The organism is Leisingera sp. JC11 (genome assembly GCF_040704725.1).
Lineage (GTDB): Bacteria > Pseudomonadota > Alphaproteobacteria > Rhodobacterales > Rhodobacteraceae > Leisingera.
On record NZ_JBFCVS010000001.1, the window covers coordinates 109,251 to 223,542 of the forward strand.

At 63.9% G+C, this 114,292-nt stretch carries 100 protein-coding genes, 1 pseudogene and 1 riboswitch (2 of these 102 only partly in view); of the genes and pseudogenes, 37 read left to right on the forward strand and 64 right to left on the reverse strand.

Features of this window, described 5'->3' with window-relative positions; genetic code table 11:
• On the reverse strand, positions 1–11 hold the 5' portion of the coding sequence (locus AB1A62_RS00565) for a 2-oxoglutarate and iron-dependent oxygenase domain-containing protein (RefSeq protein WP_366659160.1). 991 nt of this gene lie to the left of the window's left edge; only the first 11 of its 1,002 coding nucleotides appear in the window; its start codon is at positions 9–11; its stop codon lies beyond the left edge, outside the window.
• A gap of 176 nt (positions 12–187) precedes the next feature.
• Positions 188–859, reverse strand: coding sequence for a DUF2161 family putative PD-(D/E)XK-type phosphodiesterase (locus tag AB1A62_RS00570; protein ID WP_366659161.1), 672 nt, complete (start codon positions 857–859; stop codon positions 188–190).
• 150 nt (positions 860–1,009) lie between these two features.
• Here AB1A62_RS00570 and AB1A62_RS00575 point away from each other — a divergent pair, with 150 nt between their 5' ends.
• From AB1A62_RS00575 to AB1A62_RS00585, 3 genes are all read left to right on the forward strand, one after another.
• A complete protein-coding gene (locus tag AB1A62_RS00575; protein ID WP_366659162.1) occupies positions 1,010–1,993 on the forward strand; it encodes a TraB/GumN family protein in 984 nt (327 codons plus the stop codon).
• Positions 1,994–2,039: 46 nt separating this feature from the next.
• Entirely contained in the window at positions 2,040–3,020 is a 981-nt protein-coding gene (locus tag AB1A62_RS00580) for a TraB/GumN family protein (RefSeq protein WP_366659163.1), read from the forward strand.
• Between the two features lie 118 nt (positions 3,021–3,138).
• Entirely contained in the window at positions 3,139–4,059 is a 921-nt protein-coding gene (locus AB1A62_RS00585; RefSeq protein WP_366659165.1) for a manganese-dependent inorganic pyrophosphatase, read from the forward strand.
• 76 nt (positions 4,060–4,135) lie between these two features.
• Here the strand turns inward: AB1A62_RS00585 and AB1A62_RS00590 are convergent, their stop codons facing one another.
• The 3 genes and pseudogenes from AB1A62_RS00590 to AB1A62_RS00600 form a co-directional block, all read right to left on the reverse strand.
• Complete coding sequence (locus tag AB1A62_RS00590; RefSeq protein WP_366659167.1) at positions 4,136–4,750, reverse strand: hypothetical protein; 615 nt, start codon at positions 4,748–4,750, stop codon at positions 4,136–4,138.
• Positions 4,751–5,015: 265 nt separating this feature from the next.
• Entirely contained in the window at positions 5,016–6,845 is a 1,830-nt protein-coding gene (locus AB1A62_RS00595; protein WP_366659461.1) for a hypothetical protein, read from the reverse strand.
• 54 nt (positions 6,846–6,899) lie between these two features.
• Positions 6,900–7,502 (reverse strand): annotated as a pseudogene (locus tag AB1A62_RS00600) (hypothetical protein); the annotation flags it as partial.
• Here AB1A62_RS00600 and AB1A62_RS00605 point away from each other — a divergent pair.
• From AB1A62_RS00605 to AB1A62_RS00635, 7 genes are all read left to right on the forward strand, one after another.
• Complete coding sequence (locus tag AB1A62_RS00605) at positions 7,405–7,608, forward strand: hypothetical protein (RefSeq protein WP_366659476.1); 204 nt, start codon at positions 7,405–7,407, stop codon at positions 7,606–7,608. The pseudogene AB1A62_RS00600 and the gene AB1A62_RS00605 sit on opposite strands and share 98 nt — an antisense overlap.
• 107 nt (positions 7,609–7,715) lie before the next feature.
• Positions 7,716–8,591 carry a TIGR01459 family HAD-type hydrolase gene (locus AB1A62_RS00610; protein WP_366659169.1) on the forward strand — a complete coding sequence of 292 codons (876 nt, stop codon included), beginning with the start codon at positions 7,716–7,718 and terminating at the stop codon, positions 8,589–8,591.
• Positions 8,592–8,791: 200 nt separating this feature from the next.
• The gene (locus AB1A62_RS00615; protein WP_019298602.1) at positions 8,792–9,235 is read left to right on the forward strand and encodes a MaoC family dehydratase; all 444 of its coding nucleotides are present in this window, start codon (positions 8,792–8,794) and stop codon (positions 9,233–9,235) included.
• A 462-nt stretch (positions 9,236–9,697) separates the two neighbouring features.
• A complete protein-coding gene (locus AB1A62_RS00620) occupies positions 9,698–10,204 on the forward strand; it encodes a hypothetical protein (RefSeq protein WP_065268347.1) in 507 nt (168 codons plus the stop codon).
• 169 nt (positions 10,205–10,373) lie between these two features.
• Complete coding sequence (locus AB1A62_RS00625; RefSeq protein WP_366659172.1) at positions 10,374–11,306, forward strand: bifunctional riboflavin kinase/FAD synthetase; 933 nt, start codon at positions 10,374–10,376, stop codon at positions 11,304–11,306.
• Positions 11,303–11,785 (forward strand): YcgN family cysteine cluster protein, encoded by a 483-nt coding sequence (locus tag AB1A62_RS00630; RefSeq protein ID WP_366659174.1) that lies wholly within the window; start codon positions 11,303–11,305, stop codon positions 11,783–11,785. The genes AB1A62_RS00625 and AB1A62_RS00630 overlap by 4 nt, the downstream gene beginning before the upstream one ends.
• Before the next feature lie 159 nt (positions 11,786–11,944).
• Positions 11,945–12,979: a low specificity L-threonine aldolase gene (locus AB1A62_RS00635; RefSeq protein ID WP_366659176.1), complete on the forward strand. Its 1,035-nt coding sequence runs from the start codon at positions 11,945–11,947 to the stop codon at positions 12,977–12,979.
• Between the two features lie 18 nt (positions 12,980–12,997).
• Here AB1A62_RS00635 and AB1A62_RS00640 read toward each other — a convergent pair whose 3' ends face one another.
• The gene (locus tag AB1A62_RS00640) at positions 12,998–13,591 is read right to left on the reverse strand and encodes a DsbA family protein (protein ID WP_366659177.1); all 594 of its coding nucleotides are present in this window, start codon (positions 13,589–13,591) and stop codon (positions 12,998–13,000) included.
• A 199-nt stretch (positions 13,592–13,790) separates the two neighbouring features.
• On the opposite strand from AB1A62_RS00640, the gene soxC reads away from it, so the two are divergent.
• Positions 13,791–15,074, forward strand: coding sequence for a sulfite dehydrogenase (gene soxC / locus AB1A62_RS00645; RefSeq protein WP_366659178.1), 1,284 nt, complete (start codon positions 13,791–13,793; stop codon positions 15,072–15,074).
• A complete protein-coding gene (locus tag AB1A62_RS00650) occupies positions 15,061–15,579 on the forward strand; it encodes a cytochrome c (protein ID WP_366659180.1) in 519 nt (172 codons plus the stop codon). Before soxC ends, AB1A62_RS00650 begins: the two co-directional genes overlap by 14 nt.
• Positions 15,580–15,592: 13 nt before the next feature.
• Here AB1A62_RS00650 and AB1A62_RS00655 read toward each other — a convergent pair whose 3' ends face one another.
• Both AB1A62_RS00655 and AB1A62_RS00660 read right to left on the reverse strand, forming a co-directional pair.
• On the reverse strand, positions 15,593–16,351 hold the full coding sequence (locus AB1A62_RS00655; protein WP_366659181.1) for a nuclear transport factor 2 family protein: 759 nt from the start codon (positions 16,349–16,351) through the stop codon (positions 15,593–15,595).
• Positions 16,352–16,420: 69 nt separating this feature from the next.
• Positions 16,421–17,218, reverse strand: coding sequence for an alpha/beta hydrolase (locus AB1A62_RS00660; RefSeq protein WP_366659183.1), 798 nt, complete (start codon positions 17,216–17,218; stop codon positions 16,421–16,423).
• 169 nt (positions 17,219–17,387) lie between these two features.
• On the opposite strand from AB1A62_RS00660, the gene AB1A62_RS00665 reads away from it, so the two are divergent.
• Positions 17,388–18,410, forward strand: a complete 1,023-nt coding sequence (locus AB1A62_RS00665) for a ribose-phosphate pyrophosphokinase (RefSeq protein ID WP_366659184.1) — start codon at positions 17,388–17,390, stop codon at positions 18,408–18,410.
• Between the two features lie 89 nt (positions 18,411–18,499).
• On the opposite strand, the gene AB1A62_RS00670 is transcribed toward AB1A62_RS00665, so the two are convergent.
• The gene (locus AB1A62_RS00670; RefSeq protein ID WP_366659185.1) at positions 18,500–18,988 is read right to left on the reverse strand and encodes a DUF2938 domain-containing protein; all 489 of its coding nucleotides are present in this window, start codon (positions 18,986–18,988) and stop codon (positions 18,500–18,502) included.
• Positions 18,989–19,140: 152 nt separating this feature from the next.
• On the opposite strand from AB1A62_RS00670, the gene AB1A62_RS00675 reads away from it, so the two are divergent.
• On the forward strand, positions 19,141–19,542 hold the full coding sequence (locus AB1A62_RS00675; protein ID WP_366659187.1) for a helix-turn-helix domain-containing protein: 402 nt from the start codon (positions 19,141–19,143) through the stop codon (positions 19,540–19,542).
• Here AB1A62_RS00675 and AB1A62_RS00680 read toward each other — a convergent pair.
• Positions 19,539–19,889, reverse strand: coding sequence for an H-type lectin domain-containing protein (locus AB1A62_RS00680; RefSeq protein WP_366659188.1), 351 nt, complete (start codon positions 19,887–19,889; stop codon positions 19,539–19,541). The genes AB1A62_RS00675 and AB1A62_RS00680 overlap by 4 nt on opposite strands.
• Before the next feature lie 355 nt (positions 19,890–20,244).
• On the opposite strand from AB1A62_RS00680, the gene AB1A62_RS00685 reads away from it, so the two are divergent.
• The 3 genes from AB1A62_RS00685 (at position 20,245) to AB1A62_RS00695 (ending at position 24,593) form a co-directional block, all read left to right on the forward strand.
• Positions 20,245–21,744, forward strand: a complete 1,500-nt coding sequence (locus AB1A62_RS00685) for a globin-coupled sensor protein (protein WP_366659190.1) — start codon at positions 20,245–20,247, stop codon at positions 21,742–21,744.
• 321 nt (positions 21,745–22,065) lie between these two features.
• A complete protein-coding gene (gene nhaC / locus AB1A62_RS00690) occupies positions 22,066–23,496 on the forward strand; it encodes a Na+/H+ antiporter NhaC (protein ID WP_366659463.1) in 1,431 nt (476 codons plus the stop codon).
• A 74-nt stretch (positions 23,497–23,570) separates the two neighbouring features.
• Complete coding sequence (locus AB1A62_RS00695; RefSeq protein WP_366659192.1) at positions 23,571–24,593, forward strand: GlxA family transcriptional regulator; 1,023 nt, start codon at positions 23,571–23,573, stop codon at positions 24,591–24,593.
• Between the two features lie 13 nt (positions 24,594–24,606).
• Here the strand turns inward: AB1A62_RS00695 and AB1A62_RS00700 are convergent, their stop codons facing one another.
• Both AB1A62_RS00700 and AB1A62_RS00705 read right to left on the reverse strand, forming a co-directional pair.
• The gene (locus AB1A62_RS00700; protein WP_366659193.1) at positions 24,607–25,824 is read right to left on the reverse strand and encodes a PAS domain-containing protein; all 1,218 of its coding nucleotides are present in this window, start codon (positions 25,822–25,824) and stop codon (positions 24,607–24,609) included.
• 113 nt (positions 25,825–25,937) lie between these two features.
• Complete coding sequence (locus AB1A62_RS00705; RefSeq protein WP_366659195.1) at positions 25,938–27,557, reverse strand: class I SAM-dependent methyltransferase; 1,620 nt, start codon at positions 27,555–27,557, stop codon at positions 25,938–25,940.
• Positions 27,558–27,908: 351 nt separating this feature from the next.
• Between AB1A62_RS00705 and AB1A62_RS00710 the strand changes: the two genes are divergently transcribed.
• Together AB1A62_RS00710 and AB1A62_RS00715 are read left to right on the forward strand one after the other, a co-directional pair.
• Positions 27,909–28,796, forward strand: a complete 888-nt coding sequence (locus AB1A62_RS00710) for a DMT family transporter (protein ID WP_366659197.1) — start codon at positions 27,909–27,911, stop codon at positions 28,794–28,796.
• 158 nt (positions 28,797–28,954) lie between these two features.
• The gene (locus AB1A62_RS00715) at positions 28,955–29,362 is read left to right on the forward strand and encodes a hypothetical protein (RefSeq protein ID WP_366659198.1); all 408 of its coding nucleotides are present in this window, start codon (positions 28,955–28,957) and stop codon (positions 29,360–29,362) included.
• Between the two features lie 197 nt (positions 29,363–29,559).
• On the opposite strand, the gene AB1A62_RS00720 is transcribed toward AB1A62_RS00715, so the two are convergent.
• The 6 genes from AB1A62_RS00720 to AB1A62_RS00745 all read right to left on the reverse strand — a co-directional run bounded on the left by AB1A62_RS00720 (position 29,560) and on the right by AB1A62_RS00745 (position 35,585).
• Positions 29,560–29,973: a F0F1 ATP synthase subunit epsilon gene (locus AB1A62_RS00720; RefSeq protein ID WP_366659199.1), complete on the reverse strand. Its 414-nt coding sequence runs from the start codon at positions 29,971–29,973 to the stop codon at positions 29,560–29,562.
• 55 nt (positions 29,974–30,028) lie between these two features.
• Positions 30,029–31,453 (reverse strand): F0F1 ATP synthase subunit beta, encoded by a 1,425-nt coding sequence (gene atpD, locus AB1A62_RS00725; RefSeq protein WP_366659200.1) that lies wholly within the window; start codon positions 31,451–31,453, stop codon positions 30,029–30,031.
• Between the two features lie 21 nt (positions 31,454–31,474).
• Positions 31,475–32,350 (reverse strand): F0F1 ATP synthase subunit gamma, encoded by an 876-nt coding sequence (locus tag AB1A62_RS00730; protein WP_366659202.1) that lies wholly within the window; start codon positions 32,348–32,350, stop codon positions 31,475–31,477.
• Between the two features lie 15 nt (positions 32,351–32,365).
• Positions 32,366–33,904, reverse strand: a complete 1,539-nt coding sequence (gene atpA / locus AB1A62_RS00735; protein WP_366659204.1) for a F0F1 ATP synthase subunit alpha — start codon at positions 33,902–33,904, stop codon at positions 32,366–32,368.
• Complete coding sequence (locus AB1A62_RS00740) at positions 33,905–34,465, reverse strand: F0F1 ATP synthase subunit delta (protein ID WP_366659206.1); 561 nt, start codon at positions 34,463–34,465, stop codon at positions 33,905–33,907.
• 373 nt (positions 34,466–34,838) lie between these two features.
• Complete coding sequence (locus AB1A62_RS00745) at positions 34,839–35,585, reverse strand: class I SAM-dependent methyltransferase (protein ID WP_366659208.1); 747 nt, start codon at positions 35,583–35,585, stop codon at positions 34,839–34,841.
• A 55-nt stretch (positions 35,586–35,640) separates the two neighbouring features.
• Here AB1A62_RS00745 and gloB point away from each other — a divergent pair, with 55 nt between their 5' ends.
• From gloB to AB1A62_RS00760, 3 genes are all read left to right on the forward strand, one after another.
• Complete coding sequence (gene gloB, locus AB1A62_RS00750; RefSeq protein WP_366659209.1) at positions 35,641–36,414, forward strand: hydroxyacylglutathione hydrolase; 774 nt, start codon at positions 35,641–35,643, stop codon at positions 36,412–36,414.
• A 176-nt stretch (positions 36,415–36,590) separates the two neighbouring features.
• Entirely contained in the window at positions 36,591–38,915 is a 2,325-nt protein-coding gene (clpA, locus tag AB1A62_RS00755) for an ATP-dependent Clp protease ATP-binding subunit ClpA (protein ID WP_366659211.1), read from the forward strand.
• Entirely contained in the window at positions 38,915–39,904 is a 990-nt protein-coding gene (locus AB1A62_RS00760) for a M23 family metallopeptidase (protein WP_366659212.1), read from the forward strand. The genes clpA and AB1A62_RS00760 overlap by 1 nt, the downstream gene beginning before the upstream one ends.
• Before the next feature lie 244 nt (positions 39,905–40,148).
• Here the strand turns inward: AB1A62_RS00760 and AB1A62_RS00765 are convergent, their stop codons facing one another.
• The 3 genes from AB1A62_RS00765 to AB1A62_RS00775 form a co-directional block, all read right to left on the reverse strand.
• The gene (locus AB1A62_RS00765) at positions 40,149–41,990 is read right to left on the reverse strand and encodes a peptidoglycan -binding protein (RefSeq protein WP_366659213.1); all 1,842 of its coding nucleotides are present in this window, start codon (positions 41,988–41,990) and stop codon (positions 40,149–40,151) included.
• Positions 41,991–41,993: 3 nt separating this feature from the next.
• A complete protein-coding gene (locus tag AB1A62_RS00770; protein ID WP_366659214.1) occupies positions 41,994–43,184 on the reverse strand; it encodes a biopolymer transporter ExbB in 1,191 nt (396 codons plus the stop codon).
• A gap of 78 nt (positions 43,185–43,262) precedes the next feature.
• A complete protein-coding gene (locus AB1A62_RS00775) occupies positions 43,263–43,793 on the reverse strand; it encodes a gamma-glutamylcyclotransferase (protein WP_366659216.1) in 531 nt (176 codons plus the stop codon).
• 67 nt (positions 43,794–43,860) lie between these two features.
• Between AB1A62_RS00775 and AB1A62_RS00780 the strand changes: the two genes are divergently transcribed.
• Positions 43,861–44,859, forward strand: coding sequence for a DUF2125 domain-containing protein (locus AB1A62_RS00780; protein ID WP_366659217.1), 999 nt, complete (start codon positions 43,861–43,863; stop codon positions 44,857–44,859).
• A 199-nt stretch (positions 44,860–45,058) separates the two neighbouring features.
• On the opposite strand, the gene AB1A62_RS00785 is transcribed toward AB1A62_RS00780, so the two are convergent.
• The 5 genes from AB1A62_RS00785 to AB1A62_RS00805 all read right to left on the reverse strand — a co-directional run bounded on the left by AB1A62_RS00785 (position 45,059) and on the right by AB1A62_RS00805 (position 51,237).
• Positions 45,059–45,877, reverse strand: a complete 819-nt coding sequence (locus AB1A62_RS00785) for an extensin family protein (protein WP_366659218.1) — start codon at positions 45,875–45,877, stop codon at positions 45,059–45,061.
• Positions 45,874–46,794 (reverse strand): prephenate/arogenate dehydrogenase family protein, encoded by a 921-nt coding sequence (locus tag AB1A62_RS00790; protein WP_366659219.1) that lies wholly within the window; start codon positions 46,792–46,794, stop codon positions 45,874–45,876. The genes AB1A62_RS00785 and AB1A62_RS00790 overlap by 4 nt, the downstream gene beginning before the upstream one ends.
• Entirely contained in the window at positions 46,791–47,876 is a 1,086-nt protein-coding gene (hisC, locus tag AB1A62_RS00795; protein WP_366659220.1) for a histidinol-phosphate transaminase, read from the reverse strand. Before hisC ends, AB1A62_RS00790 begins: the two co-directional genes overlap by 4 nt.
• 118 nt (positions 47,877–47,994) lie before the next feature.
• Positions 47,995–49,641, reverse strand: coding sequence for a peptidoglycan-binding protein (locus AB1A62_RS00800; protein WP_366659222.1), 1,647 nt, complete (start codon positions 49,639–49,641; stop codon positions 47,995–47,997).
• Between the two features lie 171 nt (positions 49,642–49,812).
• On the reverse strand, positions 49,813–51,237 hold the full coding sequence (locus AB1A62_RS00805) for an aminotransferase class V-fold PLP-dependent enzyme (RefSeq protein WP_366659224.1): 1,425 nt from the start codon (positions 51,235–51,237) through the stop codon (positions 49,813–49,815).
• A 104-nt stretch (positions 51,238–51,341) separates the two neighbouring features.
• Here AB1A62_RS00805 and AB1A62_RS00810 point away from each other — a divergent pair, with 104 nt between their 5' ends.
• Positions 51,342–51,803, forward strand: coding sequence for an Lrp/AsnC family transcriptional regulator (locus tag AB1A62_RS00810; protein ID WP_174148140.1), 462 nt, complete (start codon positions 51,342–51,344; stop codon positions 51,801–51,803).
• 43 nt (positions 51,804–51,846) lie between these two features.
• Here AB1A62_RS00810 and AB1A62_RS00815 read toward each other — a convergent pair whose 3' ends face one another.
• From AB1A62_RS00815 to AB1A62_RS00830, 4 genes are all read right to left on the reverse strand, one after another.
• Positions 51,847–52,419 (reverse strand): PA14 domain-containing protein, encoded by a 573-nt coding sequence (locus tag AB1A62_RS00815; RefSeq protein WP_366659226.1) that lies wholly within the window; start codon positions 52,417–52,419, stop codon positions 51,847–51,849.
• Positions 52,420–52,582: 163 nt separating this feature from the next.
• A complete protein-coding gene (gene rpsD, locus AB1A62_RS00820; protein WP_366659227.1) occupies positions 52,583–53,203 on the reverse strand; it encodes a 30S ribosomal protein S4 in 621 nt (206 codons plus the stop codon).
• A gap of 218 nt (positions 53,204–53,421) precedes the next feature.
• Positions 53,422–54,483, reverse strand: coding sequence for a Hint domain-containing protein (locus tag AB1A62_RS00825; protein WP_366659228.1), 1,062 nt, complete (start codon positions 54,481–54,483; stop codon positions 53,422–53,424).
• 202 nt (positions 54,484–54,685) lie between these two features.
• Entirely contained in the window at positions 54,686–55,603 is a 918-nt protein-coding gene (locus AB1A62_RS00830; RefSeq protein WP_366659229.1) for a LysR substrate-binding domain-containing protein, read from the reverse strand.
• Positions 55,604–55,811: 208 nt separating this feature from the next.
• On the opposite strand from AB1A62_RS00830, the gene katG reads away from it, so the two are divergent.
• Complete coding sequence (gene katG, locus AB1A62_RS00835) at positions 55,812–58,013, forward strand: catalase/peroxidase HPI (RefSeq protein ID WP_366659230.1); 2,202 nt, start codon at positions 55,812–55,814, stop codon at positions 58,011–58,013.
• A gap of 79 nt (positions 58,014–58,092) precedes the next feature.
• Here the strand turns inward: katG and AB1A62_RS00840 are convergent, their stop codons facing one another.
• Positions 58,093–60,558: a CoA transferase gene (locus AB1A62_RS00840; RefSeq protein WP_366659231.1), complete on the reverse strand. Its 2,466-nt coding sequence runs from the start codon at positions 60,556–60,558 to the stop codon at positions 58,093–58,095.
• Positions 60,559–60,665: 107 nt separating this feature from the next.
• Between AB1A62_RS00840 and AB1A62_RS00845 the strand changes: the two genes are divergently transcribed.
• Entirely contained in the window at positions 60,666–61,592 is a 927-nt protein-coding gene (locus AB1A62_RS00845; protein ID WP_366659233.1) for a LysR family transcriptional regulator, read from the forward strand.
• A gap of 105 nt (positions 61,593–61,697) precedes the next feature.
• On the opposite strand, the gene AB1A62_RS00850 is transcribed toward AB1A62_RS00845, so the two are convergent.
• The 6 genes from AB1A62_RS00850 to AB1A62_RS00875 all read right to left on the reverse strand — a co-directional run bounded on the left by AB1A62_RS00850 (position 61,698) and on the right by AB1A62_RS00875 (position 69,507).
• Positions 61,698–63,521, reverse strand: coding sequence for a BCCT family transporter (locus tag AB1A62_RS00850; RefSeq protein WP_366659234.1), 1,824 nt, complete (start codon positions 63,519–63,521; stop codon positions 61,698–61,700).
• Between the two features lie 77 nt (positions 63,522–63,598).
• The gene (locus AB1A62_RS00855; protein WP_366659235.1) at positions 63,599–64,609 is read right to left on the reverse strand and encodes an Ldh family oxidoreductase; all 1,011 of its coding nucleotides are present in this window, start codon (positions 64,607–64,609) and stop codon (positions 63,599–63,601) included.
• A 13-nt stretch (positions 64,610–64,622) separates the two neighbouring features.
• Positions 64,623–65,252: a DUF3726 domain-containing protein gene (locus AB1A62_RS00860; RefSeq protein ID WP_366659237.1), complete on the reverse strand. Its 630-nt coding sequence runs from the start codon at positions 65,250–65,252 to the stop codon at positions 64,623–64,625.
• On the reverse strand, positions 65,249–66,937 hold the full coding sequence (locus AB1A62_RS00865) for a hypothetical protein (RefSeq protein WP_366659239.1): 1,689 nt from the start codon (positions 66,935–66,937) through the stop codon (positions 65,249–65,251). Before AB1A62_RS00865 ends, AB1A62_RS00860 begins: the two co-directional genes overlap by 4 nt.
• A gap of 3 nt (positions 66,938–66,940) precedes the next feature.
• Positions 66,941–67,924, reverse strand: coding sequence for a membrane dipeptidase (locus AB1A62_RS00870; RefSeq protein WP_366659240.1), 984 nt, complete (start codon positions 67,922–67,924; stop codon positions 66,941–66,943).
• Positions 67,925–68,061: 137 nt separating this feature from the next.
• Entirely contained in the window at positions 68,062–69,507 is a 1,446-nt protein-coding gene (locus AB1A62_RS00875; RefSeq protein ID WP_366659242.1) for an aldehyde dehydrogenase family protein, read from the reverse strand.
• Positions 69,508–69,611: 104 nt separating this feature from the next.
• Here AB1A62_RS00875 and AB1A62_RS00880 point away from each other — a divergent pair, with 104 nt between their 5' ends.
• A complete protein-coding gene (locus AB1A62_RS00880) occupies positions 69,612–70,481 on the forward strand; it encodes a LysR family transcriptional regulator (protein WP_366659243.1) in 870 nt (289 codons plus the stop codon).
• A 65-nt stretch (positions 70,482–70,546) separates the two neighbouring features.
• Here AB1A62_RS00880 and AB1A62_RS00885 read toward each other — a convergent pair whose 3' ends face one another.
• The 13 genes from AB1A62_RS00885 to AB1A62_RS00945 all read right to left on the reverse strand — a co-directional run bounded on the left by AB1A62_RS00885 (position 70,547) and on the right by AB1A62_RS00945 (position 89,357).
• Positions 70,547–71,308: an ABC transporter ATP-binding protein gene (locus AB1A62_RS00885; protein WP_366659244.1), complete on the reverse strand. Its 762-nt coding sequence runs from the start codon at positions 71,306–71,308 to the stop codon at positions 70,547–70,549.
• Complete coding sequence (locus tag AB1A62_RS00890; protein WP_366659245.1) at positions 71,305–72,354, reverse strand: iron ABC transporter permease; 1,050 nt, start codon at positions 72,352–72,354, stop codon at positions 71,305–71,307. Before AB1A62_RS00890 ends, AB1A62_RS00885 begins: the two co-directional genes overlap by 4 nt.
• The gene (locus AB1A62_RS00895) at positions 72,351–73,361 is read right to left on the reverse strand and encodes an ABC transporter substrate-binding protein (protein WP_366659246.1); all 1,011 of its coding nucleotides are present in this window, start codon (positions 73,359–73,361) and stop codon (positions 72,351–72,353) included. Before AB1A62_RS00895 ends, AB1A62_RS00890 begins: the two co-directional genes overlap by 4 nt.
• Positions 73,362–73,503: 142 nt before the next feature.
• Positions 73,504–73,697: riboswitch (cobalamin riboswitch) on the reverse strand.
• Between the two features lie 271 nt (positions 73,698–73,968).
• Positions 73,969–75,984: a putative 2-aminoethylphosphonate ABC transporter permease subunit gene (locus tag AB1A62_RS00900; RefSeq protein ID WP_366659247.1), complete on the reverse strand. Its 2,016-nt coding sequence runs from the start codon at positions 75,982–75,984 to the stop codon at positions 73,969–73,971.
• A 5-nt stretch (positions 75,985–75,989) separates the two neighbouring features.
• Positions 75,990–77,096, reverse strand: coding sequence for a putative 2-aminoethylphosphonate ABC transporter ATP-binding protein (locus tag AB1A62_RS00905; protein ID WP_366659249.1), 1,107 nt, complete (start codon positions 77,094–77,096; stop codon positions 75,990–75,992).
• 137 nt (positions 77,097–77,233) lie between these two features.
• Complete coding sequence (locus AB1A62_RS00910) at positions 77,234–78,253, reverse strand: putative 2-aminoethylphosphonate ABC transporter substrate-binding protein (protein ID WP_366659251.1); 1,020 nt, start codon at positions 78,251–78,253, stop codon at positions 77,234–77,236.
• Positions 78,254–79,013: 760 nt separating this feature from the next.
• The gene (locus AB1A62_RS00915; RefSeq protein WP_366659252.1) at positions 79,014–80,588 is read right to left on the reverse strand and encodes an SGNH/GDSL hydrolase family protein; all 1,575 of its coding nucleotides are present in this window, start codon (positions 80,586–80,588) and stop codon (positions 79,014–79,016) included.
• A 158-nt stretch (positions 80,589–80,746) separates the two neighbouring features.
• Positions 80,747–81,739: a C45 family peptidase gene (locus AB1A62_RS00920; RefSeq protein ID WP_366659254.1), complete on the reverse strand. Its 993-nt coding sequence runs from the start codon at positions 81,737–81,739 to the stop codon at positions 80,747–80,749.
• Positions 81,740–81,744: 5 nt separating this feature from the next.
• Entirely contained in the window at positions 81,745–83,196 is a 1,452-nt protein-coding gene (locus AB1A62_RS00925; protein WP_366659256.1) for a biotin carboxylase, read from the reverse strand.
• A 39-nt stretch (positions 83,197–83,235) separates the two neighbouring features.
• Positions 83,236–85,953 carry an ornithine decarboxylase gene (locus AB1A62_RS00930; RefSeq protein WP_366659257.1) on the reverse strand — a complete coding sequence of 906 codons (2,718 nt, stop codon included), beginning with the start codon at positions 85,951–85,953 and terminating at the stop codon, positions 83,236–83,238.
• A 77-nt stretch (positions 85,954–86,030) separates the two neighbouring features.
• Positions 86,031–86,999: a carbon-nitrogen hydrolase family protein gene (locus AB1A62_RS00935; protein WP_366659259.1), complete on the reverse strand. Its 969-nt coding sequence runs from the start codon at positions 86,997–86,999 to the stop codon at positions 86,031–86,033.
• Positions 87,000–87,273: 274 nt separating this feature from the next.
• Positions 87,274–87,852, reverse strand: a complete 579-nt coding sequence (locus tag AB1A62_RS00940; protein ID WP_366659260.1) for a UbiX family flavin prenyltransferase — start codon at positions 87,850–87,852, stop codon at positions 87,274–87,276.
• The gene (locus AB1A62_RS00945; protein WP_366659465.1) at positions 87,849–89,357 is read right to left on the reverse strand and encodes a UbiD family decarboxylase; all 1,509 of its coding nucleotides are present in this window, start codon (positions 89,355–89,357) and stop codon (positions 87,849–87,851) included. Before AB1A62_RS00945 ends, AB1A62_RS00940 begins: the two co-directional genes overlap by 4 nt.
• A 199-nt stretch (positions 89,358–89,556) precedes the next feature.
• Here AB1A62_RS00945 and AB1A62_RS00950 point away from each other — a divergent pair, with 199 nt between their 5' ends.
• Genes AB1A62_RS00950 through AB1A62_RS00965 form a run of 4 tightly spaced genes read left to right on the forward strand, consistent with a single transcriptional unit; the run spans position 89,557 to position 93,158 of the window.
• Complete coding sequence (locus tag AB1A62_RS00950) at positions 89,557–90,036, forward strand: SCP2 sterol-binding domain-containing protein (RefSeq protein WP_366659261.1); 480 nt, start codon at positions 89,557–89,559, stop codon at positions 90,034–90,036.
• A complete protein-coding gene (locus AB1A62_RS00955) occupies positions 90,036–91,013 on the forward strand; it encodes a peptidase U32 family protein (RefSeq protein ID WP_366659466.1) in 978 nt (325 codons plus the stop codon). Before AB1A62_RS00950 ends, AB1A62_RS00955 begins: the two co-directional genes overlap by 1 nt.
• A 4-nt stretch (positions 91,014–91,017) precedes the next feature.
• A complete protein-coding gene (locus AB1A62_RS00960; protein WP_366659262.1) occupies positions 91,018–91,923 on the forward strand; it encodes a U32 family peptidase in 906 nt (301 codons plus the stop codon).
• The gene (locus AB1A62_RS00965; RefSeq protein WP_366659263.1) at positions 91,920–93,158 is read left to right on the forward strand and encodes an NnrS family protein; all 1,239 of its coding nucleotides are present in this window, start codon (positions 91,920–91,922) and stop codon (positions 93,156–93,158) included. Before AB1A62_RS00960 ends, AB1A62_RS00965 begins: the two co-directional genes overlap by 4 nt.
• Positions 93,159–93,273: 115 nt before the next feature.
• Here the strand turns inward: AB1A62_RS00965 and AB1A62_RS00970 are convergent, their stop codons facing one another.
• The 4 genes from AB1A62_RS00970 to AB1A62_RS00985 are packed head-to-tail and all read right to left on the reverse strand — an operon-like array spanning position 93,274 to position 97,204.
• A complete protein-coding gene (locus tag AB1A62_RS00970) occupies positions 93,274–94,311 on the reverse strand; it encodes an extracellular solute-binding protein (protein ID WP_366659265.1) in 1,038 nt (345 codons plus the stop codon).
• A 20-nt stretch (positions 94,312–94,331) separates the two neighbouring features.
• Positions 94,332–95,141, reverse strand: a complete 810-nt coding sequence (locus AB1A62_RS00975) for an ABC transporter permease (protein ID WP_366659267.1) — start codon at positions 95,139–95,141, stop codon at positions 94,332–94,334.
• Positions 95,142–95,144: 3 nt separating this feature from the next.
• Positions 95,145–96,074, reverse strand: coding sequence for an ABC transporter permease (locus AB1A62_RS00980; RefSeq protein ID WP_366659269.1), 930 nt, complete (start codon positions 96,072–96,074; stop codon positions 95,145–95,147).
• Positions 96,074–97,204, reverse strand: a complete 1,131-nt coding sequence (locus AB1A62_RS00985; protein WP_366659270.1) for an ABC transporter ATP-binding protein — start codon at positions 97,202–97,204, stop codon at positions 96,074–96,076. Before AB1A62_RS00985 ends, AB1A62_RS00980 begins: the two co-directional genes overlap by 1 nt.
• 222 nt (positions 97,205–97,426) lie before the next feature.
• On the opposite strand from AB1A62_RS00985, the gene AB1A62_RS00990 reads away from it, so the two are divergent.
• Positions 97,427–98,827 carry an aspartate ammonia-lyase gene (locus AB1A62_RS00990; protein WP_366659271.1) on the forward strand — a complete coding sequence of 467 codons (1,401 nt, stop codon included), beginning with the start codon at positions 97,427–97,429 and terminating at the stop codon, positions 98,825–98,827.
• Here the strand turns inward: AB1A62_RS00990 and AB1A62_RS00995 are convergent.
• The 9 genes from AB1A62_RS00995 to AB1A62_RS01035 form a co-directional block, all read right to left on the reverse strand.
• Entirely contained in the window at positions 98,792–99,079 is a 288-nt protein-coding gene (locus tag AB1A62_RS00995) for a hypothetical protein (protein WP_366659272.1), read from the reverse strand. The genes AB1A62_RS00990 and AB1A62_RS00995 overlap by 36 nt on opposite strands.
• Complete coding sequence (locus AB1A62_RS01000) at positions 99,076–99,456, reverse strand: cupin domain-containing protein (RefSeq protein WP_366659273.1); 381 nt, start codon at positions 99,454–99,456, stop codon at positions 99,076–99,078. The genes AB1A62_RS00995 and AB1A62_RS01000 overlap by 4 nt, the downstream gene beginning before the upstream one ends.
• Before the next feature lie 10 nt (positions 99,457–99,466).
• Positions 99,467–100,606 (reverse strand): acetylornithine deacetylase, encoded by a 1,140-nt coding sequence (argE, locus tag AB1A62_RS01005; RefSeq protein WP_366659275.1) that lies wholly within the window; start codon positions 100,604–100,606, stop codon positions 99,467–99,469.
• Positions 100,607–100,608: 2 nt separating this feature from the next.
• Positions 100,609–102,678, reverse strand: coding sequence for an FAD-dependent oxidoreductase (locus AB1A62_RS01010; RefSeq protein WP_366659277.1), 2,070 nt, complete (start codon positions 102,676–102,678; stop codon positions 100,609–100,611).
• Positions 102,679–102,770: 92 nt separating this feature from the next.
• Complete coding sequence (locus tag AB1A62_RS01015) at positions 102,771–103,715, reverse strand: LysR family transcriptional regulator (RefSeq protein ID WP_366659279.1); 945 nt, start codon at positions 103,713–103,715, stop codon at positions 102,771–102,773.
• A gap of 33 nt (positions 103,716–103,748) precedes the next feature.
• Positions 103,749–105,245 (reverse strand): aldehyde dehydrogenase, encoded by a 1,497-nt coding sequence (locus AB1A62_RS01020; protein WP_366659280.1) that lies wholly within the window; start codon positions 105,243–105,245, stop codon positions 103,749–103,751.
• 35 nt (positions 105,246–105,280) lie between these two features.
• The gene (locus tag AB1A62_RS01025; protein ID WP_366659282.1) at positions 105,281–105,955 is read right to left on the reverse strand and encodes a DUF1028 domain-containing protein; all 675 of its coding nucleotides are present in this window, start codon (positions 105,953–105,955) and stop codon (positions 105,281–105,283) included.
• Positions 105,956–106,076: 121 nt separating this feature from the next.
• Positions 106,077–106,493 carry a RidA family protein gene (locus AB1A62_RS01030; RefSeq protein ID WP_366659283.1) on the reverse strand — a complete coding sequence of 139 codons (417 nt, stop codon included), beginning with the start codon at positions 106,491–106,493 and terminating at the stop codon, positions 106,077–106,079.
• Between the two features lie 131 nt (positions 106,494–106,624).
• Positions 106,625–107,899, reverse strand: coding sequence for an NAD(P)/FAD-dependent oxidoreductase (locus AB1A62_RS01035; protein WP_366659284.1), 1,275 nt, complete (start codon positions 107,897–107,899; stop codon positions 106,625–106,627).
• A gap of 153 nt (positions 107,900–108,052) precedes the next feature.
• Between AB1A62_RS01035 and AB1A62_RS01040 the strand changes: the two genes are divergently transcribed.
• Positions 108,053–108,541, forward strand: coding sequence for a hypothetical protein (locus AB1A62_RS01040; protein WP_366659286.1), 489 nt, complete (start codon positions 108,053–108,055; stop codon positions 108,539–108,541).
• A 407-nt stretch (positions 108,542–108,948) separates the two neighbouring features.
• On the opposite strand, the gene AB1A62_RS01045 is transcribed toward AB1A62_RS01040, so the two are convergent.
• Entirely contained in the window at positions 108,949–109,197 is a 249-nt protein-coding gene (locus tag AB1A62_RS01045; protein ID WP_366659287.1) for a hypothetical protein, read from the reverse strand.
• An 858-nt stretch (positions 109,198–110,055) separates the two neighbouring features.
• Here AB1A62_RS01045 and AB1A62_RS01050 point away from each other — a divergent pair.
• The 4 genes in view from AB1A62_RS01050 to AB1A62_RS01065 are tightly spaced (at most 3 nt apart) and all read left to right on the forward strand, a layout consistent with a single transcriptional unit that may run on beyond the window.
• Positions 110,056–111,033, forward strand: coding sequence for a UDP-glucuronic acid decarboxylase family protein (locus AB1A62_RS01050; protein WP_366659468.1), 978 nt, complete (start codon positions 110,056–110,058; stop codon positions 111,031–111,033).
• Positions 111,030–112,049, forward strand: coding sequence for a UDP-glucose 4-epimerase GalE (gene galE, locus AB1A62_RS01055; protein ID WP_366659289.1), 1,020 nt, complete (start codon positions 111,030–111,032; stop codon positions 112,047–112,049). The genes AB1A62_RS01050 and galE overlap by 4 nt, the downstream gene beginning before the upstream one ends.
• A complete protein-coding gene (locus AB1A62_RS01060) occupies positions 112,027–113,853 on the forward strand; it encodes a glycosyltransferase family 2 protein (protein ID WP_366659291.1) in 1,827 nt (608 codons plus the stop codon). Before galE ends, AB1A62_RS01060 begins: the two co-directional genes overlap by 23 nt.
• Positions 113,854–113,856: 3 nt before the next feature.
• On the forward strand, positions 113,857–114,292 hold the 5' end (the start) of the coding sequence (locus AB1A62_RS01065; RefSeq protein ID WP_366659293.1) for a glycosyl hydrolase. The gene runs 473 nt beyond the window's last position; the window shows 436 of its 909 coding nt (coding positions 1–436); its start codon is at positions 113,857–113,859; its stop codon lies beyond the right edge, outside the window.

Consider the following 114,292-nt stretch of genomic DNA (forward strand, 5'->3'; position numbering starts at 1 on the left):
TGATCTGCCATTGCTCTCTCCCCTTGTGCAAAGCTGGGGCAGTCATCGGCTGACAGGGACCCGCGCTCAACAGGGAAAAAATGCAACTCACGTGAAATCAATTAAACCGAATCGCATGAAGAGCTTTAAAAACAAGGGAACTACCTCATTACACACATTAGCACACTAAAGGCGCATCCGCGGAACATCATTCCGCTTCCCAGCTTTCCGCCCAATGCACCAGCCCGTCGCGGCCCGCGTCTGTCAGCTGGTAAATCCCGGTCTCCACCCGCTCGAACCAGCCATAGTGGTTCTTGGCCATCAGCTGGGTGGCGCGGGCCACGCCGGTGGCCTTGGCCACTTCTGCCCCCTTGCAGGCGCCTACCCCCGCCAGATGCGCGGCGCAGGCCAGCGCGTCCTGGCGGTAGGCGGTGACGATGCCGTGCCGGGTGGCGCCACCTGCGTTCGGGTCGCCCCGCAGGGCCTGGAACTCGCGCAGCAGCCGCGCCTGCTTCTTCTTCGACTTGCGCGGGGCATAAGGCCCCGGGTCGCAATGCACCTCTGCGCGCCCGTCCGCCAGCACCGTGATGAGGCCCAGCCCCAGCCGCCGGCACATCGCCAGATTGTCCTTCATCATCCGCCGCGCCTGCCGTCCGCCGGGCCGCGGCACCGCGATATAGACATGGTCGGTGACCGCCAGCCGCGCGATTGCCTGATGGAACAGCGACAGCGAAAACTTCAGCTTCAGCTCGACAATCACCGGCGGCTCATCGCCGCGCACAGCCACCACATCGGCAGCGCCCACCTCGCCCTTCACGGCATAGCCCTGGGCCTCCAGCAGCGCCTTCACCGGCGCATACAGCTGATCCTCGCGTTCCATGCCCCATGACTGGCAGGAAGCGCACGGCTTGGCAATCCGCCGCCCGGTTTTACAGGGCAACGCAGGGTTTTACATTGCCGGCACCCCTGCCCCGCCCTAGGCTCATAAGTCCAGGCCAAGAGTTCAGGAACCCCGGGGAAAGGGCGCGTGATGAAACGGATTGCACTGGCACTTGCGCTGATGCTGCAGGCCACCGCCGGTTTTGCCGCCTGCCGCGGCATCGACTACCGCGACCACCTGCCGCCCCAGACCCAGGCGCAGCTGGACCGCGAAATGGCCGCCACCCCGTTTTCCGAAGGCAACCACTGGGTTGCCACCAAGGGAAGCCGCACCATTCATGTGATCGGCACCATGCACGGCGGCGACGCCCGCATGGCCGGGGTGATGCGCAAGCTGCGCCCGGCGCTGCTGTCGGCGCAGGCGGTCTACCTGGAAACCTCGGACCAGGACATGGAGCGGCTGGACCGGATGCCGCCTTCGATGGCGCGCAGCTTCCTGCTGCCGCAGGGGCGCGAGCTGCGCCACCTGCTGGCGCCCGATGCCTGGCAGCGGTTCAAACTGTCCGTCCAGGTCAGCGGCGCCAGCCTGGAAACCATGAACCGGATGCAGCCCTGGGCGATCTCGATGTTCCTGGTGCAAAGCGGCTGCCGCCCCTACGGCTTCGGCCTGCGCCGCGGGCTGGACGACCGGATCGCCGATTTCGCCCGCCGCAAGCGGATTCCCATAGGCGCGCTGGAAACCCCGGAGCAGGCGCTGGCGGCAATCTCCGGAATGCCGCTGCGCGACCAGGCCCGGATGCTGGAGCTGGAGCTGCAGCTGATCCAGTCCGACAAGCCCGAGGACGCCACCCCGGTTGAGGCCTATTTCGACCAGAGCGTCTGGACCTCCTTCGTGCTGGCGCCCTGGATCAGCGCCCAGTACAGCAGCTTCACCCGTGCCGAGACCACCCGGCTCTGGGCCCAGTACAACCGCCGCCTGCTGGACCAGCGCAACATCCGCTGGATGAAGGTGATCGAAGCCGCCCGCCAGGACCGCTTCGTGATCGCCGTCGGCGCCGCCCATCTGCCGGGGCGTAACGGCCTCTTGAATTTGCTGCAGGCCAAGGGCTTCAGCCTGGCCCGCGCCCCGTGGTAGGCTGCGGAAAACCTGCCCTCCAATTCACGTTTCAGGACTTTTCTTCATGCGTTTCATTCTCGCCATTGCTTTCCTGCTGCTGCCTGCAACGCTCTGGGCTGCCTGCACCGGCACCGACCAGCGGCTGGCGCTGAGCGCCAGCGAACGGGCCGCCGTTGAGACCCGGGTCGCCGCCACACCCTTTGCCGAGGGCAACCACTGGATCGCGCGGCGCGGCAGCCGCACCGTTCATGTGATCGGCACCATGCATCTCAACGATCCGCGGCTGGTCGCGGTCACCGATGCGCTGACACCGCTGATTGCCGAGGCAGACGTGCTGCTGCTGGAAGGCACCAAGCGCGAGGAGGCGGAGATGATGGCTGCCATCGGCAGCGATCCCTCGCTGACCCTGATCACCGAGGGCCCCAGCCTGATCGACCGCCTGGAGCCCGCCGAATGGGAAGACCTGGCCGCCAAGGCCCGCGCCAATGGCGTCGCGCCCTGGATGGCCGCCAAGATGCGGCCCTGGTTCCTGGCCGTCTCGATGGCGGTGCCGCCCTGCCTGCGCACCTCGCCGGAGAGCACCAACGGCTTGGATAAACGGCTGGAACAGGCCGCCGACGAGGCCGGCACCGAAACCCGGGCGCTGGAAAGCCCGATGACCCTGTTCGAGGTGTTCAACAGCGAGCCGCTGGAAGAGCAGGTCCGCCAGCTGCGCGCCTATCTGACCCTGCTGGGCGGCGAACAGGATGCCCTCTTCACCATGATCGAAAGCTATTTCGACGAGCAGGCGCTGACCTATTTCACCATTTACGAGCGCGATTTCCTGCAGTCGGATGCGCTGCCGGCGGAGGAAACCCGCCGGATCTGGCAGGAATCGATGGAGGCCATGCTGGACAACCGCAACCGCGCCTGGATCCCGGTGATCGAGGCGGCGGAGGGCGATCTGATCGTGGCCGCTGCCGGCGCCCTGCACCTACCCGGCGAAAACGGCGTGCTGAACCTGCTGCAGCAAGCGGGCTACACGCTGGAACGCGCGCCGTTCTAAGCCCCGCCCCGAACACAACGCCGCATTGCAGCATCAGCGGGGTGACAAGCCTGCGCGCCAGCCCTATAAGGCGCGCAAATCCCGCCTTTCTGACCTTATGCATGAACAGGACAGCCCCATGACCATCCAAGTTTTCGGCCACAAATCCCCCGACACCGATTCCACCGGCTCCCCCATTGTCTGGGCCTGGTACCTGAACGAGGTGAAAGGCGTCGCCGCCGCCCCGAAACTGCTGGGCGAGCCGAACACCGAAGCCGCCTTCATGCTGCAGCGCTGGGGCCTGGAGAAACCGGAAATCATCGCTAATGTGGCTGATGACGCGGCTGTTGTCATCGTCGACACCAACAACCCGGCAGAGCTGCCCGCCAACATCAACGGCGCCGACGTGCAGGCGATCATCGACCACCACAAGCTGGTCGGCGGCCTGGAAACCAAGGGCCCGATCGACATCACCATCCGCCCGCTGGCCTGCACCGCCACCATCATGCACGACCTGATGGGCGATGATGCCGCCAAGATGCCGGAAGCCATCAAGGGCGCGGCGCTGACCTGCATCCTGTCCGACACGCTGGAGTTCCGCTCCCCCACCACCACCGCCCATGACAAGGCCGTGGCCGAGAAGCTGGCGGGTGAACTGGGCATCAATATCGCCGACTACGCTGCCGAGATGTTTGCCGCCAAATCCGACGTCTCTTCCTTCTCCGATGCGGAACTGATCCGCATGGATTCGAAGGAATACGAGGTCGACGGCACCAAGTTCCGCGTCTCCGTTCTGGAAACCACCGCGCCGGGCGTGGTGCTGGACCGCAAGGCGTCGCTGATGAACACGATGACCTCCGTCGCGGCTGAGGACGGCGTCGATCAGGTGCTGCTGTTCGTGGTCGACATCCTGAACGAGGAAGCCACCCTGCTGGTGCCGAACGATCTGGTGAAAACCGTCGCCAGCAAATCCTTCGGCGCAGATGCGGCCGGCGACACCGTGGTGCTGCCGGGTATCATGTCCCGCAAGAAGCAGATCATTCCGAACCTCAAGGTCTGACTGCAGCATCAGGCAAACGGACAAAAGGCGCCCCGCGGGGCGCCTTTTTCGTTGCGGTTGCGCTTCGGGCCGGCTCCTAGTCCAGCCCGAACACAGTCATCCATTCGCTGCCGGCCGGGCGGAAACCCGCATAATCCGCCAGCATCCGCGACACCGCCGGCATATGCGCAGCCCCATAGATAATGGCGATGGACTGCGGTTCGTTCCGGTCCAGCACGCCACCCAGTTCTTCGCAAAGGCGCGCGTCGCGCTGATGCAGCAGCACGCCCATCAGCAGGGCTGCTTCGGTATCCCAGGACAGGCTGCTTTCGCGGGTGCTGAGGTCATCCACATTTCGCCCGCGCGACAGGCTGTCCCGTGTGGCAAAACACCGGCGGCGCACCCCGATCCACGGCGCATAGGCAAAATAGAGCGCACGGTGCGCAAGCGGCAGCGCCTTCCAGGCCGCCTCGAACTCCGCCTGGGTGACATCGGCGTGGATGCGTTCCGCCCGGCCCGCTCCGGTCGGCAGCTTGGGCTGCGTCACCAGCCCCAGGCGGTTGCCGTGCAGCCAGCGGTAAGAGCTGGTCAGATGCTGCACCACCGGCGACTTCACACCCTCGAACAAGAGAACATCGTGGTTCAGCGCGTCGCGGTAGACCGCGTCATAGAACCCGGCTTCGCCGATATGCACCATCGGGAACAGGGTCACTGAAGCCGGGTGTGCGGGGCTTTTGAAAACATGGCGGGCGGATCTCAACCCCATGAAAGACCGTTCTATGAATTGCATCAAGCGCCTGAAAAAATTGAAACTCAGGGCGCAGGCTACACCACTGGTTGCGGGTACGGAAGGCCCGGCAGCGTCATCGGCCGCCGGCCTTCAGACAAGCCGCAGCACAATGCTGCGCTTCCCTGCGCCTTTGCCAGGCGCCGGCGCCCCGGCCGCCATCTTGGTGCGGGCCAAGTCCGCCATCACCTCAGGCAAAACTGATGTATCCGTTCAGGTCCTGCAGCTGCAAATCCAGCAAGATCAGGCTGTCACCTGAACCGAAGTCAAAAACCACATCGCCCGACACTTGGCTGGCGTTGCTGAGAGCATCCTGTTCTGAGGAAAAGCCGAAATCCTGAAGAGACAGGACATCATTGCCGTTTCCAAAGTCGTTAATCTGGTCGGAACCATTGCCTTTTTTGAACAAGAACACATCGGCACCGCTGCCACCTGTCATGACATCGCTGTCACTGCCGCCGGTCAGTTCATCATCACCGGTGCCGCCAAACAGGGTGTCTTCACCAGAGCCGCCGAACAGGGAGTCGTCCTGATCGTTGCCGCTGAGATGGTCGTTGCCGCTGCTGCCATGCAGGATGTCATCGCCGGTGCCGCCTTTCATCGTGTCGTTGCCCGCGTTTCCGCGCAGCTCGTCACTGCCGCCGCCGCCAAAGACCGTATCATCACCATAGCCGCCCCAAAGGGTGTCATTGCCGTCCTGGCCGCTCAGGTGATCGTTTTCGGTGTTGCCATAGATCAGGTCGTTGCCGGTGCCGCCGGTGATCGTGTCGTCGCCGCCTTCGCCCCGCAGAGTGTCATCACCACCATTGCCCTCGATACCATTACCGCTGACGTTTCCTGTCAGACTATCAGCACCTGTGTGTGATCCCGACAGGTTTTCGATACTGTCAAAGCTGTCACCGCTGCTGCTGGCCCCGGTTTCCAGGTTCGCCGATGCGCCGGCCGCGTTGTCGAAAAAGGACACAGTATCCGCCCCGGCACCACCGATGTAAGTATCCCCGCCGTCCTGATCTTCGAACCAGTCATTGCCGTCGCCGCCGGAAAGCGTGTCATCGCCGGCACCGCCTTCGAGGCGGTCATCATCAGCGCCGCCGTCGAGAACATCGTTGCCGGAGCTGCCTATCAGAGTGTCACGGCCGCTGGCGCCGTACAGAGTGTCAGCACCGCTTCCCCCGGTCAGCATGTCGTTATCGTCGCCGCCGGTCAGTTCATCATTCCCGGTGCCGCCAAACAGGGTGTCATCACCAGAGCCGCCGAACAGGGAGTCGTCCTGATCGTTGCCGCTGAGATGGTCGTTGCCGCTGCTGCCATGCAGGATGTCATCGCCGGTGCCGCCTTTCATCGTGTCGTTGCCCGCGTTTCCGCGCAGCTCGTCACTGCCGCCGCCACCAAAGACCGTATCATCGCCATAGCCGCCCCAAAGGGTGTCATTGCCGTCCTGGCCGCTCAGGTGATCGTTTTCGGTGTTGCCATAGATCAGGTCGTTGCCGGTGCCGCCGGTGATCGTGTCGTCGCCGCCTTCGCCCCGCAGGGTGTTGTCAGCCGCGTTGCCGGTGATCACATCATTGCCTGAGCCGCCAATGGCGTTTTCGATCAGCGAGCGCTCGTCGCCCTGATGCAGCATCGCGTTGTAGATATTGCCGCTGGCGTAGTTGCCGGCTCCCAGATAGGCAGTCTGCGCAGTGCCGAAGCTTGAGGCTTCACCCGGGTTCAGGTTGATGCTCAGGTTGCTGGCGTAAGCCGACAGGTCGTAAGTATCGATACCGCCGCCGTCCCAGACCGTCGCGAAGATCCTGTTGCTGCCTGCGTCAATTGCCACGCTGCCATTGACCAAGGTGTCGCCGGAGTTGGGGGTCCACTTGTAGACTGTGTTGCCGCTGTTGGTGGTGTAATCGGCGCCATACATGTGCTGCAGGGCAGCGATATCCAGCATCATGTAGGTCTGAGCGAAATCCTGACCCGGGTAGTATCCGCTAGGCCCGCCTTCATAGGACTTGTAGCTCATGACCGTGTATTCCATGTGGTCGTATTGAGCCGGCAACGTCCCGAAGTTGTTGAGGTTGTCATGCGGATGCGACAGCCCGAGTGCATGTCCGGTTTCATGCAGGACCGTATGCCAGGCATAGTTGCCAGCCTCGGGAGTTGAATAAGCCGGGGTAGGACCGAACCAGACGTCACCGGCTCTTTCCGTGTTATTGGGCAGGTAGGCGTGAGCAGTTGCAAAGTCCGGGTCCGTTGTGTTTGAGAATCTCAAATCACCTTCCGCGGAGGTTTCCTCCGTGATATTCAGATTCGTAAACCCTTCAACCGAGAAACCATTGTTCGCTGCCTTTCCGTCGTTCTGTTCCAAGGCAAACTTTGCGGCAATTACCTGGCTTGCATTGAACCCTGAGTATCCCTCTGAATACGTAATTGCATAAAGAAAATTCCCATTATCATCGTAAATATCTACATCAGTGTAATTATACTGACCAATGCTTGTTGGAAATGAGTAAGTTAAAGTGAGTTTCTCGTCCCACTGCACTCCAGACAGAACCCCATCAATTTTATCATCATTTGTTTTTGAAGAGAGCTTAGCTGTGGACATGATTTTTCCCAATGGCAGAGTGGTATCTATTGCGGCAATAAAATTCACGCCCGGCCAAGAGCTTTCCATGGTTGTGCCAAACAGTGACATCCAACGTGAAATTTACGCACCGGAAAAAAGAAAAACAACTCAGAAGGTCTCGAGCCAGAGCAATTACACCCGCATGACTAACCGCCGCCGCAGGGCCGTGCAATAGGGATTTCCTGACCTTGCGCCTGCCTCAGCGGCTGATCGCGCCACTGGCCATCCGCGGCCGTCTCTGCCATAGCTGGCGGCAAAGACCCCACGCGCGAAGGCCCGGACATGACCCAGATCATCAACTCCCTTTCCGAAGTTTCCAGCCGCTACAAGGCGCTGTTCGTGGACCTCTGGGGCTGCGTGCACAACGGCATCACCGCCTTTCCCGATGCGGTGGCGGCGCTGAAGGCCTACCGCGAGGCGGGCGGCATCGTGGTGCTGGTGACCAATTCGCCGAAACCGCGCGCCGGTGTGGCGGCGCAGCTGGGGCAGTTCAACGTGCCCGCGGACGCCTATGACACGATCTCCACCTCCGGCGATTCCGCGCGGGCGGCGATGTTCACCGGCGCGGTCGGCAACAAGGTCTATTTCATGGGCGAGTGGGAGCGCGATGCGGGCTTTTTCGAACCGCTGCACGTAATCCACGACCCGGTGGAGATCACCCGGGTGCCGCTGAAAGAGGCTGAGGGCATCGTCTGCTGCGGCCCGTTCGACACCATGGCGGACCCGGAGGTGAACCGACCCGATTTCCTTTTTGCCAAGCAGATGGGCATGAAGCTGTTGTGCGCCAACCCGGACATCATCGTCGACCGCGGCGAGAAGCGCGAGTGGTGCGCGGGGGCGCTGGCGCGGCTTTACACCGAGATGGGCGGCGAGAGCCTGTATTTCGGCAAACCGCATCCGCCGATCTATGACCTGGCCCGGCTGCGGCTGCAGGAGGTGGCCCCGGGCATCGCCGATTCCGAGATCCTGGCGATCGGCGACGGGCCGCATACGGATATTGCCGGCGCCATGGGCGAAGGCATCGATTCCCTGTTCATCACCGGCGGGCTTGCGGCCAGAGAGACAAAGACATCAGTCCAGCCGGACCCGGACGCGCTGGCGGCCTACCTGGCGCAGGAGCAGTCCGCGCCGACCTATGCCATTGGTTTCCTGCGGTAAATACAGCGGCCTTCACCCCTTCCAGCTTACAATGCCTTGCAACCCTGCCCGCACCGGGCGGGGTTATCTTTTGTCAGAAATGTCTTGATTTTCTGCAACTGCAAAGTAATAAAGTTGCGCAAGCGGCCACGGTGGCGCGCAAAAGTTACGATGCCAAACGGTCACAGAACGCAACCCAGGCCAGGCGAACGGAGGATGAGATGTTGGACAACATGCCGCGCGGAACCATCTGCATCGAAGACATCGAGATGGGCATGGTGCGTTACCTGCGCAAAGTCATCACCGATGAGGACATCGAGAAGTTCGCCCAGGTGTCGACCGACCGCAATCCGGTGCATCTGGATGACGATTACGCCCAGGACACCATTTTCGAGGGCCGGATTGCGCACGGGATGCTGACCGCGGGGCTGATCTCCGCCGTCATCGGCGAGCAGCTGCCGGGCCATGGCACCATCTATATGAGCCAGTCGCTCAAGTTCCTGGCGCCGGTGCGCCCGGGCGACCTGGTGCTGGCGGAGGTCGAGGTGACCGACATCGTGATCGACAAGCGCCGGGTCAAGCTGGACTGCCGCTGCATCGTCGACGGCAAGAAGGTTCTGGTGGGCGAGGCCATGGTGATGGCGCCCTCGCGCAAGTTCGACTGAGTTTTCTGCACGCAGCAGTTTCAGCCGCCGGGGGCCTTTGCCCTGGGCGGTTTTTTCTTGCCGTGCCCGTTGTTCCGTTTGTTCCGTTCGGTTCTGCGCTGAAGCCCGATTAAGGGGGCGGCGCCGCCGGGTGGAGGTGGACAGACCCCGCCGGGGGCCTGCTCGGACAAGCTCGCTTGGACGACCCCCTTTTTATCAGGGCCGGTCTCCGGGGTGTCGCGCAGGCAGCCTCACAGATGCCTGCGCCTCGTATCATGGCCCCGCGCGCGGGAACCATGGCGGGGGATCGCGATCAGGAGGCAGTTTGGCATTTACACGTGAGGATTGCGTGAAGGGGGCGTACGGTGGGTGCGCAACAGTAAACGCCGCCTGAGCAGGCCGCACATTGTTTCAGCTTGCATAGAGTGGCTATCCCCGCGAAGTTTACGCCTCTTTGGGATTCGGGGCTGACGATAACTTCAGATGACATACTTGAAAACTATCTTTGTGGCCGCTTATGTGCTCTGCTTCTTTTCCGGAACCAGCAAGGGACAGCAGATCATCATTGAAACTCAGCCCCTTGATCCTTTAGATGAATTTCCTCTTTGCCTGTCTCAAACCCAGGTAATAGCTTTTACGGATTCAAAAAACTGGTCGCTTTCACCGTCTTCAAACAACACCTGGCTTGTCACCCCGCCAGGCCTCACCCTGCGATATAGAGACGGCGATCTCACCTCCGTTTCCAGGGAAGCTCCTGGTGACTTTGATGAGTTCATGAAACTTGCGTTTCGGAGGCAGATAGACAGCAAGGTATCTATGCAAGACGTTGAGTTTACTGCACTTCCAACGGCTGGCCTGAGCCAGCTGAGTATGATTCAAGTCATATTTCAGCTGCCGAACGATCGGCGGATCATCTACCATTTCAGCACCCTGGCAGGCCAGTCCACTATTGTGAACACCCATTTATCGTCGTCCGACTGCGAAAATTGACAGCTGCTGAAAAGCGCTGCACGGTTCAGAATTTAAGCGTCATTGCCCCCCTAGGGCGTCAATAGTGTTTTCCTGACTGTAGGCTTGGAGTTCTGCGGGAAACTTGCAGTGCTCCCTCCCCTGCCACTGGCCGCTTGAACCGCCGCGCGGGTGCGGATAGGCATGCGCCATGCGTATCGTCAGAGATTATGAATTCGTCGAAGTGCAGGACCGGGGCGCGACCGTCGCCATCGGCAATTTCGACGGCGTGCACCTGGGCCATCAGTCGGTGATCGAGCTGGCCCGCAAGGCCGCCCCCGGGGCGCCTTTGGGGGTGATGACATTCGAGCCGCACCCGCGCGAGTATTTCGCGCCGGACAGCCCGCCGTTCCGGCTGATGCGGGCCGAGACCCGCGCCCACCGGCTGGAGAAGCTGGGGGTGGAGCGGCTGTATGAGCTGAACTTCAACACCGCGCTGTCGAGCCTGACGCCGGAGGAGTTCGCCCGCGACGTGATCTCCGAAGGGCTGGGGCTGGCGCATGTGGTGGTGGGCGCCGATTTCTGTTTCGGCAAGGGCCGCGCAGGCAATGCAGAAGACCTGAAGCGGTTCGGCGCGCAGTACGGCTTTGGCGTCACCATCGCACCCTTGATGGAATATTCCGAGCACGCGGTGTCCTCCACCGCGATCCGCAACGCGCTGAGCGAGGGCCGGCCTGCGGACGCCAAGGAGATGCTGGGCCACTGGCACCGGATCGAGGGCACCGTGATCGGCGGCGAGCAGCGCGGGCGGGAGCTGGGCTTCCCCACCGCCAACATGTCGATCGACGGGCTGCACCAGCCGCGGTTCGGGGTTTATGCGGTGCTGGTCGATGTGCTGGAAGGGCCGCATGCGGGCAGCTATCACGGCGCGGCCTCCATCGGGGTCAGGCCGATGTTCGGCGGCGTGGTCCCCAATATCGAGACCTTCCTGTTCGATTTCTCCGGCGATCTTTACGGCGCGACTTTGTCGGTCGGGCTGGTCGCCTTCCTGCGGCCGGAGCTGAAATTCGACGGGCTGGAGGCACTGATCGCGCAGATGGATGCGGATTGCGCCGAGGCGCGCGGGATACTGGCGGCGCTATGAAACCTGCAAAAGACGTCATTGACCGCTCCGGCCTGAGCGAGCGCTTCTGGGAGAAGAAGCCGCTCGACAAGATGAGCCAAAAGGAATGGGAAGCGCTGTGCGACGGCTGCGGCAAATGCTGCCTGAACAAGCTGGAGGATGAGGAGACCGGCGAGGTCGCCCTCACGCGGGTGGCCTGCCGCCTGCTGGATGACAGCACCTGCCGCTGCGCCCAGTATCCGATCCGGCATCAGTTCATCCCGGAATGCATCGTGCTGAAGCCGGACAACCTGGACACCCACGCCTATTGGATGCCGGAAACCTGCGCCTACCGGCTGTTGTGGCAGGGCAAGCCGCTGCCGGACTGGCACCCGCTGCTGACCGGCACCCCCGAGAGCGTGCATGAGGCCGGGGTTTCGGTGCGCGGCTGGACGGTGTCGGAGTTCGAGATTTCCGAGGATGAGTGGGAAGACCACATCATCGACGAGCCCACCGGCTGAGCAAGCCGGTCCGCGGCCGGGACCTGCGCCGGCATCGCTCGGGGGCTGCTGTTCGCCCGGATGTTCTGACCCGGCGTCCTGCCGGTACCGCCTTGGCATCGGGGGCGGAACTGCCTACTGCTTGGGGAAAGATTTCAGGCAGATCAGGGAACGTGACCGATGCATTTCGCCTCCGACAACTCCGGCCCGGTGCCGCAGCAGATCCTCGACGCGCTGGCGCGGGCCAACCAGGGCTACGCCATGGGCTATGGCGCGGATGCGGAAATGGCCGAGGTGACGGAGCGGATCCGCGGGATTTTCGAGGCGCCGGAGGCGGCGGTTTACCTGGTGGCCACCGGCACCGCCGCCAATGTGCTGGCGCTGTCCACCCTGGCGCAGCCCTGGCAGACGGTGTTCTGCACCAGGCCTGCCCATATCAACATGGATGAATGCAACGCGCCGGAGTTCTACAGCGGCGGCGCCAAGCTGACGCTGGTGACGGAGGCCGACAAGATGACCTCCGAGGGGCTGCGCGCCGCCATCGAGGGCGAGGAGACCCGCGGCGTGCACGGGCCGCAGCGGGGGCCGGTGTCGCTGACCCAGGTGACCGAGTTCGGCACCGTCTACAGTCTGCAGGAGCTGCAGGCGGTCTGCGGTGCGGCCAAGGAATACGGGCTGCCGGTGCATATGGACGGGGCGCGCTTCACCAATGCGCTGGTGTCGCTGGGCTGCACGCCGGCCGAAATGACCTGGAAGGCGGGCGTCGATGCGGTGTCGTTCGGCGGCACCAAGAACGGCTGCCTGGGGGTGGAGGCGGTGGTTTTCTTTGACCCCAAACACGCGCAGGAGTTCGAGTACCGCCGCAAGCGCGGCGCGCATCTGTTTTCCAAGCACCGCTACCTGTCGGCGCAGATGCTGGCCTATCTGACCGATGATCTGTGGCTGGAAAACGCCCGCGCCGCCAATGCCAAAACCGCGCTGCTGGCCGAAGGGCTGAAGGCGGCGGGGGCGCATTTCACCCATCCCCCCCAGGCCAACATGATCTTTGCCGCCCTGCCCCGCGGCAAGCATCAGGAATTGTTTGCGGCCGGCGCCATCTACCACCTGTGGGACGGGCTGCTGCAGGGGCCGGAGAACGAGATGGTCACCGCACGCTTCGTCTGCGACTGGTCGGTGCCGGAGGAAGATATCCGGGCGTTCCTGTCGCTGCTTTGATCTGTTGCAGGGCGGCGGTCAGCGCTTGCCCTGCGCCCACAGCAGCGCATCCTCCAGCCGGTCGTCGCCCCAGAATATCTCTCCTGCGACCGAGAAGCTGGGGGCGCCGAAGATGCCCAGCGCCATCGCCTCTTCGGTTGCATCCGCCAGCATTTTCACGGTCTTGTCCGACACTGCCTCTGCCAGCACCCGGGCCGGGTCCTGGCCCGCGGCCTGCAGGCTGGCGGAGAGGTTCGGGTCCTCGCCCGCGGGCTGGCCGGCCTCGAACCAGCAGCGGTAGGCGGCTTGGGTATAGGCCTCGCCCCAGCCTTCCGCCGCGCCCAGCGCCGCCACCTGATTGGCCAGCACCAGTTCCGGCAGCGGATAAGGCGCGGGCAGCCGCACATGGAAACCGTAGCGCTGCGCCCGGCGTTCGATGTCGCGCCACATGTAGGCGGTCTTTTCCGGCTTGTCCGCAAACGGGATGTTGTTCTGCACCGTCATCACATGGCGCACGTTGAAGGGGCGCCAGCGGACGGGAATACCAGCCTGCGCCGCCGCATCGCCGATCCGCATCACTGTGAGGTAGCTGTAGGTGCTGCCGATCGAATACCAGAAATCCAGTCCGGGCATGGGAGCCTCCTGTCATTCATGACCTGTAGCAGAGTTTAGCTGCTGAGGCGGATATTCCAAAGGCTGTCTGCCGTCCCTGGAGGGCAGGCCCCTGCTGTTGCGGCCGGTTTTGTGATAGGATTGCGGCATCAGCGGGTGGCAAGACCCGCGTCCTGGGGCCCTGTGCGAGCAGCATTTGCCAGCGAGGGAGGGGACATTCATGACACGATCCGACATTGACGGCGCGGCGCTGGAGTATGCCGCGGGCAGCGGGCTGCTGAGCCGCCGGACGCTGCTGGCCTCGGCGGCTGCCGGGACCGCAGCGGGGCTGCTGCAGCCGCGCGGGGCGCGGGCAGAGGCAGAGATCCCGGAATGGACCAAGGCCGCAGGCGCACGGGCGCGCGGTTACGGCACGCCGGCCGCGGCGGAGGCCTCGGTGCAGCGCGCCATCATCGAGCCCTGGCAGGATGTGGCGCCGGCCTTCAGCCTGTCGGGTACGCCGCATCACCGTTTGCGCGGCACCATCACCCCCAACGGGCTGCATTACGAGGTGCATCACGGCGGCCGCCCGGACATTGACCCGGCCCGCCACCGCCTGATGATCCACGGGCTGGTGGAGCGCCCGCTGCAGTTCGATCTGGAGGCGCTGGAGCGTTATCCGATGGTCACCGCCACCCATTTCCTGGAATGCGCCGGCAACAGCCTGTTCAACGCGGTGATGCCGGAGCCGATGCAGGCGGGCTGCGACATGCTGCATGGGCTGGTGTCGAACACCGAGTGGAGCGGCATCCCTATGCGCGTGCTGATGGAGGAAGCCGGGGTGAAGCCCGAGGGCAAGTGGGTTGTCGCCGCGGGTGCTGACGGGCCGACCCTGGCGCGTTCGATCCCGATGGAGAAGATCATGAGCGACGGCATGCTGGCGCTCTATCAGAACGGCGAGCGGATCCGGCCCGAGCAGGGCTATCCGATGCGGCTGCTGCTGCCCGGGTGGGAGGGCAACATGAACATCAAGTGGCTGACCAGCCTGTGGGTGACGGAGGCGCCGGTGCATACCAAGGATGAATCGGGCGAATACACCGAAATCCTGGCCGATGGCTCCTCGGTCCAGTTCACCTTCGCGATGGGGGTGAAGTCGTTCATCACCCATCCGTCCGCCACCATGACGATGAGCGGGCCGGGGTTTTATGAAGTCTCCGGGCTGGCCTGGACCGGCGCGGGCAAGGTGGCCAAGGTCGAGGTCTCGGCCGACGGCGGTCAGAGCTGGGCCGAGGCAGCGCTGGCCGGGCCGGTGCTGCCGCAGGCGCTGACCCGGTTCAGCCTGCCCTGGCACTGGGACGGCTCGCCCCTGGTGCTGATGAGCCGCGCCACCGACGAGACCGGCGCGGTGCAGCCTGCGCGCGCCGACTGGAAGGCGCGCTATCACGCCTCGAACTTCCTGCATTACAACGCCATCCAGCCCTGGCAGGTCACGGCAGAAGGAGCGGTTCAGAATGTCTATCTTTAAACTCACCACTGCCGCCCTGCTGCTGACTGCTGCTGCCGCCCGCGCCGAAGGGCCGGGGCTGGGGCAGCCCTTGGAGGCCGCGGAGATCCCGTTTTATGCCACCTATGTAAAACCCGACGGCACCGGCCTGCCCGCTGGCAGCGGCACCGCGGCGGAAGGCGCGGAGATCTATGCCGCGAAATGCGCCAGCTGCCACGGCAAGACCGGCAGCGAAGGGCCGGTGATGCCGCCGGTTGGGCCCAATGACATCTGGGCCAAGCCCGCGGGCAGCTACTGGCCCTATGCCACCACGCTGTTCGACTACATCCGCCGGGCGATGCCGCTGGAGGCGCCGAAATCGCTGAGCGACGACGAAGCTTACGCGCTGGCGGCCTATATCCTGGAGCGCAACGGTGTGATTGATGCACAGACCGCGATGACGGCAGAAACCCTGCCCGCGGTGAAAATGCCAAACCACGGCAATTTCACAGACGTCTGGGCCAAGCAGGGCGCGAAACCCTGGTGAGGACGGGCCGGCCTTAGAACTTGCCGTTGTCGTTCTTCCACTCGCTGCGCGGGGGGATGGCCTCAATGGTGTCCCAGTGTTCGGCGATCTTGCCGTCCTCGATGCGGTAGAGATCGTAGAAGCTGGTGTGGGTGCCATTGCGCTGGCCTTCGCTGGCGCAAAGCACGAAGTTGCCCTCTGCCAGCACCCGGTGGAGGTGCTGGTACTGGATCGCGGGTGTGCCGTTCTGCGTGGCCATCAGGGCATCGCGCAGGGCGGGCAGACCGTCGGTCAGGTCCGGGTTGTGCTGGATGAGATCGGCGCAGACATAGTCCGGCAGCAGGTCCGGCTGCCGCTGGATCAGCACCTGTTCGGTGTAGCTGCGGGCCAGGCCGCGGTTCTTTTCGGTCTTGTCCCGATCGGTGATCTCCGTGGCGCCGTCCTGCATCCTCCGGCCCGAGGGGTTGGGGCCGCGCAGGGCCTGGATGTTGTCCCAGTGCTCCACCGCCCTGCCGTCCTCGAAGCGGAAGACCTCAAACGCCGCGCGCAGGGAGGAGAAATCGTATTCGATATGGGCAAAGGCGAAATCGCCGTCCTCGAACACCCGTTTGAACGTGACCCGGGGGGAGGTCTTGGCGAGGCGGGCAAACAGCACCGCCAGCCCCTCGCTGCCCTCATGGGTCTGCGGGTTGTGCTGGATGTACTTGTCCTCGTTGACGACGGCGGCGGCGGCCGGGTCGCCGGTCTCCAGCCCCTTGAGGAGGGTTTTCAGCAGGTCCTTTTTCGATGCCATCTGTGCCGTCTCCTCCATGCGGGCCGGTATTGCCCTATCCTGCCCTGCCCGGGGCGGCAGCGCAAAGGGTCAGAGCGGCAGCCAGAATTGGCGCAACAGGGCGGCGGTTTCCGCCGGGTGCGTGATTGGCAGCATGTGGCCCGCACCCGGCACTGCCGTGTGTGAGGCGGCAGGCAGACGGCGGCAGAGGCTGCGGGCGATGGCGGGGATCACGGGCGGGCTGTCCGCGCCGGTCAGGATCTGCACCGGCATTGTCACGGGATCCAGCGCGCCGGGGGCCAGGGTGCCGTTTTCATCCTCATGCAGCGTTTTACGGCTGGCCATCACCACCGGCATCGCGCGCACCATCGCGGCGCGGGCGGGGGCTGGCAGGTCCGGCCATTTCACCTCGCCGGTGCCCCACATGCGGTTGAACAGCCGGGTGGTCAGTTCGAGGTCGCCGGATGCCCAGGCGGCCTCAGCCGGTTGGCTGGCCTCCTCCAAAGCGGCAAAGGCAGCGGGGTCCTCGTCCAGCGCGGCGGCGAACAGCACCGGCTCGATCAGGGTGAGGCTGCGCATCAGATCCGGGCGGGCCATCGCCATCCTGAGCGCCACCGTGGCGCCGAAGGAGTGGCCGACGAGGTCCACCGGGTCCGTCAGCAGCGCGAGTCCCGCCTGCATATTCAACAGCTGATAGTTGCCCTGCCCGTCCCAGTCCGGGCTGCGGCCGTGGCTGAGCATGTCGAAGGCGCTGAGGGTGATTTCCCCGCCCATCTGCTCTGCCACCCCGCGCCAGGCGCCGGAATGGGCCAGCGAGCAATGAACCGCCAGCACCGCCCGCGGCCCCTGGCCGAAGCTGCGGCAGAAAACCTGCGGTGCGCTGCTCATGCCCGCCCCGCAGGCAAGGCAAATTCGCAAGGGGTTGAGAGGGTGTGCCGAGATGCCACCAAAAGCTGTTTCTCCCGCTTAGAACTTTGCGCGAGGGTAAGTGCATGATAAGCGGGGTTCAATATCACGAATCTGACACATTGCCATTGCTGCCTGGGGATCACAGCCAATGCCGACCTTGAACGAACCCAAGCTGATTGCTGGGAACGCCAACCTTCCTCTTGCCCAAGCCATTACCCGCCGCATGAGCATGCACCGCGGTGTCGACCAGGGGCTGGTGGATGCCCGCGTCGAGCGGTTCAATGACGGCGAGATCTTCGTCGAAGTCTATGAGAACGTCCGCGGCGAGGACATGTTCATCATCCAGCCGACCTCGAACCCGGCCAATGACAACCTGATGGAACTGCTGATCATCGCCGACGCGCTGCGCCGTTCCTCGGCCCAGCGGATCACTGCGGTCATTCCCTACTTCGGCTATGCCCGCCAGGACCGCCGCACCAAGGCGCGCACGCCGATCTCGGCCAAGCTGGTTGCCAACATGCTGACCGGCGCCGGCATCGAGCGGGTTCTGACCATGGACCTGCACGCGGCCCAGATCCAGGGCTTCTTCGACATTCCGGTGGACAACCTCTATGCCTCGCCGATCTTTGCGCTGGATGTGAAAGACCAGTTCAAGGACCGGATGGGCGAGATCATGGTGGTCAGCCCTGACGTCGGCGGCGTGGCCCGCGCCCGCGAGCTGGCCAAGCGCATCAACGCGCCGCTGTCGATCGTCGACAAGCGCCGCGAGAAGCCCGGCGAAGTGGCGGAGATGACCGTGATCGGCGACGTGAAGGACAAGATCTGCCTGATCGTCGACGACATGTGCGACACCGCCGGCACCCTGTGCAAGGCGGCCCAGGTGCTGCTGGACAACGGCGCCAAGGAAGTGCACGCCTATATCACGCACGGCGTGATGAGCGGCCCGGCAGTCGAGCGCGTCAGCAACTCAGTGATGAAGTCGCTGGTGCTGACCGACTCGATCCAGCCGACCGAGGAAGTGAAAGCCGCGCCGAACATCCGCATCGTGCCGACCGCGCCGCTGTTCACCCAGGCGATCCTGAACATCTGGCACGGCACCTCGGTGTCGTCGCTGTTCGAGGACAAGACGCTGGTGCCGATCTACGAGAGCCTTTACTCCAACGGCGGCTGAGGCGGCTGTTAGATGGAAATGATGAAAGCCCCGCCTGTGTGCGGGGCTTTTTGCTGCTGCCGCCTGTGCCGGTGCCTGGCTGCCAGGTTTTACAGCAGTGTCAGGCCAAGCGCCGACAGCCACAGCCCTGCCCCGAAGGTCAGATGCGTTGCCAGGCTTTTCAGCCGGGCCTTGTTCGGGGCGGGTGTCCGCCGTGCGGCCAGCCCTGCGCCCATACCGGGTTGAAGGATCAGGAACGGGGCAGCCAGCGTCAGGACGCCAAATGCCAGGGCGGGCCACAGGCTGGGATCCTTGATCCAGTTCCCGCCGGCTGCGCTCAGAAAGACAGCTGCAAACACGATGCCGGTCAGGTAATGCGCGTTCCAGCCGATCAGCCGTTCGCCGCGGACAGGCGGGCTGGCCGTGATTGGGCGGTGAACGAAGTGCCCCCGGGCGGCGTGGCCCAGCCAGCGCCCGGCCAGCGCGTAGTCCAGTGTCTGGAGCCGCAGCAGATGTTTCTGAACCAGCGTCCCCAGATCCATGACCGCCGTTGCGCCGATGCCGATGAATAACGCGCTGAAGATGAAATTATGCTCCATTGGGCCCTTTGCCTTTGCTGATTTGGGGTCACGTCCGAGGCAGGCCTACGACTTGAGGCTCACTTTAAGTCAAGCCTGCTTCCGGGGCTGGGCTTGCCAGTTCCGCCGCGGAGTGCCAGCCTTTGCGGATTGAAGCCGGCTTGAGGTCGAGGATGAAACTTCTGGATATTGGCGAGGTGGCGGAACGCTCGGGCGTGGCCCCCTCAGCGCTGCGGTATTACGAGGATCTGGGGCTGATCACCTCAGCCGGGCGCAAGGGGCTGCGGCGGCAGTTCGGGCCGGAGACCCTGCTGCAGCTGTCGCTGATCACGCTGGGCAAGGCGGCCGGGTTTTCGCTGCAGGAGATCGCCGGAATGTTCGGCAGGGATGGCCAGCCGGATCTGCCGCGGGACCAGCTGCACGCCCGCGCCGATGCGCTGGAGGCGCAGATCCGCGAACTGACGGCCCTGAAGGACGCGCTGCGCCATGTGGCGGACTGTCCGGCGCCCAGCCACCTGGAATGCCCCAAGTTTCAGAAGCTGCTGCGGGCCGGCTCCATCACGGCGCAGGTTTAATCGACATCCCAGTCATCGGCGTGGGGCAATTCTCCGATCGCCAGCCAGGCGGCGCGCAGGCGGGCGGCGCGGCTGTCGGCCCAGGTGCGGAAGACGATGTCGAAGCCATGGCAGGTAATGTTTTCCGCCACCAGTTCAGCCCGGATCGCGGCGGAGGTGTCCATGTCCCAGAGCGACACCGACACATGCACCGCAGGCGGGCTGGCATAGGCCTCGCCGAAGGTGACCGCCTTGCGGCGCACCCGCGGGCCGGAGCCGGTCCACATCTCGCCGCCGTTCTCGAAATCGGAGAACACGGTGACATCCCCTTGTTCGATGCCGGTGCGGGGATTGCGCAGTCGTTTCATGGCGGGCCTCAAGCAGTCTGTTCTCAGCTAGACATGGCCCATACCGCCGCCCGGTGCCACCCCGGAAAAGGGCAGCACGCCAAGCGCGCGTCCCCCTATTGATCATCTGCATCACCGGACCAGGCCATTCAAGCCGCCTGCGAATCACCCGGCCGCTGCCAAGAGCCGATCCGCAATGAGGGTTTCGGCGGCAGTCCGCGCACCCATAGGTAGCAGCCAGTTACCGGAATGATAATTTATCACTCCCAAAAGCACCGGAAACAGCGTGAAACCACCGCAACAACGGAATGTTAACCCCCAGATACCCGGAATTGAATGTGTTCAGCTTTTCGGAAGCCTGGTTTGGAGACGCAATATGGGCAAGAACGGAAATACGCAGACGATTTCGAAATTCGCCCTGGACGGCGAACAGAAAAAAGACCTGGTGACCGCCGGCAAGCTGGTCGGGCCGAAACTGGACCAGGTGCTGGAATATTTCTATGCCTTTGCCAAATCGGATCAGGAAGCTTCCGGGTTCTTCAGGAACCAGGCCTCGCTGGATCATGCGCGCGGCGCCCAGAAACGGCATTGGGAGCTGCTGCTGAGCGGCGAATTCCCGGATGACTATTTCAAATCGGCAGACACGATCGGCCGGGTGCATTTCCGGATTCAGCTGCCGTTCGACCTGTATCTGGCAGGCTATGCGCGGGCGACCTCCTATATCCAGGAGATGCTGTCGCAGCAGTTCGGCGCCACCTACACGCCGATGGCGCGCAAGCGGATGGTGCGGCAGCTGGGGGCGCTGAACCGGGCCTTTGCGATGGACACCTATCAGGTGATCGACGCCTATTTCGCAGCCCAGAGAGAAGAGCAGGAAACCGCCTTCCGCTATATGACCGAAGGCATTCAGCGGATGTCGGAACGGGATCTGACGCAGCCCATTCCCAGCCCGGAGCACAGCGATTTTCCGGCCCGCTATGACCAGGTGCGCACCTCCTTCAACACGCTGATGGACAACATGGGCGGGGTGATCGGCACCATCCAGGACTCGGCGGCCAACCTGAGCAGCTCTGCCGGCGAGATTTCGGACGCGGCGGAAGAACTGTCCAACCGCACCGAAACCCAGGCCGCGACGCTGGAGCAAACCGCCGCTGCGGTGGAGGAGATCACATCCAGCATGAAGCAGTCCTCAGGCGCGACGACGGAGACCAGCTCCTTGGCGCGGGAAGCGCAGGGGATCGCCGAGGAGGGCATGGCGGTCGCGTCGGATGCGGTCGATAAGATGAACGAGATATCGTCGTCCTCGGACCAGATTTCGCAGATCATCAGCGTGATCGACGACATCGCCTTCCAGACCAACCTCCTGGCGCTCAACGCGGGCGTCGAGGCGGCGCGGGCCGGCGAGGCCGGGCGCGGCTTTGCGGTGGTCGCCTCCGAAGTGCGGGCGCTGGCGCAGCGGGCCGCGGTCTCTGCCAAGGAGATCAAGGATCTTATCAACGTCAGCGCCGGCCATGTGGACGAAGGCGTCGACCTGGTGAGCAAGGCCGGCGGGGTGCTGGAGCGCATTGTCGGCCATGTGGAGCGGGTGACCGAACTGTCCTCCGATGTTGCCGCCTCGGCGCAGGAGCAATTCACCGGCCTCTCGGAGATCAACACCGGCGTGTCGCATATGGACAGCGTCACCCAGCAGAACGCCGCGATGGTGGAGCAGACCACCGCGGCAACCGTGACCATGCGGCAGGATACCCGGGTGCTGGCCGATCTGGTGCAGACCTTCCGGGTGGCCGCTGCAGCAGCCGGCGCCGCCGCCCGCCCTGCCCCGGCCGCCGGGGGCTGGGAGCAGGATCTGCCGCCCGCGGACGCCTCAGCCGCCTGACAATTTTACCGCGGCACCGGTCCCCGCTGGTGCTGCACCCGCAGCTGCTGTGCCCGCAGCATCTGCTCCGCGCCGCCGGCCCAGCGGCGCGGTTTCCATTCTGCCGGCCGGGCGGGGGTATCCCCGATCGGAAACTTTTCCCCAATCCGCACCATTCTCCCCTCTTGTCGCAAAAACTGTTGATTCCGGCGCGCTGGCATCGAGTCCGGGCCGTGGTTTTCTGGTGTTTGACTGCATCCGCGTCGCACAGGCGTTCTGACCCAAGGGAGGAGAAACCCCGTGTCACCATCTGATCCGAATATTGCAAAACCCGGTCTGGGAATGGCGCTGCTGCCGATCCTGCTGACCCTGCTGGTGCTGGGCATCCAGCTGTTCTATTTCGGGGATTTCACCCCGCATATCCCGCTGGCGATCGGCATCGCCATCACCGCGCTGGTCGGCCTGAAGCTGGGCCACAAGTGGGACAATATCGAAGAGGGCGTGTTCCACGTCATCAACATCTCGCTGCCGTCGGTGTCGATCCTGATCACCGTCGGCATGATCGTCGGCATCTGGATTGCCAGCGGCACGGTGCCGACGCTGATCTATTACGGCCTGAAAATCCTGTCGCCGGAGCTGTTCCTGGCCGCGGGCATGGTGCTGTGCTCCATCGTGTCGGTGTCGCTGGGCACCTCCTGGGGCACCGTCGGCACCGTCGGCCTGGCGCTGATGGGGATCGGCGCGGGCTTTGGCATTCCGATGTACTGGACCGCCGGCGCGGTGGTCTCGGGCGCGTTCTTCGGCGACAAGATCTCGCCGCTGTCGGACACCACCAACCTGGCCCCGGCGGTGACCGGCACCAACCTGTTCGACCACATCCGCAACATGCTGCCGACCACCATCCCGTCGATGCTGATCGCGCTGGCGATCTACCTGGTTGTCGGCTTCACCCTGATCGACACCTCGCAAGTCTCGTTCGAGCGCATCGACGCCATCACCGCGGCGCTGGACGAGGCGTTCTGGATCTCGCCGCTGATGCTGCTGCCGGCGCTGCTGGTCATCGTGCTGGCGGTGAAGAAGCAGCCGCCGATCCCGTCGCTGTTTGCCGGTGCGGTCGTGGGCGGCATCATGGCGATGGCCTGCCAGGGCGCGGGGCTGCATGAGACCTTCACATTCGCCAACAGCGGCTATTCCATCGACACCGGCGTGGCCGAGATCGACCCGCTGCTGAACCGCGGCGGCATCCAGTCGATGATGTGGACCATCTCGCTGGTGCTGCTGGCGCTGGGCTTCGGCGGCGCGCTGGAGCGCACCGGCTGCCTGCAGGCGATCATCGAGGTGATCATCGCCCAGGTGAAATCCTTTGCCGGTATCCAGACCTCGGCGATCCTGACCTCGGTGGCAACCAACACCGTGGCCGGCGATCCGTATCTTTCCATTGCCCTGCCGGGCCGGATGTATGCGCCGGTTTACCGCGGTCTGAAGTATTCGCCGCTGAACCTGTCGCGCGCCATCGAGGAAGGCGGCACGCTGGTCTCGCCGCTGATCCCCTGGAACGCGGGCGGCGCCTTTGTGATCTCGGCGCTGGCGCTGGGGATTGCCGACGGCAACTTCGAGAACCTGCTCTATATCCCGCTGGCCTTTGCCTGCTGGCTGTCGCCGCTGATCGGCATCTTCTATGCGATGACCGGGCTGTTCTCGCCCAAAGCCAGCGACGACGAGGTCGCGGCCTGGGAGGACAGCGGCGAGCCGGTGCAGGAGCTCACCGCCTGATCCCCCTGCGCGCGCCGGAGCCTCCCCTCCGGCGCGCGTTTCAATGTAACCGTCCCATCTGTTAGGTTAGCGATATGAATCTCCGCAGCTTTGTCCCAAAGGGTGCGGCCAGTTTCCGGGTTGATTATGACGGGCCGCCCAAAGACATCTACTTTCTGCTTCTGCCGAAGCTGACCATGCTGGCGTTCAGCGCCGCGGTTGAACCCTTGCGGATTGCCAACCAGGTCACCGGCAAGGAGCTGTACCGCTGGTTCCTGCTGAGCGAGGACGGCGCGCCGGTGCCCTGCTCCAACGGCATTGAAATCAACACCGGCATGGCGCTGGAGGACCTGCCGCGCGGCAGCTTTGCCTTTGTCTGCGCCGGCATCGAGCCGTCGGACAGCGCCAGCCCCAAGGTGCTGGCCTGGATGCGGCGCCAGAACGCCCATGGCAGCCGGTTCGGCGGCATCTGCACCGGCGCCTTTGCCCTAGCCCAGGCGGGCATGCTGCAGGGGCAGCGCTTTACCCTGCACTGGGAGAACCAGCCGTCGTTTTCCGAGTACTTCCCGGGGCTGGAGCCGACCTCGAACCTCTATGAGATCGACAAGGGGCTGATGACCTGCGGCGGCGGCAATGCGGCCACCGACATGATGCTGGAGATGATCCAGACCGACCACGGCAAGGATCTGGCGGTGATTGTGTCGGACATGTGCATCCATTTCCGCTCCAACAACCGCGAGGCGCTGCAGAAGTCGGCCTATTCCGTGGCCCTGAGCAGCCGCAACCAGCATCTGATCAACGCCATGCAGTTCATGCACGACACCATCGAGGAGCCGGTGGAGGTCGGCGTGGTGGCGGAGCACGCGCAGATCTCGCGGCGCCAGCTGGAGCGGCTGTTCCAGCGCTATGTCGGCACCTCGCCGGTGCAGTTCTACATCGACCTTCGGGTGGGCCGGGCGCTGGCGCTCTTGAACGAGACCAACATGACGGTGGCAGAGATTTCCGCCGCCACCGGCTTCAGCAGCGCAACCCAGCTGTCGATCCGATTCAAGAAACGCTACGGCCAGTCGCCCGCCTCCTTCCGCAAGAGCTGGGCGGAGAAGGCCAAGGACGGGTAGCGCCCGGGGGCACTCAGGCCTCGTCGCTGGCGAGCGCGGCGCTGAGTTCGGAGATCTTTTCCAGCCGGGCGGAAATACGGTCCTGGAACCGGCCCAGCTCATCGATGATCGTGTTCAGCGTCTCGCCGACATTGCCCAGCCGGGCGCATTCGATCTTGCACAGCACCCGGGTGGTGGTCAGCGCCATGAAATGGCGGTGCAGGGTCTGGCAGGCCTGCTGGATGCGGGCGGCCTCGAAGCGGACGTCCTGCAGGCTGGCGCGGGCCTTGCTGAACTGGACACCGGTCAGGTCGGTCAGAATGCCCTGCTCGCGGCTGATGTCGGTGGCGGCAGAGCCGTCCTCCTGCTCCAGCTGGCGGGCGCACTCGGTCAGGATGCGGGCCAGGCCCTCGACAAAGATGGCTGCGGTCACGGTGCCCTTGATGGCGCGGAAATTGCTGTCCTTGCCCCAGACGTGGGCTGCGAACCAGTCCGACATGTCGCGCGACATCGAGCTGTAGTTCTGGGACAGCACCGTCACCGGACCGCCCGCGGGTTCGATGCGCGAGGCGATGACCCGCAGGTTATGGGGGATGGTGCGCATGGATTCGAATTCCTGCACCAGGCCCTCGGTTTCCTCCACCAGCGTGCCGGCGGTGCTGTGCATCGCGCGGCGTTCCGCCAGCCGGGCGCAGGGCGGGCGGTTGAGGCCTGCGTCGCGGGCCAGCAATTCCTCGGCCAGGGCGTGGCCGGAAAAATCGCTGTAGGCGGCGAAGCCCAGCTCCTTGAGGCGGGCCAGCAGCCGGGCGGCGCTGTCCTGCGGGCTCAGCTCCTCCGCCTGCTCCGCCTGGCGCAGCCTGGCGTATTCCTGCTCCACCGTCTTGAGCAGCGGGCTGGTCGGCTTGATCCGGGCCGAGAGGTAGCCGCCGTCGCAGGGGGTGACCACGGCAAAGACCCAGTAATAGCTGCCGTCGCTGGCGCGGTTCTTGACATAGGCGCCAACGGTGTCGCCCGCCTTGATGGTGTCCCACAGCAGCTGGAACACCGCACGCGGCATGTCCGGGTGGCGGATGATCTTGTGCGGCGCTCCCAGAAGCTGCTCCAGCGGGTATTTGGCAACCCGGCTGAACACGGCGTTGCCGGCCTGGATCACACCGCGGGGATCGGTGCGGGAAAAGAACACTTCATCAAGGGCGAAGGGGGATTCCCGGCCCGTGGTCTGGGCAGCCAGCGCGCGGTCTTCAAAGGACACGTTTCGGTTCCTGTAAGTGGTTGTCTCGTGCCGGTCCTGTTTACCGGCCAGTGCTTGCCGAATTGCTAATGCGGGGCGGGTTGCGCATGATTTCCCGCCCCTTGGAGCACCGTTCAGGCCGCGGCCTCCTGCAGCTGCGCCGGGGCCTGCCAGCTGTCCTCCAGCGTCAGGCCGAGGCTGTCGCAGAGCGGCAGGCGGCGGGCGGCGAAATTGCCCGCACGGGCGCGCAGCAGAGCCAGGTTTTCCTCCTCGGTCTCCAGCACCCGGCCCTCGTGCTGCAGCCGCTGCCCCTGCGGCGCCAGGATGCGCCAGGCCAGGGCTGCCCATTCCGCCGGGGTCTCCAGCCCTTCGCTGCGGGCCAGCAGGAACAATTGCTCAAACCGGTCCAGCTCCACGCCGCCGCCGGTGACCGGCGAGGCCAGATAGCGCAGGGCATCGCTTTCCTCGGCCCGCTTGCAGACCGCGAGGTTGAAGGCGCGGCAGGCGGCGGCGCGGCTCTCCAGCCCTTCCAGCGGCAGCGCGGGGGCGATCTGGCCGGCTCCCGCCAGCACCGTCAGCATCCGGGTGATGCTGCCCCACTCCATGTTGCCGAACGCGCCCTGGTCCAGCAGGCTGCGCACCGTGGCCGGGCCGCTGGCCAGGGCCAGCAGCACCGGCGCGTAGTCCGCCTGCTCCAGCGGCACCTCCTGGCCGCGGTGGTGGAACCGCAGCGCACCGCCGCCATAGGGCCGGGTCAGCGCCAGGGGGGTGGCAAACCAGGCGCCGATTCCGCCGCGCGGAGTATGGGCCAGCCTGCCCTTGGCGAAGAGGTCGGTGCGGAAGTGCTCGTTCAGCAGCAGGTCGCGCAGGCCTTCGCGGCGGACCGGGTCGCTTTCCCCGGCCAGCAGGGCGCGCTGTTCCGGCGTGAAGCCGATGCCGCCGAGGTTGTCCATCAGGCTGACGGAGCCAACGAAATCAAGCTTGGCCGACCCCAGCTCGGCGGCCAGATCCTCGAAGAAGAAGGGGGTCCAGTCCTTGTTGAAATACTCATGCGCCACGTAGTTTTCCGGCATCGTTGCCATGTGATCGAGGCGGGCGGCAACCGCCGGGTTCCTGCCGAAATAGCCGCCGCCGGCCGCGGCCAGCCGGCGGGCATACTGCATCGCGTCGCTGATCCGCTCCGGCAGGGTGCCCCTGCCCTGCTCTGCCCGGGCTGCCAGGATCCGGCGCAGCGGCATCGCCGCCGCCCAGCCGGGCTGGGTGTTGCAGCTGACATAGACCAGGCCGCCCGGCTTCAGCCGGTCGGCGATGAAGCGCAGGATGTGCTGGCGGTTCTCCTGCGACACCCAGCTGTAGACGCCGTGCAGCGCGATGACGTCGAAGGCGGCCGGCAGGCCCGAGGTTTCGCCGAAGTCCTCGAAACTGCGCTCGTGGAAAAACATGTTCTGCAGCGCCGCCTCCTGCGCCAGCTCGCGGGCGCCGGCGATGTGGGAGGGGCTGAAGTCCATCGCGTGGAATTCAATATGCGGGTTGGCGGCTGCCAGCAGGTTGGCGGAGAAGCCCTGGCCGCAGCCCAGCTCGCAATAACTGAGGCCCGCGCCGTCCAGCCCGTGCCGGTGGCCTTGGGCGGTTGCGGCAAAGCCCAGCAGAGCGGGGGTCAGCTGGCGGTGGAAGTCGAAGGTGTAGTCAATGCCGGCGACATAGCCGGAGGTCCAGTCGGTCACGGAGACTCCTGCAGATTGGGTAAACGTCATGCAGGGCAATTTCGGAAAATTTGATGAGAATTGGGTTAAGGCCGGAGGATCTGCGCGGGAAATGCGGGAGGGCGAAAACGGACAAAAGAAGGCTGGTTTACCCCGCGGTTCCGCCGCGCACTTCAACCCGTGCCAAGGTCAGGTTTGAGCCCAACTGCAGACATTTGCCACGGTGTCCGCCAGAGCACGTGCAGCAAGTCGCGACCCGGCGCCTAGCGGTCGCTCAACGCTCTGCTATAGCATGAGCGCTCAGCGCCATTATCCAGACCACCAGGTGCAACATGGTTTCGTCCGCCCGGAGAACCCGTTCATCGCAATTTCATTGCCTCAAAACTGTGATAGCAAGACTCCATGTTTCATAGCCGCTTAGCAACTGCACATCTTTTCTTGATTTTCGCTTGCCTCGCCTGGGGAGGCTCCTACGCCGTTGGTCGCTTCGGCTTGAATGAAGGAAGTGCAGTATGGCTTACACTCTGGCGGTGGGCGCCAGGCGCTGTCGTGTTTTCGGTTTTTCTATTTTTTCGTTGGAAAATGGATGGGTCGATAATCCTTCGAAAGCTCGCAAGTCTGACACTCATTTCAATGTTGGGAATCGTAATATACCCAGCGACACTGTTCTTGGCAGTCGCGCAGACGACTGCCTTGAATGCCTCCCTCTACCTTTCGGCTGCACCGGTTTTGATCGTGCTTGGCTCTTCGCTCGCATGGAACGCACGGATCGGAGCCGCAGGGGCACTGGCTGTATTGTTTGGCCTTCTCGGTGCGCTTGTCCTTGTTTTCCGGGGAAGTTTCACCGCACTACTCGCATTTGAAGTCGCAACGAGTGACCTGTGGGCCATTGTGTCTGCCCTTGCTTGGGCGGGATACTGCGTTTCGCTCCCTTTGAGACCCGTTGAGCTAAGTGAGGTTTCCTTCCTGGCCGTGCTGGTTGTTATTGGTAGCGTCATTCTGCTCATCTTTGGCAGCATTTCAGGTGGCAAAATTCCGACACCAGACACACAGACGGTTGCAGCCTCCATGATCTATTTCGCGCTGTTTCCTTCGATCTTAGCCTTCTTGGTGTGGAATTGGGGAACGACCATTGTCGGACCGTCTGTCGCAGCCCCCTACAACAATCTGGTTCCCTTCTTTGGTGGTGCACTCGGTATTCTGCTTCTCGGTGAGACGCTGGAAAGTTATCACATTGTAGGCGGTGTCTTAATCGCTTTGGGCCTGATGCTAAACGCTTTGCGCTCCTAAAATCGTGCTTTCACGCTGCCGCGGTCGAACTCGGCCAGCTACTGCCATTTGCCACGGCGAGCACCAAAGGCCCCTCCGAGCCCAGTTTGATCGATGCTGCGCGTTGCAGAAAGGTCTGCTATCCAGCTTCTGAGGATATCGCGTGAGGCAAGTTAAAGATGCTGAAGTTCACCCAACTCAACGCTGACTGGAATGCGGAACCAAATTCGCCTGATCTCCAAGCCGAGCAGGACGATACTTCGCTCGTCGCTCGCTTTAGACCCAACCAATTCCTTTATCCTGAGTTCGAGCGTGTCTCGTTTATCTTGGTCCGGTTTGATAACTGCGAAAGATACCGCATTACAAGCGTAAACGACCACGGCTGGTATGATGGACAGTGTCGTTTTAGTGGCCTCGCACCGGCTTGGGGCGAGTTCTACGAAGTTTCGGGCGATACTCGTGATGATCTGGACGCAACTCCTTGGATCACAATAAACGGATTAGGTACCAGGCACTTCCATTTCTACTTCAGAGACGAGGCGCTGGAGGTCAAAGCACTCGATTGGTCGATGCAAACCAAAAGCTGACATTTATTGGCGTTGAAGCATTGTCCGCTTCGTCCCGCTATTTGCCACACGTTCCCAACTCGATTTGAGAAAATGGGGGAAGGTCCCTGTTGAGGTCTGTCATCCTCCACTCCTGACACTCAAGGCCCTCCTTCCCCAAAAAAGAAAACCGGCCCCCAACGGGAGCCGGTCTCTGTTTCGTCCAATCCGCGTTTGGATCAGAGGGACATATGGGTGCCCAGGGCTTCCATGTCGGCGAGCAGCTTGGCTGCGTCCTCGACCAGGCCGTGCGGCTGGTCTTCCTCTTTCGCGGTCTTGTACATCTCGCGGGCTTCCTCGATCAGCGCGTTCATCTGATCGCGGGTCATCTCGGCCATCGGGATCGCGCGTTCGGCCAGAACCGACAGGCTGTCGCCTGCGATTTCGGCAAAACCGCCGGTCACCAGATACTCCGAGTTGCCTTCCGGGCTTTCGACCTTCAGCACGCCGGGGCGCAGGGTGGTGATGGTGGGCGCATGCAGCGGCATTGCCGTCATGTCGCCTTCCGCACCGGGGATCAGAACCGAGCTGGCCTGCAGAGAAGCCAGGCTGCGCTCGGGGCTGACGAGGTCGAATTGCATCGTTTGTGCCATTGGGGCCTCCTTTCAGGGTCCCCCCGCACCGCGGGGCGCGGGGGAAAATCCGTGCTTAGGCGGCTTCCGCAGCCATCTTCTCGGCCTTGGCCTTCACTTCGTCGATGCCGCCGACCATGTAGAAGGCGCCTTCGGGCAGGTGGTCGTATTCGCCGGCCACAACGGCCTTGAACGACGAGATGGTGTCTTCCAGCGGAACCTGCACACCATCAGAGCCGGTGAACACCTTCGCAACGTCGAACGGCTGGGACAGGAAACGCTGGATTTTACGCGCGCGCGCAACGGTCAGCTTGTCCTCTTCCGACAGTTCGTCCATGCCGAGGATGGCGATGATGTCCTGCAGCGACTTGTAGCGCTGGAGGATCTGCTGGACGTCGGAAGCCACTTTGTAGTGCTCTTCGCCAACGATCGCCGGGTCCATCAGACGCGAGGTGGAGTCCAGCGGGTCCACAGCCGGGTAGATGCCGAGCTCGGAGATCGCGCGGTTGAGAACGGTGGTTGCGTCCAGGTGGGCAAAGGTGGTTGCCGGTGCCGGGTCGGTAAGGTCGTCCGCGGGAACGTAGACGGCCTGGATCGAGGTGATCGAGCCGTGCTTGGTCGAGGTGATGCGTTCCTGCATCGCGCCCATGTCGGTGGCCAGGGTCGGCTGGTAGCCCACAGCGGACGGGATACGGCCGAGCAGAGCGGACACCTCGGAACCGGCCTGGGTGAAGCGGAAGATGTTGTCCACGAAGAACAGAACGTCGGTGCCGGACTGGTCGCGGAACTGCTCGGCCAGGGTCAGGCCGGTCAGCGCAACGCGGGCACGGGCTCCCGGAGGCTCGTTCATCTGACCGTAAACCAGGGCCACCTGGGATTCTTCCAGGTTGTCCGGCTTGATCACGTTGGATTCGATCATTTCCCAGTACAGGTCGTTGCCTTCACGGGTCCGTTCGCCAACACCCGCGAACACGGAGAAGCCCGAGTGCACTTTTGCGATGTTGTTGATCAGTTCCATGATCAGAACGGTCTTGCCCACGCCGGCGCCGCCGAACAGGCCGATCTTGCCGCCTTTGGCGTAGGGCGCCAGCAGGTCGATCACCTTGATGCCGGTCACCAGGACTTCGGACTCGGTGGACTGGTCGTTGAATTCCGGTGCCGGCTGGTGGATGGCGCGGGTCTCGGTTGCGTTCACCGGGCCCTTTTCGTCCACCGGCTCGCCCACAACGTTCAGGATGCGGCCCAGGGTGGCGTTGCCGACCGGGATCGAGATCGGCGCGCCGGTGTCGGTCACGGCCTGACCGCGGACCAGGCCCTCGGTTGCGTCCATAGCGATGGTGCGGACGGTGTTTTCGCCGAGGTGCTGGGCAACTTCCAGAACCAGGGTCTTGCCGTCGTTTTCGGTGTGCAGTGCGTTCAGAATTGCGGGCAGGTGGTCGTCGAACTGGACGTCCACAACGGCGCCGATGATCTGAGTCACCTTGCCTTTTGCTTGTGCCATTTGTTGGTCTCCGGTTGTCTCTTAGAGCGCCTCAGCGCCCGAAATGATTTCAATCAGCTCGTTGGTGATCACGGCCTGACGGGAACGGTTGAACTCGATGGTCAGCTTGTCGATCATCTCGCCCGCGTTGCGGGTCGCGTTGTCCATCGCGCTCATCCGGGCACCCTGTTCGGATGCGCCGTTTTCCAGCAGGCCCGAGAAGATCTGGGTCGCCACGCCGCGCGGCAGCAGGTCCGCGAGGATCCGCTCTTCGCCCGGTTCGTAGTCGTAGACGGCGCCAGAGCTTTCGCCCTCCTCAGCCTCGAAGGAGGCCGGGATGATCTGCTGCGCGGTCGGGATCTGGGTCACGACGTTGACGAACTCCGAGTAGAAGATCGTGGCGACGTCGAATTCACCAGCATCGAACCGGGTCAGGATGTCCTTGGCGATCGCCTGCGCATTGGCATAGCCGATGCGCTTGACTTCGCTGAGGTCCACATGGCCGACGAAATCACTGCCGAGGTCGCGCTTCAGGGCGTCGCGGCCCTTCTTGCCGACGGTCAGAACCTTGACCGTCTTGCCCGCGGCCTTCAGCTCGGCCGCCTTCTGGCGGGCGAGCTTGGCAATGTTCGAGTTGAAGCCGCCGCAGAGGCCGCGTTCGGCGGTCATGACCACCAGGAGGTGAATCTGGTCCGAGCCGGTGCCGCGGAGCAGCTTGGGCGCGGAGTCGCTGCCGCCGACCGAGGCCGCCAGCCCTGCCATCACGGCGTTGAACCGCTTGGTGTAGGGCCGGGAATCCTCGGCAGCTTCCTGGGCGCGGCGAAGTTTCGCCGCGGCCACCATTTGCATGGCTTTGGTGATCTTGCGGGTCGATTTGACCGACTCGATCCTGTTTTTAAGGTCCTTGAGAGAAGGCATGTCCCGACTCTCTCCTTATGCGAAGGTTGCGGCGTATTCGTCGATCGCAGCCTTGAGTTTGTCAGCGGCGTCGCCCTTGATCTTGGGATCTTCGTTGGTGATCCAGTCCAGGGTTTCCTTGCCTTTGCCGCGCATGTGGGCGATCAGGCCCGCTTCCCAGCGGCCAACGTCCTTCAGGTCCACCTTGTCGAGGTAGCCGTTGGTGCCGGCGAAGATGACGCAGACGATTTCGGCGTTGGTCAGCGGCGAGTACTGCGGCTGCTTCATCAGCTCGGTCAGACGGGCGCCACGGGCCAGCAGCTGCTGGGTGGCGGCGTCGAGGTCGGAGCCGAACTGGGCGAAAGCCGCCATCTCGCGGTACTGGGCCAGCGACAGCTTAACCGGGCCTGCAACGGTCTTCATCGCGTTGGTCTGGGCCGAGGAGCCCACACGCGAAACCGACAGACCGGTGTTCACGGCGGGGCGGATGCCCTGGTAGAACAGTTCGGTTTCCAGGAAGATCTGGCCGTCGGTGATCGAGATCACGTTGGTCGGAATAAACGCGGACACGTCGCCACCCTGGGTTTCGATGACCGGCAGAGCGGTCAGCGAGCCGGCGCCGAAGTCCTCGTTCAGCTTTGCCGAACGCTCCAGCAGGCGGGAGTGCAGGTAGAAAACGTCGCCCGGGTAGGCTTCACGTCCCGGCGGACGGCGCAGCAGCAGGGACATCTGGCGGTAGGCCACGGCCTGCTTGGAGAGGTCATCATAGATGATCAGCGCGTGCTTGCCGTTGTCGCGGAAGTATTCGGCCATCGCGGTTGCGGCATAGGGTGCCAGGAACTGCAGCGGTGCCGGGTCGGACGCGGTTGCGGCAACCACGATCGAGTATTCCATGGCGCCGGACTCTTCCAGCTTCTTCACCAGCTGGGCCACGGTCGAGCGCTTCTGGCCGACAGCGACGTAGACGCAGTACAGCTTCTTGGACTCGTCGTCGCCTGCGGCGTCGTTGTAGACCTTCTGGTTCAGGATGGTGTCCAGAGCCACGGCGGTCTTGCCGGTCTGACGGTCGCCGATGATCAGCTCGCGCTGGCCGCGGCCGATCGGGATCATCGCGTCAACCGATTTCAGGCCGGTTGCCATCGGCTCGTGCACCGATTTACGCGGGATGATGCCCGGCGCCTTGACGTCAGCAACCTGACGCTGCGCAGCGTTGATCGGGCCCTTGCCGTCCAGCGGGTTGCCCAGACCGTCGACAACGCGGCCCAGCAGCTCGGGGCCGGCCGGAACGTCCACGATGGAGTTGGTGCGCTTGACGGTGTCGCCTTCTTTAATGTCGCGGTCGGAGCCGAAGATCACGATACCGACGTTGTCGGCTTCGAGGTTCAGCGCCATGCCCATGATGCCGCCCGGGAATTCGACCATCTCGCCGGCCTGGACGTTGTCGAGGCCGTAAACGCGGGCAATACCGTCACCGACGGACAGCACGCGGCCGATTTCTGCCACTTCGGCTTCTTGACCAAAATTCTTGATCTGGTCTTTCAGGATCGCAGAAATCTCTGCTGCTTGGATACCCATTTATCCGACCTCTTTCATTGCATTCTGTAGGGAGTTGAGCTTGGAGCGGATCGAGCTGTCGATCATCTTCGAGCCCACTTTAACGACAAGACCGCCGATGATGGAGGCATCGACGGAAGCATTGATGGTAACTTTCTTGCCCACGCGCTCGGCCAGGGTCTTGGCCAGCTTTTCGCTCTGGGTCTTGGTCAGCGCCTTGGCGGAGACCACCTCGGCGGTCACTTCGCCGCGGGCTTCGGCCAGGCGGTCGCGCAGCGCGCTGATCAGCGCGGGCACCACGAACAGGCGGCGCTTGTCGGCCATCAGGGCCAGAGTGTTGCGCAGCACGGGGTCGAGGCCCATCTTGTCTGCCACCGCGGTGATTGCGGTGCCCTGCTCTTCGCGCGACACGAGCGGCGAATTTATCAGGCTGTTCAGGTCTTCGCTGTCAGCCAGCGCGGCTGCCAGGTCATTGATGCTGGTTTCAAGGCTGTCGAGCGCCTTGTTCTCTTCCGCGATGTCGAACACCGCCGTGGCATAGCGCGCAGCAATGCCTGCAGAAATCGAAGCTGGTTCGGACACGTCCACCCTTCCGATATGTTTTTGGCCCCGGTTGGCGTACCTGGCATCAGGAGGCGTCCGGGGGCGTGAGTCATCCCCCATTGGCAGCGGGGCGTTGAAATCAGCGTGGGTCTAGCAGAGCGGATGCGACCTATCAACTGCCTATAACGGTAACAGAAGAAAGCATGTTTCCTGCGTTTTCAAAGGCTTGCGCCAAGTGCGGCCCTTTGACCACAGTCGATAAATAAAAAAGTGCGGGTGAACTGCAGGATTTTGCGATTCCGGAAAGCGGCATTTGCGTCAAAAAACGTCACATAAGGGTGGAAAACCACCCGAACGGGCCGTTCCGGCGGATTTCGGGAATCGAAATCCGGTGCCGGGCGCGCCGCTTGGTTCAGGCCGGTTCCGGCATCGGGTTGGAGAGCCCCTCCAGCACCCGGATGCGGTTCGGCGCCTTGGCGCGGGTCATGTGGCCCTTCTGCGGGTAGGTCTGCTTGCTGACCTCGACCATGAACACGCCGCCGGCCAGCATTGCGGGCAGCTTGCGGCCCATCTTTTCCAGCATGGCGCCGGATTTCAGCCAGAAGCGCTTGTGGCTGGGCAGCCGGTAGAGCGCGGCGGTGTGCTGCTCGATGGCGAACTGATGCTCGCGCAGCTGGCCCTCCAGCTGGCGCAGCGTGTAGGGGCGCCCGAAGCCGAAGGGCGTCAGGTCTGAGCGCGCCCAGAGGCCGGCCCGGTTCGGCACAATGAAAATCGCGCGCCCCCCCGGCCCCAGCGCCCGCCAGCATTCCTCCAGGAGCTTGCTGGGCCGTTCCGAGGTTTCCAGCCCGTGCATCACCACCAGCCGGTCGGCGCGGCCGGTGTCGATGGGCCAGCTGGTCTCCTCGCACAGGACCGAGACGTTGGGCATCCCCGCAGGCCATTGCATCACCCCCTGCGGCCCCGGCATCAGCGCCATCACCCGGCGCGCCTCCGGCAGGTAGGGGCGCAGCAGCGGCGCGGCAAAGCCGAAGCCCGCCACCGTCAGCCCCGCGGCTTCCGGCCACAGCTCCAGCAGGCGGCCGCGGACCGACGCCTGCGCCGCACGCCCCAGGGTGCTGCGGTAGTAGAAGTTCCTGAGATCCTGAACATCAAGATGCATTGCGGGCGCCTGCTGCTTCGGCCAATCTGGGCGCAGTTTAGCAATGTAAAGGCGAATGACCATGCCTCTTGAGATCGTCACCCTGCCCTGCCTGTCGGATAACTATGCCTTTTTGATCCACAATCCGGCCTCCGGTGAAACCGCGCTGGTGGATGCGCCCGAGGCCGGCGCCGTCAAGGCGGCGCTGTCGGACCGCGGCTGGGGGCTGGACTGGATCCTGCTGACCCACCACCACTGGGACCATGTGGACGGGGTGGCGGAGCTGCGAGATGCCTACGGCGCCAAGGTGATCGGCGCGCAGGGGGATGCGCACCGGCTGCCGCCGCTGGACATGGCGGTCGAGGACGGCGGCAGCTTCCCCCTGCTGGGCGAAGAGGTGCGGGTGATGGATGTCTCCGGCCACACGGTGGGCCATATCGCCTATTACATCCCCGGAGCGGAGGCGGTTTTCACCGCCGACAGCCTGATGGCGCTGGGATGCGGGCGGCTGTTCGAGGGCACGCCGCAGCAGATGTGGGCCAGCCTGTCGCGTCTTGCCGCGCTGCCGCCGCAAACTTTGGTTTACTCCGGGCATGAATACACCCAGGCTAACGGTGCTTTTGCGGTCACCGTGGACCCCGGAAACCCGGCGTTGCAGGCGCGGGTGGGCGATATCGCAAAGGCCCGGGAAAACGGCGTCGCGACGGTGCCGTCCGAACTGCAATTGGAACTTGACACCAATCCGTTCCTGCGTGCGGCTGACAGCGCTGTGAGAGCGCAACTGGGCATGCAAGACGCTGAAGATGCAGAGGTTTTTGCCGAAATCCGCAAACGGAAGGACAATTTCTGAGCAAATCAAGGGCATCGGGGCGCAACAGGGAGAAAATAATTGTGACCCCAAAATGAAGAAAAGACCTTGAAGCCGGCGCTCTATCAACCAAACTCTAACCTTATAAGCACATGGTTGAACTGAGGGGTTGGTTAATACCGCCCCACCGGCCAACCCAAGATCAGAGGAGCACGCCCGTGCCTTCATTCTCGAGCACCCTGGAACAGGCCATTCACGCAGCGCTGGCGCTGGCGAATGAACGCCGTCATGAATTCGCAACCCTGGAACATCTGCTTCTGGCCCTGATCGACGAGCCCGACGCGGCCCGCGTGATGCGCGCCTGCAGCGTCGACCTGACCGAATTGCGATCCTCCCTGGTGGAATTCGTGGATGAGGATCTTGCCAACCTTGTGACCGACATCGACGGATCGGAGGCGGTGCCGACCGCAGCCTTCCAGCGCGTCATCCAGCGCGCCGCGATCCATGTGCAAAGCTCCGGCCGCACCGAGGTAACGGGGGCGAATGTGCTGGTCGCCATCTTTGCCGAGCGCGAGAGCGACGCCGCCTATTTCCTGCAGGACCAGGAGATGACCCGCTACGACGCGGTGAACTTCATCGCCCACGGCGTGGCCAAGGACCCGGCCTACGGGGAATCCCGCCCGGTCACCGGCGCCACCGAGCAGGAAGAGGACAACCTGACCGCCGCCCCCGAGGGCGAGAAGAAGGAGTCGGCGCTGGCCAAGTACTGCGTCGATCTGAATGCGAAATCCCGCGACGGCGACATCGACCCGCTGATCGGCCGCGACCATGAGGTCGAGCGCTGCATCCAGGTGCTGTGCCGCCGCCGCAAGAACAACCCGCTGCTGGTGGGCGACCCCGGTGTCGGCAAGACCGCCATCGCCGAAGGGCTGGCGCGCCGCATCGTTTCCGGCGAAACCCCGGAGATCCTGTCGGAAACCACCATCTACTCGCTCGACATGGGCGCATTGCTGGCGGGCACCCGCTACCGCGGCGATTTCGAGGAGCGGCTGAAGGCCGTGGTCTCCGAGCTGGAGGACCACCCGGATGCGGTGCTGTTCATCGACGAGATCCACACCGTGATCGGTGCCGGCGCCACCTCCGGCGGCGCCATGGATGCGTCGAACCTGCTGAAACCTGCGCTGCAGGGCGGCAAGCTGCGCACCATGGGCTCCACCACCTACAAGGAGTTCCGCCAGCACTTCGAGAAGGACCGCGCGCTGAGCCGCCGGTTCCAGAAGATCGATGTGAACGAGCCGACGGTGGAGGATTCCATCGAGATCCTGAAGGGGCTGAAACCCTATTTCGAGGAGCATCACGGCATCAAGTTCACCTCGGATGCGATCAAGACCGCGGTGGAGCTGTCGGCGCGTTACATCAATGACCGCAAGCTGCCGGACAAGGCCATCGACGTCATCGACGAGGCCGGCGCCGCGCAGCACCTGATCATCGAAAGCAAGCGCCGCAAGACCATCGGCGTCAAGGAGATCGAGGCTGTTGTGGCGAAGATCGCCCGCATCCCGCCCAAGAACGTCTCCAAGGACGATGCCGAGGTGCTGAAGGACCTGGAGAACTCGCTGAAGCGCGTGGTGTTCGGCCAGGACGATGCGATCACCGCGCTGTCGAGCGCCATCAAGCTGGCCCGGGCCGGCCTGCGCGAACCGGAAAAGCCGATCGGCAACTACCTGTTTGCAGGCCCCACCGGCGTCGGCAAGACCGAGGTGGCCAAGCAGCTGGCGGACCAGCTGGGGGTGGAGCTGCTGCGCTTCGACATGTCGGAATACATGGAGAAACACGCGGTCTCCCGCCTGATCGGCGCGCCTCCGGGCTATGTCGGCTTTGACCAGGGCGGCCTGCTGACCGACGGTGTCGACCAGCACCCGCACTGTGTGCTGCTGCTGGATGAGATCGAGAAAGCGCACCCGGATGTCTACAACATCCTGCTGCAGGTGATGGACAACGGCCAGCTGACCGACCACAACGGCCGCACCGTGAACTTCCGTAACGTGATCCTGATCATGACCTCCAACGCCGGTGCGTCGGAACAGGCAAAGGCCGCCATCGGTTTCGGCCGCGACCGCCGCGAGGGCGAGGACACCGCCGCCATCGAGCGCACCTTCACGCCGGAGTTCCGCAACCGCCTGGATGCGGTGATCTCCTTCGCGCCGCTGGGCAAGGAGGTGATCCTGCAGGTGGTCGAGAAGTTCGTCCTCCAGCTGGAAGCGCAGCTGATGGACCGCAATGTCTCGATCGAGCTGACCCGCAAGGCGGCCGAGTGGCTGGCTGACAAGGGCTACGACGACCGCATGGGCGCGCGCCCCTTGGGCCGCGTCATTCAGGAGCACATCAAGAAGCCGCTGGCGGAGGAGCTGCTGTTCGGCAAGCTGACCAAGGGCGGCGTGGTCAAGGTCGGCATCAAGGACGGCAAGCTGGACCTGCGCCTGGAAGGGCCGGGAAGCCCGCGGATTTCCGGGGACAAGCCGCCGCTGCTGACCGCGGACTGATGCGCCTCGCAGCCCTGCTGACATCTTTCTCGCTCGCCGCGCCTGCCGCGGCGGGCGATTTCGTTTTGCAGTTCCCGCTGGACTGCACCCTGGGCGAGGACTGCCGCATCCAGCAGTTCACCGACCACGACCCCGGCAGCGGCGCCACGGATTTCACCTGCGGCACGCTCAGCTATGACGGCCACAAGGGCACCGATTTTGCCCTGCCCTACCTGACCGACATGCAGGCGGGCGTCGCCGTGCGCGCGGCGGCGGACGGGGTCGTCCGCGGCACCCGCAATTCGATGCCGGACCAGTATGCCACTGCTCAGAACGAAGCCGCCATCGACGGCAAGGAATGCGGCAACGGCGTGGTGCTGAGCCACGGCAGCGGCTGGGAGACCCAGTACTGCCACATGAAGCGCGGCTCGGTCCGGGTGGAAAGCGGCCAGAAGGTCAGGGCCGGCGATGTGCTGGGGGAGGTCGGCCTCTCCGGCAGGACCCAGTTCCCGCACCTGCACCTGTCGGTGCGCAAGGACGGCGAAGTGGTGGATCCCTTTGCCCCGGACAGGCTGGGCAGCTGCGGCAGCCCGCCGGCGCGGACGCTTTGGGCTGAGCCGCTGCCCTACCAGCCGGGCGGGCTGATCGGGGCCGGTTTTGCCTCTGCCATCCCCGGATTCGACGCGATTCAGGCCGGCACCGCCGGCGAGGCGCCGCTGGCTGCGGATGCGCCGGCGCTGGTGTTCTGGGCCTATGCCTATGGCAGCCAGGCCGGCGACAGGCTGGAGCTGAGCGTGACAGGGCCCGGCGGCGAGCTGGTCTCGCACGGCGAAACCCTTGAGCGGACCCAGGCGCAGCTGTTCCGCGCCGCGGGCCGCCGCCTGCGCGGCGGGCAATGGCCTGCGGGCAGCTATACCGGCACCGCCCGGCTGCTGCGCGACGGCGCCGAAGTGGGCAGGTTCTCCCGCGCCATGGTGATCCCGCCCGCGGCGGACGCGGCCTCTCAGTGACATCCCGCGCAGCCGCCGGGCGGGAGGCGCCTGCCGGAAAGCCGTGCCGGCCCTGGCAGCCGCTTCAGATTTGATAACCCCGTAAATCGCAATAGGTTATATGGCAGCCCTACTGCCCGGTGGGGCAGCAACCCGTGTGTAACTAGTAGCTTGTCTCCTTTAGTGAAGCGGGTTGCACCCCGCGGGCCGTGGCAGTGGGCCTCTCCCGCTCAACGGTTCCGCTGCAGCCTGCCGTCCGGCCGGCTCATTTCTCGGTGAATTTCAGCTCGATCCGCCGGTTCTGGGCGCGGGCCTCCGGCGTGTCCGCCGGGTTCACCGGCTGGTATTCCCCGAACCCGTTGGCGGCCAGCCGTGACGGCGGCACCCCCAGCGCCTCGACCATGTAGCGCACCACCGACAGCGCCCGGCCCTGGCTGAGCTCCCAGTTGTCGGCAAATTTCGAATGGCCGATCAGCGGAGAGTTGTCGGTGTGCCCGTCCACCCGGATGATCCAGTTGATCTCCGGCGGGATCGCCGTCACCACGCTTTGCAGGATCGACACCACCTTGGCGATCTCCACCCGGCCTTCCGGTGACAGGGTGGCGCTGCCCGGCGGGAACAGCACCTCGGAGGCAAAGACAAAGCGGTCGCCCTGGATGCGCACGCCCTCCTGGGTGCCGAGGAGATCGCGCAGCCGCCCGAAGAACTCTGAGCGGTAGCGCTCCAGGTCCTGCGCCTTGGCAGTGAGCGCCTCAGCCTCGGCTTCCAGCCGCTTGCGCTCCTGCTCTTCCAGGAGCCGCCGCTTGCGCTCTTCCGAGGCGGCGCGGGCCAGCGCTGCGTTCAGGTCCTGGCCGAGATTTTGAAGCTGCACCTGCTGCGCCGCATCGCGGGCCTGGTAGTCGTCCAGAATCGCCTGCAAGCCGCCCAGCTGCTCGCGCAGGGCCGCGACCTGCTGATTGAGCAGCGCGGTCTCGCGGCGGGCTTCCTCTGACACCGCCTGCTCCTGCGACAGGGCGTCCCGCGCCTGCGCCAGCAGCGCCGCGCGTTCTTCGGCCTGGGTCAGCCGTTCCGTGGCCGCAGCCTCTGCCGCTTCCTGCGCCGCCACGGCGGCCAGCAGGCGCTGGCGCAGCACCTCCAGATCCTCTGCCTGGGTCTCAGCCGCGGCCAGCGCAGCCTTGGCCTCCGCCAGCTCCGCCGCCAGCCGCCCGGCCTCCGCATCCGACCCGGCGCGGGCCGCCTCCAGTTCCCTGAGCTGCGCATCCAGCTGCCGCTTTGCGGCCTCTGCGGCTGCCAGCAGGGTCAGGGTGTCCTCCGCCTGCTGCCGCTGCGCCTCCAGCGCCAGGGTCATGGCTGTGAGCTCGGCATCAGCCGATTGCAGATTTTTGCGCAGGGCTTCGGCGGTGGCGGCCTCCACCATCCGGGCGGCCTCTTCGGCGCTCAGCTGCTCCTGAAGCCCGGCGATTTCTTCGGACTTGGCAGCCTCCTCCGCCTCAAGGCTGGCGATCAGCGCTTCCATCGCCTCGCGCTCCGCCGCCGCCAGCCGCGCCGCTTCGGCCTGGGCGTCGATCTCGCCGCGGGCCTGGGCCAGCGCCAGGTTCAGCGCTTCCTGCTCATTCAGGAGCGCAGCGCGGGCGGCTTCCAGGCTTTCGCGTTCAGCGCTCAGGTCCGCAACCCGCGCCCGGGCCGCGTCACGGCTGGCGATCAGGGCCGCCACCTGGGCCTCGAAACTGGTGATGCGGCTGGCGGCCTCGGCCAGTTCTCCGGCCTGGCGGTCGCGTTCTGCGGTCAGCGAGGTGATCAGGCTGCGGGCCTGCGCCAGATCCTGTTCAGCGGTGTTGAGGGTTGAGGTCAGCGCCCCCATCCGGGCGTTCAGGCGCCGGTTCTCGCGCTCCTCCAGCCCCAGGGCTGAGGCCAGCGCGCTGACCTCAGCCGACAGCTCATCCAGCTGGCTTTCCTGTCCGGTGATGGTTTCGCGCAGCACGAATTGCACCACCATGAAGATGGTCAGAACAAACATCAGCACCAGCAGAAGCCCGGTCATCGCGTCGACGAAGCCGGGCCAGATCGAGGCCTGGAACCGCTGTCCTGTGCGCCGGGATAGAGCCATCGGTTACTCCCCCGGGCCCCGGTCCGGCAGACCGCCGCGGGACAGTCCGCGCGGGCGCGCAAAGGCCTTGATCATCAGGTCGATGTCCTTGCGCAGCTCGGCCAGGCTTTCCTGGCGGCCGGCTGAAATTTCCTCGAGGATGCGCAGCATCTGCACGTCGATCGAGCGCAGCCGCATCCGGCTTTCGGCATCGATGCCGCCGTGTTCGCTTTGGCTGCGCAGGATCTCGGTCAGCGCCTCCTGCCCGACCGCGACCCGGTCCAATGCCGCAGTGATGGTGCCGGTCTGCTCCTGGCGGCGGTTCATTTCCTGGATGGTCTCGACCAGGTCGCCCAGCTTCTGATCCACTGCCGCGCGGCCCTCGGAGGTTTCGGCAAACATCGCCTGCAGCGCGTCCATCTGCTCCGCCATGTTGTCGAGCACCTGGGAAACCACGCCGCTGTCGCCGGCGCCGTCCTCGCCGGAGGAGAAGCTGACCCGGGTGATGGTGGACAGCCATTCCTCCAGCTCGCGGTAGAACCGGTTCTGGCCGTGGCCCGCGAACAGCTCCAAGAGGCCCACGATCAGCGAGCCCGCAAGACCCAGGAGCGAGGAGGCGAAAGCAACACCCATGCCGCCCAGCTGGGCCTCGAGCCCCGTCATCAGCCGGTTGAAGACCGAAAGCCCCTCCTCGCCCTCCTGCGGCGCCAGGCTGCGGATGGTGTCGACAACGGCGGGAACGGTGGTGGCGAGGCCGTAAAAGGTGCCCAGAAGACCCAGGAAGATCAGCAGGTTGACAATGTAGCGGGTGATCTCGCGGTCTTCGTCGATGCGGCTGGCGACCGAGTCCAGGATCGAGCGGGTGGAGGCCGAGCCCAGCTGCATCCGGGCGCTGCGCGACCCCAGCAGCGAGGCCAGCGGCGCCAGCATCGAGGGCGGGCGGCGGTGCTCCTGGTTGTCGCCGCCGGCAAAACGCTCGATCCAGCGCACCGAGCCAATGAGCTGCACCACCTGCCAGAAACAGGCCAGCACGCCGATCACGAACACCAGGACGATAAAGCCGTTGAGCCAGGGGTTGGCCTCAAACACCGGCAGCACCCGCGGCAGCGCCACAAAGGCGCCAAAGCCCGAGAGCCCAAGTGCGATCAGCATCATGATGATCTGCCGCACCGGCTGGGAGAACTGCGGCCGGGTCTTGCGGTCTGGCTGCGCCATATTGCTTGGCTCCTGACACTTTTGACTGCTCGTATTGCGTTCGCAGCCTATAAGCAAAGTGTCAAAAGCGCCAAGGCTTTATGCGGTGATTTCCCGCACCCGGCCAGCCAGCCAGTCGAGATCGCTGTCGTGCAGGCCGATCTCGGCCAGATGTTCGGCGGTGTTGTAGAGGTATTCGGTATTGGGGCCGCGTCCGCCCACCGCATGGGCGATGATCTGGGCCTGTTCCTCGAGGCTGAGGCCGCCGCAATACTGCACATGGTGCGGGTCGATCACATAGGTGACGGCGGTGACTGAGGAACCATCACCCAGCTCCACCGCCAGGTCGCGTTCCAGATAGGCAGAGGAGATCAGCTCGCGCTCGCGCAGCTCCGCCAGGGTCTGCTCCTCGTGGCCGCTCTCGACCGCCAGGGCGATGCCCTTGCAATGGGCGTCTTCGACCGCGTCCAGCGCCAGCACCAGGCCGGGTTTTTCCTCGCTGCCGCGGTGATGGATCGAGGTCATGCAGAAGGAGCGCGCATAACCGTGCAGCACCGCCACCTCGCGCCGCGCCACCGGGAAGCCCGGGTTCCAAAGAAGCGATCCGTATCCGAATACCCACATGGTCATGTTGTCTGGCCCTTTCCGTGCCCTCCCTATAAACAGCAATCCTGATCCGGACAAAAGAGGCTATCCGATGCGCCTGGCAAAACTGCTGATTGCCGCCCTCTTGGTGTGGAGCCTCTACTGGGCGGCCGCAGCCTGGGGGCTGAAGAACGGCATCGCCGCCTGGTTCGAGGCGCAGGAAAGCCGGGGCTGGCAGGCGGAGTATGCCGGGCTCGAGACGCAAGGCTATCCGTTGCGGCACCAGACCCGGATCAGCCGCCCTGCCCTCGCCGATCCCCGCACCGGCACCGCCTGGCGGGCGGATTGGCTGGAGCTGTCGAGCCCTGCCGCCTGGCCCGGGCAGCTGGAGCTGCACTTCCCGGCGACGGCGCAGCGGCTGTCCTATTTCGACCGGACCGCGGTGATCACCGCTGACGGCCTGCAGGCCAGCCTGCACCTGAAGCCGGGGGTTGCGCTGGAGCTGGAGCAGATGGCCGCCGTGGCGGACAGCTGGCAGATTGCCCGCGGCGGCGAAGCGGTGCTGAGCGGCGCTGCGCTGGACCTGCGCATGGTGCAAGCCGGCGCCCCCGAGACCTACCGCATTGCCGCCGAAGCCAGGGAGTTTGCCCCCCGCGCCGCCTGGCGCAGGCTGCTCGCGGCCAGTGCGCCGCTGCCGGAACGGTTCGACACGCTGAAGCTGGAGATGACGGTGGATTTTGACGCCCCCTGGGACCGGTCCGCGCTGGAGCAGAGGCGGCCGCAGCCGCGCCGGATCGGTCTGAAACTGGCCGACGCCCGCTGGGGCGATCTGCGGCTCAAGGCCACCGGCACGCTGACGGTCGATGACCAGGGGCTGCCGGAAGGCGAGATTGCGCTGCAGGCGGAGAACTGGCGCGGGCTGGTGCTGATGGCCGAACGCAGCGGCGCATTGCCCCCCTCCTTGCGCAGTTCGGTGGAGCGGGTGCTGGGCCTGCTGGCAGAAGCCCGCGGCAACCCGCGCAACCTGGACATCACGCTGGGGTTCGCGGACGGATACGTGACGCTGGGCCCGCTGCCGCTGGGCCATGCGCCGCGGCTGATCATCCGCTGAAGGCAACGCCTGCCAGTCAAGGGCCGCAAAGCGCGCGCCGTTCACCCTTTACAGGCACTCCCAAAAAACCTGCAAACGCGCTTCAGGGCAGACCCGCGCTGAAGCGCATATCAGCAATCTTTCTTCGCGCGCGCAGCGCGGCCCGGCCCAAGGCTGCAATGTGCCCATTGCGGGCACCTTCAGGCGCGGGAGCCCGCCGTCAGCGGCAATAGGTGCCGCCGCGGTGGCGGGCCACGTCAAGGTGGAAGTGGTCCTTGTGATAGCGGTCGGACTCCGGTCCCAGCACGGTGCCGAAGGGGCCGCAGGCGGCGCGCCAGATCTTTTTCAGCTTCTTGCGGATCTTGCGGTTCTGCCAGCCGTGCAGCACCGAGACGGTCTCGCCGCTGGCAAGCGTAAAGCCTGAGATGTCGATCGCCCGCGCCTTGCCGTGCTCGGAGATCCTGGCGCCGGGGCGGTTGTTGCGGGTGCGGCAGGCATAATGGGCAGCGACCCGCAGGGACACCACCTTGTCGCGGCGCCCGAAGGCGGTTTCGACCTCGCGGTTGATCCAGGTCTTCAGCGCGCGGGCGGTGTTGCAGGTCATCAGCGAGGCCTGGCTGAGCCGCACCCCGGCAATCTCGCGCACCCGCACCGCGTCCTTGGCGCCGCAGCCGGGCAGCGTGCCGGAGATTTGGCCCACGTCATCGCCCTGGATATCGATGTCGCCGCAGACCGAGCCCTTGCGGCGCTGGCGGCGCTTGAACAGCACCTGCTCCGCCAGGCTGTCCGGGCGTGCGGAGGGCAGCAAGGACGCGCCCGGCGCCAGCAGCGGCAGGTCCGCGGGCCGGGCAGCGGCCGCCAGGCGCTGCTCCGATTGCGGGCGGGTTTCCGGGCGCATGCCGGGCACCGGTGCCAAGACGGCCTCAAAGCCTGCTGCCGCCGCAGGACGGGCGGGCGGCTCCAGCGAGCCGTCCGGCGTTGCCGCCAGCGCGGCGCCGCCGGACACGGCTGCCAGCATCAGCACGCCTGCGCGGATCACTTCTTCTGCCCCCGGCCGAAGTCCGGGGCGTCTGTGTCCTGGCCCGCTTCGATGATGCCGCGGCGGATGGCGCGGGTGCGGGTGAAGTAGTCGTGCAGATGCGCGCCGTCGCCGGTGCGGATGGCGCGCTGCAGGGCAAACAGCTCCTCCGTGAAGCGGCCGAGGATTTCCAGCGTGGCGTCCTTGTTGGTCAGGAACACATCGCGCCACATGGTGGGATCCGAGGCGGCGATGCGGGTGAAGTCGCGGAAACCGGCGGCGGAATACTTGATCACCTCGCTGTCGGTCACCCGGCGCAGGTCGTCGGCAACGCCCACCATGGTGTAGGCGATCAGGTGCGGCGTGTGCGAGGTGACGGCCAGCACCAGATCGTGGTGGTCGGCGTCCATCTCATCGACGTTGGCGCCCATCCCCTCCCACAGAGCGCGCAGGCGGGCGGTGGCCTCCGGGTCGGTGCCTTCGACCGGCACCAGCAGCGACCAGCGGTTGTCGAACAGCTCGGCAAAGCCGGATTCGGGGCCGGAATGCTCGGTGCCCGCCAGCGGGTGGGCGGGCACGAAATGCACGCCGTCGGGGATATGCGGCTGCACCGCCTCGATCACATGGCGCTTGACCGAGCCCACGTCGGAGACCGTGGCGCCGGGTTTCAGCACCGGTGCGATGTCTTCCATCACCGGGCCCATGGCGCCGACGGGGACGCAGAGCACCACCAGATCGGCGTCCTGCACCGCCTCCCGCGCGCTGTCACAGACGCGGTCGCAAAGGCCGATGCGGCGGGCGGTTTCGCGGGTTTCCGCGCTGCGGGCATAGCCGGTGACCTCGCCAGCCAGCCCTGCGCGTTTCATCGCCCAGAACATCGACGAGGCAATCAGGCCCAGGCCGATCAGCGCGACGCGGCCATACACTTGCCCGCTCATGCCTGGCCCTCTTTGAATGCCTGCACCGCTGCGGCCACCCGGCGGCAGGAGTCCTCGTCGCCGATGGTGATGCGCAGCGCGGTGGGCAGGTTGTAGCCCGCCACCCGGCGCACGATCAGGCCCTGCGCCTGCAAGTACAGGTCGCAGGCTTCTGCTTCAGCCTGGCTGGAGAAGCGGGCCAGGATGAAGTTGGTGCTGGACACGTCCGACGGCACCCCGAGTTCGGCCAGCGCATTGGCGAGCCAGGCGCGCCATTTGGCGTTTTCAGCGCGGCAGTGGTCTACATAATCCGTATCGCGCACCGAGGCCTCGGCGCCCGCCAGCGCGGTGCTGGAGACGTTGAACGGCCCGCGCACCCGGTTCAGCACATTGATGATCTCCTTGGGGCCGTAACCCCAGCCGATCCGGGCGCCGCCCAGGCCGTAGATCTTGGAGAAGGTGCGGGTCATGAAGACGTTGCTGCGGGCGGCGATCAGCGCGGCGCCGGCGTCAAAGCCCTCCACATATTCGGCATAGGCTCCATCCAGCACCAAGAGCGCGCCATCGGGCAGGCCATCGGCCAGGCGGGCGACCTCAGCCTCGCTGATCATAGTGCCGGTTGGGTTGTTGGGGTTGGCAATGAAGACCAGCTTGGTCCTGGCGGTGCAGCCTGCCAGCAGCGCGTCAACGTCGGTGACGCGCTCGCGCTCCTTCACCTCCACCGGGGTGGCGCCGGCGGCCAGCGCGCTGATGCGGTACATCGCAAAGCCGTGTTCGGTATAGAGCACCTCGTCGCCCGGTCCGGCATAGGCCTGGCACAGGAAGGCGATGATCTCGTCGCTGCCGGCGCCGCAGATGATCTGCTCCGGATCCAGCCCGTGCACCTCGCCGATCGCCTGCCGCAGCGCCGCGTGGTCCGAGCTGGGATAGCGGTGCATATTGGCCGCCGCGTCCTGCATCGCCTGGACGGCGCGCGGGCTGGGGCCAAAGGGGTTCTCGTTCGAGGAGAGCTTCACAACATTGCTCACCCCTTTCACATGGGCAGCCCCGCCCTGGTACAGAGCGATGTCCATGATACCGGGCTGCGGTGTGAGTTGGGTCATAATACGGGCTCCTTAATTCCAACCCGTCATAACGGCCCAATCGCTGGCGGGGAAGCACCAAGATGACGCTTCCCCCATGCTGCCGCCCCCGCCGGCAGCCTGCCCCGGCCGCACCGCATTAATGCGCGGCTGCAGTCTTGGGCATTTTGCGCTTGGCCTCGGCCATGATGATCTTCTGGATCTTCTTGCGCAGCTCCATATCCTTGCGCATCGCTTCATTGGCCTGCTTTTGCATGGTCGCAGCCGATTGCGAGCCGTCCGAGCTGTTCAGCACTTCGCCTGCATATTTACTGAGCGATTTGCCGGAGATCTGCTTGGCGATCTCGCCATAGATGGCGTCGCCGTGCAGCTTGATGAAGTCCTCTGTGGCCTTGGCGCCGTATTTGGCGATCAGGTCCTTCTTGACCGCGCCTTCCATGGCGGCCGGCGCCAGTTTGGACTTGAGGAACTTCTCGGCACCGGAGGTGAAGCCGGAGGAGAATTTCTCCAGCGCCTTGCCGGCGCCTGCGGACATGATGCCCGCGGTCAGGATCTTGGCGATGCTTTCCTTGATTTCCTTGGTGTTCGGCGGGCGGCCCTTTTCGATCAAGGGTTTGGCCAGGCCGATGGTTTCCTTCAGCGCCTCTGTCACCATGGCCTCGCCGGCCTTGGATTTCAGGAACTTCTCGAAGAAGACCTTGACCGCCTTCTTGGGCATCTCGCGCGACAGCCTGGAGGCCGCGGCCTTGGCCAGGTCATCGGCGAGGCCGGCAGAGAGCTTGGCCGTCAGCTTGCCGCCCGCGGCCCCGGCAAGGCCCGCAATGAAGCTGTCGATGAAGACTTTCTTGGCGGCGCCGTCCCAGGTGACCTTGTTGCCGGCCAGATGCTCGCCGAGCTGGCCGGCGCTGGATTTCAGCGCCTCGGTGCTGGCGGCGGCAATGGCGTGGGCCTTGGCCGGTGACATGCCCTTGGTCGCGATCAAGCGGGCGGTCATATAGGTTTCGACCACGGCAAAGGAGACCTCGCGCACCACCTCCAGCTTCCAGATGATGGCGCCTGCGGTGCTGATGCGCTGGTCGATGAATTTCTGGAAGGCCTTGCCGCCCTTGTTATAGGCCTTGGTCGCCTTGACGTCCTGCTTGTAGACCTTTTTCCAGTCCGGCTTCTTCTTGCTGGTCAGGGTCTTCATCAGGCTCGCCTCGGAGCGCGCGTTCAGGATCGCGGTCCAGGGCGGGTCGGTCTTGTCATTGACCACGCTGACAGCAAATTCGGTCAGCGCATTCAGAAAGGTCTCGTTGCCCTGGCGGGTGTTTTCCACCTCGTTGCAGAAATCGACCCAGGATTCCGCCTGGCCGTACATCATCTCCGCCTTGGCCAGCAGCTTGCGGCGCAGCTCCTCCTGCCCGGCTTCGAACTCGGCCACGGTGATCAGCTTGGTCTTGCCGTTCTCGACAACCTCGACCCGTTCGATCTTGGCGTCGGCCGACACCTGGGCAGCCAGTTTTGGCAGGCCCGCGTTCCAGGTCCGCATGCCGGGATCGACAATGCCGTCGGGCTTGCGGAAACCCAGTTTCTTCTTCTGGAAATCCCGGATCGTCTTGATCAGCCCGGCATCGCATTTGGTGCTGATCTCGACTGGATAGCCGTTCGCCTTGAGCATCAGGCGGACGAGTTCGACATCTGCGGGGGCGTTCTTGACCGGTTTGAATTTGCTTTCGCCGGTTTTCGGGTCCGGCTTGGTAATCCGTTTCTTGTCGCCGACGGGGGCGGACAGCTTGAGAGCCATGACTTTGCTCCAACCAATTAACTACTGGTTCAAGCCTGCCACGGCGGCGCGCTGCGGTCGCGGGGGATTTGGAATAGACTTTCCCCCTTTAAAATACGGGGGCCGGCACCTACATGTCACATGCATGTGAGGTGCTTCCCCGAAGCGGGAAAGCACCCGTTCAGACTGGGGTCAGGCCGCCTGAGCCTTGAACCGCGCGGTCGCCGGGTCGGCGTTGTACCGGGCTGCAATCTCCCCCGCCTTCATCGACAGCTCATTGACGCAATTGATGATGTATTGCGCGGTTTCCTCCTCCATCAGATAGGAGAAGTTGAGCCGCACCCAGCCCGGCTTCTTCATCTCTTCACCGGCCTGCAGGTCGGCAAACAGGGTTTCCGATTCCGGCTGACTGATGCCCAGAAGGCGGTGCGCGTAAGGGCCTGCGCAGGCGCAGCCGCCGCGGGCTTGGATGCCGTAAACGTCGCTCAGCATGCGGGTGAACAGCTGCTGATGCACCGGATTGCCCGCGCCGTCGGAGACAAGGAATGAGAAGATCGGCAGCCGGTGCGCCGTGCGGTGGCCGAGGATGCGCAGCCGCGGGTTGGCGGACCAGCCCTCCCACGCCATCTGTGCGAATTTGGCTTCGCGGGCTTCGATCTGTTCCTGGCCCACGGCCTCCTTGACCAGGAACGCCAGCGCGGCGCGGATGTCGCCGATCACGTTGGGGGTGCCGGCCTCCTCGCGGGCGGCCAGGTCGCGGCTGTATTCATGCCGCCAGGGGGAGACAAAGCTGACGGTGCCGCCGCCGGGCCAGGACGGGCAGCGGCGGCGCACCGCTGATTGATTGACGATCAGCACGCCGGAGGCGCCGGGGCCGCCCGGGAATTTGTGCGGCGAAACCACGACGGCATCCTTGCGCGCGGCGCCGTTGCCGCCCATGTCGATGGGCAGGTAAGGGCCGCCGCCGGCGTAGTCCCAGACCGACAGCGCACCGTGTTCACGCAGCAGGCGGCTGATGGGGTCGGGATCGGTCACGATGCCGGTCACGTTGGAGGCTGCGGAGAAGCTGCCGATCTTCAGGTCGCTGCCCGCGTGCTGCTTGAGCGCGAGTTCCAGCACTGCAAGATCCGGTCCGCCCTCCTCCGCTTCGGGGATTTCCACCACCTCGGCCTTGCTCTCGCGCCAGGGCAGAATGTTCGAGTGGTGCTCATAGGGGCCGATGAAGACAACCGGGCGGGCGGCCTCGTTCACACCGAACAGGCTGACCAGCCGGTTGAGGCCCGCGGTGGCGCCCGAGCCGGTGAAGATCACCGCATCCTCCGGCGTGGCGCCGGTGATGCGGGCGATCTCGCTGCGCGCCTCGCGGCGCAGGCGGGTCATCTGCATGCCGCAGTAGGACGCCTCGGTGTGGGAGTTGGCATAGAAAGGCAGCACCTGGGCGGCCACGAAGTCCTCCACCTGGCGCAGCGCCCGGCCGGAGGCGACGTAATCGGCGTAGACCAGCGGCACCTCGCCATCGAGGCCGGGGATCATCACCCCGTCGCCGATCACGCTGCGGCCAAGGGTGCCGTCCTGCGCTGCTTGCCGGATTGTCTGTTTGAATGCTGCCAGGGTCATGTCGCGCCTCCGAAATCTGTTGAGGCATGGTGAACGGGAATTGGCGCAAAAACCTAATCAATTACTGAGTGGATTGCACAATCTTTGTGTCATATGATCGGCCAATGAGCAAAAATGCGGACAATATTGACCGCGCCATCCTGCGGGCCCTGCAAGAGGACGCCAGCCTGTCGCAGCGGGATCTGGCCGACAAGGTGGGGCTGTCGCAGAACGCCTGCTGGCGGCGGCTGAAGGCGCTGAACGACAGCGGGCTGCTGAAAGGCTCCACCGCGCGGCTGGACCGCAAGCAGCTGGGGCTGGATCTGGTGGTGTTCGTGCTGCTGCGCACCCGGCATCACTCGGCGGACTGGCTGCAGAAATTCCGCCGCCATGTGCTGACCATTCCCGAGGTGGTGGATTTCCACCGCATCGGCGGCGACTACGACTATCAGCTGAAAGTGGTGACCGAGGACATGGCCAGCTATGACAAGGTCTATCAGCGGCTGATTTCAGGCGTGGAGCTGGACAGCGTGACCTCCTACTTTGCGATGGAGGCCATCGCGGAGGGGCGCCCGCTGCCCCTGTGAGGGCAGAGGCAAGAGGCGGCCCCCTGCCCTGCGGTCATGGCTGTCAGTGCCCGAAGGCGCTGTTTTTCATCCATTTCGGGCGTTTGCCGTCCGGCCCCATCCGCATGTGCAGGCAGGCGGTGCCGAGGCGCTGGAAATAGAGGATGTCGACGGGATACCAGCCGGGTGAAGGCACCTCGACCTGGGTCACGATGGTGCTGTCGCAGGACTGGCGGCCATCGAATTCTCCAACCACCTGACCGCCGATTTTGGCCAGCAGGCCGTCGTTGGTCAGAAAGTCGATGTTGTGAACGCCGGGCGTGTCCAGTTTCACATACCCGGTGATGCGCGCCGCCACATGCATCGGCCGCTTGGCGGTCAGGGTGTTCTGCCCCTCCTCGGTATCGCGGTTGTCCAGGCCGGCAATCGGGCGGCCCCGCTCGCTGCTGATCTTCAGCGCAGACGAGGCTTCGGCCAGTGACTTCACATCCTGCGGATAGGCATAAACCACCGCCAAACCGGGCTTGACGCCGGAAGGCTGCGGGTTTGCAGGTGTGAGTTTCAGAGGTGCGGCGCCCGCCGCTGCCGCCAGAACCGTGAACGCGGCCGCTGCCGCTGCTTTCATCAAGATCTTCATTGGTCACTCCCTGTCGTTTTGGATCAGGATAGTACCAATGGCGCCGCCGGACCACAGGTTTTGGAACGCGGAGCCGCGGAGCGCCCTGGCCAGGCAGTTCCGCAAAAGAAAAGGGCTGTCCAAAAGGACAGCCCTTCCGCCAGATGCCCCGGGGGCAGCAGGCTTAGTTCTTGGCGTAGAATTCGACGACCAGGTTCGGTTCCATCACAACCGGGTACGGCACGTCGCCCAGGGACGGGGTGCGCACGAAGGTTGCGGTCATCTTGGAGTGGTCGGCTTCGATGTAATCCGGCACATCGCGCTCAGCCAGCTGAACGGCTTCCAGAACGGCAACCATCTGCTTGGACTTGTCGCGGACCTCGATCACGTCGCCCTCTTTCACGCGGTAGGAGGGGATGTTCACGCGCTTGCCGTTCACGGTCACGTGGCCGTGGTTCACGAACTGGCGGGCGGCAAAAACGGTTGCCACGAACTTGGCGCGGTAGACGACGGCGTCCAGGCGGCGCTCGAGCAGGCCGATCAGGTTTTCACCGGTGTCGCCGGAAACGCGGACGGCTTCGCCGTAGATGCGGCGGAACTGCTTTTCGGTCAGGTCGCCGTAGTAGCCTTTCAGCTTCTGCTTGGCGCGCAGCTGGATGCCGAAGTCGGACAGTTTGCCCTTGCGGCGCTGGCCGTGCTGGCCCGGGCCGTAGTCGCGGCGGTTGACCGGGGACTTCGGACGGCCCCAGATGTTTTCGCCCATGCGGCGGTCGATTTTGTACTTGGCAGACGTGCGTTTGGTCACGGCTGATCTCCTTCGTATATGGTTTCGAAGGGCGTTGTCCTCTTGAGGTTTCCCCCATGACAGGCATCCCCTTGCGGGGGCCACCAACACCAATGAAGCCGCGCTTATATAGGCGGATGGGGCAGAGTCAACACGCTGTTTGCCTGTTCGGCAGGAAATCTGCAGCGGAACCCGGCCTGGGCCGCCGGATAGCACCCTGACGTCGCCGGATAAAGGCTTCAGGCTGCTTCGTGGCCGAGAATAGCTGCTTCGGACGTGTTGAGGTTGCGGCGGGCATGGGCACCGTAGGACAGCGGGTTGCGCTCCAGCTCCGGCAGCAGGCCGAACAGCCTTGCCCTGTCGGAGCCGCTGAGTGCGGTAAGCGAGGCATTCGAGGGATGGAAGCTTTCGGTCTCCACCCCATTGGCCCAGAGCACCTGATGATTGGCCAGCATCAGGTGGATATAGGTGATTTCGCGCACCGAAGTGTCGGGCTGGATTGTGGAGCCATTGGCCAAGTCGCTGGCCGCGACCAGCACATCGGGCGTGTTGAACAGCGCCCGCACCCGGCTGCCGCGCAGAAGCATCCGGTGATCGGGGGAGACCAGCAGCTCCTGTTCCGGGCGGTCGATGCCCAGGGCGCCGGCATGAATGCGGATCGGGCGCAGCCGCGGCATCACGTAAAGCCGCGCGCCGGTGATCCGGCGGGAACCGATCCAGAGGATCTCCTGGGCGCCGTTGTCGCGGGTCTGCACCTTTTCGCCTTCGCGCAATTGCTCCACCCGCTTCGGCCCGCCGGGCGTGGCGATCAAGGTACCCGGGGTAAAGCAGATCACCCCGGTTTCGCCCCGGGGCCGGTCGGCGTGAATGGTGCCTAGTGAATGGTGCACCACCCAAAGGTCGGTGCCGCGCGGCGGCAGCTCATCCACGAACATCAAAAGCGGGTGCTGGCCCGGGCCGACCTCGATCAGGGTGACGGTGTAGCTTTGCACGCCGTTGGTCACGGCAAAGCTGCTGTCCAACAGCGGCTCATCGACCTCGACCGCATGAACATCTGTGCGGTTCTGCACCGCAGCCCCGACCAGCCTGCGCACCGAGCGTGCCGCCCGGCGGCGCAATTCTGCCTCGCCGTTTGCCATGTCCAGCCGCAACAGCCCTGCCGGCCCGTCCACCCGCACCGCATCGCCATGCCAGGACCAGGCCGCCCCCACATCAATAGCGTCCACCGGTGCGGCCGGGAGGCCGTCGATCTCGGTTTGCGACCAGGAAACAACAAACGTGCCACGAAAGCCCGTTCTCATCTGCCCGTATGCCTGCTTCAACTTATAATTATTAACGGAACGTTAACAAAGCGTCGCGCTTCCGGAAACAGTGAGGCCCGTTAAATCCTTGTGAGCGTGCCCTTTACGCACCATTCCTCAGGCGGTTGAAGTTGCCGTTGCGGCACTCAATTTCTGGGCAAGCCGGGCGGCGCTGAGCCACCGGCAGAAAGAAACACGCGCCTTAGCGGAGCGCGCCGTAGCTGGCGCGCAACGTGTCCGCAGCCTGCCGGACCACCTCGGCCACTTGCATCAGCTGCCGTGCCAGCGGGTTGCTGCGCCGCCAGATCATGCCGATGGTGCGCGAGGGCTGCGGATCGCGGAAGCGGGCAACCGACACCACGGCCGAGCGGGTTTCCACCGGCACCGCCATTTCCGGGATCAGCGTCACTCCGATCCCGGCGCTGACCATCTGCACCAGTGTCGACAAGGAGCTGCCGTCCAACAGCTCCCGCGGGGCGGCGGATTGCATGTTGCAGAAGGACAAGGCCTGGTCGCGGAAGCAATGCCCCTCCTCCAACAGCAGGAGGCGCATCTCGCGCAGGCCCTCGGGGCCGGGAACCGGGGTGCCTGCGTCCTCGCCCGGGCGCACCAGCACGAAATCCTCGGAGAACAGCGGCACCTCTTCATAAGACGGCTCAGACACCGGCAGCGCCACGATGGCGGTGTCCAGCCGCCCCTCCCCCAGTTCCTCCAGCAGCTTGGGGGTCACGGTTTCGCGGACCCGGATGTCGGCCTCCGGGTACTGCCGGGTGAGCGTGCCCACGATGGAGGGCAGCAGATAAGGGGCAATGGTGGGAATCACCCCGATCCGCAGGCGCCCGGCCAGGCCGTCGCGCGATGCCCGCGCCAGCTCGCCCAGCTCATCCACCGAGCGCAGGATGCCGCGCACGCGGGAGGCCAGATCCTCGCCGAAGCTGGTGAGCCGCACCTGCCGGGCGCCGCGCTCCACCAGCTGCACCCCCAGCACCTCCTCCAACTCCTTGATCTGAACAGACAAAGCTGGCTGAGACACCGCGCAGGCGTCGGCCGCGCGGCCGAAATGGCGGTGCTGAGCCAGCGCCTCGAAATAGCGCATCTGGCGGAGGGTCACGTTTATCATAGGATTTCATTATCAGAGCGATGAATAAATGCAACTTATCCCAATGATATTTCCCTGCTAGCCTCATCTTCAGGACAACAGGGAGACCCGGTACAGGCAGTCTGCGCCCCGCTTGCATTTCCATGCGGCGCTCAGGCTGGCGGAATGGTTCCGGGGCGCTTCCTCCACATCGCAGTTCAACTAATTGAAGCCACGATCGGAGATGGAAATGGACGGAAATACCCCCGCAGGAAAATGCCCGGTGATGCACGGCGCGGCGTTGAACACCGACGCCGGCGGCACTTCGAACCAGGATTGGTGGCCGAACCAGCTGAACCTTAAGATCCTGCATCAGCACTCCCCCAAGTCGAACCCGATGGGTCCTGACTTCAACTATCGCGAGGAGTTCAAGAAGCTTGATCTGGAGGCGGTGAAGAAGGACCTGTTTGCGCTGATGACCGACAGCCAGGACTGGTGGCCGGCCGACTATGGCCATTACGGCGGGCTGTTCATCCGCATGGCCTGGCACAGCGCCGGCACCTACCGCACCGCCGACGGGCGCGGCGGCGGCGGCACCGGCAACCAGCGCTTTGCGCCGGTGAACTCCTGGCCGGATAACGGCAACCTGGACAAGGCGCGCCGCCTGCTGTGGCCGATCAAGCAGAAATACGGCAACAAGATCTCCTGGGGCGATCTGATGATCCTGGCGGGCAACTGCGCCATTGAATCGATGGGCGGGCCGGTGTTCGGCTTTGGCGGCGGCCGCGAGGACGTCTGGGCGCCGGAGGAGGACATCTACTGGGGCACCGAGACCGAGTGGCTGGGCGACCAGCGCTATTCCGGCGAGCGCGACCTGGAAAACCCGCTGGCTGCCGTGCAGATGGGATTGATCTACGTGAACCCGGAAGGGCCTAACGGCAACCCGGACCCGGTGGCCTCCGGCTTTGACGTGCGCGACACCTTTGCGCGCATGGGCATGAATGACGAGGAAACCGTGGCGCTGGTGGCAGGCGGCCATACCTTCGGCAAGGCGCATGGCGCGGGCGACCCGGAACTGGTGGGCGCGGAGCCGGAAGCCGGCGCGATGGAGCAGATGGGCTTTGGCTGGGCCAACGCGCATGGCTCCGGCAAGGGCGGCGACACCACCACATCGGGCATCGAAGGCGCCTGGAAACCGAACCCGACCACCTGGGACATGGGCTACTTCGACGTGCTGTTCGGCTATGAGTGGAAACTGGTCAAAAGCCCGGCCGGCGCCAACCAGTGGCAGGCGCAGGATGTGAAGCCGGAGCATATGGTGGTGGACGCCCACGACCCCAGCAAGAAGCACGCGCCGATGATGACCACCGCCGACATGTCGCTGCGGATGGACCCGGAATACGAGAAGATCTCGCGCGATTTCCACGCCAACCCGGAGAAATTCGCCGACGCCTTTGCCCGTGCCTGGTTCAAGCTGTGCCACCGCGACATGGGGCCGAAGTCGCGCTATCTGGGGGCGGACGTGCCTGCCGAAGACCTGATCTGGCAGGATCCGGTGCCGGCGGTGGATCACGCGCTGGTGGATGCGCAGGACGTCTCGCAGCTGAAGGCCAAGATCCTGGGCACCGGGCTTTCGGTTTCTGAGCTGGTCTCCACCGCCTGGGCTTCGGCCTCGACCTTCCGCGGCTCCGACATGCGCGGCGGCGCCAATGGCGGCCGCATCCGGCTGGCGCCGCAGAAGGACTGGGAAGTGAACGAGCCTGCGCAGCTGGCCAAGGTGCTGTCGGCACTGGAGCAGATCCAGAGCGAGTTCAACGCCGGCGCGTCCGGCGGCAAGAAGATCTCCATGGCCGACCTGATCGTGCTGGCGGGCGGTGCCGGCGTCGAGGAAGCCGCAAAGGCTGCAGGACACCCGGTGGATGTTCCCTTTACTCCTGGACGCACCGATGCCACCCAGGAGCAGACCGACATCGACGGCTTCGCGGTGCTGGAGCCGGAGGCCGATGGCTTCCGCAACTACCAGAAGGCGGAGTATGCCGTGCCGGCCGAGAAGATGCTGGTGGACCGGGCGCAGCTCCTGACCCTCGGCGCGCCGGAGATGACCGCGCTGACCGGCGGGCTGCGGGTGCTGGGCGCCAACCACGGCGGGTCCAAGCATGGCGTGTTCACGGACCGCGTTGGCGTGCTGAGCACCGACTTCTTCACCGCCATCACCGATATGGGGGTGGAGTGGAAGCCGGCAGGCGACGGCACCTATGAGGGCCGCGACCGGGCCAGCGGCGCCGTTAAGTGGACCGGCACCCGCACCGATCTGGTGTTCGGCTCGAACTCGCAGCTGCGGGCGCTGTCAGAGGTCTATGCGCAGGACGATGGCGCCGCAGCCTTTGTCCGCGACTTCGTGGCAGCCTGGGCCAAGGTGATGAACGCCGACCGGTTTGATCTGGCGGCCTGAACAGCCCTGGCATAGCAAGACAGAAAGGCGCCCCGGGAATTCCGGGGCGCTTTTTCAGTCCAGCCAGCCGCCGGGCGGATCACTCCGGCAGGTATTTTTCCGACCAGCTTTCGCCCGCAGCACCGCTGTTGATCATCGCCGCTGCGTCCTCCGCAGAATACCCAATCCGCGCCAGGACCGCCCGGGTGTGATCGCCGTATTTGGGGGCCGGACCGGGGATCGTGATCCGGCCTGCCTGCGGGCGCACCGCGTTGGGCGCCACCAGATCGCACCAGCGGCCCATCGGGTGCCGGTCGTGGCGGATCACCCGGAAGGTGGCCTGGTTCAGGTCGATTTCGCCCTCGCTTTCCAGCTGCAGCGCTGCATCGCGGGTTTCGTGCAGCGAGGACAGCGGCACTGCGGTGGCCGAGGTGCCGGCAAAAGCCGCGCGCCAATGGGACAGCGGCCGATCAGCGAAGCGTTCAGACAGCGCCGCCTGCAGCTGGTCCTCTGGCAGTTCAGCCAGATCCGACAGGTCCGGAACCCGCGCCAGGGCGGCTGCGCGTTCGGTCGGGGCCGCGAAGAAGAACCAGCCGTCCGCGGCCTGATAGCAGTGGTAGAACGGCCCCCAGCCCAAGGCTTTGCGCCCCGAGGGTTCGTCAAAGGGCGCCCTGCCCTTATGGTCATACATGAACTGCGCCTGGATCAGGTTACCGGCCGCCGCCAGAGAGGCGCGTGCCACCCCGCCCTTGCCGGTTTCCTGGAGCCGCAGTAGCGCGCCGCCCAGGGCCACGCAGGCGCAGAAGCCGGTCAGCACGTCGATAGTGCCGAAATGGGCGTGCTCCTCCGGCGTGCCCATGCCGCCGCCAAACCGCAGCATCACCCCGGTTGCGGCCTGGGCCAGGTCGTCATAGCCGAGGTGATCGGATTTCGGCCCGCGCATCGGGCCGCCGAAGGCATCGAGCTGCACCAGGATGAGGCGCGGGCTGATCTGTGCCAGCCGTTCCGGCGACAGGCCCAGATGGTCGCGCTGCTGGTCGGTGCCGTTCATGGTGATGACATCGGCCTCGGCGATCAGCCGGGCCAGCGCCTCCTGCCCCGCTTCTGTGCGCAGGTTCAGCAGGATGCTCTCCTTGCCGCGCTGCGCGTGGATGCCGAAGACAACGGTGTTCCAGGGGTCCACCGAAGGGTCCACCGGCTGCACCAGGGTCACCTCTGCGCCGTAGCGTGCCAGGGTCGACCCGATGGTCGGCCCGGCGATCACATTGGTGAGATCCAGCACCTTCAGCCCGTCGAGCCAGCCCTTGCCCGCCTGACCGCTGGTGCCGCCGCGCTCCGGCTCCGCCAGCAGCGCCGCCAGGTCTGCCTCCTCTGTGCGGTTTTTTTGCACCACATCTTCGTCGCCGGACAGCCAGGCCACATTGCCCATCTGCTGCATGACCCCGTGCTTGGCGTCCTCGACCTGCAGGATCAGCCCGGAAGCCAATGCGTGCGGGTCGTGCAGCCATTCGCTGGTGAAGCGCTGCGCGGTGGCGGGTGCCTTGGCGGCGCCGAACAACTCCTCCCACTCGTGGGAAGGTTTGGTCAGGAAGGCCGCCTTCATCGCCGAGGACACCCGTTCCCGGTCGGACGCCCCCACCGGGTAATTCCGCATCGACCATTCGGCGGGCCAGTCCTTGGTATCAAGATAGGCGGAGAAATCCGGCAGCTCGTCCGCCAGATCCTTGAGCCCCAGGGTCTCCAGCACCCGGCGCGGATGGGTGGCGACCGAGCCGCTCACCACATAGAAGCCGCGCCCGTCGGCGCAGGTATAGGTGCGGTAGAACGGGTCGAGGAATTCCGACAGCTCCTTGAACTTCAGGTTCATCGGCAGGCCTTCGGCGGCGCGGCGGTCCAGTTCCACCTCGCGCGGGGATTTATAGCGCTCGGGGTAGTCCTCGATCTGCTCGCAGTTATAGACCAGCCCCTCCAGCAGCGCGGCGGCCAGCGGCACCTCAATATGGTCGCCGCCGTTGGCCTCGCGGGCGTTCAGCGCAAAGAGGACCGACATGGCGCCGAAACTGGCGCCATAGGCCGAGGCCAGGGTCAGCGGCGAGAAGGACGGGTTGATGCCCATCAGGCGGCGGTTCAGGCCCATGTCGGTGAACTGGCCGGTATAGGCGGCGATCACTGCCTCCCAGGCGGGCAGGTCGGCCAGCTCCGTGTCTGTAGAGGCGAAACCCGGCATCGACAGATAGACCAGCTGATCATTGACTTCGCTCAGCACCTCCGGTCCGAGGCCGAGGCGGCCCATCACACCGGGACGGAAGTTCTCAATCACTACATCGGCGCGTTTGGCGAGTTCGACGGCCGTGGCGCGGCCCTCCTCCGATTTCAGGTCCAGCTCCAGCGTCTGCTTGCCGCGCGACAGCATATCGAAGGCCGGGCCGTCAAACCCGGTGCCGCCGGGCGGCGTGATGCGGACAACCTCTGCCCCCATGTCCGCCAGCATCATGCCGGTCAAAGGGCCCGCCAGATAGTGGCCGAAGTCGAGAACGCGGATATGGGAAAGGGGGCGCTGCGGCATTGGGGAAGTCCCTGGGAAATTCTGAGATCATGTTTTCTGCCCCAGATTATCTTTGCCGCTTGCAATATCCACTGGCCAAGACTGCATGGCCTCCCTAACAATTTCCTATGGAACGCTCGATACGCCCTACCGCCGGATCCCTGAACTCCTTGCTGGTGCTGGAAGTTGCCGTGCGCCACGCCAGCCTGTCCCGCGCCGCAGCGGAGCTCGGTCTCAGCCAGCCCGCCGTGTCGCGGCATATCTCGACGCTGGAGGGGCGGCTGCGGCAGCCGCTGTTTGAGCGCAACAACAACCGGATCACCCCGACGGCCAATGCAGCCCGGCTGGCGGATGCGGTGGCGCTGGGATTAGGCCATGTGGATCAGGCCTGGAGCGAGGTTCTGGCCGCACCGGAGACGGACGAAGTGACGCTGGCCTGCACCTTCGGCTTTGCCGATCAATGGCTGATGCCGCGGTATTCGGACCTGCGCGCCAGCCTGAGCGGCACAAGGGTCCGGGTGGTGACCACCGACCAGCTGGGGGACATCGACCTCAGCCGTCTGGATGCCGCGGTGGTCTGGGACCCGTCGCGGATGCCGGACCGCCCGTATTTTCCTCTGATCCCTGCGGAGACGTTTCCGATTTGCAGCCCCGGCTTTCTGGCGGATCACCCTGAAGCGGCTGAAAACCTGTCCGCATTGGCACCGGAGCTGTTTCTGCATTTCGACACCGGCAGTTCAGGGTTCCTGACCTGGCAGGGCTGGTTTGAACAGGCGGGGCTGCCGCTGCCGAATTTTGGCAAGGCGCCGGAGTTCGACGCCTACCCGTTCCTGCTCCAGTCGGTTCGGCGCGGCGAAGGGGTTGGGCTGGGCTGGGCGGGGATCGCCGACAATGCCTTGGCCTGCGGCGAGGTGCTGCGGCTGGGGCCGGCGGTCTCAGACAGGCCGTACAGCTATTTTGTGCAGCACCGTGCACCTGCCGCCAGCAACAGCGCGCTGGAACAGCTGCTGGATTGGTTCAGGGGCCAATTGCCGCCGGCGCACCGCCAGCCGTAACACAGCAAGAAAAAGCCGGAGGATGGCTCCTCCGGCTTCTCCGCCTCCTGGTGGGAGGCTGTTTTCAGGCCGGGCACCCGCAGCTGCGCTGCCCGGTGCCAGGGTTTATTCGGCCGGAGCTGCAGCCTTCTCACGCTGGCCGTCGCGGAACAGCGCCTTGGCCAGCGAAATGCACATCAGTCCCATGACCATGGTGAAGGGCAGCGCGCCGATGATCATCGCGCTCTTCAGCGCCTCCATCGGGTCGGCCCCGCCATTGGTCTTGCCTGCGAACAGCAGGGTGCCGATCACGGCGGTCAGGATCAGGCCCCAGACGATCTTGTGCTTGTTGCCGATGTTCTGGTCGCCGCCGGACATGATGGTGTTCATCACCAGGATGCCGGAGTCCGCCGAGGTGACCAGGAAGGTCATGATCAGCACCACGCACATGATGGTGATGCCGGACAGCAGGCCGCCGTCGATCATGCTCTGCAGGGTCACGAACAGCTTGGCGGTGTTGGAGGCACCGATGATCGCGCCTTCTGCCGCACCGTTCAGTTCCAGGTCGATGGCGGTGCCGCCCAGGATGGTCATCCAGGCAAAGCAGACCAGCGCCGGAGCAATCACACAGCCGAGGATGAATTCACGCACCGAACGGCCACGGGAAATGCGCGCCAGGAACAGGCCCACGAAGGGCGAGAACGCGATCCACCAAGCCCAGTAGAAGGTGGTCCAGCCAGCCTGCCAGCCGAACTGGCGCTGCGCCTCACCTGCTGCGTAGGTTGCTGCCAGAACATCGTCGGACAGGGCGGCTGCTTCGCCTTCCAGGCCGGATTTGAAGCCGTCGAAGGAGCCCCAGGCGTTGGTTGCACCGCCGCGCAGAGCATCTGCGTAGGGCGCCGCGTCCGCGGGAAGCGCTGCCGCGAAGTCAGCTGCCGACTGCGGGCCGTAGGCACCAAAGCTCAGCGAGACGAAGTGCAGGACGTAGTCCACGAAAGCCGAGGCGTAGGTGGTCATTGCGAACATGAAGGAGCCGAAGACCACGAAGGTCAGCAGCAGGATGATCGACAGAACCAGGTTCAGGTTCGACAGATACTTCACGCCGCGGCCGACGCCGGAGACCGCCGAGATGATCGACAGGCCCATGATAGCGAAAAGGCCGGCCAGAAGGCCAACGGTGCCCGGTGCAGGCGCGTCGCCGCTCATGTCCATCATCCACTCCATGCCGGTGATGGCATAGACGCCGTCCACGAACTGGGAGACGCCGAAACCGATGGTCACGGAAACGCCCAGGATGGTGGCAACAACACCCAGCACGTCAACGACGTGGCCCAGGAAGCCGTTCATCAGCCTGCCGAACAGCGGCGTCAGCGCGGTGCGGATGGTCAGCGGCATGTCGCGGGTATAGGCGTAGTAGGCCAGCGACAGGCCGGTCACCACGTAGATTGCCCAGGCGTGGAAGCCGTAGTGCAGGAACGTGTAGCGGAAGCCGGACTGGATGGCTTCTTCAGTGTTGGCGGTCACTTGCTGCGCCAGGACCACCGGGTTGGAGCCCCAGAGACCCAGCGGTTCAGCGGTGGCGAAGACCATCAGGCCAACGCCCAGACCAGCGCCGAACATCATCGAGAACCAGGAGAAATCCGAGAATTCCTTGCCCTGGCCCGGTCCCCCCATGATCCGCTTACCGGTTTGCGGCAATGCGGCGACCACAAACAGGAAAAAGGCGAAGAAACCGACGATGATGATGTAGAAGGCGTTGAAATCCTCAAGGATCCGCCAGTTGAGGCTGCCCAGAACGCCCGTGGCGTTTGCCGGCCAGACCAGGGCCCAGAGAACCAGGGCGACCATGATCCCCTTGCTGAGCAAGGCGATCTCGACGCTGTGCCCCTTATAGAAGCCCTCGTCGGAGGTCTTGATCTCAAGATCCGTAAAAGGTTGCTTTATTGACATGCGTTTCCTCCCGTTTCGCACGTGCCGCACCGGGGTGCGGATTGTCCGGCGGTTCGCGCAACCGCCGGTATCTGGCGTCAGCCCAGCAGGGCTTCGATCCTTGCCAGCGTTGCCACGCTGACAGCGACGCCGTCTTGGCGGGCCTGCAAGCGTTTTGCCCGCCGCCCGTCTCCGGGCAGATGTGCGCCGTCTTGCCCGCGCACCGCTTCCACGATCCCGGCCATTCCAGCACGAAAAGCGTCATTTGAGGTCGCAGCCGGGTCGATTGCGATGAACATCTGGCCGGTTTTCGGCGGCCCGCCCGCGGTGCCCGAGAAGGGCGATGCGTTGATGCCGAGGGTGGCGCCGGTCAGCGCGGCGGCCATGATTTCTGTCAGCAGCGCAACACCGACGCCCTTGTAGCCGCCCGAGGGTGCCATCGAGCCCTTGAGGCCCGCGTCCGGATCGGTGGTCGGATTGCCGTCGGCATCCAGCGCCCAGCCCAGCGGGATCTCTTTGCCCTCGCGAGCGTGCTTCATCACTTCGCTCTTGGCGATGGTGCTGGCGCTTTGGTCGATCAGCAGTTCCGGCTCGCCGTCTTCGTCTGGAACGGCAACCGAGAACGGGTTGGTGCCGACCACCGGCTTGCTGCCGCCCGAGGGCGCGATCGACGCCGGCGCGTTGGTAAAGCCCAGACCCACCAGCCCGGCGCGGGCCAGGCGGGCGGTGTGGTAGCCCAGCACGCCGCAGTTGTAGCTGTTGCGGATCGCCAGAACTGCGATGCCCTGCTCCCGCGCTGCCGGGATCAGAGCCTCGAACCCAATGTCGATGGCGGAATGGGCAAAGCCGGTGGCGGCATCCACCGCCACGACGCCGGGGCGCGGGCGGGTCAGAACCGGTGCCGCCTGCCCGTCCACCTTGCCGCATTGCACATGCTCGGCATAGATCGGGATATAGGCGAGGCCATGGCTGGCCACGCCATCCGCCTCGGTGGCGGCTGTTGCGACGGCCAGGGGCCGGGCATTGGCTTCAGAGGTGCCTGCCGCCACCAGGGCGCGGAAGGACAGGTCCTCGATCTCGGCGAGGGACATAGTTCTGGTTTCGGTCATGTAAGAGGCCTCTTCAGTCGTTGTCCGACAGCCCGGCGCCGGCGCCCAGCAGGCGCGACTCCTCGGTGGCCGGAGAGTAGGTTTTATGGGCAAAACGGTTCAGGACGGCCCAGGCCGCCTCCTCCGGTTCAGCGCGGGTTTGGCATGGGTTTGCGTTTGCAAGGCTGCCCGCGGCCCGGATGCTCAGCTGAGCCGCCGTTTCCGGCAGAGTGCCTTCGCACTGCAGGCCGATGCCATCGGTGACGGCCTGAAAGCCCTCACCTTCGACCGTGACACAAGCGCCGAGCTGGCGCGCGGCCATCGCGGCAAAGGGCAGGATCATTGCGGGCCGGGAGACCGGCCCCATAGCCAGCGTAAGCACTTGCAGCCGCGCGGCGCAGTCCGACAGCACCGCACCGGTTGCCAGCGGGCACAGCGGCGCCTCAGCCTGCCAGTCGCCCTCCAGGCTTTGCGGCACATGGGATTGCAGCTCCGCCGCGTATCCGGCCTCCAGCAGACCAGCCAGCACTGCCGCACCGTCCAGCCCTTGCGCGCACAGCCAGCGGGTGGCTTTTGCGGCTTCCTCCGCCAGCCCCCAGTCATAGCCCGCCCCGCGGGCGGCGCGTTTGGCGGTGGCCTCCACTTCGTTCAGCGCATAGCTCATTGGTCTGCCTCCGGATAAACCCACAGGTCGGCGTTGGCGGTGGTCAGGTCTTCGGGATACGGCGCGCCCGCATACATGCAGATCCGCACCCAGCGGTCGGAGCGCGGGTCGAAATGGGTGGCGCCGAAGAACGACAGCTTGGCCCGCAGCATGTCGACCGGCAGCACCCGGTCGCTGATGGTGTTGCTGCGGATTTCGCTGTAAGGCGCGACCCGGCTCATCTGCGCCCGGCGCACGGTGTGGCGGTGTTCCGGGTGGCGCAGCAGGAAGGATGCGATCGGCTCGTCCCCGTCCCAGCCTGCCAAGGCCGCATGGGCCGCGGCAGCGTCACGGGCCGGGGCCAGCGGCTGCTCGTACGCGGCAATCGGCTCGTCAAAGCGCTCGCCCATGCGGGGCTCCAGCTTCTCCTCCGAGACATACCAGGCGCGGGCGCAGTTTTCGCGGGCGCTCCAGTCCAGATCCAGCGCCCAGGCAAAGCTGTCCTCGATCAGCTGCCGCACCTGTGCAATCGGCATTGCGCCGTCGATGATGAAAGCGTCCTTGTTGGCGTCGGCCATGCAGTCGGACAACCCGTCCACCAGGTCCCCATAGGGTTCCAGGATCAGCGAGGCCGCCAGTTCCTGCCCCTCCAGGCCCAGCGCGGTCTCGCTCCAGCGGATCAGACGGTCCCAGGGGTGGTCATTGAGCAAATCATCTGCGGCCACCCAGGCGGTCAGGGCCTCCAGGTCTTTGTGAAGGCTGGCCAGCTTCTTGATCTGTGCCGGGTGTTCCGAATGCCAGCGCGCCGCCGACAGTTCGCTCCGCCGCAGCATACGGCGGAAGCAGGCGGCTTCCTCAGCCGACGCGGTTTCGACCGAGCGCACCCTGGCAATCGCCTCTTCCCGCGCCATGATCCAGTTGTTGAACAGCACCGGGTGGTTGACGATGTAGGGCGCCATGCCGAGACCGGTGGAATTGCCGATGCCCAGCCGCCGCGCGGTTTCCGGGGCCAGCGGCACGGCGTTGCCGCCGCCCTTGGCACGGGCCATATGCTCCACAAGGTCACGGACGAAAGCGCGGGTCAGAAAGACCGACAGCATTTCCGCCTGAAACGGTGTGCTTAGCTCCGGGCGGTCGGCAATCGCCTCCCGGTCGGCGGCGCCCAATTTACCGGAACCATACACAGCGGTGGTGCGCATCAGATAGCCGACGGCCTCCACCTGCGCTGGGTCCGGTTGCTGGCCTTGCGACAGCGCGTCGACAAAATGCGCCCACAGGCGCACAGAGCGGTTGGCGCGGGAAACTGACAGGGATTTCTCGTTGACCCGGCCCGCCTCCTGATACGGCACGTTCTTTGACAGACGCTCAATGTCGGCATCCGTGGGCACGCCGTCGAACAGGGTGAAGGTTGCATCCCAGGCGGTGGCGATCACCCGGTCCGAACGCATTTCCGGCGGCAGGTCGTGGGCGAAGGCAATCAGGGAATATGTCCGCGCAGGGCCGGCGGCGGTGTAGACCGCCACGCCGACGCCGTTGCCGTCGATATCGAACTTGGGGCGCGCAAAGCTCCAGTTTTCCCGGGCCATGCGGCGTGTCAGCACCCGCATGAAGCTGAGGCGGCACTGATGCAAGGAGCCGAGCCGGCTGAGGCGCATTACCTGCGCCGGATCCCGTCGTGATATCGTTGTCTGCGCGGTTGTTTCCATGACCTATCCCTTTGGGCCAAAGTTTTCGGCAAAGAACCGGTACCAGTTCCCGCCCATGATGCCGCTGACTTCGTCATCGTTCATGCCCGTCGCGCGAAGGCCGTCTTCGATGTTTCCAAAGTCACGGTTGTCGTTGAACCAGCCGGGCATTGCCGGGAAGCCCGGCGCGGCGGCTGATCCTTCGCCGTAGTCGATTTCCTTGGTCCAGCGGCCGACGCGCATCCATTCAACGACGCTGTCGGGCTGGTCCTGGCAAAGGTCGGTGCCGATGCCGAGGTGCTCTGCCCCGTATTTTTCTGCGGCGCGTGCAATCATCTCGCAGAAGCTTTGCAGGGTGCAGTCGGACTTGTCCTTCAGATGGTGCGGATAGACCGAGAAGCCCAGCATGCCGCCGTGGCCGGTGACTGCGCGGATGACGTCGTCCTTCTTGTTGCGCAGCGCGGGCGACCACTCATGCGGGTTGGCATGGGTGATGGCGATAGGGCGGGTCGAAATCTCCGCCGCCTCGATGGTGGAGCGGTCGGCGGAATGGCTCATGTCGACGACCAGGCCGACCCGGTTCATCTCCTTGATCACCTGCTTGCCCATACGGGTGATGCCCATATCCTCGGCCTCGTAGCAGCCGGTCGCCAGCAGCGACTGGTTGTTGTAGGTGAGCTGCATGAAACGGGCGCCGAGCGTGTGCAGGATTTCGACCAGGCCGATGTCGTCTTCCATCGGCGAGGGGTTCTGAAAGCCAAAGAACACCGCGGTGCGGCCGGTTTCGCGGGCCTTGTCGATGTCAGTGGCCCACTGCCCCTTCATGATCAGATCCGGGTACTGCTCGAACCAGCGGTTCCACTTTTCGAAGTTCAGAACCGTTTCCCGGAAGTTCTCGTGATAGGCAATGGTGACATGGATCGCGTCCACGTTGCCCTCGCGCAGCTGGCGGAAGATCTTTTCCGACCAGTTGGCATATTGCAGGCAGTCGATACGGTATCCGGTCATTCAAGCACCTCGGTTTTCAATGTCACACGCCCAGCCTTCTGGCAGCGGGCAGGAAGCGCCCGCCACAGGGGAAACTAGGAGGGCGGGCGCTTCCGCAAACTGGCAGGCCGGTATCCGGCGCTGCCACGATTTCAGTCTCAGACCGGCTTGCCGGCGCTGATGTAGGCGGTTTTGACGGTGGTGTAGAACTCCGCCGCTGCCTTGCCCTGCTCGCGCGGGCCATAGGAGCTGTCGCCGCGGCCGCCGAAGGGCACATGGTAGTCGGTGCCTGCGGTCGGCAGGTTGACGGTGACCACACCGGTGCGCGCATTGCGGCGGAAATGGGTTGCGCGGGCCAGCGACTGGGTGACGATGCCGGAGGTCAGGCCGAAGTTGGTGTCATTCACCACCGCCAGCGCCTCGTCATAGCTGCCGACCTTGATCACGCTGGTCAGCGGCGCGAACATTTCCTCGCGGTTGATGCGCATGTCGTTGGTGGTGTTCAGGAACACGCCGGGGGACATGTAGAAGCCCTCATGCGGCATCTCCAGGCGCTGGCCGCCGCAGGCCAGTTCGGCGCCTTCGGAGGTGCCCAGATCGACATAGGCCAGATTCTCGTTCAGCTGCTGCTCGCTGACCACCGGGCCCATCTGCACGCCCGCTTCCAGCGCGTGGCCCACTTTCATCGCCTGCGCACCCGCCATCAGTTTTTCAACAAAGGCGTCGTGCACGGCTGCGTGGACCACGAGCCGGGAGGAAGCGGTGCATTTCTGGCCGGTGCCGCCAAAGGCGCCGCCCAGCGCCAGGGAGACGGCCAGGTCCAGGTCGGCGTCGTCCATCACGGCCAGCGCGTTCTTGGAGCCCATCTCCATCTGCACCTTAGTCAGGTTCTGGATGGCAGCAGAAGCGATGCCCTTGCCCACCGGCACCGAGCCAGTGAAGGAGATCGCGTTCACCTTCGGGCTTTCCACCAGGCGCTGGCCGATCGAGCGGCCCGAACCCATCACCAACGAGAACAGGCCCTTGGGGATGTCCTGCTTGGCAATGATTTCAGTCAGGGCAACAGCGGAAGCCGGGGTGATGTTGGCGGGCTTCCAAACAACGGCGTTGCCGTAGCACAGCGCCGGCGCGATCTTCCAGGACGCGGTTGCGGTCGGGAAGTTCCAGGGGGAGATGATCGCCACCACGCCCACCGCTTCGCGGCGCACATCCACTTCGATATCCGGGCGCACGGAGTCGGCGTTTTCGCCGATCTGGCGCAGGCATTCGGCAGCGTAATAGGTGAAGAACTGGCCGGCCCGGTAGACTTCGCCCTTGCCCTCGGCCAGCGGCTTGCCTTCTTCGCGCGACAACAGCGTGCCCAGCTCTTCGGCTCGCGCCATCAGCTCGTTGCCGATGTTCATCAGCACCGCCTGCTTGCGCTCCAGCCCGTAGGCGGCCCATTCACGCTGTGCCTTCTGCGCCTGGTCCAGGGTCGCCTCCAGCTGATCGGAGCTGGCCTGGGCAAACATACCGACCAGATCGCTCAGATCCGAAGGGTTGCGGTTTTCGATTTCGCTTTCGCCCGCCAGCCATTCGCCGGCAATCAGGTTCAGTTTGGTCACGGAAAAGCCCCAGATGCTGAATTTCAGGTTTGCAGCAGGATGGACTCCGCAGCCCACATCAGTCAAACTCAATAAACTGTAGGCAACTTCAGGAAAATTGAAACTTGGCACTGAAAATCGAAATGCTACGCGCCTTCTGCACCGTGGCGCAAACCGGCAACCTTTCCGAGGCCGCCAACCGGCTGGGCCGGACCCAGTCCGCCGTTTCCATGACGCTGAAGCAAATGGAGGATCATTTGGGCAAGAGACTGTTCGAGGGCGAGCGCAAGAACCAGCTGTCACCCTTGGGCGAGCAAGTCTTTGAATTGGCCCAGAAACAGGTGCGGCAGTTCGACCAGACCGTGCAGAGCATCGAGATGGCCGCTGAGGCGGCGCACGGGCTCTTGCGGATCGTCTCAGTCCCATCGGTCGCGGCGCTGGTGTTTCCTGCGGTGCTGGAACACATGACGACGCGGCATCCGGGCCTGAAGGTGGAGCTGCGCGACACCGACACTCAGGAGGTTCTGGATGCGCTGGCGGAGGGCAAGGCGGATATCGGCATTGCCTCCGGCTGCCACCCGCTGAATGGTGTCAGGGCCGTGCCTTTGTTCGAGGACCGTTTCGGGCTGGTCTGTTCCACCGACCATCCGCTGTACCGGCAGGACGCGCGCCCCTCAATTGCCGAAGTGACCGGCGCCTCCTTTGTCCGCAACGCCCTGTGCGATCTGATCCGCAATGAACGCTTTGTTGAGGCTAGCAGCAATGCGGATGTGACGATCCACAACACCCATTCGCTGATCACCATGGTCCGGACCGGTAAATGGGTCACCGTGCTGCCGCAGACGGTTGCCCGGTTCATGCCGGAGGCAACCGCCTTCCGCCCGATTGCCGACCTGCCCGACAAGCGGGCGGTTTACCTGTATCAGCGCGAACGCTCCCGCTTTGCCGCGCTGACCGAGGAGTGCTGCGCCTTCATACAGTCCTGCGAACTGTAAGGCGCGCCAGGCTGAAAGCCTCCGGCACGGCGCAGCATGGCCTAGGCGCCTGTGCCGATAGCCTCTCAGGCCAATTGAAAGGACAGGAAGGGATCCGCGCCCTCGCCGTCCCGGACCCAGCGGGCCTTGATCCCGAAGATCCCGGACACCGTTTCCGGATCCAGCGCCTCCCCGGGCGCGCCAAAGGCCACCAGGCGCCCGTGCGACAGCACCGCCACACGGTCGCAGGTCAGGGCCTGGTTCAGGTCATGCAGGGCCACCACGGTTGTCACCTGCAGGTTCCGGATGCAGTTCAGGATCGATAGCTGGTGGTGGATGTCCAGATGGTTTGTCGGCTCATCCAGCAGCAGAAGCCCCGGCCGTTGCGCAAGGGCGCGGGCAATGTGCAGCCGTTGCCGTTCGCCGCCGGACAGGGTGGACCATTCCCGCGGCGCAAAGTTCTTCATTTCCACCGTGCGCAGCGCCTTGTCCACCAGCTGGGTGTCTTCGCTGCTCCAGGGTTTCAGCGCCGACAGCCAGGGGGTGCGGCCCAGTTCGACGACGGACCGTGCGGTGATGCGCTCAGCCGTGTCGGCCTGCTGTTCGACAATGGCGATCCGCTGGGCGATCTCCCGGCGGGTCAGCCGGGCCAGCGGTTGGTCCGCCAGCAGCACTTCGCCATGCGAGGGTTTGGCCAGGCCCGACAGCAGCCGCATCAGGGTCGACTTGCCCGAGCCGTTCGGGCCCACCAGCGCCAGCGTCTCACCCGGCTGCACCGCCAGCGACACGTCCTGCAGCAGGGTTTTGCCGCGCACGGCAAAGGACAGGTTGCGGGCTTCAATCCTCATCTCGCAGTCCTTTGCCCGCGCACCAGGATCACCGCAAAGGACGGCGCCCCGATCAGGGCGGTGACCACCCCGATGGGCAGCACCTGGCCGGGGATGATGATGCGGGAGACGATGTCGGCAGCGATCAGGAACACGGCGCCGGTCAGCGCCGCGGCCGGCATCAGCCTGCGGTGTCCTGGGCCGACCAGGAACCGCGCCGCATGCGGGATCACCAGGCCGACAAAGCCGATCGAGCCGACGATCGACACCATCACCGCGGTGGTGAGCGCAGTGGCAAAGATCAGCACCACCTGAACCCGGCGGACCGGGATGCCGAGCGAGGCCGCGGAGTCGCTGCCAAAGGTGAAGGCGTCCAGGGCGCGCGCGTGAAACCGGCAGATCATCCAGCCCGCCAAGGCCAGCGGCACCGCCAGCCACACGTCCGGCCAGCGCACGCCGCTGAGGTTGCCCATCAGCCAGAACATGATGCCGCGGGCCTGATCCGCGTTGGCGGATTTGGCGATAATGAAAGCGGTCAGCGCATTGAACAGCTGCGAGCCGGCAATGCCCGCCAGCACGATCTGCGCCGCTGCGGCGCGGTTGCCCCCTGCCCCGGCGGCCCGCGCCAGAATGGCGACAAAGCCGAACGCCAGCAGCGCCCCGTTGAAGGCGCCGAAGGACAGCGACAGGGCGCCGCCGCCGAGGCCGGCAATGGTGACCGCCACCGCCCCGGTCGAGGCGCCGGCGGAAATGCCAAGGATATAGGGGTCTGCCAGCGCATTGCGCAGCAAGGCCTGCAGCACCACCCCGGCGACCGCCAGCGCCGCCCCGCAGGCCGCAGCCACCAGCGCCCGCGGCAGCCGGTAGCTCCAGATGATGCCCTGGTCCACCGGATCCACCGGCAGGCCTGCCCCGGCCAGCTTGTTGGCCAGAACCGACAGGACAAGGTCAGGCGCAAGCGCGGTCTCCCCGATCATTGCGCCTGCCAGAACCGCCGCGGCCAGCACCGGCAGGGCCAGGCAAGCGCCCCGGAAGCCCTGCCATGCGACTGCGGCGGCTGCGCTCATTCGCCGTTGCCGATCGCGCTGAGTTCAGCGGCCAGATCCTCCAGCGCCGGGATGGCGCGGATGGTGGCGTCCATCGCCTGTGCATCCATCACCACGATACGGTCGTTCTTCACCGCGTCCATCTGGCTGGCGACCGGATCGGTGCGCAGGAACTCCAGTTTCTTCTCGTAGTCGTCAGCGGCAAAGCGGCGGCGGTCCATGCGGGCAATCACGATCACCGTCGGGTTGGCCTTGGCGATGGTTTCCCAGCCAACGGTCGGCCATTCCTCGTCGGTTTCGATGACGTTCTTCAGGCCCAGCTGCTGCATCATGTAGCCCGGGGCGCCTTTCTGCCCGGCCACGAACGGATCGCTTTCCATTTCGGGCGAAGAGAACCAGAACACGGCGGAAGCATCCTCCAGCGCAACTTCCTGTGCCTTGGCAACAGCTGCAGCCTCGCGCGCCTTGTAGTCGGCAACCAGCTCAGCGCCCTTCTCAGCCTCGCCGAAGATCGCGGCCAGTTCCTCGATGCCCTGATAAAGGCTGTCGGTGGTGAACATCCGGGTGCGGGTGCCGTCGCCGCCGGTGGTGTTGTCCTTGCCGACGCAATCAGCGGGCATCACATAGGTCGGGATGCCGAGGTCGTGGAACTGCTCCCGCTTGGCGACCACGCCTTCGGGGCCGACATGCCATTCATACTGGGCTGCCACCAGGCCGGGGCGCTTGGCCACCACGCTTTCAAAGCTGGGGTCGTTGTCGGCCAGGCGTTCGACCTTGTCGTTCAGCTCGGCATATTCGGGCAGCACGTCGTTGAACCAGACCGAGGTGCCCAGCACCTTGTCGCCCAGGCCCAGCGCATACAGCACTTCAGTGGCGGCCTGGCCAACGGTCACGGAAGACGCAACCGGCGCCTCGAAGGTGACGGTCTCACCGCAGTTTTGAATGGTCAGCGGAAAACTCTCGCTGGCGGCAGCAGCCTGAGCGGCCGCAAGGAAGGAAAGGCCCATCAGGCCGGAACGCAGGAACATGATCTTCGATCTCCATATGTCAATGACCGGAGAACGGGTGAAAGGGCATTGACCGGCAAGGCTGGGTATCTGGCCCCATTTTGCGGCGCCGGACAGCGGCGGCGCATCTTGCCGGCAACCTCCCCGGACAACCCCGTCCGGTGTGCTTCAGTTTTTCACCGGCAGGTCTCCTGACTGGCGGGTCATTGCCTGCGCCGTCTTCCCGGACCGCGTGGATCCAGTGACATCATGGCACAGCACTCGCCGCCTACAGTTGCGGGGGCAGTTCCGTTTGGCGCCGGCTGGCACCGCGGATTCCCTCTTAGCCCTTGCGGGACCGGTAAAGCGCGCGTAGCGCATCACTTCCGTTGCGGCAAGAAAAACTTCAGCGGATTCCGGAAAACTTCAATCCTGGCTGTGCGGCCCCCGCCTGCTGCGGGGGCCTTCAGAAGCCAAGAGAGAACTGCGCCAGTTTACTGCGGCGGAAGGCACCGCCGCCTCCCGCGCCCCCGCTGCGGACCCGGTCAGCAGCCCGGCTCCTGGGCACCGCCGTTCAGCTCCTGCGTTGCGGCCGCGATGGGGCCGGCGGCAACGGCGGCCTCTTCAGGCTGCCCGGCGGAAACCGCGGTTAGCGGCTGCGCCAGGCCTGGGTGCGGCGCAGGATGCCGCGGGAGGCCAGCAGGTGGATGATCCGCGCCAGCGCGTTAGTGTAGAAGATCATCATCCCCATCGCCGCTGCCGGGGCGATATCGCCTGCGTCATCCATGTTCAGCACCGCAATCGACGCCAGCGTGGTCTTGGGCGAATAGAGGAACACCACCGCCGACACCGTCGTCATTGCGTTGACAAACAGGTAGATCGAGATGTCCAGCACCGCGGGCAGGCAGACCGGCACCGTGACGCGGGCAAACAGCTTCATCGTGGGTTGCTTGAGCGAGGCGGCAACGGATTCAAACTCCCGGTCCATCTGCTTCAATGCAGTCACAGCCGTCAGATGCGACACCGTGTAGAAGTGGGTGACGGTGCAGACCACCAGGATCGCCATGGTGCCGTAGATCGCATTGAGCGGATTGGCGGGGTTGTTGAAAAAGAAGATATACGCCAGCCCCAGCACCATGCCGGGGATTGCCATCGGCAGCATCGCAAACATCTGGAAGATGGCGCGCCCGGTGCGGAAGCCCTTGGACTTCTCCACCAGATAGGCGCCGAAAAACACAACCGCGGTGCCAGCCACAGCCGTCATCAGCGCCAGCTTGATCGAGTTCACATAGGATCCCCAGCCACCGCCATCCATCCTGTCGAACTGGTAGTTGTTGAGGCTGAGGCTCAGGTCGTAAGGCCAGAACTTGATCAGCGCCGCAAACTGGCAGACTACCAGCAGCCCGGCGATGAAGATGCCGATCAGGGTGCAATAGGCAAAGAAGATACGGTCCATCTTCTTGTTCGGCTGCGGCTCATAAGGCACCGAGCGTGCCGACAGCAGCGCCACCTGCTTGGACTGCACCATTCTGTCGATGGCAAAGGCGAGGATTGCCGGGATCACCAGCACCACCGAGACCACCGCGCCCATTTCAAAGTTCTGCTGGCCGATCACCTGCTTGTAGATGTCCACCGCCAGCACGTTGAACTGGCCGCCGATCACCTTGGGCAGGCCAAAATCGGTGATCACCAGGTTGAAGACCACGAAGGCCGCCGAGATCAGGCCATAGCGTGCGCCGGGCACGGTGACGGTCCAGAAGGTGCGCCAGGGAGTGGAGCGCAAGCTGGCGGCGGCTTCGTAGAGGCGCGCGTCAGAGATCGCCAGCGCGGTTGAGATGATGATGAAGGCATGCGGGAAAGTGAAGAAGACCGAGCCGATCACGATGCCGATGGGGCCGTAAATGCTGGCGCCGAACAAGAGCTCCTTGATCATTCCCTGGTTGCCGAACAGGTAGACCAGCGCGATACCGGGCAGCAGCGACGGCACCAGGATCGGCGCCATGGCGATCAGCCGGAACACCCCCTTGTATTTCATGCAGCTGCGGTTCAGCGCGTAGGCGAACCAGAAGGCAAGCGAGACGGTGACAACGGTACTGAGGACCGCGATCCACAGCGAGTTCTTGATCGAGTTGAACAGCGCAGGCGTCGAGAAGTAGGAGACGAAGTTGTCCAGCCCCTGCGCCTGCACGGGGCGCAGCTGCACCCGGCGGAACGTGTTGGAGTCGAGCGTGACCCATTCGGTGCCGGTCTGCAGGTTGGAGCCGATCAGGAAGCGGCCTGTGCCGGTGGTATTGCGGATCTGGTACATCACCGGGCTGCGGAAGCTGAAGTCCGGGAAGAAGCCGGTGACCGGCAGCCGCCCGTCGGCGCCGGTGGACAGGTCGGCATCGGCAAAGGTGCCGCTGGTTGCGTTCAGGTCCGCGCCGGTCAGGATGATGCCGTCGAACTGGCCCGCCTCGTCGCTGACCTGAAATTCATACTGCGACAGCTCCACCCGGTAGGTGGAGAAGGATTTCGACAGCATCGCATAGAGCGGGAAAACCAGCGACACGACCAGGTAAAGCGCGATGATGATCATGCTGCCGCGCATGATGATGTCGTCGCGGCTGAGCTTGCCCTTGATCACCGGTCCTGCCGGCATGATGGATTGAGTGGTTTCAGTCATCTGCGTCACGCCCCCTGCCCGGCTTTTGCAAAGGCCATCAGGCGGTTGTCAGGCAGTTCGATTTCCATCTGGCAGCCGGCCTCCAGATCCAGGCGCCGCACCGCGTTGATGGAGAAGTCGGCAATCAGTTCCTTGCCGCCGAAACGGTCATTAGTCAGGCGGCAGCGCCAGAAGGAGCCGAGGAATTCCATTTCCGCCAACTGGACGTCGATGCAGTTGCGGTTGCCGCTGCTTTCCAGGTAGCCGGCCTCATGCGGGATCACGTCCTCGGGCCTGATGGCGGCAATGACCGGGGTGCCGTCGGTAAATTCATGCGGCAGGCAGGCAAAGGTCTTTTCCCCCACTGCCAGACGGCCGCCCTTGGCAACGGAAGAGCTGATCTGGTTCATCTCTCCGATGAAGTCGGCCACGAACAGGTTGGCGGGCTCGCGGTAGATTTCGGTCGGGGAGCCGACTTGCTCAATCACGCCGTGGTTCATCACCACGATGCGGTCGGCCATGGCCAGCGCCTCCTCCTGGTCATGGGTCACCATGATGGTGGTGACGCCCAGCTTGCGCTGCAGCTCCTTGATCTCGTGGCGTAGGTGGACCCGCACCTTGGCGTCCAGGGCCGACAGCGGCTCATCCAGTAACAGAAGGCCAGGGTTGGTGGCGATGGCGCGCGCCAGGGCAATCCGCTGCTGCTGGCCGCCGGACAGCTGCGCCGGGTATTTGCGGCCCTGATCGGGCAGCCCGACCAGTTCCAGCAGTTCTGCGACGCGCGCATTGATTTCCTGCTTACTGCGGCCCGCATTTTCCAGGCCGAAGGCGATGTTCTTTTCTATCGTGAGGTTCGGGAACAGCGCGTAGGACTGAAACACAATGCCGAAGTCGCGCTCTGACGGCGGCAGGTTGGAGACATCCTGGCTGCCCTGGGTCACCGTGCCCTTGGTTTGCAGGTCCAAGCCCGCAATCGCGCGCAGCAGAGTGGTCTTGCCGCAGCCCGAGGGCCCGAGGAAGCAGATGAATTCGCCTTCCTTCACGTCCAGGGAAATATCCTTCAGCGCGATGAAGCTGCCAAAGGCTTTCCAGAGGTCGCGGATGGTCAGGTAGGTTTCTGTGGGCGGGGTCATTTGAAGCACGTCGTCGGTCCTTGCATATGCCGGCGCCGTGCCCTGGCTGTTGTCAGCAGGCGGCATGGCTCTGGGCATGGGGCAATGTGATACAGGAAGGCAAAAGGGCGAAGGGCTGCCCCTCCGCCCCTGCAGGCTTATTTCGCTTCCGACTTGCCGTCGTAGCGGGCCTGCCATTCCTTCAGGATGGCGGCGCGGTTGTTGGCGGCGAACTCAAAGTCGTTGTCGATCATCGCGTCCAGCAGGCCTTCGGGGAAATGCTCCACCGGCTTGGCAACCCCTGGATAGGCCACGACTGCATAGCCAGTGTTGTACATCTCGTTGGCTTCCTTGGTCACGGTGAAATCAACAAGCGTCTGCGCGGCCTCAAGGTTTGCCGTGCCGGCCACGATGGCAGTTGCCTCCATGTCCCAGCCGACGCCTTCGGACGGCACGATGATCTCCAGCGGCGCGCCCGCGGCTTTGGACTTGGCGCCGCGGAAAGCAAAGGAAATGCCGATCGGGATTTCCCCGGCGGCGGCCAGCTTGCAGGGCTTGGAGCCGGAATGGGTGTAGCGCGCGATGTTTTCATGCAGCGCATCCATGAACTTCCAGCCCTCCTCCTCGCCGAACATCTGCAGCCAGCTGGAGACATCTAGGAAGCCGGTGCCGGAGGAGTTCGGGTTCGGCATGATCACATGGCCTGCATACTGGGGGTCGGTCAGGTCCTTCCAGGTCGAAGGCGGCGTCAGGCCCAGTTTCTCTGCTTCAACCGTGTTGTAGCAGACCGACGCCACCCAGGCGTCCATGCCGACCCAGCTGGGCGGGCTGTCGCCATCGACGAATTTCGGATCCAGCTGGTCAACACCAGCGGGAGCATAAGATTCGAGCATCCCTTCCGACTTCAGCAGCAGCAGCGAAGTTGCCGCCAGCCCCCAGACCACATCCGCCTGCGGATTGTCGCGTTCCGCCAGCAGCTTGGCAGTGATGATCCCTGTCGAGTCCCGCACCCAGTTGATCTTGATGTCCGGGTGGCTCTGATTGAAAGTTTCTGCGTAGCGCGCAAGGTCTTCGGCCTCAACGGCCGTGTAGACGGTCAGCTCCGTTTCAGCCAATGCCGCGCTGGCAGCTGTCATGGAAAAGGCCAGGGCAGTTAAAAATGACGCTTTCAGTTTCATGGATTTCCTCTGTTGGTTGATTGTGTTTGTTAGTCACCCTCTGACGGGGCTTTTTTGGTCTTACGCTTTCCTATGACTGGCAGTTTGACAGGTTTGCCCATCAACAAAAATTGATAATACCCATCACATCATAGGTCAGGCCTATACACTTGCCTGCTGCGGAATGTCTGAACTGGCCGATCAAGAGGTTCCGAAGTCAATGCTGGCGTCACGCATCGTCCGGCCAGACCTTGAAGCACTTTCGATCTTAAGTTTCAAAAGCATTGCCACAACCACATGTGTGATTTTGTGCACTTTACGCATCGCATGAGGGAAAGTGTTGTACATTTTGAGTCATGTCAACAAAAACCCACAATCTCGCTGCAAGTTCAAAGATAGCTTACGCTTGAGCCGAAGTCGGATTGAGGTTTCTGGACGGGTGATCAAAAGGAACTTCGCCTCAAGAAACTGGCAAATGAACGAACAGGCACGCCGTCCGGTCACGAGTGCTGCGAACTTAGAAGTTTAAGGGGGGGGGCCTAGGCAACGAACCTGGCGGCAACCCACTTGCTTCAGCTGGCAAATGCTATGCGTGATTGTCTCCGTGCGGTAATTGCAAACCGCCCCGAGCCAATACAAAAACCGGAAAAAGCGGCCACGGAAGCAGTGCTGGAGTCTGGCTCATCCCTCAACGCCTGGAGCCATTCGGAGTGCGTAACACGCAAAATGTAATTTGAGCTACTGATCTTGCCGTGTGCGGCTGATCGACCCCGTCCGGCGTTCAGAAAAGCAGCGCCTCTCCGGTTGACGGCGCGGAAACGGCCCCCCAGTAGTCGGCGGGAAGGAACCAGTCGAAGCTGTCAAACGCTGAAGCGATGCTGCCGCGGCCGGCAATGGCGTGAATGAACTCCACGCCGAATACGGTGACACCAAGGTCACTCAAAACACCATCCACATTGCCGGCCTCGAAGGCGGCATAGCTGGCATCATCCAGAACAAGATACAGTGTGTCGTTTCCCTTCCCGCCGCGGAAGATGTCGTTTGACGGCCCGCCGCCGCCGATGAGCGCGTTTTCAGTGAAAACAAAGGTGTCGTCGCCCGACCCGCCGAACACCAGATCATCGCCGCGCCCGTCCGCGATCACGTCGTTGCCAGCCGCGCCGCGCAATAAATCTGCACCATCACCGCCGCTGATGATGTCGGTGTCCCGGCCGCCGTGCACGGTGTCATTGCCGCTGCCGCCGAAGAGAACATCGTCGCCCCGTGCGCCCTGCATGCTGTCATTGCCGCTGCCGCCGATCACAACGTCAGCACCGCCGCCAGCATTGATGGTGTCATCGCCGCCAAGCGCAAAGATGGCATCAGATGCCGCCCCTTCGCGCAGGAGCGTGGAGCCGCCATCCAACAGCGATGTCCTGCCGCCGCCCATTACGAATTCGGCGTAGGCGCCCCAGACCTGGTGCGGCGTTTCGGCCGGGTGGATGGAATCCCAGGCCAAAACCTGGTCGCTGTCGAACGCGCTTCCATCGATCAGATAATCCGCCCGGTCTGCGAGAAGGCCAAACCCCGCAGGATCCTCCGTTATCGCCTGTGACACCGCAAACAGGTCGACGGACCTGGCGTCGATCCCCTCGGCGCCGAGGGCTGCAATGCTTTCCGCGATCCTGCCGTTGAAAGTGTCGACCAAAAGATCTGCAAAGCCTGCCTGAACCGGGGAGAGTGTATCGAATTCCGGATAGAACCCGTCCGCAGGCTGGGTGGCGAGAAACACCGTGCCGACCCCGGCCGCAATGGCAGTACGGGCGGCGGAGACGATCTGCGCGATCAGCCCCTCGATGACCGGCGTTGCAAGGGCCAGGAAATCGGCCTGGGTCGTGATCTGCTGTTCCTGAACGGTTCCCAGCAGGTCAATGAAGTCATTTCCCCCTATGAAAAAGAACGCAGCCGAATCCGCCGGAACACCGCCCGCGGAATCCTCGGCAAAATCTGCGACCTGGGCTTCGAGGTCAATCAGGTCTTCCAGAAGGCCGTCGCCCAAGGCTGTCGCCGTTGCCACCGCATAGTTCACAACCTCAAACCCGCCGAGGGCGGCGGCGTAGCTGGCATGTGTCAGCGCGTTGGTTACTGCACCTTCCGGGCCAACCTCGGAAAAACTGTCTATGATGGTCTGCCGGGCGACAACTTTGGCTTCGGCCCTCAGACGGTCCAGGTCGCTTGACGATGGGAAACCGCCGAAACCCGCGATCAGATCCAGCAGGATGAATGGCTCTATGACCGACGCCAGAAGGTCCACTGCATTGCCTTCGTCGGTCAGGCTGTCGCCAAAATAGTAAACCCGCGAGAATGGTGTCATCATTGCCCCCTCCGGGCACCTCAGCACCCGAATATCTGGATCGAAAGAAGACGAGGCGCAGCACTTTCAACCCAGTGCCCTGCAGCATGTTCAGCGTGCGCGCCACTGCTGAATATGGAGCCCTTCAGCAGCAAGGCAAGGACTGCCGGCCGCTCAGGCTGCTAGGGCAACGGCTGGCTCTGAAAATCGGGGTAATCGACACCAAGGCGGCCTGTCTCGAACCGGTTCAGGTACTTGTGCCACACCCGTCCCGGCCACAGCAGTTCAACCGACTGGTCGCACGGGTGATAGGCCGCCGTGTAGAGCGTGCCGAACCCCCGGTCGAAGGCCAGGGAGTAGAGCGGCGGCTTGAGAAAGGCGCTGGTGAATTTGTCCTTGGTTTCCGGGTGCAGTGTCAACCGTTGCAGCAGGAACCGTTCCCGCTCCACCGAGGCCGTGAGCCGGGCGTGGCTGGTCCATTCGACGCGCTCCTGATGGTTGGTGGCCACCGCCGCCCGGGTGATGACCGTGGGCCGGTCCGGCGCAAGGTAAGCGGTGAAGAAATTCCGCGCGCGGTCCAGCACCGTCACGTTATAGCTCATATGGCAGGGCACACGGCGCAGCACGTCTTCCGCCTCCTCCAGTGCGGAGCAGGTCTGCAGAATATACCTGAGGATCAGAGGCACACCAAAGCCGTCGCCCATCGCACGGCGCCCGCCGAAAGTGAGCGACACCGTGAGCCCGGCATCATTCATTCCGTCCAGCAGGCCGAACAGCCCGTCGGTGCTGCCCATCACCTGCCGCCCGCCCCAGCCGGATTTCAGGAACACCGCGTCAAAGGCCGAAGGGTTGTAGTCATAGTTGCGCACCAGCAGCGGCTCCTTGCCCTGCCAGATGGCCTGGCTGCACCCGGCCAGATAGCGCGGCGGGCAGTAGAAGCTCAGGAACCGGGATTCCATATCCCCGCCGCCGGCCGCGGCGCACAACTGGTCATAAATACCCAATATCTCAGGCATATACGCATTCAGCGCCCGGCGGCACTCCGCATAGGTCGGGCGGCCCGACAGCCCCTCTCCCGCCCACCAGTTCAGATAGGCGGCACGGTATTCGGAAAAGAGCCCGGACAATTGCTGCCCAGGCTCTGTTTCCTCGACGGCGCGGAAAGTCAGTTTCATGCAGCCTACATAATCTTGAACGCCGGATCCTCAAAGGCCTGTGCTGACGGCAGCGGCCGCGCGGAATAAGCGTTCTTGATGCCGTCGATCCAGCGTTTCGACTTCTCTGTCAGCTGGAACCCCTTGGTCATCGACCGGCCGCGGGTGACAAGAATGCCCAGATCAGCGCCTTCGTAACGGTAATCGCCCGCATTGGAAATGCGCAGGAAGAACGCCTCATCCTCGCTTTCCACCGCGCGGCGGTGGTAGTCGAAGCGGTCAAACACAACCTGGCCGTCCGGCAGCATCCTGTAGATGCCGGATTCCGGGGCTTTGGTCACGATGTCTACGGTATCCTCTGTGTGCTTGATCACCATCTGCGACCAGGAGTCGATCATGTCCGGGTCCGCCCAGCGCGCGTTCAACTCCCCGACATTCAGCTTGAACGGCTTTTTCGAGAACTCCAGCAAATGGAACAGGAACAGCGGCGCATCGGCATGGGCAAAGGCCGCGTGATTGGTCATCGAGGACGCCCCGGTGATCCGCGGGTTCAATTCGCCCAGCCAGATGTCGCCGGTCTTCTTGTCGATCAGGAAATCCAGCTCGAAATAGCCGCGGTAGCCTTCCTTGCGCAGCTGCTCACCGAACTTGAAGGTCAGCTCGCGCGCCTTCTCGCGGGTTTTCGGCGGAAAGGCAGTCGAGAAGATCTCGTTGCCGCACCAGCCGCCGCGGTAGGGGGTCAGTTCCTTGAAGCCGACAAGCTCTGTCATCAACGGGCCGACGATGGTGCCCTCGGATGTGCAGCAGGCCTCGATCGCGGAGCCGCGGCAGTCGATCCGCTTCATGATCTTGATTTCGCCCTGGCCGACGATCTCATGCTCGTGCTTGCGGAAGTCGGCCTCGGTCTTGATGAAGAACGTGGTGTGGCCTGAATCCCCGAAGGCGCTTTGCAGCACTAGGTCGTCCCCCAGGTCCGCCTTCTTGCAGACCTTCTTGAGGTGATCGTAGCTCTCGACTTTGGACAGCGTATTAGGCACCGAGGGCACGCCGGCCTTGTTGCCGACGCGCACGGTCTCGATCTTGTTGTCCATCTTGGTGCGCAGCTTCGCCTTGGGGAACCAGACCTCGCCGCCCAGTTCCTTGGCCAGCTTTTCGGTCTTCTCGTCGAACATCAAAAACACGAACTTGGGCTTGCCGCCGCGTGCCTTGACGTAGTCGATCACCTCCTTGTGCTGCAGAAGGTAGTTGTTGATGTCCTCGATGGATTGGAACTCATCATGCGGCAGTTCGGACGGAACCAGTACGTTGGGATGCCGCCCGTCAAAACAGTCCATGTAACATATGTACTTGAAATTCTTCACCCATTCGTCAAGCCCAAGAAGGTTGAAGTTCGTCGCTGAGACAAAATAGATCGGGTCCGAATTGGTGTGAAAATAGCGGCGGATCTCCGAAATGTTGTTCAGAACTTTCTTCGGCATGTATCGTCTCCCTGATATTTCAAATTGTTCTTCGGACTTTTATTTTTTGACGGACTTCAAGGCCTCCTTGGTGAACACCCGCAGCCCGAGGTCGGCGCGGTATCCATGGATTTCACTGACATCGAGCGCCCGCATGAACGACAGGATTTCCGGGCTGATGACCTGCCCCGGCACCAGGATCGGAAAACCGGGCGGATAGGGGATGATGAAACTGGATGACACCAGTTCCTCCCCCGCTTCCAGGCGTTCCATCAGGCTGTCATCAGTCGGGATATAGTCGCAATTGTCCTCGTTATAGGCGAGGAAGAAGGCGGTTCGGATATCCCCTTCCGGCGTGTCAGTGCCATGGCGGAAGGCATCGTGGAAGCGGCTGAAATCGGGCAGCGGCGGGACATGCTCCACCAGGGCTGACACCCGGTTTTCAAACGACCGCCGCTCCATCTTGGAGGCATCGTCCAGCAGATCATCCAGATCATTTGCGATCTCGACCAGCACCTCGATCAGATAGGCGACCGAGGACCGCGTGGTGCCGATATTGGTCATGAACAGAACGGTGTTGCGGGAGGTCTTGTTGATCTGGATCCCGTATTTGTCCATCAGGATCTTGGTCTTGAAGGTATCGCCGTCCCAACCGGTGCCGCCCACAGCCAGGGTGACACGGGTCGGGTCCAGCACGAACTCATCCTGGCTCCACATGTTCCAGGTGTCGGCCCAACCGTGATCCGGATCATAATAGGCCTCGACCCCGCTTTCGCGGAAGGCTTCGGGAATCATGTCGCCGGCGGTCAGCACCCGGAAGTATTTGTTGAGCAGCGGATTGTCGGAAACGGCGCGGCGGATCGACATCGCGGTTTCAATCTGTTTCTGGACGAATTCGAACCCTTCCAGCTCCACCTGCCTGCGGCCGACATCCAGTGAGGCAATGATCTGGTAATTCGGCGACGTCGAGGTATGGGTCATATAGGCCTCGTGAAAGGCCTGTTCGACCTCGCCCTTGAAGTCCTGGTCGTTGACGTGGATCATCGACCCCTGGCGCAGCGAAGTCAGCGTCTTGTGGGTGGACTGGGTGGCATACGCCCGCACCCGCGCATCCGGCGGCGGCACCAGCCGGGTGTTCAGCCAGGTCTCCTCATCCGCGTCCTTCAGCGCTTCCTGCTGCGCCTTCCAGGCTTCCGCCGTCTCTTCGCTGCGCAGCGTCTCCCTGAGCGTGTTGGCAACGCCCATGGCAGTGCGCTGGCGGTAAGTCGGGTCAAACCGCGCAAATCCGAACCAGGCCTCGTCCCACAGGAAGATCAGGTCCTTCTTGATTGCCAGGCATTCCTCCATCACCCGCCGGACATTGTAGACGATGCCGTCAAAGGTGCAGTTGGTCAGCAAGACCATTCTGACGCGGTCCAGCTTGCCTGCCGCCTTGAGCCGCAGGAGGGTGTGCTTGATTTCCCTGAGCGGCACCGCCCCGTACATCGAATGCTCATGCAGCGGATAGCTGTCCATATAGGCCACGCTGGCCCCCGCCAGCACCATCCCGTAGTGGTGCGACTTGTGGCAGTCGCGGTCCACCAGCACGATGTCGCCGGGCCGGACCACCGACTGCACCACGATCTTGTTGCAGGTCGAGGTGCCGTTGGTGGCAAAGAACGTGTGCTTGGCGCCGAATGCCCGCGCCGCCATGTCCTGGGCTTCCTTGATCGGGCCGCGCGGCTCCAGCAGGCTGTCGAGCCCGCCGGAAGTGGCGGATGTCTCAGCCAGGAAGATATTGGAGCCATAGAATGCCCCCATGTCCTGGATCCAATGCGAGCGGCTGATCGACTTGCCGCGGCTGATCGGCATGGCGTGGAACACGCCTGTGGGCTGTTTTGAATATTCCTTGAGCGCAGTGAAGAACGGCGATTTGTAGCGCCGGTCCACCCCGCGCAGGATGTTGAGGTGGAGTTCCTGGAAATCCTCCTGATTGTAAAACACCCGGCGGCAGCGCCCCAGGTCCAGCCCGGCGATATCCTCAGCCGAGCGATCCGTGACAAGATAGGCATCCAGTTCCGGACGGATCTTTTCGATCAGACGGCAGGTCTCCGGGCCGTATTCATGCGGCTCGATCGCGTCGACATGCTCCTCTTCGCTGACGCGGGTCAAATACTGGCTGAGGATGGGCAGGTCGATCCGGGACTTCAGCGACAGCCCCGGGCGGACCACCACGGCCTGCACGTTGTAATTGAACAGGATGCCGATCAGCGCATCCTCCAGCGAGGGCACAATCACCGGCTCATAGATGAACGGGTCTTCGACCCGGCGCATCCGCAAGAGGTTCTGCCGCAGGAAGCGTTCCTGGGATTCTGAAACGTCATCAACAATCAATACTTCAAAGTAAGGTCGGCCCAGCGCCCGCGCCTCGGGCGCAAGGGAGGCTTCGTCCTCGTAATCCTCGTTGTCGATTTCATCGGAGGACAACGGGATCGACCGGCGGCGGTAGGCGCCGGAGGTCAGCGCGCGGGCGATCCGCCGGACAGACACCGACAGATCGTCGGCATTGCCGTTCTGCAAAAGCCTGCGCAGGTGCTCGAACGCATGTATCCCCGGAAAGGCCCAGTATCTTTCGACGGGGGCCAGAACCTCCAGCAGATGTTCCGCGGTGGCCATCAGCTTCTGGCTCTGTCGCCCTTCCCGGCGATGCCGTGCAAGGCCTTCGGCGGCCTCCCGCAACGCGCTCCACCTGTCGGCGCGAAGCTGCGTTGCGCTGTAGTAATCCCTGATCGACGGCAACTTCTTCTTCCGCGAGTGCAAGTTCAAAACCTGCCTCCTTTCTGTCGCGTCAGGACCGGTGCCGCCGTCCAGTCCGGTTAATCTGATCCCGTTTTCCCTTCAAAAACGGAGAAATGATGCGGCGGATAAAGAGTCTGTTCCAAATTCTCCAGCGAGCTTCTGGGATCGGCGGTTTGCAATCCGCGCGGCGACCCCTGCCCCGGCGTTTCCAGCGGCCCCAGTGTCTTGAGGTAGGCATCCGCGCCGCTGTTGCGGTCGTAAACAGTGAACTCGGCCTCGCGGTCGCGGAAGCTTTTCAGCACCTGGCCCAGCCCCTTGAGGCCGGTTTCACGCTGCCGCCGGACCTGGTCCAGGTCGATCTCGATCGGGAACATGTCCTCTTGGCCCGCGGACTGGTGCAGCACTGTGGCCGAGGGATCGACGACCAGCGACCGGCCGACGCCGCCCGCGCCCAGCCCGTTGACGTCGAAAACATAGCACTGGAACTGCGCCGCCGTCGCACGGGCAATCGCAATCTCTGCATCGCGGTCGGTGGTGCCGGTCAGCACCGGATGCAGCAGCACCTCGACGCCCTGGCTGGTCAGCTGTCGGGTGGTTTCCGGGAACCAGATGTCATAGCAGATCGACAGGCCGAAACGGCCCACCCCCGGCACGTCGAACACGCAAAACTCGGTGCCCGCCGAAATTCCTGCCTCATACGGCCGGAACGGGAACATCTTGGAGTATTTGGCGACGATCTCGCCTTGCGGGTTGATCACCACGGAGGTGTTCAGGATCCGCCCGTCCTCTGTCTTTTCGAACATGGATCCGGGGATCAGCCAGATGCCAAACCTGCGGGCGTCCTCCTGGAACTGCTGAATAGCATCGTTTGGGAACGGCTGCGCGAAGCGGTCCAGCGGGCCGTAGGGAGCCAATTCGGAAAACAGCACCATCTGCGTCCAGGGGAAACGGGCCATCAGTATTTCAATCCGGTGGCGCATTGCTTCAACATTCGAGTGCAAAGCGCCAACGTGCATTTGAACACCAGCAATTGCGAAAGGTGTCATAGGGGGAGAAACTCCAAGTTTTTAGTTCAAACCAGTTTATGAGCGGTTCGCGGCCTTGGCTAGAGCGTATCCACAATCCTGACGCCCCTTGCAGCTTTCCGGGCAGGAGAACCTCGGGTAAGGCAATTGCTTCAGCCCTGGAACAATCCATTTCGCATTGCAGGTCCGGGGCTGACGGACATGGCTTCAAGCACAGCCCGCCCGCGGCGGCGGCCTCCCATCAGTACCGCGCAATAGCCTAACGGTTCAGGCTCTTCAGCCGCCGGTCCTGTGATCAGCTGCTGTCCGATGGCGACCAGGGCTGCGCGCATGGGGGGGACAGCGCCATCAGGTCAACTGCCCGGGCGGCGACTTGGGCGGCGGCTTCGTCCAGGGTTTCATGCGCCAGGTAGAAAGCCGGAACCGGCGGCATCACGATGGCTCCCATTTCGGTCACGGCTGCCATATTCCGAAGGTGCGCCAGTGTCAGCGGTGTTTCGCGGGCCAGCAGGACCAGACGCCTGCGCTCCTTCAGCTGCACACCCGCTGCACGCGTCAGAAGGTTGTCGTCAAACCCATGTGCGATGGCAGCCAAGGAACGCATGGAACACGGTGCTACAATCATCCCCGACACCGGCACCGAGCCAGAGGCGATGGCGGCTCCGATGTCGTGCACAGGATGGCAGCGCGCCGCCATGCTTCTCAGGGTTTCCACGGCATCCGGCCCGCATTCCTGGGCCAAGGTCCGCTCCGCAGCGGCGCTGGTGACCAAATCGATTTCGGCCCCCAGCCGCAGCAGATACCGTGCGGCCGCCAGGCTGAGAACGGCCCCGGAGGCGCCCGAGACCCCCAGCACAACCCGATGTTTGCTCATGCCGTCAGCTCCGGCATCAGCCGGGACACAATATCCGCTGCAAAGGCCTGATCTTTTGCATCCGCCTGCATAACCTGCCCCCATTCGCGGGCCGTCTCGCTGCCGATTTTCGTTGTGGCGTCGATGCCGATCTTGCCTGCCAGCCCCGGCTGGGGCGAGGCGAAATCCAGGTAATCCATCGGGGTATTCTCCAGCATCATGACATCGCGGGACGGGTCCATGCGGGTGGCCAGCACCCAGGCGATGTCATCCCAGTTCCGCGGGTCAACATCGGCGTCCACAGCGATCATCATCTTGGTATAGCTGAACTGCGGCAGCATCCCCCACAACGCCATCATCACCCGGCGCGCCTGTCCGGGGTAGCGTTTGTCGATACTTACAATGGCGATGCGGTAGGAACAGGCGGCAGGCGGCAGCCACAGGTCGCGGATCTCCGGGATCTGCGCCCGCACTGTCGGCAGGGCAAGCCGGTTGAAGACCTCGCCGATGATGGCGGGCTCATCCGGCGGCCGGCCGGTATAGGTAGACAAGTATAGAGGGTTCTCGCGACGGGTCACCGCGCTCACCTGCATGACGGGAAAGGGCTCTGCCTGGTTGTAATAGCCCGTATGGTCGCCAAAGGGGCCTTCGGGTGCGGTATCTGATGCCGATACCCACCCCTCCAGCACGATCTCGGCGTCGGCGGGCACCATCAGCGGGATGGTTTTGCAGGGCACCAGACGCGGGCGTGCGCCGCTGAGGGCACCGGCAAAGGTCAGCTCCGACACGATCTCGGGCAAGGGCAGTGCAGCAGACAGCAGCGTGGCGGGGTCCGCTCCCAGAACCACGGCCACCGGCATCGGCTCCCCCTGCCCGGCCCAGCTGCGGTGATGCGCAGCGCCGCCGCGGTGCGGCAGCCAGCGCATGATCAGCCGCGAGCGGTCCAGAACCTGGGTCCGGTAGACCCCCGCATTGTAGCTGTTGACTTCTTCCGGCGCGCTGCCATGCGGGCGGGTGATCACAACGGGCCAGGTGATCAGCGGCCCGGCGTCACCGGGCCAATGGGTCTGCACCGGCAGTGTCTCCAGGCTGGCATCCGGCCCCTCGCGGGTGATGGCCTGAACCGGCGCGGTTTTCACCCGCTTCGGACGGGTGGCCAGCGCCGCCTTGAGCATGGGCCAGCGGGACAAGGCATCGCGCAGGCCGTCCGGCGGCGCCGGTGATCTGAGCGCCGCCAGAAAACTACCCAGATCATCCAGGCCGTCCTGTGCGACCCCAAGCCCGGCCGCCACGCGCTCAGCAGTCCCGAACAGGTTCACCACGACCGGGATGCCCGAGACCTGGCCACCGTCCAGACCCGGGCGGTCGAATTGCATCACCGGACCGTCGGCTTCCAGCACGGTGCGGTGCACCGCCGTCATCTGATGGCGCACGGAAACCGGATCGGAAATCCTCTGAAACTGCCCTTTAGACGCACACCAATCCAGGAAATGGCGGAGGCTGGGATATGGCGGAAGAGTACGAATGGGACCGCTCCAGTGCTGATTTCCGCCGATCCCTAGCAAAGTTTCCGGCCGCGAATTTGTCCGCCGTCAAACTCCGGCCGCGTGCGGGGCCATACACCCGCTGCAGATGAAGCCACCGGCGGGAAAGGATTAATTTTTGCCACACGCCCAGCCACAGATCCCAATTTGCCCGGCGGCCCTTGCGCGGTTGCTGCGTGTCGTGCCCCTTGTTCCCGTATCGCTTTCTCTCACGGCCTGTTCCCGGCGGATTGCCAAGCGTCACCCGGGCCTGTTCCGCCGCCTGGGCGAGCACGGCCGCAAGCGGTTTGTCCTGGATCCTGCCGATCTGCCCATTGTTCTTTGCCTTGAACCCAATGGCGGCCAGCCGAAGGTCCGCGCCCTGCGTGGCAGTGGTGACGGCGACGCCCGGATTTCCGGCCCCCTTGCTGCGCTCTTAGGGCTGGTCCATGGGGCCTATGACGGGGATGCGCTGTTCTTCTCCCGGGACCTGGTGATCGAAGGCGAAACTGCCGCGGCGCTGGCGCTGCGCAACGCGGTGGACGATGCCGAACTGGATCTGTCGCAGGAGATCGCCGCGATGTCCGGGCCGTTCGCCCGCTTTCTGTTACGGGCCGTAGCCTTCGCCGAGCAACGCACGGGTGTTTCGCTCGCCCGGCCGGAGGAGGAAGCGGCATGGTGATGGAAATCGTCTGCCCCGCAGGAACTCCCGCGGCCCTGCGTGCCGCCGTCAAGGCCGGGGCGCACACGGTCTATTGCGGCTTCAACGACGAGACCAACGCCCGCAATTTCCCGGGCCTCAACTTTGACCGCGCGGAAATGCGCGAAGGGGTGGGTTTTGCCCACGGTCACTGCGCCAAGGTGCTGGTGGCGATCAACACCTTCCCCCGCGCAGGCGATCAGTCGCTCTGGCACCGCGCCATTGACGACGCCGCGCAGTCCGGTGCGGATGCCGTGATCCTGGCGGACCCCGGCTTGCTGAACTACGCGGCGCGCAGCCACCCCGGCCTGCGCCTGCACCTTTCGGTCCAGGCCGCGGCCGCCAATGCCGACATCATCAATTTCTATGCCGGCACATTCGGTGTGAAACGGGTGGTGCTGCCGCGGGTTCTGTCGGTGCCGGAAATCGCGGCCATCAATGCAGAAACGGAAGTGGAAACCGAAGTCTTCGTCTTTGGCGGACTGTGCGTCATGGCCGAGGGGCGCTGTTCGCTCTCGTCCTATGCAACGGGGCTGTCGCCCAACATGAACGGCGTCTGCTCACCGGCCAGCCATGTGGATTACCGGGACGACGACGGCGCGCTGGATGCAAAGCTGGGCGGGTTTACCATCCACCGCGTGGCCAAGGACGAGCCCGCGCCCTACCCGACCCTGTGCAAAGGGTGTTTCTCCGCCGGCAGCCAGACCGGCCACCTGTTCGAAGACCCTGTCAGCCTCAATGCGGAGCAGCTAATCCCGCAGCTGCAAAAGGCCGGTGTCACCGCGCTTAAAATCGAGGGGCGTCAACGCTCGAAGTCCTACGTGGCGCAGGTCGTGCGCAACTTCCGCGCTGCGGTTGATGCGCTGGAAGCAGGCAAGCCGCTGCCGCACGGCATGCTGGCGCGGCTGTCGGAAGGTCAGGCGATGACCACAGGCGCCTACAAGAAAACCTGGAGATAACGGAATGGAACTGACCGTCGGGCCGAACCAATTCTTCTGGCCGGCCGAAAGCTGGAGCGCGTTTTACGGCGCTTTGACCGAGGCCCCTGTTGACCGCGTTGTTCTGGGGGAACTGGTTTGCTCCAAACGCCTGCCCTTCTACCAGGACCGCATCCCCGAGGCGCTGGCCTTGCTGGCGGAAGCGGGCAAGGAAGCGGTGCTGACAAGCCTTGCCCTTGTCACGCTCAAACGCGAGCGCAAGCTGACGGCGGACCTTGCGGCGATGGGGGTGACGGTTGAAATCAACGACCTGACAGCGCTGGCGCATCTGCCCGAGGGCATGGGCTTTCACGTCGGGCCAATGGTCAATGTCTATAACGAGGGCACGTTGGCCTGGCTGGCATCGCTGGGGGCGACGCGTGTCTGCCTGCCGCCGGAGCTGCCGCTGGCGTCGGTCGAGACACTCACACGCGCAGGCAAGGAGCTGGGTGTTGCTATCGAGGTCTGGGGCCACGGGCGTCTGCCGCTGGCGATCTCGGGGCGCTGCTATCATGCCCGGCTGCACAAGCGGACCAAGGACAACTGCCAGTTCGCCTGTGAGGATGACCCGGACGGGCTGGAGGTGCGGACGCTGGAGGATCAGCCCTTCATGGCGATGAACGGGGTTCAGACCCTGTCGCACAGCTATGCCTGCGCCGACTACCAGATTGAGGCACTGGCAGAAGCCGGGGTATCCGCCCTGCGCCTGTCGCCGCAATCCCAGGGTTTCATCCGGCTGTGCCAGGTTTACCGCGACCGGGTGAATGGCGCTCTGCCCCCCGGTTCCATTGCCGCGGATGTGCAGGAGACGTTCCCGCAAACCCGCCTGAGCGACGGGTTTCTGACCGGGCCAAGCGGCGTGTCCTGGTCCGCGGATCCAGCAACGCCGTGATCCGCCGCCAGGACTTCAGCGCCTTCTGGGATGCCCCGTACAGGCCGCTGTTCCTCTTGGCGTTTCTTAGCGCCCTGTTGACTGTCGCCTGGTGGCCGCTGGGCGTCCGCCTGGGGATGCCGGACCCGGGCTTGGAACCCGCAGTTTTGTGGCACGTGCACGAGTTGCTTTTCGGCTTTGCGCCGGCTGCCATCGGCGGTTACCTGCTGACGGCGATGCCGGGCTGGACAGCGCGCCCGCCGCTCTGCGGCGCAGGCCTGAAGGCACTGGTTACGATCTGGCTGCTGGCCCGCGCCGCTACTGCGATGTCCGCGGCGCTGCCGCTGGCGGTTCCTTTGCTGCTGAACATCGCGTATTTTCTTGGCCTTGCCGGGTATCTGCTGCACGAGCTGATTGCGGCACGGGCCTGCCGCAAACTGGGATTCGCCGCGGCCGTCTTTGCCCTGGGTTTGGGAGAAGCCGTTTTCCTGGCAAATGCCGCGACAGGAGATGTTTGGGCCTGCCTGGCCATTGCACAGACGATCTTGAGCGGCCTCACCCTGCTTCTGTTCAGCGTCGGTGCGCGGGCCGTGCCTGCATTCACCCGCAACTGGTTGGCACAGAAGGGCCAGCGGGGTCTCAAAGTCAGAGAGCGCCCGCGGATACGCGGAGCGGCACAGGGGGTGCTGGCCCTGGCGCTGGCGTTGAAACTGGCCGGGGCTGCCCATGCCGCGGATGCCGTTCTTGTTGCGGCTGCCGTTCTGATTGTCTGGTCCATGCTGGGCTGGAAAACTGCGGCGGTCCTCTCCAACCCTCTGCTGGCCGCGCTGCACCTCGCCTTTCTATGGCTGCCTGTTGGCGCATTGATGATCGGCGTCGCGGGGCTGGGCCTTTGGGACTATCCGGTCTCCTCGGCCCTTCATGCCATCACGATTGGTGCCATGTCCGGGCTGATCATGGCCATCGCGGGGCGGGCCGGCGCCCATTGCAGCGACGGGATCATGCGTGCCCGGCCCGCCTTGACCACCGGGGTGCTTTTGAACGGGGCGACGGCCTGGGTCCGTCTGGCGGTGCCGCTCTTTCCGGCAATTTCGGAAGAATTGACTTCGGCGGCGGCCCTGCTCTGGTCCGCTGGCTGGCTCGTCTTCATCACCGGCTTCCTGCCGGCACTCACCGGCTCGCCTCCCCGCCCGGTTCTGAGCGGACGGCGCGTGTATCCTCCTGAAGCACAGCCCCCGGCAGTGCAGAAAAGTTGACCGAAGGCCTCCCGCCCTATCAGCGGCGACAGCACAGAAGCGATCACGCACTGCAAAAAAGCCCCGGCGGCAAGCGCCGGGGCAGGCTGGCCCAGAGGGGCCATCAGGGGAGGTGTTATTTCTTCAAGTTGGTCCAGATCTGGTCATAGACCGCCTGTGTCTGCTGATCGCAGACCTCAATGAACACGCCGTCACCCGCATTGGCATGGGGGTTCTTTTCCGGCTGTGCGGCCAGCGCCGGGTCCAGAAATTCCGCAACCCCGGTCACACCGGCGTTGTACTGCGCGTAGTTAGTAACCGCGGCGATATTTTCCGGTTCCAGCAGGAAGTCCATGAACTTCAGCGCGTTGCCGCGGTTGGGCGCGTCCTTCAGCAGCACCACATTGTCCATCCAGGCGACATAACCCTGGGTCGGATAGGCATATTCCACATTGGCGCCTTCCTCGCGGGCCTTGGCGGCAAAGCCGTCATAGATCTGCCCCACCGCAGCATCGCCCGACACCAGCACCTCCTTGGCGGTGTCGGAATTGAAGGATGCCCAGTGCTGCTTGGCGTCCTGCAGCATGGCGTTCAGCGCCTTCAGCTGCTCGCGGTCGGTGGAGCACTGCGGGATACCCAGGTGCAGCGAGGCCATCGCCATCACTTCGCCCTGGCTGTCCAGCATGTTGATCTTGCCCGACAGTTCCGAAGGGGGGGCAAACAGGATGTCGGTGGTCTGGATGTCGCCGCTGTAGGCGTCACGGTTCACAGCAAAAGAGGTAGAGCCCCACTGATAAGGGATCGAGGACACCCGGCCCGGGTCAAAACTGGGGTCGGACCATTCCGGAGCGATGTTGCCTTTGTTTGCCAGCTCACCGTCTGCAATGGTGTCCAGCAGGCCCTCGCCCGCCATGATGCTGACCATGTAATCGCCGGGCACTGCCAGGTCATAGGTGCCCATGCCGCCGGCCTTCAGCGTCGCCAGCATGGACTCATTGGAATCGTAGGTGTCCATGGTCACTTCGATGCCGGTCTCAGCCGTGAACTTGTCCAGGACCTCCTGCGGCATGTATTCGAACCAATGGTAGAGGACCAGTTTGCCCTCGGCGGCGGCGGCATTGGCAGCGACACTCAGAGCAAGTGCGGCGGCGCTGGATTTCAGCAGGTTTTTCATGTGTTTCCCTCCAGGTTGGATCATTTTGTGCTGTCGGATTTGCTGACGAAGTAGCTGATGGTGACCATCACGATCGAGACGCTCAGCAGCATGGTCGAGATCGCCATGATGTTGGGTTTGATGCCCTGCTTGACCGAACCGAAGATCGCGGTGGGCAGGGTCTCGACGCCCGCGCCCTTGACGAAGTTGGTGATGATGAAGTCGTCAAGCGAGACGATGAAGGCCAGGAGAAAGCCGGAGATGATGCCCGGCGCCATCAGCGGCATCAGGATCTTGGTGAAGGCCTGCCGTCGGGTGGCGTAAAGGTCCATCGCCGCCTGCTCGAAACTGTCCTCGATCCCCTGCATCCGGGCCGAGATCGGCAGATAGGCGAAGGGGATGCAGAAGGCGATATGGGCGACCAGGATGGTCAGGTAGCCGCGGGTGAAGCCGATGGCATTGAAGAAGATCAGCGTGGCCACCGCGGTCACGATCTCCGGCACCATCAGCGGCAGGCTGATCAGGCCAAAGGACACGGTGCGCATCTTGAACTGGCCGCCGCGCACCATGGCAGTGGCTGCCAAGGTAGCAATCATCGTGCTGGCGGTCGCCGCCATGATGGCGATGGTGAAGCTGTTGAAGGCTGCGGTCTTGAACTTGGCGCTTTCCGGCCCGGTGAAGACATCGGCGTACCAGCGGAACGAGAGCCCTTCCCAGTTGGTGATCGAAGCGGAGGCGTTGAAGCTGTAGATGGTGACGATCACCAGAGGAGCGTACAGCACCACCAGGCACAACAGGGTGACCGAGCGGAAGCCTTTGTAGGCTTTGATATTTTCATTCACATGCGCCATGGCTCATTCCCCTGCCTTGTCTGCTTTGGCCTGCTGGCGGGCGGAGAACATCAGGATGATCAGCACCATGGTCAGCAGGATCATCGAAGCCGCTGCGCCAAAGGGCCAGTTGCCCGCGTTGCCCTTGAACTGCTCCTCGATCAGCGAGCCGATCATGAAGTTCTTGGCGCCGCCCAGCAGATCCGGTGCCAGGAAGGAGCCCATCGACGGCACGAACACCAGGATGCAGCCCGCCACCACGCCCGGTTTCACCGCGGGCAGCACGATGCGGCGCAGAGTGGTCCATTTGCTGGCATAGAGATCCGCAGCAGCTTCGCTGAGCGAGAAGTTGTAGCGCTCCACCGCGGCATAGACCGGCAGCACCATGAACGGCAGGTAGGAGTAGAACAGCCCCAGCTGCACCGCAAAGTTGGTGTTGACGATGTGAATGGGGGTGTCGATCAGCCCGGTGCCGATCAGGAAATCATTCAACGGCCCCTGATCGCGCAGCAGGAACTTCATGCTGACGGTGCGGATCAGCAGGTTCACCCAATAGGGGATGGTGATCAGGAACACCCAGACGGGCCGCACGTTCTCGGGCCGCGTGGCGATGAAATAGGCGGTGGGGAAGCCGATCAGAAGGCTGAGCAGCGTCGCCGCGCCGGCCTGCCAGATCGAGCGCCAGAAGATGGTGATATAGGTCCACTCGATGCTGGGCGGCTCATCCCCGAACAGCCCGCGGTCAAAGAAGAACTGATCATAAGCCGCCAGGGAGAACTCCCAGATCACCCCGCCGCGGAATTCCTTGGTCAGGAAGGAATAGATCAGCATCATACAGACGGGACCCAGCACAAAGATGCCGAGCACCGCCCAGGACGGCAGCAGAAGCCAGCCGCGGGCGTCCTTGTAAGTATCTGCGCGGGCTGAGCCGCCGCTTGCTGCGCCTGCTGCCATCAGTCCATCAGGAGGCGCCCGGCCCCCAGCTCCATGTTGACGAAAATCTCGCTGCCCGGCTCAAAGATCCGCTTGTTGCCGCGGTCGGAATTGGAGGTCCGCACGATAAACTGCGGCCCCTCGGCCAGATCGACCAGCGTGCTGATGTCGGTGCCGACAAAGATGTTCTCAGCCACCCGGCCCTTGAGGCTCTCGGCCTCCACCGGCACGTCGGACATGAACAGCCGCTCGGGCCGCACCGACATATGCACCTTGGCGCCTGCGCCGATGCCGTCCACCGAGTTGCAGGTCAGCGCATGGCCGCCGCCCAGATGGCAGACCGCGCGGCCGTTCATCACCTGGTCGACTGACACCTCCAACAGGTTGGTTTCACCGATGAAATCCGCCACGAACATGTTGCGCGGCTGCTCATAGATTTCGGTTGGGGTGCCCAGCTGCTGCATCTCGCCCGCCGACATCACCGCGATGCGGTCGGACATGGTCAGCGCTTCCTCCTGGTCGTGGGTCACGAAGATGAAGGTGATCCCGGTTTCGCGCTGCAGGTGCTTCAGCTCCAATTGCATCTGCTTGCGCAGCTTCAGATCCAGCGCCGACAGCGGCTCGTCCAGAAGCAGTACTTTAGGCTGTGGCGCCAGCGCACGCGCCAGCGCCACACGCTGCTGCTGGCCGCCTGAGAGCTGGGACGGCTTGCGGGCAGCGAATTGCGACAGCTGGACCAGCTCCAGCATCTCCCCCGCACGTTTGCGGGCGGCGGATTTGGACTTGCCGCGCATCTCCAGGCCAAAGGCCACGTTGTCCAGGATCGTCATATGCGGGAACAGCGCATAGTTCTGGAACACGGTGTTCACCGGGCGCTGGTGCGGCGGCAGGCTTTCGATCTCGTCACCGAACAGCAGGATCTCGCCTTCGGTCACATCCTCGAACCCGGCGATCATCCGCAAAAGCGTGGTCTTGCCGCAGCCCGAGGGCCCCAGCAGGGTGAAAAACTCATTATCCTTGATGGTTAGCGAAATGCGCTTGAGGGCGGTGAAATCCCCATAGCGTTTGACCGCATTGCGCACATCAATCGCATCTGTCTTATTGCCGGGCACTTGCGCCTCCCCTCTGCCGCGTGTCGTTTGATCCAGCATAGGAAGGCAGCCGGGCTGCTTTAAGAATTGACTCCCTCAGCAAATGTTAGTCTTTGCCTAATCTTTGAAAAACAAGCCAAAGCAACGCTTTAGCAAGAGCGCAAGAAGTTGCCGCTCTTGCTTCGCCTGGCCCTTAGCCTTGCAACGGAAACCGCATCTTTGGCGCATCTGCGGATCTGGCTATGGCCTAGGGGAATACTCCCAGCAGCAGGACAACAGACAATGCACAAGACACGCGCGGAACAGGACTCCATTGGTCAGGTGGAGCTGCCTGCAGACTGCCTGCACGGTATCCAGACGGAACGGGCGCGGGGAAATTTCCCGATCACCGGTGTGCCGCTGTCGCATTTCCCGGCGCTGGTGCGGGCCTTGGCGATGGTGAAATCCGCCGCCGCCCGCGCCAATGCCGGGACCGGCGGGCTGCCGCAGGACAAGGCCGCAGTGATCACCACGGCCTGTGCGGAGATCATCGCCGGGCAGCATCATGAGCATTTCAGCGTCAACATGATCCAGGGCGGCGCCGGAACCTCCACCAACATGAACGCCAATGAGGTGATCGCCAATCTTGCCCTGATACGGATGGGGCACCGGCTTGGCGATTACGCGCATCTGCACCCCAATGACGACGTGAACCACGGCCAGTCCACCAATGACGTCTACCCGACAGCGATCCGGCTGGCGGTGCTGTCCAGCACGGAACCGCTGTGTGAGGCGCTGCTAGGGCTGCAGCAGGCCTTTGAGTCGCGCGCCCGGGCCTTTTACGGCATCGCCAAGGTCGGCCGCACCCAGTTGCAGGACGCGGTTCCGATGTCGCTGGGGATGGAATTCGCTGCCTTTGCCGTCACCGTGGGAGAGGACATCGACCGGCTGCGCGATGTCAGCCGCCTGCTGACCGAGGTGAACCTGGGCGGCACGGCCATCGGCACCGGCGTCAATGCAGAACCCGGCTATGCGCCGCTGGCCTTGCGCTATTTGTCTGAGCTTTCCGGGATTGAGCTGAAACAGGCGGGCAACCTGATCGAAGCCTCATCGGACCTCGGCGCATTCGTCGCCTATTCCGGCATCCTGAAGCGGGTGGCGGTGAAACTCTCGAAAATCTGCAACGACCTGCGGCTGTTGTCCTCCGGCCCGCGGGCAGGAATTGGCGAGATCACCCTGCCCGCGGTGCAGGCGGGGTCCTCGATCATGCCGGGCAAGGTCAACCCTGTGATCCCCGAGGTGGTCAACCAGGTCTGCTACCAGGTGATCGGCAATGACCTGACCATCACCATGGCGGCGGAAGCCGGGCAGCTGCAGCTCAACGCGATGGAGCCAGTGGTGGCCTATAACCTGCTGGAATCCATCCGCATCCTGAAAAACGCCGTTGACGTGCTAACGGAGAAATGCGTGACCGGCATTACGGCTAATGCGGACCGCTGCACCGCCCTGCTGGATAACAGCCTGGTGCTGGCCACTGCTCTTGCCCCGCATCTAGGTTACGACGCCGCTGCCAGAATCGCCAAGGAAGCGCTGTCCAGCGGCCGCAGCGTCCGCGCCGTATTGGAGGAAGAAGGCAGCCTGCCTGCGGACAGGGTTGATGAAATCCTTTCACCCGCTGCCATGCTGAACGGGCCGGAGCATTAAACTCTGGCCCGAAGGTTCCGAAAAATTGCCAGCAGCGCAATCAGAAGAAACATCACCTCGATCACGGGGCCGCCGGGGTTGGGGGCGGAAGACCAGCGACAGCATCACCAGCGCACCGCCCGCGATATTTGCGGCATGGAACGGGATCTTGTCGGCAGGCAGCGCACTGCGCGTGGCCAGGTAACAGGCCGCAAAAATGATCACCGAGCCAGCAAGGCCCCGCGCGTCAAACCAGGCGATTTCCGCAATCACGCAGGGATATCCACGGTCACCGCCAGATAGGACTTGCGCGCCGCATCGCTGCGGATGTCCCACAGGACCGGGGTTCCTTTGGCAATGATCCAGCTGTCGCCCGGCCCATAGACCACGGTTTCGCCGGTGGCTTCATTGGTCAGGGCCACCTCGCCGTCCAGCAGCGTTGCGTGCTCGTGGAAGCCATAGGTGACGCGGTATTTACCCTTGGTCACTGAATACAAGCCGCCGAACACCGGATCCTCCGGGCTGCCCAGGTCAAAGCCGCCCGCGCATTTGGGTGCGCCTTCAACGGTTTCCGAGCCGATGTCCTCGGGTGTGCCCCAGGCGTCCAGCTCTCCACGGTCCATGGATTGCAGATAGGCGGTCATGGTCATGTTGATTTCCTCAATTTGTCAGATCGTCCAGGATCCGGTCCATCATCGCATCGCATTGGCTCAGCTGGCTCAGCTCCAGATATTCGTCAGGCTTGTGCCCCTGCCCCTCCATTGAGCCCGGACCGCAAACCACGGTTGGCACGCCCAGCTGGTCAAAGAAGCCGGCCTCGGTGCCGAAGGCGACCTTGGTGGTGCTGTTGCTTTGGGCGAGTTTCTGGGCGAAGGGGACAATCGGACTGTTTTCGGGCACGTCGAGACCGGGATAGGCATTGTATTGCTCTACCTCCACGCGTGCCTCCGCCGGGTAGCGGCTGCTGACCCGGTCAGCTGCAGACTGAATGCGGGTAAGGATATCCTCGCCGCAGTCGGCCGCTATGTGGCGGTATTCAAAGGTCAGCTCGGCCCGGTCCGGCACGATGTTGAGTGCTGTGCCGCCGCTCATATTGCCGACGTGCACCGTTGAATAGGGCACCGCATAGGCCGCATCCCGCGCACCGTTGGCAGCGAAATCATTCTGCAGCGCGCGCAGCTCACTTATGAAATCCCCTGCCAGGTGCAAAGCGTTAGTGAAATTGGGCGCCAGGGCCGAATGGCCGCTTTGGCCGTGGCAGACAGCACGCAGGGCCGCCTTGCCCTTGTGGCCAATGGCGACTTCCATCTCCGTCGGCTCACCCACGAAGCAGGCGCGGGGCTGACCGATCAGCGGCGCGAGGCGCTCCAGCATCTCCTGGATACCGACGCAGCCGATTTCCTCATCATAGGACAGCGCAATTTTCAGCGGCTCTTTCAGATCCGCTGTAGCCGCCCGGTCCGCCAGCGCCAAGGCGCTGGCAACATAGCCCTTCATATCGGTGGTGCCGCGGCCATAGACACGGTCTCTGTCCCGGGTCAGCCGGAACGGATCGCGGGTCCAGTCCTGCCCGTCCACCGGCACGACGTCCGTATGCGCCGACAGCAGCACCCCCTGCCCTGCGGGGCCTTTCTCTGCATAGAGCCCGGTCTTGGAGCCATCCTGCGACGGCAGCCGCATCACTGCGAAACCGCGCTCAACCAGGAATCCCTCCACATAGGCGGCAAGCTCCAGATTGGAGTTGCGGCTGACCGTGTCGAACCCGGTCAGCCGCTCCAGTATGTCCAGCGTGGCTGTCATCGTCAGTCGACGGCCAGCTCGGTGATCTCGCGGCGGAAGGGAAGCGCGTCGCCGATGTCCGGCCCGTCCAGTTCCCGCGCATAGCGGTGGCCTGCATAGGTTGCCCAGGCAATCGGACCCGGCGCGCTGGCATCCCCTATGATCTTGACCGACTTGATGCCGGCATCCGCCCAATCCGCCTCGCGGGTGTGCAGGCCCTCGTAGATACTGTCATTGCCGGTGCGCGAGGCCACCATGACCACGGCATCCGCCTCGATGTTCCAGGTACGGTCGGTGTAGGTGCAGTTGCTGACCACGTGGCTCGCGTGGATTTCGGTCACGCCACGGTTCAGTACGATCTCCACCCCGGCTTCGACCAAGCGCGGATGGATAGCCACCTGCTCCAGCGTGTTGTTGGTCCAGTCGCTGACATAGGCCGACGGCGTGACCAGAGTGACTTGTGCTCCTTTCGAGGCCAGCAGTTCGGCCAGAACTCCGCCCATGTAATAATGGTCGTCATCATAGACCACCACACGGCCTTCGGGGATGGTGCCGTCCATCAGATCATCAGGCGTATAGACCTTGGCGCCCTCGGCGATCGGCATCGGCACCACGTGCTGGCGGGAGACCCCGTCGCGGCGCCAGGTGGAGCCGGTGGCGATACAGACGTTCTCAAACCCGAACTCCAGGATGCTGTCCGCATCCAGCGGGCTTTCGCGGTAAATCTCCACATTCGGGCGCTGGCTCAGCTGGTAGTCGCGGTAATCCACCACCCGGCCCCAGGCGTTCAGCCCCGGCAGCTGGCGCTCGCGGGCCACACGCCCGCCGATCACGTCCTTGGCCTCGGCCACCGCCACGTCATAGCCGCGGCGGCAGAGCGCCCAGGCCGCTTCCAGGCCTGCCGGGCCGGAACCGACAACCAGCACGTTGGAGCTGTCGCCCTTGGTGTTCATCTTCTCCGGATGCCAGCCCTTGCGCCATTCTTCCATAAAGGTCGGGTTCTGGGTGCAGCGGCTGATCGACATGGTCATGTCGCCGGTGATGCAGATGTTGCAGCCGATGCATTCACGGATGTCTTCGATGCGGCCTTCCTCGATCTTCTTGGGCAGGAAGGGGTCGGCAATCGACGGCCGCGCGCAGCCGATGAAGTCCAGCGTCCCGGATTTCACCATCTTGGCCATCACATCCGGGCTGGTGAAGCGGCCGACGCCGACGATGGGCTTGTCGGTCAGCTCATGAATGCCGCGCACCAGCTGCTCCTGAGCGGCTTCTTCCTTGAAGCGGGACGGGCCGGAGCAATCCTCCCACGTGCCCTGCGCCAGGTCCCAGAGGTCCGGCAGGTCCTTGTTCATCTCGATATAGTCGCGCACTTCGGCGTTGGAGAAGCCCAGTTCGCCGATGGTCTCATCCAAGGAAACCCGCAGGGTGATCGCCATGGTGTCGCCCACCGCATCCCGCATGTCCGCGATGACTTCCTGGCTGAAGCGCGCCCGGTTCTCCAGCGAGCCGCCGTATTCATCCGAACGCTGGTTGGTGGCGCGGCTCAGGAAGTGCTGGAAGATGCCAAAGCCATGCGCGCCGTAGAGGCAGATCAGGTCGAACCCCGCCGCCTTGGACCGCTTTGCCGCGTTCACAAACCAGCGGCGCAGGTCCTTGATGTCCTGCTTGTCCAGCGCGCGCGCCTGCACCGGGTCATTGGTAAAGGTGCGGATCGGCAGCGCAGAGGGCGCCAGCGGCACCTCCTTGGAATAGAGGTTCGGGCCGTTGATCCCGGAATAGGCCAGCTGGATCCCGGCCAGCGCGCCGTGGGTCTTCATCCGCTCCGACATCTTCCGCAGCTGCGGGATATCCTTGTCCTCCCACAGGCGCAGCTCGATGAACGGAGTGATTTCCGAGGTGTGATGCATCTCGCACTGTTCGGTGAAGATGACACCCCAGCCGCCTTCGGCCTTGATGCCCCGCATCGCTGCCGCGGCAGAAGGGTCCCGGTAGCCGCCACCGTTGCAATGGGGCACCTGGTAAAAGCGGTTCTTGGCGGTTAGCGGGCCGATCTTCATCGGCTCGAACAGAATGTCATAGCGGGGGTCGCGCAATTTCCATCTCCTTCGGTGCAAGAGCACTCAAAGGGTACAGGATCGGGGCAAAGGAGAAAGTTGCGCTTGCGGAAGCATTGATTAGCCGCCGCCTAAGCTCTGCTGCCGTCCCCGATGCGAATCCCCGGCACGGTGCCGTCTGTGATCCGTTCCTGGCAGTAGCTGATGAAGGTCTTGACCGTTAGCACGTTCTCAGCGCCTTCGGCGGTCAGCAGCCCCATCCGCATCGGCCGCAGTTTGCCTTCGATCGGCACAAACTTCAGCTTGCGCCCGTCCGGCGCCATGTCCGTCACCGGGCGGATATTGGCGATGGAATAGCCGAACCCGTTCGCCACCAGCCCGCGCATCACCGCCATGTCGCGGGTGCGCTCGGCGATTTGCGGGGTGACGCCGGCATCCTCGAAGAACGACAGGAAGTATTCGGCGCTCAGCGGCAGGTCCAGCAGCACCATCGGATGCTGGGCCAGTTCCTCCACGGTGACGCGCTCGCGGTCCGCCAGCGGGTGGTCCTCGCTCAGCAGCGCGTAGGGCGGCAGTTCTGCCAGCGCATTGAAGGTCAGATCTGCAGGGATGTTCAGATCATAGGTCAGTGCCACGTCGATCCGCGCCTGGCGGATCAGGTCGATCAGCCCGGCCTGGTCACGTTCCAGCTGGCTGATGGTCACCGCGGGATAGAGCGCCTCGAACTGGCGGCGCAGACCCGGCACGATCAGCTGGGCAAATGTCAGCAGGCACCCCACCGACAATGGCCCCTGCACAAAGCCCGATATATTGTCAGCCAGGCGGCTGAGCGCGCCGGCCTCATAAAGAACCGCGCGCGCCTGATCCATGAACTGATGCCCGGCCTGCGTCAGCGACAATCCTTGCGCATGCTTGCGCACGAACAGTTGCAGACCGAATTCGTTTTCCAGCTGCGACACCGCCGCCGAGATCGACGGCGAAGACACGTTCACCTTCTCCGAGGCCAGGGCAATGGACCCGGCCTCGCCGACGGCGACGAAGTATTCCAGCTGACGCAAGGTGAAACGCAAAGGCATGTCAGCAACTATGCCGGAGCGGGACCGGGCTTATCAAGCCCGGTACTTGATCCAAGTGGTTTTCAGCGCGGTATATTTTTCCAGGCTGTGCAGCGACAGGTCGCGCCCGAAACCGGACTGTTTCATGCCCCCGAAGGGTGTCTGCGCCGACAGGGCATCCACCGTGTTCACCGAAACCGTGCCCACCTGCAGCTTGTCAGACACCCGGCAGGCGCGGCTGAGGTTATCGGTCCAGACCGAAGCTGCCAGCCCGTAGATGGAGTCATTGGCCATGGCGACGGCCTCCTCCTCGCTGTCGAACGGGATGACCGAAAGCACCGGACCAAAAATCTCATCCCGTGCCAGCGGGTTGTCGTGGCTCACGTCATCAAAAATCGTCGGCTGCACAAAGCAGCCCTTGCCATCCACTGAGACGCGCGCGCCGCCCGCGACCAGGCTTGCCGACGCCTTGCCCGCTTCGACAAACCGCATGATGCCCTCGGTCTGCTTCTCATCCACGATGGCGCCCATTTTCGAGGCCGGATCCAGCGGATCCCCCGGCTGGGTTGCCTCGGCGCGGGCGATCAGTTTCTCGACAAAGACGTCCTTGATCGAACGCTCCACGTAAAGCCGGGAGTTGGCCGAACACACCTCGCCCTGGTTGAAGAAGATGCCAAAGGCAGCCATGTCGGCAGCGGCGTCCAAATCTTCGCAATCCGCGAACACCAGGTTGGGGGACTTGCCGCCGGTTTCGGGCCAGACCTGCTTCAGGTTCGATTGCCCCGAATACTGCATGAACATCTTGCCGATGGCGGTGGAGCCGGTGAAGGCGAGGCAATCCACGTCCATATGCAGCCCCAGCGCCTTGCCCGCGGAGGCGCCATAGCCCGGCACCACGTTGAAAACCCCGTCCGGCACGCCCGCCTCAGCCGCCAGCTCCGCCAAGCGCAGCGCAGACAGGGGCGATTGCTCTGCCGGTTTCAGCACCACCGAATTGCCCGCCGCCAGCGCTGCCGCCGCCTTCCAGGTCGCCATGTCGAGCGGGAAGTTCCAGGGCGTCACCGCCCCCACAACCCCCAAGGGCACGCGGGAGACCAGCGCCAGATCGCCCGGCCCGGTCGGCGCCACTTCGTCATAGACCTTGTCGACTGCCTCGGCATACCACTGGAAGAAATGGGCGGAACCGGGCGCGTCGATGGCGGCCGCATCAGTCACCAGCTTGCCCATGTCCAGGGAGTCCAGCAGCGCCATCTCCTCGAGGTTTTCGCGGATAAGGTCAGCAAGCCGCAGCATCACCGTCTTGCGGTCGCCCGGCGCCTTCCGCGACCAGCGGCCGTCCTCAAAGGCCCGCCGCCCGGCGGCCACTGCGCGGTTCACGTCTTCCTCACCGCATTCGGCCACATGCGCCAGCACCTCACCCGTTGCCGGGTTCACGCTGGCAAAGGTCTTGCCCGAGGCCGCATCCGTGAACTTGCCGTCAATGAAGGCCTGCCCGCGGAAGGTCAGCGCCGCGGCGCGGGATTTCCAGTCGTCGTAAGTGTAGTCCAGCATGTCTTTCTCCCTGATGCACCGCGCCTATCCGCCGTTCATTCGTCGCCGGGAACGCCGTAGGACGGCGCCTCGCGCGGGTCGAGCGCGCGCTGGACATAGGCGTCCAGCTGCGGCTTGTAGATCTCCCAGGCGGCGGCGATGTTCTCGACCGGGCAGTCCTCGGTCCAGTCGCAGCGCAGGTCGGCCACCGGCCAGCTCACCGTGTCGACAATCTTCAAGCCGGCCGAATGCACCGGGCCGGCTTCGCCTCCCGCTGCCAGCCCGGCGCGCATTGCGGTAACCAGCCGGTCGCCCAGATGCCCCTCCGCCGCCTGAAACCCGTCCACGATCGCCTGGCACACGCCGTCATTGGCCAAGAGGTTGCCGCCCGAGGCCACATCCTTGCCCTCCGCCTGGGTCCAGATGCCAAGGCTGTTCGGCCCGGAATGAATCGAGGTGCCGCCAAAACGGTCCACCGCCAGCACCTGGCGGTATTCGATGAACTTGCCGCGCCGCTGTACTTCCTTCACCGCCTCAGCCGCGGTCATACCCTGCTCCATCAGGTCCAGCGCCAGGGGACCAAGGCTGGGGTCGGTCACATTCTGGCTCGCCACCGCGCCAACACCCGCGCGGGCATAGGAACAGCGGGCCGCCACCGCAGGCGAGGACGACGAGATTGCAATCCCGAACATCCCTGTCTCCGCGCAGCGCGCCACAAGCGAAAATGTCATCGTCTTTCCTCCTCACCAGCCACTGGAGATGATCCGTTCTTCATCTGGCCGGAAATATCCTCGGGGGTGAATTGAGCCGCAGGCTCAGGACGGGGCAGACAGCCCCCTCCCTGCTTCCGGGTCAATCCGGGATAACCGCCGTGCCGTCGATCTCCACCAGCCACTCGGGCCGCGCCAGCGCCTGCACCACCAGGCCAGTGGAGACGGGATGCACGCCTTTGATGTATTCGCCCATGGTACGGTAGACCGCTTCGCGGTGGCGCACGTCGGTGATATAGACCACTACCTTGACCAGGTGTTCCATCGAGCCGCCGCACTCTTCGATCAGCTGCCGGATGTTCTGCATCACCTTATGGGTCTGCTCCACCGGATCGTGGCTCTCGATATTCTTCGCATCATCCAGGTTCTGCGGGCACTGGCCGCGCAGGTAAACGGTCTTGCCGCCCTGGGTCACCACCGCCTGGCACAGGTCGTTGTCCAGGTTCTGTTCCGGGTAGGTGTCAGAAGTGTTGAATTTTCGGATGCGGGTATGGGCCATGGTGTCCTCCTGGCATGACGGGGTGGCGGGGCCGGCCGAACTCAGTGTTTGCCGGTGAACGTCTCATGCGCGGCGGGACAGCCAAAGGAACTTCTGGCTACCCCTTGCTTCGGCTGCGGCTAAGCCGACACTCAGATCTGATCCGCGCGGCGTTCGGCGGGGCCGCGGTAGGCCTCATAGTCGCGCTGGATGGCGATCTGGTCGGCCACATGCTTGGCATCATGCCAGACCCCCCAGATGAAGGTGGAGCCGCGCCGCGACTGCCAGGGCAGTCCCAGGAAGTAGATCCCCGGCTCGTTTGACACACCGCGCTGATGCTGCGGACGGCCCCTTTCGTCAAAGGCATCCACTTTCATCCAGTCAAAGTCCTGGCGGAAGCCGGTCGCCCAGAGGATGGTGGTGATACCCTCCTTCTCCAGATCCAGTTCCCGGATCGGATGGGTCAGGCTCTCCGGATCCGGGAAGGCCTTGCGCGCCTCCGGCTCCTCCGGAAGACCGATGCCGGTGCGGGCGACATAGGCGTCGGCCAGATCCAGCATCTTCAGGTAATCGGCGTCGCCATTGGCGATGTTCTCCTGCAGGTCGCCTGCAAATCTCATGGTTCCATTGTCATAGGTTTCGGTCAGCCCCAGCAGGGTCACACCCTCTCCCGCCAGCCGGCGGAAGTCCATGGTCCGGCCGCCGTATGCGCCGCTGACGGAGATCGTCACATGTTCCTTGCCCGGTTCCTGCGCCGCCTGGTCCCACAGGCCCAGAACTCCCAGCCACCAGACAAAGTCGCGGCCCCGGTACATGCGCGGCGGGCGGTCGTGCGGGCCGACCGACAGGAAGACCTTGCGACCCGCGCGGTTCAGCTCATCGGCAATTTGCGCACCGGAGGAGCCTGCGCCAACCACCAGCACAGCGCCTTGCGGCAACTGCTCCGGATTGCGGTAATGGAAGGAATGCAGCTGGTTCACCTCCGCCCCTTCCGGCACGACCGGCGGGATCACCGGATGCTGGAAGGCGCCGGTAGCAGCCACGATGCGCTGCGCCTCGATCACCCCATCCGAGGTTTCGACCCGGAACCCGCCATTGCCGTTGAGGCGCTCGGCCCTGGTCACTTCGACGCCAGTGCGGATTGGCGCGTTGAATCGCTCGGCATAGTCTACAAAGTAATCCGCGATCCGCTCCTTGCCGGCAAAGGCCTCCGGGTCGGTATCCGTGAACTCCAGGTTCGGGAACCGGTCATGCCAGGCCGGACCGTTGGCCACCAGAGAGTCCCAGCGGCCTGTCCGCCAGGCCTCGGCAATCCGGTTTTTTTCGAGCACCAGATGCGGCACGCCATGGCTGGTCAGATGCTCGCTCATGGCCACGCCGGCCTGTCCGGCCCCCACAACCAGCGTGTCGATCTTTTCATTCGGCATGTCTTTGTCCTCTTCTGGCAGTCTGCGTGAGGTGCGGGTTTCTACAAGCCTTTAGCTTTGCCCGGCGCGGCCTCCGCTCAGGTGCGGTGCTGCACAAGAAGTTCCACATCCGCTGGTTCGGCAAAAGAAATGTCTGGCTTACCTGTGCTTCGCTTGCAGCTAATCAGCTGCGGCGGCTTGCACTCATTCGGCAAATACAGCGGCCCGGCGGATGCAGCCTCTGGAACACTCTCCCAATTGTGTGAGATTTGCATTTGCGCGTTGCAGCTTTGGCTGCATCCCTATGGTCCCGGACCGGGAAATGCTGGTACAGGCCGAACATCTGTTCGGGCTGCTGAACCGGTCCAACAAGGGTTTTGGGGATTTGCCGCGCGTGACCTGAAGGCACCGCTGCAGGCGATTTCGCAGGCCTACGCCCGGTTAAAGGAAGACGCTGAAGACAAGCTTGAAGAGGAAGCCTGCGAGCATATTGCCCTCATGCTGCAAACCTCCCGCGCCCCCCGCGGCGTTGAGCGCGCCCGTCAGCAGAAGGCGGCGGGTTGCATCATCGGGCACAGCGCCGGCCACGATATTTTAAACCGTCCAAATCATTTAGGGGGCGATTGGATCACGGTCCGCTGCCCTCGCCCCGGCGCCCCGTGAACTTAAACTCAATCCAATTGCCGGTGCCCAATTGCCGGTGCTTTGGCTGCTATCCTGCCCCTGAGTGGTGCAGGCACTCCCGTTTGCAGGCAAGCGGCTTTGCAGGCGTGCGGCGCTTTACCTGCGCGTATTGTCCCTTACGCAGGAAAGGCGCAACCGTTCCGGGCGCCCGCATCTTCCTGCAACAGCTAGAAACCGCCAGGGATACGAGGACCCCGCTGTACGTGCCCGCCAACGGTCTCTGCACTTGGAATGGCGTAGCCGCACCCGCTCCGATCGCGGCACAATCAGCCGACGCTTTGTTTGCTCCGGCCTTTTCTTGCAAATTCCAGCTGCCGCAACACCCCGCCTGCAGCCAGGAAACACTCATAGGTTCGGGAAGCTACGTTCACTGCAGTGGCGGAAACTTACGCTTTGCACTCCCAGGCCCGCTTGACCAGACGGTCCTTGCGGTCGAACCAGTAATTCTGCTCGTTTGCGCTCAGCCTGCTGGGATTGCGGACAACTGCATCAGCCTGTGCCAGCGCCTGAGGCACTTGCCGGCACGGGTAGTACTCCGGCGCTGTTACTTCCGCCGCCTGTTCACCTTCAAATTCTTCGCATCCGCTCAGGAGTGTGCCTGCCAAGGCGGCCGCAAAAAAGCTTACCATTTTCATTTCTGACCCCTTTTTGATCTCCAGGAATAACTCAGTCTTCCGTTCAGTTTTCGTCCGCTTTCAGTTCCATTTATTTTTGCCCGCTTTGGCACGGTTCGGCATATGCCAAACTGCAAGGGGAAACAGAGCGTGCCAGTCTTTTTCCCCAGTTCAGCTGGAGTGATTTTTCGGCAAGTCAAATAATAACCCTATGGGAATGATGGAAACTGCGCTCAGACCATATGCGAATGCAGCGCAACCAACAGCGGACCGGTGTCATGCCGGGTGCTGTGTTGAACACCCCGCCGTGCGCACCGTGCGCAGGCGCCATGGCCGCGCTTGCCAAACCAATACCAGTTGGGCCGCAGCAGCCTTTCTGCATAGGAATTCTTCTTGCGTACCCCGCGGTGCTCAGCGGGGTACGCCAGGGGCATCAAAACCAGTAGTGAAACATCGCGATTCCTCACCCCTGGCAGTGCGCCGTCCAATTCAACCTGACACTTAAACGAAACGTTCAGGTTCCCCCCGGCGGTTCACGGCTTTTGGCTCAGCCCCCCCCTCGAAAGTGGTAATTCGGCACGATTAAGTATTAGCGGTGCGGCTTATGCTTGATGGCCAGAACCAAGCGCCTATCGTTTTGGTGCGAGGCCGGCAGTGTATTGAAAGTTGCAACGCAATTAAGTTTGTCCGGGGCGCTGGTGAATAAGCATTAATGCACGACCAGCTGACGCAAGAAACGCCGCCATGCGCGGCGGCTGTTCAGGGGACAGGTTTCCCGACGATCAAATTGCGGTGTAGTACCAATTGGGGGTAAGGTACATGACACTGCCTAGTGAAAAAAAGCATGCGAACCACGCGCAGGCAGAACCGTTCGTGCCGATGCGGAAAACGGTTCTGGTAACCGGTGGAGCAGGGTTTCTTGGGTCACAGCTTTGCGCCCGCAAGCTGGAGCAAGGCCACAAGGTGATATGCCTGGACAATCTGCAGACCGGACGGATGCGCAATATCACGCCGCTGATGTCCCATCGCCGTTTCCGCTTTGTCGAACATGACGTCGTGACGCCATACCAGGTCAAAGGGCCGGTGCACCAGATCTTCAACCTGGCCTGCCCGGCATCACCGCCGAAGTATCAGCTGGATCCAATCCACACGTTCAAAACCAGCGTGATGGGCGCTATGAACGCGCTGGAACTGGCGCGGGAAAAGGGCGCCAAAGTATTCCAGGCTTCCACCTCGGAGATTTACGGCGATCCCGAAATCAGCCCGCAGCCGGAAGGCTACCGCGGCAGCGTCAACACATTCGGTCCGCGCGCCTGCTACGACGAAGGCAAGCGCGCTGCAGAAACGCTGTTTTATGATTATCACCACCGCTACGGCCTGCAAATTTCGATTGGCCGCATCTTCAACACCTATGGCCCCTACATGGATCCGCAGGACGGCCGTGTGGTGTCCAATTTCATAAACCAGGCGCTGCGGGGCGAGGATCTGACCGTGTACGGCAGCGGCGCGCAGACGCGGTCTTTCTGCTATGCCGACGATCTGCTGGATGCAATCGAAGCGCTGATGGAACTGAATGACCCCAGCCCGGCGCCGGTCAACCTTGGCAACCCCGGCGAATTCACCGTTCTGGAGCTTGCAAAGAAGGTCTGCAAGCTGACCGGCACGGGATCGCGGGTGGTGTTCATGGATCTGCCAAAGGACGATCCGCAGCAGCGCAAGCCTGACATCAGCGCAGCACTGTCGAAGCTCGGCTGGCACCCGAAAGTGCGGCTGGAGGACGGGCTGCGCAAGACAATCCGCTACTTCCAGGCAGAGATGGACGAGCCTGACCACTTGACCGCGGCGGTCCGCGGATGACCGGGCGGTTTCCCATACTGGTGACAGGCGGCGCAGGCTTCATCGGCAGTCACGCCTGCAAGGCACTGCACCAGGCGGGTTACCTGCCTGTCACGTTCGACAACCTCAGCACCGGCCATACGGATGCCGTCAAATGGGGCCCGCTGGAAAAGGCCGATGTGCGCAACCAGGCTGGGCTGAGCGCCGCTATCCGCAGCCACGGGATCAGGGCCGTGATGCACTTCGCCGCCTCAGCTTATGTCGGAGAGTCGGTGGAACGCCCGGCCTTCTATTATGACAACAATGCAGGCGGGATGATCTCTTTGATCAATGCGTGCCTGGACACGGGCGTAAAGCAGATCGTGTTCTCCTCCAGCTGCGCGACCTATGGCAGCCCCGCATGCGGCCGGATCCGCGAGGACACGCCGCAGGCGCCGATCAACCCCTATGGCCGCAGCAAGCTGATGTGCGAGGACATGCTGCGCGATTGTTCCGCCGCGCACGGTCTGCGGTTCGCAGCCCTGCGCTACTTCAATGCCGCCGGGGCGGACCCGGAGGGCGATCTGAGCGAACGCCACGATCCGGAAACCCATTTGCTGCCGCTGGCGATGCAGGCGGCCTCAGGCCGGCGCGGGCCGCTGCAGGTGTTCGGTACGGATTACCCCACTAGGGACGGCAGTTGCGAGCGGGACTACATCCATGTCAGCGATCTGGCCCGCGGCCATGTTCTGGCAGTGGATTACCTGGCCGCAGGCGGTTCCAGCACAGCCCTGAACCTGGGCAGCGGAACCGGCCACACAATCTTTGAAGCCCTGGAGGCGATCCGCAGCGTGACGGGCAAAGCGGTGCCGCATGAACTGGCGCCGCGCCGCGCAGGAGATCCTCCCTCGCTGACCGCGGATCCGGGCCTGGCGGAAGAAACGCTGGGCTTCCGGACTGAACGCTCCGGGCTGGAGCAGATCATCAGGGACGCGGCGCCGTCGTTCGGACTGGCGGCCGCAAGAGAGGCACGCCATGAGCGCCAAGCAGCGGAATAGCCGGGCACCAGCCCGCTGCAGGCCCGGTCTGGACCGGGCAGCGGTTGCTGTGTTTGCCCTGTGGCTGCTGGCGGCCGGGTACTTCTGGCACTGGTGGCTGCAACCCGGTCACAACATCGGCACCGGGCGCTACCTCCTTGTTTCCTTGGCAATCTTCTGGCTCTACTTCCTTCAGGCATATTTCATGCTGTTCTTTCTGAACGGCACCCGCCGCCGTCCGCGGCCCGCGCTGCAAGGCCCGCTGCGGATAGCCATGATCACCACCAAAACACCGGCCGAACCATTGTCAGTGCTCAAGGAGACCCTGACCGCCATGCTGGCGCAGTCGCCGCCGCATGACACCTGGCTTGCGGACGAAGATCCGGATGAGGCAACCCGCGCCTGGTGCGCGGCACATGGCGTCAGGATCTCAACCCGGAAAGGAATTGCCGAGTACCATCGCAAAGAATGGCCGCGCAGAACCCGCTGCAAGGAAGGCAATCTGGCCTATTTCTACGACCAGTACGGCTATGAGGCTTATGATATTGTCTCCCAGCTTGATGCCGATCATGTCCCCCAGCCCGGGTATCTGGAAGCCATAGTGCTGGGCTTCGACGACCCGGCCACGGGTTACGTCAGCGCCCCGTCGATCTGCTGCAGCAATGCAGGCCGCAGTTGGGCTGCCCGGATGCGGCTTTTTGCCGAAGCCCCGTTTCATGGCGGCGTCCAGCTTGGCTACAGCGCCGACTGGGCACCGATGTGCATAGGCTCGCATTACGCGGTGCGCACCCGCGCCTTGAAACAGGCAGGCGGCCTGGGTCCGGAACTGGCTGAGGATCATTCCACCACGATGCTGATGAATTCAGCGGGCTGGCGCGGCACCCATGCCGCAAATGCCATCGCCCATGGCGCCGGCCCGGCCTGCATGGCTGATCTGGCCACCCAGGAATTCCAGTGGTCGCGCAGCCTGACAACGCTGCTGCTGAGCTATACGCCCCGTTACTTGAAAATGCTGCCGCGGCACCTGCGTTTTCAATTTTTGTTTTGCCAGCTTTGGTATCCGTTTTTCGCAATTTTCATGGTGATGGTCTACCTCTTCCCGATTACCGCCCTTCTCTTCGATATCCGTTTTGCCGGGGTAACCTTCCTGGGCTTCGTTCTACACACGCTTCCTTCTGCTGTAGCAGTGCTGATTTTTGTATACCGGATGCGAGCCCGCTGTTCGCTGCGGCCTTCTGATGCCCAGGTGCTTAGCTGGGAAAGGGCCCTATTTCCCTTCGCCCAATGGCCTTGGGTACTGACCGGCTGCTTAGCTGCCTTCGCCGACAAGCTGCAAGGCGGGTTTGTCGACTTCCGGGTGACGCCAAAGGGCGGCGGCACGGCGCCGCCTGTACCGCTGCGGGTACTGCTGCCCTATTTGCTGCTGGCCTTGGGCGCCGCCTTGCCGCCGCTGCTCGTGCAGGACTTGCAGCAAGCTGCAGGTTTTGTGGTGCTCAGCCTGATAAATGCCGCTGTCTACACAGTGCTGTTCACCGTGATTGCCGTTCAGCACCTGCGTGAAAACAATCTGTCGCCGTTCAGGTGGCCGCTTGCCTCTGCCTTGCAGGCGACGGCCAGCATGGTGCTTGCCGCAGTCATTGCAGCAGCGCTTGGCAGCCAGGGCGCCCAAAGCGTTTATGCCCTGTCATACGGCAGCGGCGTGTTCTCCCCATACACCCCCAAGTACATCGTGTCTGGCGCGGGTCTCGGCCCGCCGGGCACCATTACCTACCAAGTGAACCTGGAATGGCCGGGAAAAGCCCTGTTCCAGCAGAAGACGGAGTAGACAATGTCCCATCCAAACCGGCACATCCTCATCACCGCTGCTGTGTCTGCAGCCTTTTTCGGAACCGCCTTGCAATCCTTCCCGCCGCCCCCGGGCGATTTCCCATTCGGTGTTTATGATCCCAATGGCGATTTTTCAGAGGAAAAGAACGTTCAGGTCGAACATCTCTTCCTGCCGTGGGAGGACCTGTTCCTGGAGTCCCTGATTGAAGCCGACAAATACGCCAAGGAGCGCAACCGCGAAGTCCTGGTCACAATCGAACCTTGGACCTGGACACGCGATGCCCGCAACACGCCGGCGCGGCTGATCCGCGGTATCCGGGACGGCACCTACGACAGCAACATGGCCGCCATCTGCGAGGTTCTGAACGAGTTCGAAAGCAAGGTCACCGTCCGCTGGGCGCAGGAGATGGACGATGACAGCGGCCAGTTCATCTGGG

Excerpts from the sequence above, each read along its gene's own strand:
- AB1A62_RS00650 (WP_366659180.1), top strand. The coding sequence starts at position 15,061 with ATGTCTATCTTTAAACTCACCACTGCCGCCCTGCTGCTGACTGCTGCT.
- AB1A62_RS00710 (WP_366659197.1), top strand. The coding sequence starts at position 27,909 with ATGTTTCATAGCCGCTTAGCAACTGCACATCTTTTCTTGATTTTCGCT.
- AB1A62_RS00985 (WP_366659270.1), bottom strand. The coding sequence starts at position 97,204 with ATGCTGGATCAAACGACACGCGGCAGAGGGGAGGCGCAAGTGCCCGGC.
- AB1A62_RS00825 (WP_366659228.1), bottom strand. The coding sequence starts at position 54,483 with ATGAGAACGGGCTTTCGTGGCACGTTTGTTGTTTCCTGGTCGCAAACC.
- AB1A62_RS00620 (WP_065268347.1), top strand. The coding sequence starts at position 9,698 with ATGACATACTTGAAAACTATCTTTGTGGCCGCTTATGTGCTCTGCTTC.
- AB1A62_RS00730 (WP_366659202.1), bottom strand. The coding sequence starts at position 32,350 with ATGCCTTCTCTCAAGGACCTTAAAAACAGGATCGAGTCGGTCAAATCG.
- AB1A62_RS00855 (WP_366659235.1), bottom strand. The coding sequence starts at position 64,609 with ATGACCGAAACCAGAACTATGTCCCTCGCCGAGATCGAGGACCTGTCC.
- AB1A62_RS00810 (WP_174148140.1), top strand. The coding sequence starts at position 51,342 with ATGAGCAAAAATGCGGACAATATTGACCGCGCCATCCTGCGGGCCCTG.
- AB1A62_RS00695 (WP_366659192.1), top strand. The coding sequence starts at position 23,571 with ATGAATCTCCGCAGCTTTGTCCCAAAGGGTGCGGCCAGTTTCCGGGTT.
- AB1A62_RS00800 (WP_366659222.1), bottom strand. The coding sequence starts at position 49,641 with ATGGCTCTCAAGCTGTCCGCCCCCGTCGGCGACAAGAAACGGATTACC.
- AB1A62_RS00860 (WP_366659237.1), bottom strand. The coding sequence starts at position 65,252 with ATGAGCTATGCGCTGAACGAAGTGGAGGCCACCGCCAAACGCGCCGCC.
- AB1A62_RS00765 (WP_366659213.1), bottom strand. The coding sequence starts at position 41,990 with ATGGCTCTATCCCGGCGCACAGGACAGCGGTTCCAGGCCTCGATCTGG.
- AB1A62_RS00760 (WP_366659212.1), top strand. The coding sequence starts at position 38,915 with ATGCGCCTCGCAGCCCTGCTGACATCTTTCTCGCTCGCCGCGCCTGCC.
- AB1A62_RS00780 (WP_366659217.1), top strand. The coding sequence starts at position 43,861 with ATGCGCCTGGCAAAACTGCTGATTGCCGCCCTCTTGGTGTGGAGCCTC.
- AB1A62_RS00840 (WP_366659231.1), bottom strand. The coding sequence starts at position 60,558 with ATGCCGCAGCGCCCCCTTTCCCATATCCGCGTTCTCGACTTCGGCCAC.
- atpD (WP_366659200.1), bottom strand. The coding sequence starts at position 31,453 with ATGGCACAAGCAAAAGGCAAGGTGACTCAGATCATCGGCGCCGTTGTG.
- gloB (WP_366659209.1), top strand. The coding sequence starts at position 35,641 with ATGACCATGCCTCTTGAGATCGTCACCCTGCCCTGCCTGTCGGATAAC.
- AB1A62_RS00570 (WP_366659161.1), bottom strand. The coding sequence starts at position 859 with ATGGAACGCGAGGATCAGCTGTATGCGCCGGTGAAGGCGCTGCTGGAG.
- AB1A62_RS00715 (WP_366659198.1), top strand. The coding sequence starts at position 28,955 with ATGCTGAAGTTCACCCAACTCAACGCTGACTGGAATGCGGAACCAAAT.
- AB1A62_RS00655 (WP_366659181.1), bottom strand. The coding sequence starts at position 16,351 with ATGGCATCGAAAAAGGACCTGCTGAAAACCCTCCTCAAGGGGCTGGAG.
- nhaC (WP_366659463.1), top strand. The coding sequence starts at position 22,066 with ATGGCGCTGCTGCCGATCCTGCTGACCCTGCTGGTGCTGGGCATCCAG.
- AB1A62_RS00790 (WP_366659219.1), bottom strand. The coding sequence starts at position 46,794 with ATGAGCGGGCAAGTGTATGGCCGCGTCGCGCTGATCGGCCTGGGCCTG.
- AB1A62_RS00865 (WP_366659239.1), bottom strand. The coding sequence starts at position 66,937 with ATGGAAACAACCGCGCAGACAACGATATCACGACGGGATCCGGCGCAG.
- AB1A62_RS00925 (WP_366659256.1), bottom strand. The coding sequence starts at position 83,196 with ATGCCGAAGAAAGTTCTGAACAACATTTCGGAGATCCGCCGCTATTTT.
- AB1A62_RS00575 (WP_366659162.1), top strand. The coding sequence starts at position 1,010 with ATGAAACGGATTGCACTGGCACTTGCGCTGATGCTGCAGGCCACCGCC.
- AB1A62_RS01035 (WP_366659284.1), bottom strand. The coding sequence starts at position 107,899 with ATGCCGAATGAAAAGATCGACACGCTGGTTGTGGGGGCCGGACAGGCC.
- AB1A62_RS01020 (WP_366659280.1), bottom strand. The coding sequence starts at position 105,245 with ATGCTGGACTACACTTACGACGACTGGAAATCCCGCGCCGCGGCGCTG.
- AB1A62_RS01045 (WP_366659287.1), bottom strand. The coding sequence starts at position 109,197 with ATGAAAATGGTAAGCTTTTTTGCGGCCGCCTTGGCAGGCACACTCCTG.
- AB1A62_RS00680 (WP_366659188.1), bottom strand. The coding sequence starts at position 19,889 with ATGAAACGACTGCGCAATCCCCGCACCGGCATCGAACAAGGGGATGTC.
- AB1A62_RS00745 (WP_366659208.1), bottom strand. The coding sequence starts at position 35,585 with ATGCATCTTGATGTTCAGGATCTCAGGAACTTCTACTACCGCAGCACC.
- AB1A62_RS00980 (WP_366659269.1), bottom strand. The coding sequence starts at position 96,074 with ATGGCAGCAGGCGCAGCAAGCGGCGGCTCAGCCCGCGCAGATACTTAC.
- AB1A62_RS00975 (WP_366659267.1), bottom strand. The coding sequence starts at position 95,141 with ATGGCGCATGTGAATGAAAATATCAAAGCCTACAAAGGCTTCCGCTCG.
- katG (WP_366659230.1), top strand. The coding sequence starts at position 55,812 with ATGGACGGAAATACCCCCGCAGGAAAATGCCCGGTGATGCACGGCGCG.
- AB1A62_RS00640 (WP_366659177.1), bottom strand. The coding sequence starts at position 13,591 with ATGCCCGGACTGGATTTCTGGTATTCGATCGGCAGCACCTACAGCTAC.
- AB1A62_RS00940 (WP_366659260.1), bottom strand. The coding sequence starts at position 87,852 with ATGAGCAAACATCGGGTTGTGCTGGGGGTCTCGGGCGCCTCCGGGGCC.
- argE (WP_366659275.1), bottom strand. The coding sequence starts at position 100,606 with ATGACAGCCACGCTGGACATACTGGAGCGGCTGACCGGGTTCGACACG.
- AB1A62_RS00920 (WP_366659254.1), bottom strand. The coding sequence starts at position 81,739 with ATGAAACTGACTTTCCGCGCCGTCGAGGAAACAGAGCCTGGGCAGCAA.
- galE (WP_366659289.1), top strand. The coding sequence starts at position 111,030 with ATGACCGGGCGGTTTCCCATACTGGTGACAGGCGGCGCAGGCTTCATC.
- AB1A62_RS00720 (WP_366659199.1), bottom strand. The coding sequence starts at position 29,973 with ATGGCACAAACGATGCAATTCGACCTCGTCAGCCCCGAGCGCAGCCTG.
- AB1A62_RS00665 (WP_366659184.1), top strand. The coding sequence starts at position 17,388 with ATGCCGACCTTGAACGAACCCAAGCTGATTGCTGGGAACGCCAACCTT.
- AB1A62_RS00625 (WP_366659172.1), top strand. The coding sequence starts at position 10,374 with ATGCGTATCGTCAGAGATTATGAATTCGTCGAAGTGCAGGACCGGGGC.
- AB1A62_RS00900 (WP_366659247.1), bottom strand. The coding sequence starts at position 75,984 with ATGACTGAAACCACTCAATCCATCATGCCGGCAGGACCGGTGATCAAG.
- AB1A62_RS00970 (WP_366659265.1), bottom strand. The coding sequence starts at position 94,311 with ATGAAAAACCTGCTGAAATCCAGCGCCGCCGCACTTGCTCTGAGTGTC.
- AB1A62_RS01060 (WP_366659291.1), top strand. The coding sequence starts at position 112,027 with ATGAGCGCCAAGCAGCGGAATAGCCGGGCACCAGCCCGCTGCAGGCCC.
- AB1A62_RS00990 (WP_366659271.1), top strand. The coding sequence starts at position 97,427 with ATGCACAAGACACGCGCGGAACAGGACTCCATTGGTCAGGTGGAGCTG.
- AB1A62_RS00870 (WP_366659240.1), bottom strand. The coding sequence starts at position 67,924 with ATGACCGGATACCGTATCGACTGCCTGCAATATGCCAACTGGTCGGAA.
- AB1A62_RS00885 (WP_366659244.1), bottom strand. The coding sequence starts at position 71,308 with ATGAGGATTGAAGCCCGCAACCTGTCCTTTGCCGTGCGCGGCAAAACC.
- AB1A62_RS01000 (WP_366659273.1), bottom strand. The coding sequence starts at position 99,456 with ATGACCATGACCGCCTATCTGCAATCCATGGACCGTGGAGAGCTGGAC.
- AB1A62_RS00685 (WP_366659190.1), top strand. The coding sequence starts at position 20,245 with ATGGGCAAGAACGGAAATACGCAGACGATTTCGAAATTCGCCCTGGAC.
- hisC (WP_366659220.1), bottom strand. The coding sequence starts at position 47,876 with ATGACCCAACTCACACCGCAGCCCGGTATCATGGACATCGCTCTGTAC.
- AB1A62_RS00905 (WP_366659249.1), bottom strand. The coding sequence starts at position 77,096 with ATGACCCCGCCCACAGAAACCTACCTGACCATCCGCGACCTCTGGAAA.
- AB1A62_RS01050 (WP_366659468.1), top strand. The coding sequence starts at position 110,056 with ATGCGGAAAACGGTTCTGGTAACCGGTGGAGCAGGGTTTCTTGGGTCA.
- AB1A62_RS00910 (WP_366659251.1), bottom strand. The coding sequence starts at position 78,253 with ATGAAACTGAAAGCGTCATTTTTAACTGCCCTGGCCTTTTCCATGACA.
- atpA (WP_366659204.1), bottom strand. The coding sequence starts at position 33,904 with ATGGGTATCCAAGCAGCAGAGATTTCTGCGATCCTGAAAGACCAGATC.
- AB1A62_RS00705 (WP_366659195.1), bottom strand. The coding sequence starts at position 27,557 with ATGACGTTTACCCAATCTGCAGGAGTCTCCGTGACCGACTGGACCTCC.
- AB1A62_RS00660 (WP_366659183.1), bottom strand. The coding sequence starts at position 17,218 with ATGAGCAGCGCACCGCAGGTTTTCTGCCGCAGCTTCGGCCAGGGGCCG.
- AB1A62_RS00845 (WP_366659233.1), top strand. The coding sequence starts at position 60,666 with ATGGAACGCTCGATACGCCCTACCGCCGGATCCCTGAACTCCTTGCTG.
- AB1A62_RS01030 (WP_366659283.1), bottom strand. The coding sequence starts at position 106,493 with ATGGCCCATACCCGCATCCGAAAATTCAACACTTCTGACACCTACCCG.
- AB1A62_RS00770 (WP_366659214.1), bottom strand. The coding sequence starts at position 43,184 with ATGGCGCAGCCAGACCGCAAGACCCGGCCGCAGTTCTCCCAGCCGGTG.
- AB1A62_RS01025 (WP_366659282.1), bottom strand. The coding sequence starts at position 105,955 with ATGACATTTTCGCTTGTGGCGCGCTGCGCGGAGACAGGGATGTTCGGG.
- AB1A62_RS00615 (WP_019298602.1), top strand. The coding sequence starts at position 8,792 with ATGTTGGACAACATGCCGCGCGGAACCATCTGCATCGAAGACATCGAG.
- AB1A62_RS00915 (WP_366659252.1), bottom strand. The coding sequence starts at position 80,588 with ATGATGACACCATTCTCGCGGGTTTACTATTTTGGCGACAGCCTGACC.
- AB1A62_RS00635 (WP_366659176.1), top strand. The coding sequence starts at position 11,945 with ATGCATTTCGCCTCCGACAACTCCGGCCCGGTGCCGCAGCAGATCCTC.
- AB1A62_RS00955 (WP_366659466.1), top strand. The coding sequence starts at position 90,036 with ATGGAAATCGTCTGCCCCGCAGGAACTCCCGCGGCCCTGCGTGCCGCC.
- AB1A62_RS00610 (WP_366659169.1), top strand. The coding sequence starts at position 7,716 with ATGACCCAGATCATCAACTCCCTTTCCGAAGTTTCCAGCCGCTACAAG.
- AB1A62_RS00630 (WP_366659174.1), top strand. The coding sequence starts at position 11,303 with ATGAAACCTGCAAAAGACGTCATTGACCGCTCCGGCCTGAGCGAGCGC.
- AB1A62_RS00935 (WP_366659259.1), bottom strand. The coding sequence starts at position 86,999 with ATGACACCTTTCGCAATTGCTGGTGTTCAAATGCACGTTGGCGCTTTG.
- AB1A62_RS00805 (WP_366659224.1), bottom strand. The coding sequence starts at position 51,237 with ATGACCCTGGCAGCATTCAAACAGACAATCCGGCAAGCAGCGCAGGAC.
- AB1A62_RS00675 (WP_366659187.1), top strand. The coding sequence starts at position 19,141 with ATGAAACTTCTGGATATTGGCGAGGTGGCGGAACGCTCGGGCGTGGCC.
- AB1A62_RS00815 (WP_366659226.1), bottom strand. The coding sequence starts at position 52,419 with ATGAAGATCTTGATGAAAGCAGCGGCAGCGGCCGCGTTCACGGTTCTG.
- AB1A62_RS00595 (WP_366659461.1), bottom strand. The coding sequence starts at position 6,845 with ATGGAATACACGGTCATGAGCTACAAGTCCTATGAAGGCGGGCCTAGC.
- AB1A62_RS00585 (WP_366659165.1), top strand. The coding sequence starts at position 3,139 with ATGACCATCCAAGTTTTCGGCCACAAATCCCCCGACACCGATTCCACC.
- AB1A62_RS00960 (WP_366659262.1), top strand. The coding sequence starts at position 91,018 with ATGGAACTGACCGTCGGGCCGAACCAATTCTTCTGGCCGGCCGAAAGC.
- AB1A62_RS00895 (WP_366659246.1), bottom strand. The coding sequence starts at position 73,361 with ATGTTCCTGCGTTCCGGCCTGATGGGCCTTTCCTTCCTTGCGGCCGCT.
- AB1A62_RS00830 (WP_366659229.1), bottom strand. The coding sequence starts at position 55,603 with ATGATAAACGTGACCCTCCGCCAGATGCGCTATTTCGAGGCGCTGGCT.
- AB1A62_RS00670 (WP_366659185.1), bottom strand. The coding sequence starts at position 18,988 with ATGGAGCATAATTTCATCTTCAGCGCGTTATTCATCGGCATCGGCGCA.
- AB1A62_RS00890 (WP_366659245.1), bottom strand. The coding sequence starts at position 72,354 with ATGAGCGCAGCCGCCGCAGTCGCATGGCAGGGCTTCCGGGGCGCTTGC.
- AB1A62_RS00580 (WP_366659163.1), top strand. The coding sequence starts at position 2,040 with ATGCGTTTCATTCTCGCCATTGCTTTCCTGCTGCTGCCTGCAACGCTC.
- AB1A62_RS01015 (WP_366659279.1), bottom strand. The coding sequence starts at position 103,715 with ATGCCTTTGCGTTTCACCTTGCGTCAGCTGGAATACTTCGTCGCCGTC.
- AB1A62_RS00775 (WP_366659216.1), bottom strand. The coding sequence starts at position 43,793 with ATGACCATGTGGGTATTCGGATACGGATCGCTTCTTTGGAACCCGGGC.
- soxC (WP_366659178.1), top strand. The coding sequence starts at position 13,791 with ATGACACGATCCGACATTGACGGCGCGGCGCTGGAGTATGCCGCGGGC.
- AB1A62_RS00850 (WP_366659234.1), bottom strand. The coding sequence starts at position 63,521 with ATGTCAATAAAGCAACCTTTTACGGATCTTGAGATCAAGACCTCCGAC.